Source organism: Streptomyces sp. NPDC052773 (assembly GCF_044547145.1).
Lineage (GTDB): Bacteria > Actinomycetota > Actinomycetes > Streptomycetales > Streptomycetaceae > Streptomyces.
The window spans coordinates 506526-621868 of the sequence record NZ_JBITZX010000001.1; the positions used below are offsets into that span (position 1 = coordinate 506526).

The following is a 115343-nucleotide window of genomic DNA, read 5'->3' on the forward strand; positions in this document are numbered from 1 at the left end:
TCCATCACGGTCATGGACGAGCACGCCGTCATCACCGCCCACGGCCCCTTCCAGGGCCTGGACCGCCTGGAGGCCCGCTCCGCCATCGTCGCCGCGCTGCGCGCCGACGGCCGGATCGTCGCCGAGAAGCGGCCGTACGTCCACTCCGTGGGCCACTGCTCGCGCTGCAAGACGACCATCGAGCCGCGCCTGTCCATGCAGTGGTGGGTCAAGGTCGGCCCGCTGGCCAAGGCCGCCGGCGACGCCGTCCGCGACGGCAAGGTCAAGATCCACCCGCAGGAGATGGAGAAGCGCTACTTCGACTGGGTGGACAACCTGCACGACTGGTGCATCTCGCGCCAGTTGTGGTGGGGTCACCGCATTCCGGTCTGGTACGGCCCGAACGGCGAGGTCGTCTGCGTCGGTCCCGACGACGAGCCGCCGTCCGGCGAGGGCTGGTACCAGGACTCCGACGTCCTCGACACCTGGTTCTCCTCCGGCCTGTGGCCGTTCTCCACGCTCGGCTGGCCGGAGCAGACGGAGTCGCTCGCGAAGTTCTATCCGAACTCCGTCCTGGTCACCGGCTACGACATCCTCTTCTTCTGGGTCGCCCGGATGATGATGTTCGGCCTCTACGCGATGGACGGCACCCCGCCGTTCCACACCATCGCCCTGCACGGCATGGTCCGTGACCAGAACGGCAAGAAGATGTCGAAGTCCTTCGGGAACGTCGTCAACCCGCTGGACTGGATGGACAAGTACGGCTCCGACGCGCTCCGCTTCACCCTGGCGCGCGGCGCCAACCCCGGCGTCGACGTGCCGATCGGCGAGGACTGGGTCCAGGGCTCCCGCAACTTCGCCAACAAGATCTGGAACGCCACCCGCTTCGCGCTGATGAACGGCGCGACGGTCGAGGGTCCGCTGCCGGACGCCTCGAAGATGTCCTCGACGGACCGGTGGATCCTCTCCCGCCTCAACTCGGTGGTCGCCGAGGTCGACGCGTACTACGAGGACTACCAGTTCGCGAAGCTCTCCGACGCGCTGTTCCACTTCGCGTGGGACGAGGTCTTCGACTGGTACGTCGAGCTGTCCAAGACCACCTTCCAGGCGGGCGGCGAGCCGGCCGAGGTCAGCAAGCGGGTCCTCGGCGAGGTGCTCGACGTCACCCTGCGGCTCCTCCACCCGGTCGTGCCGTTCGTGACGGAGACCCTGTGGACCACGCTGACCGGCGGTGAGTCCGTCGTCATCGCCGAGTGGCCGAAGGACAGTGGCTTCCGGGACGCGGACGCCGAGCGGGAGATCGAGACGCTCCAGTCCGTCATCACCGAGGTCCGCCGCTTCCGCGCCGACCAGGGCCTCCAGCCCGGCCAGCGGGTCCCCGCCCGCCTGTCCCTCGCCGGCACGGCTCTCGCGCCGCACGAGGCCGCCATCCGCCAGCTGCTGCGCCTCCAGCCGGAGGGCGAGGGCTTCTCGGCGACGGCGACCCTGCCGGTCGCGGGCGTCGAGGTGGCGCTGGACCTGTCCGGCGTGATCGACGTGGCGGCGGAGCGCAAGCGCCTCGCCAAGGACCTGGCCGCCGCGCAGAAGGAGCGCCAGCAGGCCGAGGCCAAGCTCGGCAACGAGGCGTTCCTGGCCAAGGCCCCGGACCACGTGGTGGAGAAGATCCGCACCCGCCTGGCCAAGGCGGAGGAGGACATCACCCGGATCGAGGCCCAGCTGGAGAAGCTGCCGCAGGCGTAAGGCCGCGTACGTGAGGGAAGGCCCCCGGTGCTGGGAAGCGCCGGGGGCCTTCGCCTACCCGAAAGGGGCGCGGGGCCGCATCGATATGCGGCTCCGCCGCGTGGGCGCGACCGGCCGCACGACCGGCACCGACGTGACCGCACAAGCCACCCCCCACCTCTGTCAGTCCCGCTCCGTAGACTGGCCCCGTGAGCGACATCCCCGGCACCAGCGACCAGAGCGACCAGCCCGACCCCCTCGACTCCTTCGACGAGATCATCGAGGCGGAGACGACCCGCGACCCCGACCTCGCGGTGATCGAGGCCGGCAGCCGCACCCTGCGCACCCAGGGCGGCCCGCCCCAGGCGGACGTGCCCGCGCGGCCGGAGGACCCGGAGGTCGACAAGGCGCTGCGCGAGGTCGAGGCCGAGCTGGCGACCCGCTGGGGCGAGACCAAGCTGGAGCCGTCGGTCACCCGGATCGCCGCGCTGATGGACGTGCTGGGCGAGCCGCAGCGGTCGTACCCCTCGATCCACATCACGGGGACGAACGGCAAGACGTCGACGGCCCGCATGATCGAGGCCCTGCTCGGCGCCTTCGAGCTGCGCACCGGCCGGTACACGAGCCCGCACGTGCAGTCGATCACCGAGCGCATCAGCCTGGACGGCGCGCCGATCTCGGCGGAGCGGTTCATCGAGACGTACCAGGACATCAAGCCGTACGTCGAGATGGTCGACGGCTCGCAGGAGTACCGGCTGTCCTTCTTCGAGGTGCTGACCGGCATGGCGTACGCGGCGTTCGCGGACGCGCCGGTGGACGTGGCCGTCGTCGAGGTCGGCATGGGCGGCTCCTGGGACGCCACGAACGTGATCGACGGCGATGTCGCCGTGATCACCCCGATCGACCTGGACCACACCGACCGGCTGGGCGAGACGCCCGGCGAGATCGCCGGTGAGAAGTCCGGGATCGTCAAGCAGGGCGCGACCGTGATCCTGGCGCAGCAGCCGGTGGACGCGGCGCAGGTGGTGCTGAAGAAGGCCGTCGAGGTGGACGCCACGGTGGCCCGGGAGGGCCTGGAGTTCGGTGTCGTGGCCCGGCAGGTGGCGGTCGGCGGGCAGCTGCTGACCCTGCGCGGCCTGGGCGGCGAGTACACCGAGGTGTACCTGCCGCTGCACGGTGCCCACCAGGCGCACAACGCGGCCGTCGCGCTGGCCGCGGTGGAGGCGTTCTTCGGGGTCGGCTCCCAGCGCCCGGATCCGCTGGACATCGACACGGTCCGCAAGGCGTTCGCGGCGGTGTCCTCGCCGGGCCGCCTGGAGGTCGTACGGCGCTCGCCGACCGTGGTGCTGGACGCCGCGCACAACCCGGCGGGGGCGCGGGTGACGGCCGAGGCGATCGGGGAGGCGTTCCAGTTCAGCCGGCTCATCGGGGTGGTCGGCGCGAGCGGCGACAAGAACGTGCGCGGGCTGCTGGAGGCGTTCGAGCCGGTGTTCGCCGAGGTCGTCGTCACACAGAACTCCAGCCATCGCGCGATGGACGCCGACGAGCTGGCCGCGATCGCCGTCGAGGTGTTCGGCGAGGAGCGGGTGCAGGTGGAGCCGCGGCTGCCGGACGCGCTGGAGGCGGCGATCACGCTGGCCGAGGAGGAGGGCGAGTTCGCCGGTGGCGGGGTGCTGGTCACCGGGTCCGTGATCACCGTCGGCGAGGCCCGGCTGCTGCTGGGGAAGGGCTGAGGTTTTCCGTGCGTACGCTGTGTTCTTCGACGCTGATTGGCGAGTTCTTCATCATCGGCTTCGCGGGGCTGGTCGCGATGAAGGAACCCGACCTGTCCATGTCGACGGTGTGGACGGTCAGCGGGATCGCGATGTTCCTGTGCCTGGTGCTGTGCGGGATGGTCACCCGGCCCGGCGGGGTCGCCCTGGGATGGGCGCTGCAGATCGCGCTGATCGCGTCCGGCTTCGTCGTGCCGATGATGTTCGTCCTGGGCGTGGTGTTCGCGGCGCTGTGGTGGGCGTCGGTGCATTTCGGGAGAAAGGTGGACGAGGCAAAGGCGCGATTTGCGGCCCAGGCGGAATCTTCCCAAGCTTCTCAAGCTGACGCTGTGTAACAGCGCCACGGGGTCGCCCTGTAGCCTCGACCCACCCCGCACAACTTGATTCAAAGGAGTCCGTCGTGACCCAGCGCACCCTCGTCCTCCTCAAGCCCGACGCCGTCCGTCGTGGCCTGACCGGCGAGATCATCAGCCGTATCGAGCGGAAGGCCGGCTGGCAGATCACCGCGCTGGAGCTGCGCACCCTGGACCAGGACACGCTGGAGCAGCACTACGGCGAGCACAAGGGCAAGCCGTTCTACGAGCCGCTGGTCGCGTTCATGTCCTCCGGTCCGGTCGTGGCGATGATCGTCGAGGGTGAGCGGGTCATCGAGGGTGTCCGGCAGCTGGCCGGCCCGACCGACCCGATCGCCGCCGCGCCGGGCTCCATCCGCGGTGACTACGGCGTCATCGTCCGCGAGAACCTGATCCACGCGTCCGACTCCGAGGAGTCCGCCGAGCGCGAGGTCAAGATCTTCTTCCCCGGCCGGGCCTGACCCCGCCCGGGCGCCCGGTTGCGAATTTTCCAGGGAGTTTCCTGAGAGGGCGTCAGCTCTTTCGCTCCGCCGACCAGCCACGGCCGTACGTTTTCGGCCGTGGCTTGGCATATGCCGTGGCGATCGGGGGAACGACTGCCCCCGATGGACCGTCTCCACAAGCGGGGCGGCGCGCCATCTGCTGACAATGGCGAAGACCCTCGCGCAGTTGACGTGAAGGCGCGTCTACGATGGAAGCACTTCACGTCACAGCACCCACCTCGCCGACCTGACAAGCTTTCAAAAGCCCCGTGCTTCCAAAGCTCCGTGGGAAGGCCAGACGAATCCTGATGGGGAACTCAATGTCGTTCATCGGCCGTGACATGGCTGTCGACCTCGGGACCGCCAACACGCTGGTGTACGTCAGGGGTCGCGGGATCGTACTCAACGAGCCGTCCGTCGTCGCGATCAACACCAACACCGGTGGCATCCTCGCGGTCGGTGCCGAAGCGAAGAAGATGATCGGGCGGACGCCGGGCAACATCGTCGCCGTGCGCCCCCTGAAGGACGGCGTCATCGCCGACTTCGAGATCACCGAGCGCATGCTCCGCTACTTCATTCTGAAGATCCACAAGCGGCGGTATCTGGCTCGGCCGCGGGTCGTCGTCTGTGTGCCCTCCGGTATCACCGGCGTCGAGCGCCGCGCCGTCATCGAGGCGTCGTCCCAGGCCGGCGCCCGCCAGGTGCACATCATCGAGGAGCCCATGGCCGCCGCCATCGGCTCCGGCCTGCCGGTCCACGAGGCCACGGGCAACATGGTGGTGGACATCGGCGGCGGCACGACGGAGGTCGCGGTCATCTCGCTCGGCGGCATCGTCACCGCCCAGTCCATCCGCGTCGCGGGCGACGAGCTGGACAACGCGATCATCCAGCACATCAAGAAGGAGTACTCGCTCCTGCTGGGTGAGCGCACGGCCGAACAGATCAAGATCACGATCGGTTCGGCGTACGACCTGGACACCGACGAGCACACCGAAATCCGGGGCCGGGATCTCGTCTCCGGGCTGCCCAAGACCGTCGTCATCTCCGCCGCGGAGGTGCGCAAGGCGATCGAGGAGCCCGTCAACGCGATCGTCGACGCCGTGAAGACCACCCTGGACAAGTGCCCGCCGGAACTGTCCGGCGACATCATGGACCGCGGAATCGTTCTGACCGGCGGCGGCGCGCTGCTGCGCGGTCTGGACGAGCGGCTGCGGCGCGAGACCGGGATGCCGATCCACATCGCCGAGGACCCGCTGGACAGCGTGGCGCTCGGCTCCGGCAAGTGCGTCGAGGAGTTCGAGGCGTTGCAGCAGGTGCTCGACGCGGCACCGCGCCGATGACCCGTGCTGACGATTCCGCCGTACGAGACGAACCCCTCTCGTGCGGCGGATCGTTGGCATAGGGCATAGGCTCACGCACCAGTTCCTGTTCACACACCAGTTCCTATGAGGAAGGGCACGGCCGCCGCACGTGAGGGACACACGAGAGAGCCGGCTGCTCCTGGTGCTGCTGATCGCCATCGCGTTCGCGCTGATCACGGTGGACATCCGCGGCGGGGAGGACTCACCGGTCGACGGTGCCCGGCGCGCCGCGGCCACGGTCTTCGGCCCGATCGAGAACGGGGTGGCGTCCGCGGTCGACCCGGTCGGCAACGCGATCGCCGCCGTCCGTGACTCCGGCGAGCGGCACGACCGGATGGCCGAACTGGAGCGGGAGAACGCCGCGCTGAAGGCCAAGCTCGGCAGCGACGACCGCACCCGCAGCAGACTCCAGCAGCTCGACAAGATGCTGAAGGTCGCGGGCCGCGGCCAGTACGGCATCAAGGGCGCCGAGGTCATCGCCATAGGAGCCGCGCAGGGCTTCTCCTGGACCATCACCATCGACGTCGGCGCCAACGACGGCATCAAGCGCGACATGACCGTCCTCAACGGCGACGGGCTCGTCGGCCGCGTCACCACGGTCGGCCCGAACACCGCCACCGTGCTGCTGGCCACCGACCCCGACTTCACCGTCGGCACCCGGATGGAGGACAGCGACGAGCTGGGCTTCGCCTCCGGCCAGGGCGACCGCCCGCTGCGCGTGGAGCTCCTCAACGGCAAGGCGGAGATCAAGAAGGGCGACCGCCTGGTCACCTTCGGCTCCCAGGCCGACAAGCCGTTCGTGCCCGGCGTCCCGGTCGGCGTGGTCTCCCGCGTCGACCCCTCCGGCGGCGACCTGACCCGCACCCTGTACGTCACGCCGTACGTCAGCTTCACCCAGCTCGACGTCGTCGGCGTCGTCGTGCAGACACCCGCGAAGGACCCGCGCGACACCGTCCTGCCGCCCAAGCCCAAGCCGACCCCGAAGCCGACCGTGACGGTGACGGTCACCCCGTCGGCCGAGGCGCCGGGCGACGGCGAGTTCCAGCCGCAAGACCAGTAGGGGGAGCTGACCTTCATGCGCTTCAACCGGATCCTGCTCTCCTCCGCCCTGGTCGTCGTCGCCCTGGTCGTCCAGGTCAGCGTCCTGGCCCGGCTCCACCTCCCGGGCGCCGTCCCCGACCTGCTGCTGCTCACCGTCCTCGGCCTCGCCCTGGTCTACGGCCATGTCGGCGGCGCCCTCGTCGGCTTCGGCGCGGGTCTGCTCGCCGACCTCTCCCCGCCCGCCGACCACGCCGCCGGCCGCTACGCGCTAGTGCTGTGCGTCGTCGGCTATCTGGCCGGACTGGTCAAGCCGGAGAACGGCCGGCTGAAGTCCGCCACCGGCACCATGGCCGTGGTGGCCGCCGCCGCGATCGGCACGACCCTGCTGTACGCCGGGGTGGGCGCCCTCGTCGGCGACACCGCCGCCCGCCATGTCGGCCTCGGCGGCCTGCTGTTCACCGCCGTCCTCTACGACCTGCTGCTCGCCCCCTTCGTCGTGCCCGGCCTGATGGCGCTCGCCCGCCGCGCCGACAACGACCCGCTCGCCGAGACCGGCCCCGCGGCCCAGGGCACCGACATCTCCGAGGGCTGGCTCGCCTCCGGCACCGGGCTGCGGATCGGCGGCCAGCGGAACGGCCTGAGAGTGAAGGTCGCCCGCGCCCGCACCGCCCGCGCCGGGCGCATCAAGGGGGTCAAGCGGCTGTGAATCCGGCTGAGTTCACCGGAACGGGTGAACCGGCGAGGAACCGCAGCTCACGGGCCCTTCGTTCCTCACTCGTACCCGCCTCACCCGTTTCCGCCCGCACCCACCCGTTCGCGCACCGAGAGGGGGAGCAGCCGCAGTGACCAACATCCCCGAGACCGGACGGACGCCACGCGTCCAGATCCGGCTCATCGTCATCCAGGTCCTCGTCCTCTCCCTCCTCGCCACCCTCGGCGGCCGGCTCTGGTATCTCCAGATCCGCGAGGGCGCTGAATACGCCAAGGAGGCCTCCGGCAACCACGTCCAGCAGGTCGTCCAGCCCGCCGTCCGCGGCTCCATCCTGGACGCCCGCGGCGTGCCCCTCGCGGACAACGAGACCCGGCTGGTGGTCTCCGCCTCCCGCACCGAGCTGATGAAGATGAAGGACGACGGCGAGGCCGTCCTCACCAAGCTCGCCGGCGTCCTCGGGATGACCCCCAAGGAGGTCAAGGAGAAGGTCCGGCTCTGCGACGCCAAGACCCCCCAGCCCTGCTGGAACGGCTCGCCGTACCAGCCGATCCCCATCACCGACGAGGCCACCCCCCGCCAGGCCCTCCAGATCCGCGAACGCGCCGAGGACTTCCCCGGCATCACCGCCGAACCCCAGGCCGTGCGCCGCTACCCGAGCCCCGGCAAGGCCAACACCGCCCAGGTCCTCGGCTATCTCTCCCCGGTCACCGACGAGGAGATCCAGCAGGCCCAGGACACCGACTCGCCCTATCTGCGCTCCGACCAGGTCGGCCGCTCCGGCCTGGAACGCCAGTACGACAAGGCGCTGCGCGGCAAGGCCGGCGTCACCCGGTACGAGGTGGACAACCTCGGCCGCGTCATCGGCCAGGCCGAGTCCGACGCCGCCCAGCCCGGCTCCAACCTCGTCACCAGCATCGACGCCCGAGTCCAGCGCGTCGCGGAGTACGAGCTGAACGAGGCGATGAAGGCCGCCCGCAAGGAGTGGGACCGCAACACCCAGGAGCGGTACAAGGCCGACGCGGGCGCGGTCGTCGTCATGGAGGCCCGGACTGGCCGGATCGTCGCCATGGCCTCCAACCCGACGTACGACCCCAACGCCTGGGTCGGCGGAATCTCCGCCAAGGACTACAGGAAGCTCACCGGCAAGTCCTCCAACTACCCCCTGCTCAACCGCGCCATACAGGGTCAGGCCGCCCCCGGCTCCATCTTCAAGGTGGTCTCCACGGCCGCCGCGGTGCAGGCGGGCTACGACTTCGACGGCCGCTACGAGTGCTCCAGCGCGTACTCGGTCGGCGGCCAGGTCTTCAAGAACTTCGAGTCGCAGAACCACGGCGCCATCGACCTCGGCCGCGCCCTGGAGGTCTCCTGCGACACCGTCTACTACCGCCTCGCGCACAGCGAGTGGAAGAAGGACGGCGGCATCAACCCCAAGGGCAAGCCCAAGGACTGGTTCTACAAGGCCGCCCACCAGTTCGGCCTCGGCAAGGAGACCGGCATCGACCTGCCCAACGAGGTGGCCGGCCGCGTCCCCGACCGCGAGTGGAAACAGCGGTACTGGGAGGCCAACAAGGACGCCTGGTGCAAGACGGGCAAGAAGGACGGCGACTACGTCGAGAAGATCGCCTACGAGAACTGCCTCGAAGGCAACAAGATGCGCGCCGGTGACGAGATCAACTACTCCATCGGCCAGGGCGACACCCTCGTGACCCCCATCCAGATGGCCACCATCTACGCGGCCATCTCCAACGGCGGCACCCTCTACACCCCGACCGTCGGCAAGGCCGTCATCAGCCCCGACGGCAAGAAGGTCGAGGAGATCGAGCCGAAGTCGCACGGCAGGCTCCCGGTCGGCAAGCAGACCCTCGCCCAGATGGACGAGGCCCTGGCCGGCGTCGCCACCCGCGGTACGGCCGCGTGGCGGTTCGGCGGCTGGCCGCAGGACGAGATCCCGATGCACGCCAAGACGGGGACCGCGGAGGTCTACGGCAAGCAGACCACCTCCTGGTTCGCCACCTACACCGACGACTACGCGATCGTGATGACCATCTCCCAGGGTGGTACGGGCTCCGGCGCCTCCGGCCCCGCCGTCCGCAACATCTACGACGCGCTCTACGGTGTGTCCGACGACGGCACCATCGACAAGAAGAACGCCCTGCTGCCCACCCCGCAGAAGGACCTGCCGAAGATCCGGCCCGACGGCTCCATCACCGCGCCCAAGCTCCCCAAGGACGTGGCGAAGGAGCAGCAGGCCAGCCAGAAGGCCCCGGAGAACGCGGCGGAGCAGGCGCAGGCCGCGGCGACCGTGCCCTCGCCGGAGTCGGGCAACCGTGAGACACGCCGGCGCGGGCGCCGCCGCGGCGGCCGAAGGAGCCCGCGATGACCGGCGTCAACAGCTTCCAGGTCTCCGGGTACGGCCCGGAGCGCGCCGGGTGGACGCGGCTGCTCGCCCGCGACTCGATGGCCCGCCGCCTCGACTGGCCGATACTGCTGGCGGCGCTCGCGCTGTCGCTGATCGGCTCGGTGCTGGTGTTCTCGGCGACCCGCAACCGCACCGACATCAACCAGGGCGACCCGTACTACTTCTTCCTCCGGCATCTGCTCAACACCGGCATCGGCTTCGCCCTGATGGCCGGCACCGTCTGGCTCGGCCACCGCACCCTGCGCACCGCCGTGCCGATCCTCTACGGCGCGTCCGTCTTCCTGATCCTGCTGGTGCTCACCCCGCTGGGCTCCACGGTCAACGGCGCCCACTCCTGGATCGTCATCGGCGGCGGCTTCTCGCTCCAGCCCTCGGAGTTCGTGAAGGTCACGATCATCCTCGGCATGGCGATGCTGCTGGCGGCGCGGGTGGACGCGGGCGACAAGCAGTACCCGGACCACCGCACGGTCCTCCAGGCGCTCGGCCTGGCCGCCGTGCCCGCGCTGATCGTGCTGCTCATGCCCGACCTCGGCTCGGTCATGGTGATGGTGGTGATCGTGCTGGGCGTGCTGCTCGCCTCCGGTGCCTCCAACCGCTGGATCTTCGGGCTCATCGGCGCTGGCACGGCCGGCGCGATCGCGGTCTGGCAGCTGGGCATCCTGGACGAGTACCAGATCAACCGCTTCGCCGCCTTCGCCAACCCCGAACTCGACCCGGCCGGCGTCGGCTACAACACCAACCAGGCCCGTATCGCCATCGGCTCCGGTGGCCTCACCGGCTCCGGCCTGTTCGAGGGCTCCCAGACGACGGGCCAGTTCGTCCCCGAGCAGCAGACCGACTTCGTCTTCACGGTCGCCGGCGAGGAGCTGGGGTTCGTCGGCGGCGGGCTCATCATCGTGCTGCTCGGCATCGTGCTCTGGCGCGCCTGCCGCATCGCCCGCGAGACCAGTGACCTGTACGGCACCGTCGTCGCCGCCGGCATCGTCGCCTGGTTCGCCTTCCAGTCCTTCGAGAACATCGGCATGACCCTCGGCATCATGCCGGTCACGGGCCTGCCGCTGCCGTTCGTGTCGTACGGCGGTTCGTCGATGTTCGCCGTGTGGGTGGCGGTCGGGCTGCTCCAGTCGATCCGGGTGCAGCGGCCGTTGTCCGCGTGAGCGCGACGGCCTCTGCCCCCGCCGGGCGACAGGCCCTAGATTCGGTGCATGGCGGACACCAAGCGGGAGATCGAGCGCAAGTACGCGTCCGGCGACAGCGGTCTGCCCGACCTGACCGGGGTCGCCGGAGTGGCGGCCGTTCTCGACAAGGGCGTCGCCGAACTCGACGCCGTCTACTACGACACCGCCGACCACCGCCTCGCCGCCGATTCGATCACCCTGCGCCGGCGCACCGGCGGCGCGGACGCGGGCTGGCATCTGAAGTTCCCCGTCGCCCCGGGCGTGCGGGACGAGATCCGGGCCCCGCTGTCCGACACGCTGCCGGACCGCCTCGCCGGGCTGGTCCGCTCCCGGGTGCGCGACGCCGAGCTGCTGCCCGTGGTGCGGCTGCGCTCCTCGCGGGACGTCCGCGACCTCGTCGACGCCGAGGGACGGCTGCTCGCCGAGGTCAGCGTGGACGCCGTACGCGCCGACCGGCTCACGAAGGACGGCCGCAGCGCCCAGTGGACCGAGATCGAGGTGGAGCTGGCCGACGGCCGGGACCCCGCCTTCCTCGACAAGGTGGAGAAACGGCTGCGCAGAGCGGGCGTACGGCCGTCGGACTCGCCGTCCAAACTGGCCAGGGCGCTCGCGGAGACGGCGCCGAAGAAGACACTCGGGCAGAGCGCGCCGAAGAGGAAGCTCACGGAGACGGCGCCGAAGCCGAAGCGTCGCACCGCGCCGAAGAAGAAGCGCCGCGCCGCGGCCGGGACCCCCGCGCCCGTGACGGCCGGCGACCACCTCCTCGTCTACCTGCGCCGCCAGCGGGACGCCATCGTCGCCCTCGACCCGGCCGTACGCCGGGACGTGCCCGACTCCGTGCACGCGCTGCGCGTCGCCACCCGGCGGCTGCGCAGCGCCTTCCGCTCCTACGACCGGCTCCTCGACCCCGCCGCCACCGCACCGATCGGCGCCGGGCTGCGCCGGCTCGCGGCCGAGCTGGGCGCAGACCGCGACCGGGAAGTGCTCGCCGAACGCCTCACCGCCGCCCTCGCCGACCTGCCCCGCACCCTTGTCATCGGCCCGGTGCGCAGCCGGGTGCGGACCTGGTCGCACGCCCGGCGCGGCGGTTCGCGGCGCCGCCTCATCGCCGTACTGGACAGCCGGCCGTATCTGGACCTGCTGGACGCGCTCGACGCCCTGCTCGCCGACCCGCCGCTGCGCAAGGCCGCCGCCGGGCGGCCGGAGAAGGAGCTGGCCAAGGCCGTACGCAAGGACTTCGACCGGCTGGCCGGCCGGATCGAGCAGGCTCTCGCCCTGCCGCCCGGCCACGACCGCGACCTCGCCCTGCACGAGGCCCGCAAGGCCGCCAAGCGCACCCGCTACGCGGCGGAGGCCGCCGGCCCCGCGCTCGGCGAGGCCGCCGTCGACCTGGTCCGCTCGATGAGCTCCCTCCAGGGCCTGCTCGGCGACCACCAGGACAGCGTGATGACCCGCGAGGCCCTGCTCCGGTTGGCCGCCGATGCGCAGGCCGCGGGGGAGAGCGCGTTCACCTACGGGCTGCTGTATGGCAGGGAGGAACGACGGGCCGAGTCGGCGGAGGCGGCGCTGGTGGAGGCGTGGGCGGTGATCCGGCGTGAGACGGCCCTCGAAACGGCGTCCCGGGCAGCTCCCGGGCCGCGTTACGCTTGATGGTCACCCCTGTCAGCTGACGAAGGTAATTCCCGCGATGTCTGTCGAGTCGGTCTTCCCGCAGCTCGAAGCTTTGCTCCCGCATGTGCAGAAGCCGATCCAGTACGTGGGCGGCGAGCTCAACTCCACCGTGAAGCCGTGGGACGAGTGCGACGTGCGCTGGGCGCTCATGTACCCGGACGCGTACGAGGTCGGTCTGCCCAACCAGGGCGTCATGATCCTCTACGAGGTCCTGAACGAGCAGGAGGGCGTCCTCGCCGAGCGCACCTACAGCGTGTGGCCCGACCTCGAGGCGCTGATGCGTGAGCACGGCGTCCCGCAGTTCACCGTGGACAGCCACCGGCCGGTGAAGGCCTTCGACGTGCTCGGCGTCAGCTTCTCCACCGAGCTGGGCTACACCAACCTGCTGACCGCGCTGGACCTGGCCGGCATCCCGCTGGAGGCCAAGGACCGGGGGCTCGACGACCCGATCGTGCTGGCGGGCGGGCACGCCGCGTTCAACCCGGAGCCGATCGCCGACTTCATCGACGCGGCCGTCATCGGCGACGGCGAGCAGGCCGTGCTCGACATGACGAAGATCATCCGCGAGTGGAAGGCCGAGGGCCGCCCCGGTGGCCGCGAGGAGGTGCTGCTGCGCCTGGCGAAGACCGGCGGGGTGTACATCCCGGGCTTCTACGACGTGGAGTACCTGCCGGACGGCCGCATCAGCCGCGTCGTACCGAACCGCTCCGGCGTGCCGTGGCGGGTGTCCAAGCACACCGTCATGGACCTCGACGAGTGGCCGTACCCGAAGCAGCCGCTGGTCCCGCTCGCGGAGACCGTCCACGAGCGCATGTCGGTGGAGATCTTCCGCGGCTGCACCCGCGGCTGCCGCTTCTGCCAGGCCGGCATGATCACCCGCCCGGTGCGCGAGCGGTCCATCACCGGCATCGGCGACATGGTCGAGAAGGGCCTGAAGGCGACCGGCTTCGAGGAGGTCGGCCTGCTGTCGCTGTCCTCCGCGGACCACAGCGAGATCGGCGACATCGCCAAGGGCCTCGCGGACCGCTACGAGGAGGACAAGATCGGACTGTCCCTCCCGTCGACCCGCGTGGACGCCTTCAACGTCGACCTCGCCAACGAGCTGACCCGCAACGGCCGCCGCTCGGGCCTCACCTTCGCCCCCGAGGGCGGCTCCGAGCGCATGCGCAAGGTCATCAACAAGATGGTCTCGGAAGAGGACCTGATCCGGACCGTCGCGACGGCCTACGGCAACGGCTGGCGCCAGGTGAAGCTGTACTTCATGTGCGGCCTGCCCACCGAGACCGACGAGGACGTCCTCCAGATCGCCGACATGGCGACGAAGGTGATCGCCAAGGGCCGCGAGGTGTCGAAGTCCAACGACATCCGCTGCACGGTGTCGATCGGCGGCTTCGTCCCCAAGCCCCACACCCCCTTCCAGTGGGCCCCGCAGCTCTCCGCCGAGGAGACCGACGCCCGCCTGGAGAAGCTGCGCGACAAGATCCGCGGCGACAAGAAGTACGGCCGCTCCATCGGCTTCCGCTACCACGACGGCAAGCCCGGCATCGTCGAGGGCCTCCTCTCCCGCGGCGACCGCCGCGTCGGCGCCGTCATCCGCGCCGTCTACGAGGACGGCGGCCGCTTCGACGGCTGGCGCGAGCACTTCTCCTACGACCGCTGGATGCAGTGCGCCGACAAGGCCCTCGCCCCCTACGGCGTGGACGTCGACTGGTACACCACCCGCGAGCGCACCTACGAGGAGGTCCTCCCCTGGGATCACCTCGACTCAGGCCTGGACAAGGACTGGCTCTGGGAGGACTGGCAGGACGCCCTCGACGAGACCGAGGTCGAGGACTGCCGCTGGACCCCGTGCTTCGACTGCGGCGTCTGCCCCGCCATGGACACCCACATCCAGATCGGCCCGACGGGCAAGAAGCTGCTGCCGCTGACGGTCGTGAAGTAGTCGCGCGAGCCGCGTAACACCTTGGTGACGCGAGGGCCCCCGTCGCAACGGCGGGGGCCCTCGTCGTGTCTTCACCGGCATGGATCTGGAAAAGCGGCAGGCAGACCGGCACGGTGCACCGCAGGGCCGGGAGCCCGAGGGATGTCTCGTCGTCGCGATCCGGCTGCCCGTGCGGATCGTCGCGCTGGTCGTCGTGCTGCCGGTGCGGATGGTGTGGGACGCGCTGGTCGTCGTCGGGCGGGTTCTGCGGGACACCGTGCTGCGGCCGCTCGGGCGGGCGCTGGCCTGGCTGGGGAAGGCGCTGTTCGTCTGGCCGTTCGTGGCGCTGTGGCGGTGGGCGCTGGTGCCGGCCGGGCGGGGGGTCGCGTGGCTGGTGAAGTGGCTGGTCGTGGTGCCGGCGGGGTGGCTGTACCGGTGGGTGCTGACACCGGTGGGGCACGGGATCGCCTGGGTCGCGCGGGGTGTGTGGGCCGGGCTGAACTGGGTCTACGCCCGGCTGCTGACGCCGGTCGGGCACGGGATCGTGTGGCTGGTGCGGTATCTGGTCGTCGTGCCCGCCGTATGGGTGTACCAGTGGGTGCTCGCGCCGGTCGGGCGGGCCGTCGCCTGGACCGTGTACTGGACCTGCCGGGTGCTGTTCGTGCTGCCCGTGCAGGCGGTGTGGCGGTGGGTGCTGGTGCCCGTGGGGCGGGTGCTCGCGGTGATCGGGCGGGAGGTCTGGACGGCTCTGGGGCACGCGTGGCGGGTCGCCGGGCATATCTCGGTCGCCGTCGGCCGGTTCCTCGGGACCCTCTTCCGGTGGATCTTCGTGGAGCCGGTGCGCTGGGTCTACCGCAGCGTGCTGACCCCGGTCGGACACGCGGTGCGCGACGCGGTGCTGCGGCCCGTCGCCGACGCCGTCCGCGCGGTGGGCCGCGTCACCCGGCAGGCGCTGACGTCCGTACGGGAGAGCGTACGGCAGGCGCGGTACGACGTCCGGCGGATGCTGTTCGGGGAGCCCCGGGAGCGGGTGGCGGTGGACCGGCGGGAACCTCGGCGCAGTGAGGCACGTACTCTTGGTAGGAGTACGACCGCTCTCACGAAGGACTGAACGACACTGGGGAAGCGACAGCCCGAAGGCCCGCCGCCCGCACCCGCGGTGCAGCGCATCCGACTGCGCTACACCAAGCGCGGCCGCCTGAGGTTCACCAGCCACCGCGACTTCCAGCGCGCCTTCGAGCGTGCGCTGCGCCGCGCCGAGGTACCCATGGCGTACTCGGCGGGGTTCACCCCGCACCCGAAGGTGTCGTACGCCAATGCCGCACCCACCGGCACGGGCAGTGAGGCGGAGTACCTGGAGATCGCGCTCACCGAACCCCGCGACCCCGAGCGGCTGCGGGAACTGCTCGACGAGTCGCTGCCCGCCGGGCTCGACATCGTCGACGCGGTCGAGGCCCGTACGTCCGGCCTCGCCGACCGGCTGACGGCTTCCGTCTGGGAGCTGCGGCTGGACGGCGTGGACCCGGCCGACGCGGCCCGCGCGGTGGCGGCCTTCAACGCGGCCGACGCGGTCGAGGTGCAGCGTCTCACCAAGAACGGGATGCGCACCTTCGACGCCCGGCCGGCCGTCGCGAGCCTCGAAGCCCTCGACGGAGCGGAAACGCACAGTTCGCAGGCTGATAGGCCGAGCGACCAGCCCTGTGCGATACTGCGGCTGGTTGTTCGGCACGTGACGCCTGCCGTACGACCCGACGACGTCCTGTCCGGTCTCCGCGCCGTGGCCGACCTGGCGCCGCCGGTCCCCGCTGCGGTGACCAGGCTGGCGCAGGGGCTGTTCGATGAAGAGACCGGCACGGTGACCGACCCGCTCGCGCCCGACCGCGAGGCAGCGGCGGCCCTCACAACGGCCGCTCCGGCTGCCGCCGCGACGGCGCCGACGCCGGAAGGTCCCGCGTAGGGACGGACGTCGAAGCGCCGCCCTGGTACTCGGGAGCCACCTGGGTCGGGCAGCGCACCGACCAGAAGACTTTCGCCAGGCCGTACGCATTCGGCGTACGGAACCGGCGAGACAGGACACAGAGAGCTCCCGAGCGGCGCCCGCGCCCCGGACGGCGGCAGTCGCGCAACGCGCGAGCCGCGGACGTCACCGGCATATCGCCGGACCAGGTGCGGCGCCCGGGAGCCTGACGGGAGAACCGCCCGCATGCTCGAGCCGATCGAACCCACCGAGGGTTCCGAACCGAACAACACTCCGAGCGACACCCTGCCGCCGCGTCGTCGGCGCCGTGCCGCTTCCCGCCCGGCGGGTCCGCCGGCCGTCTCCTCCGAGACCCCGGCGGAGACCGTCGCCCCGGCCATACCGGCCGCCGACGTCTCCGACCTCGCGTCGAGCGACGCCGAGGCCGATGAGAACGCCGAGGCCGTCGAGGACCTCGAGGCCACCGAGGCCGCCGAGAACGTCGAAGCCGGTGAGAGCGCCGGGGCCGTCGAGGACGCGGAGGGCGGCGAGACGCCTGCCGCCGAGGCCGCCCCCGCCGCTCCCGCCCGCCCGCGTCGGCGTGCCACCCGCCGGGCGTCCGCGCCCGCCGGGTCCCCGGCCGGTGCCGAGCCCGTCGAGACCGTGGTCCCGGCGACCCCTGCCCCGGCGGAGGCCGAGGCGCAGACCCAGGCCCCGGTCGCCGAGGAGCCGCAGGCCGCTCCCGCCGTCGAGGAGGAGGCCGCCCCGCGGCGTACCCGGCGCCGTGCCACGCGCCGCGTGTCGGCGCCCGCCGGGACGCCCGCGCCCGCCGAGGCCGCCGAGACCGTGGTGACCTCCGGTGCCGCCGGTGCGGACGAGAACGCGGAGGCCGTCGAGAGCCCCGCCGCTGCCGCCGAGGCGTCCGCCCCCGAGCCCGCCGCTCCCGCCGAGGAGGCCGCTCCGGCCCGTCCGCGTCGCCGGGTGGCCCGTCGCGCCGCCGCGCCCGCCGGGACGCCGGCGACCGCCGAGGTCGTCGAGGCCGCCGCGCCGCAGGCGAGCCCCGAGCCGGAGAACGCCGCAGCGCCCGCCGCCGAGGCCCCCGCCGAGGCAGCGCCCGCCGCCGAGGAGGCCGCCCCGCGGCGTACCCGCCGTAGGGCCACCCGCCGGGTGTCCGCGCCCGCCGCCGAGGCCCCCGCCGAGCCCGCCGCCGAGGAGAAGGCCCCCGAGGCCCAGGCCCAGCCCGGCCAGGTCCAGGCTCCCGCCCAGGCCGAGCCGGAGCCCGCCCCCGCCGCCGCGCCGCAGGCACCCGCCGCCCCCGCCGCCGAGCAGGCCGAGGAGCCCGCCGCCCCGCGCCGGCGCCGTCGCGTCGTGCGCAAGGCCGCCACCGGGTTCTCCGAGCCCGCGCCGCCCGCCGCCGAGCCGCCGCAGCGCCCGGCGCGGCCCGCCGTGGCCGTGTTCCAGCCGCCGGTGTTCACCGAGCCCAGGTTCCAGACGCCGGAGCGCGCCGCCGCCGAGGCCGCCGCCGAGGCGGTGGAGGAGGCCGAGGCCCCGGAGGCCGTCGAGAGCGTCGAGGCCGAGGAGTTCTCCGCCGAGCAGACCGGTACGCGCCGCCGTCGCCGGCGCCGGGGTGCCGCGGCCGGCGAGGAGACCGAGCCGCAGGCCGCCGAGGCGAAGGCCGTCGAGCCGCAGGCCGCCGAGGCGCCCGCCGAGGAGGAGGAGCCCGAGGAGGAGGGCGCCGAGGAGTCCCCCGAGGGCGAGGAGACCGGCTCGCGCCGCCGTCGCCGTCGCGGTGGCCGCCGTCGCCGCCGGGGCGAGTCCGCCGAGGGCGAGGGCGGTGAGTTCGGCGAGGGCGAGACCGAGGAGGTCGCCGCCGCGCAGGCCGCGCAGGACGCCGAGGACACCGCCGAGCAGGTCGAGGAGGACGCCGAGGACACCGAGGAGGACGCCGAGGCCGAGCGGGCCCGCGAGGAGGCCGGCGGTTCGACCGCGGGCACCCGCCGTCGCCGTCGTCGTCGCCGCCGTGCCGGGGACGCCGCCGTGGACACCGAGCCCGGCGAGGGCGACCCGGAGCGCACCGTCGTCAAGGTCCGCGAGCCGCGCAAGGCCGCCGAGCGCGAGCCGTCCGACGAGGTGCAGTCCATCAAGGGCTCGACCCGTCTGGAGGCCAAGAAGCAGCGCCGCCGCGAGGGCCGCGAGCAGGGCCGCCGCCGCGTCCCGATCATCACCGAGGCCGAGTTCCTGGCCCGCCGCGAGGCCGTCGAGCGCGTGATGGTCGTGCGCCAGCACGGCGACCGTACGCAGATCGGCGTCCTGGAGGACGGCGTGCTCGTCGAGCACTACGTCAACAAGGAGCAGGCGGTCTCGTACGTCGGGAACGTCTACCTCGGCAAGGTGCAGAACGTGCTGCCGTCGATGGAGGCCGCCTTCATCGACATCGGCAAGGGCCGCAACGCCGTGCTCTACGCCGGTGAGGTCAACTTCGAGGCGCTGGGCATGGCCAACGGCCCGCGCCGGATCGAGTCCGCCCTGAAGTCCGGCCAGTCGGTGCTCGTCCAGGTGACGAAGGACCCGATCGGCCACAAGGGCGCCCGTCTGACCAGCCAGGTCTCCCTCCCGGGCCGCTACCTCGTGTACGTGCCCGAGGGTTCGATGACCGGCATCAGCCGCAAGCTGCCCGACACCGAGCGGGCCCGGCTGAAGACGATCCTCAAGAAGATCGTCCCCGAGGACGCGGGCGTCATCGTGCGCACCGCCGCCGAGGGCGCGAGCGAGGACGAGCTGCGCCGGGACGTCGAGCGGCTGCAGCAGCAGTGGGAGGACATCCAGAAGAAGGCCAAGAACGGCAACGCGCCAACGCTGCTGTACGGCGAGCCGGACATGACCGTCCGGGTCGTGCGCGACATCTTCAACGAGGACTTCTCCAAGGTCATCGTCAGCGGCGACGAGGCGTGGTCCACCATCCACGGATACGTCTCGCACGTCGCGCCGGACCTCGCCGACCGGCTCCAGCGCTGGACCTCCGAGGTCGACGTCTTCGCGACGTACCGGATCGACGAGCAGCTCGCCAAGGCGCTGGACCGCAAGGTCTGGCTGCCCAGCGGCGGTTCCCTGGTGATCGACCGGACCGAGGCGATGGTCGTCATCGACGTCAACACCGGCAAGTTCACCGGCCAGGGCGGCAACCTCGAGGAGACGGTCACCAGGAACAACCTGGAGGCGGCCGAGGAGATCGTGCGCCAGCTCCGGCTGCGCGACCTCGGCGGCATCATCGTGATCGACTTCATCGACATGGTGCTGGAGTCCAACCGGGACCTGGTGCTGCGCCGTCTGCTGGAGTGCCTGGGCCGCGACCGTACGAAGCACCAGGTCGCCGAGGTGACCTCGCTGGGCCTCGTGCAGATGACCCGCAAGCGGGTCGGCCAGGGCCTGCTGGAGTCGTTCTCCGAGACCTGCGTCCACTGCAACGGCCGCGGTGTCATCGTCCACATGGAGCAGCCGTCGGCGAACGGTGGCGGCGGCAAGCGCAAGAAGCGCGCCCGCGCCGGCGCGGCCGAGCAGCCGCACGAGCACGAGGCCGCCGTGGCCGTCGCCGAGCCCGCCGTGACGGCGGAGCAGGAGGCGGAGACCGAGGCCGAGACGCCGGCCGAGGTCGCCGCGGAGGTCGCCGAGCCGATCGCGCTGCCCGCGCCCGACTTCGCCCCGGACGAGGAGCTGTACAGCAGCGTCGCCGAGGCCGAGGCCGCGGTGTCGCGCCGGGGCCGGCGCCGGGCGAGCCGCCGGGTGTCCGCTCCGGCGGGCGCGCCCCGGGCGGAGTCCGTCGCGCCCACCGCTCAGGACGTGACCGCCGCCGAGGAGGCCGCCCGCCCGACGCGGCGGGAGCCGGCCGAGGAGGCGCACGCCGAGCCGGTGGCCGTCGAGGACCCGGTCGTCGAGGCACCCGCCGAGGCGCCCGCCGCCGAGGCACCGGCTGCCGAGGCTCCCGCCGCCGTCGAGGAGGCCGCGCCGAAGGGCCGTGCGCGCCGTCGGGCCACCCGCCGGGTGTCCGCGCCGGCCGGCTCGCCCGCGGCGGCCGAGGCGGCCGTGGTGACCGTCCCGGACACCTCCGCGAAGGCCGCTGCCGAGGCTCCCGCCGAGGCGGCCGAGGCCCCGTCGGCGGCGCCGTCCGCCGAGGCTCCGGCCGAGCCCGCGGCCGAGGTGCCCGCCGAGCCGGCCCCGCCGGCCCGTCCGCGCCGCCGCGCGGTGCGCAAGGCCACCGCGCCGACCGCGCCGGCGGAGGCGGCCGTGGTGGTCGTCCCGTCCTCGACGGAGCCCGCCGGGGCGCCGGTCGCGGAGCAGGCCGCCGAGGAGGCCGAGCAGGCGCTGGCCGAGGCCAAGGAGGCCGCCGCGGAGGCGGCGGCGGGCCCGGAGGCCGCGGAGGGCGCCGAGCCCGCCGCGGAGGCCGAGGCCGCCCCGGCCAAGAAGGCGGCCCGCAAGACGGCCAAGAAGGCGACGGCGAAGAAGGCCGCCACCAAGACGGCCACGGCCAAGAAGACGGCCGCGGCGAAGAAGACGGCGGCCAAGAAGACCGCCGCCAAGAAGACGACGGCCAAGAAGGCGGCGACGAAGACCACCGCCAAGAAGGCCGCGTCGAAGAAGACGGCGGCGGCCGAGCAGCAGGCGGCCCCGTCCGTCTCGGCCTCCACCGACGAGGGCTGAGCCCGATCAGGGCCGATGCCCGTGGGTGTGCGGCCGGTCACGTGCGACGTACGTGACCGGCCGCACACCCCGGGGCCCGGTTTGACCCCTTCGGCCGAGGCCCCGTAACCTTGACCGTCGGCGTGTCCACTGCACACGCCACATCCCCGTAAACCTCTTCCTTCCGGGCACGGGCCGTGACCGGGAGAGGCCGTTCGCGCGCGGGTCGCGCCGGACGGCTGGCCTGCGGGGGTGCCGTTCTCCGAGCGAAAGTGAGATCCGCGTGTACGCCATCGTGCGCAGCGGTGGTCGCCAGCACAAGGTTGCTGTCGGCGACATCGTTGAGGTTGACAAGATTTCCACCGCCAAGGTTGGCGACACGGTCGAGCTCTCGACCCTGCTCGTTGTCGACGGCGACGCTGTGACCAGCGACCCGTGGGTGCTGGCCGGCATCAAGGTCCAGGCCGAGGTCGTGGACCACCACAAGGGGCAGAAGATCGACATTCTGCGCTACAAGAACAAGACCGGCTACCGCCGTCGTCAGGGCCACCGCCAGCAGTACACGGCGATCAAGGTCACTGAGATCCCCACGGCTGCGAAGTAAGGGACTGAGGAGAGATGGCACACAAGAAGGGCGCATCGTCCACTCGGAACGGTCGCGACTCGAATGCCCAGCGGCTCGGCGTGAAGCGCTTCGGCGGTCAGGTCGTCAACGCGGGTGAGATCCTGGTTCGCCAGCGCGGCACCCACTTCCACCCGGGCGCCGGTGTCGGCCGTGGCGGCGACGACACGCTGTTCGCGCTGCAGGCCGGTGCGGTGCAGTTCGGCACCCACCGTGGCCGCAAGGTCGTGAACATCGTTCCGGTCGCCTGATCGGACACTTTCGCGAGGCGGACCTCACTTCCCCGGGCGGGAAGCGGGTCCGCCTTTCGCGTGTTACGCAAGAGACGAAGTCGTACGAACCCCTCAGTGCTGGAGGCACCTCACCATGACCACCTTCGTGGACCGCGTCGAACTGCACGTCGCCGCGGGTAACGGAGGTCACGGCTGTGCCTCCGTCCACCGCGAGAAGTTCAAGCCGCTCGGCGGCCCGGACGGCGGCAACGGCGGACGCGGCGGCGATGTCATCCTGACCGTCGACCAGTCCGTGACCACGCTGCTCGACTACCACCACTCGCCGCACCGCAAGGCCACCAACGGCAAACCCGGCGAGGGCGGCAACCGCTCCGGCAAGGACGGCCAGGACCTGATCCTGCCCGTGCCGGACGGCACCGTCGTCCTCGACAAGGCGGGCAACGTCCTCGCCGACCTCGTCGGCCACGGCACCTCCTACGTCGCCGCCCAGGGCGGCCGGGGCGGCCTCGGCAACGCCGCCCTCGCCTCCGCCCGCCGCAAGGCGCCCGGGTTCGCGCTGCTGGGCGAGCCGGGGGACCTGCGCGACATCGTGCTGGAGCTGAAGACCGTCGCCGACGTGGCGCTGGTCGGTTACCCGAGTGCGGGCAAGTCCTCGCTGATCTCGGTGCTCTCCGCCGCCAAGCCGAAGATCGCCGACTACCCGTTCACCACGCTGGTGCCGAACCTGGGCGTGGTCACCGCGGGCTCCACCGTCTACACCATCGCCGACGTGCCCGGTCTCATCCCCGGCGCCAGCCAGGGCAAGGGCCTCGGCCTGGAGTTCCTGCGCCACGTCGAGCGGTGCAGTGTGCTGGTGCACGTGCTGGACACCGCGACCCTGGAGTCCGACCGCGACCCGGTCTCCGACCTCGACGTCATCGAGGAGGAGCTGCGGCAGTACGGCGGGCTCGACAACCGGCCGCGGATCGTCGTGCTCAACAAGATCGACGTACCGGACGGCAAGGACCTCGCCGAGATGGTGCGGCCGGACCTGGAGGCCCGCGGCTACCGCGTCTTCGAGGTGTCCGCGGTCGCGCACATCGGTCTGAAGGAGCTGTCGTACGCCCTCGCCGACCTGGTCGCGCAGGCGCGCGCGGCCAAGCCGAAGGAGGAGGCGACCCGGATCGTCATCCGGCCGAAGGCCGTGGACGACGCGGGCTTCACCGTCACGCGCGAGGAGGTCGGCGGCGAGCCGCTGTTCCGGGTGCGCGGCGAGAAGCCGGAGCGCTGGGTGCGCCAGACCGACTTCAACAACGACGAGGCCGTCGGCTACCTCGCCGACCGGCTCAACCGCCTCGGTGTCGAGGAGGAGCTGATGAAGGCGGGCGCCCGCGCGGGCGACGGCGTCGCCATCGGCCCCGAGGAGAACGCGGTCGTCTTCGACTGGGAGCCGTCCGTCATGGCGGGCGCCGAGATGCTCGGCCGGCGCGGTGAGGACCACCGCCTGGAGGAGCAGCGGCCCGCGGCCCAGCGGCGCCGTGACCGCCAGGCCGAACGCGACGATGCGCAGCGGGAGTTCGACGACTTCGAGCCGTTCTAGACGGCGTCGGCCCAAGCCGTTTCGGGCGGAGCCCTGCGAGCCGTTTCCGGCCGGGCTCCGCCTTCGGTGAACTCCGGGGAAAATCGCGGCGCATTCCAGGGCAACCAACCCGTCAGGCCGTGAGTCGAACAGGGCGTGCGAAGAGGATCTTGGTCCGCTCCGCCGTCAACTGCCCGTTCGATCCCCGGAGTCGACGTGTCCCAGCCCGCAGCGCGCCGTCCGAGGCGCACCGTCGTGGTCGCGCTCGCCCTGCTCACCGCCGGCACGGCGACCGGCCTGCCGTCGGCGCAGGCCGCGGACCGTCCGTCCGCCGTACGCCAGGACTTCAACGGCGACGGGTACGAGGACGTGGCCGTCGGCGCGCCGGGTGCCACCGTGGGCGGCAAGGCGAAGGCCGGGTACATCGCCGTGCTGTACGGGGCGCCGGAAGGTTTCGGCGCCGGCAAGAAGGTGTTCCACCAGGCCTCGCCGGGCGTGCCCGGCACCGTCGAGGCGGACGACCGCTTCGGCGAGACCCTGACCGGTGCCGACCTCGACGGGGACGGCTTCACCGACCTCGTCGTCGAGTCCCGTGGCGAGAAGTGGGAGTCTGGGGGCGCGCCCCGGACCGGCAACTGGACGGTGCTGTGGGGGGGCCCGAACGGGTTCGCCTCGGGCAAGGTGCTGCCCCCCGTGGGGAACTCCTCTCACCAGATGGGCAGCACCGTCGCCGGTGACTTCGACGGTGACGGGCACCAGGACCTCGTCCACGGCGGACACGTGTCGTACGGGCCGCTGGGCCGGGACGGCGTCGCGGCCCGTCCCCAGGACATCACGCTGGTCGAGGGCGACATGTCTCTCGCGGGGATGGCCGCCGGTGACACGGACGGCGACGGCTTCACCGACCTCGTCACCATCGCCCGCACCTACGACTGGGACGACGGGGGCGACTACAGCTTCCGCATCGACCGTCTGCGCGGCGGCCGGGACGGCCTGGGCGAGCCCCGCGGCGTGCCCGACGCCGCGGGCCGACCGGTCCACCCCGAGGGTCACGTCTCCGCCGTGGCCCTCGGCGACCTCGACGGCGACGGCCGGGACGACATCGTCACGGGCGGCGAGGCGCTGAACATCGTGCGCGGCACCGCTGACGGGGCGACGGGCGTCGACCCCCGTGTCATCACCCAGGACAGCCCGGGTGTGCCCGGTGTCCAGGAGGCCGGTGACGGCTTCGGCCGAGGCCTCGCGATCGGCGACGTCGACGGCGACGGGTACGACGACATCCTCGCCGGCATCCCGTTCGAGAACTTCTCCGGCCTGAACGGGGCGGGCACCTTCGCCGTCGTACCCGGCGCGGCCCAGGGGCCGACCGGCGCCGGGACGAAGGTCTTCAGCCAGAACACCGCCGGGGTGCCGGGCACCGCGGAGGCGTCCGACCGCTTCGGCGAGCGGGCCGCGCTGGTCGACAGCGACGCCGACGGGCGGGCCGAGCCGGTCGTGGCGGCGCCGGGCGAGGACCAGTTCGCCGGTGCCGTCTGGGTGCTGCGGTCCTCCTCCGCCGGTGTGCAGACCGCCGGTTCCTTCTCCTTCGGCGCGCGGACCCTCGGCACCGTCAAGGCCGGGGCGTGGCTGGGCAGTTCGCTGACGTCCTGAGCCCGGTCGCACACCGGTCCCGATTCATCGACGTATCGACAGGATCTTCCATGACTTCCCCTTCCCTCCGCCGTGGCCCGCGCCCGCGTCGCGGCAGGCTGGCCCTGGCCACCGGTGTCGCGCTCCTCGCGGGCGCCCTGACGATGCCCGCGGCCCACGCCGCGCCCGCCGAGGCCGCCACCGCTCCGAGCGGCAAGCGGCTGCACGACGACTTCAACGGCGACGGCTTCCCCGACCTGGCGATCGGCGCCCCCGACAGCACGGTCGGCACCCAGGCCAAGGCGGGCGCGATCAGCGTGCTCTACGGCGCGTCGAGCGGCCTGTCGACCTCCCGCAAGCAGGTGCTGACCTGGCCGGACCGGTCGGGCGCGGAGGCGAAGGCGCGGTACGGCAGCTCGCTCCAGAGCGCCGACCTCGACCGGGACGGCTACGCCGATCTGCTCTCGCACGTCGACCTGTCCGCGGTCAGCCCCCACGAGGGCCGGGTCCTGATGGTCAACTGGGGCGGCCCCAGCGGCCTGTCGGCCACGCCGACCCTGCTGAAGAACCTGCCGGCGGACTACGACGGCACGTTCGCGGCCGGCGACTTCGACGGGGACGGCAACCCTGACCTGGCGGTCTCCGGCGACGGAGACCGGGGGACCGTGGGCGGCGGCACGGTGCTGCACGGCCCGTTCACCCGCGACGGAGCCGGCGCCCGGGCGGCACGCTTCGACTTCGTCCCCGACGAGCCGTACTACTTCGGCTACGCGTTCGCCGCCGGCGACGTGACGGGCGACCGGATCGCCGACCTCGCCGTCCACATCCACTTCATGGACGGCGACAGCGGCACGGGCGCCATCGCCCTGCTGGTCGGCGGCCCCTCCGGGTTCACTTTCAAGGGCGTGCTCAAGGACGCCCAGAACCGGATCATCCAGGGCGACGACCTGGAGATCGGCGACCTGAACAAGGACGGCTACGGCGAGATCGTCGCCGGTCACTCCACCGACGGCACCGACTACGACCTCGACCTGCCGGTCAAGGGCGGGGCCGTCATCGTGACCTACGGCGGCCCGGACGGCGTGTCCACCACCCGCAAGCCGGTCTACATCAACCAGGACACGCCGGGCGTGCCCGGTGTGGGGGAGTGGCGCGACGGCATGGGCTCGGCCCTGTCCATCGCCGACACCGACGGCGACGGCTACCAGGACGTCGTCACCGGTCTGCCGGGCGAGGACTTCGACGGCCTGACCGACGCGGGCAGCGTGCTGGTCCTGCGCGGCAGCGCGAACGGCCTGACGGGCACCGGCGCCAAGTCGTTCAGCCAGAACACCGCCGGGGTGCCCGGCACGGCCGAGAAGGGCGACCGGTTCGGCGCGGAGACCGCGCTGCTCGACGCCGACCAGGACAAGCGGCACAGCCTCGTCGCCGCCGCCCCGGCGGAGAACGCGAACAACGGCTCCGTCTGGCACTTCTCGGCCACCTCCACGGGCATCACCGCGAGCGGTTCGACCACCTTCGGCGGGGCCACGCTGGGCGCGCCCTCGACCGGGGCCCGGTTCGGCGCCTGGCTCGCGGAGTGACGGCCGCGCGGCACGCGATTTTCCGTACGAGACCCAGGAGAGCGGAACAGATGACCCAACGCAGCACGATCCGGCGCGCCGGCCTCGCCGTCGTCCTCGCGGTGACCGGTGCGGTCGCCGTCCCGGCGGCCCAGGCCACGGCCGCCGAGCCGTCGGCCGCCGTCGAACTGAGGGACGACTTCAACGGCGACGGCTACGCGGACCTCGCGGTGGCGGCGCCGGAGGCGACCGTCGACGGCAAGACGAAGGCCGGGTTCGTCGCCGTGCTGTACGGCAGCGCGAGCGGGCTGAACACGGCGACCAGGCAGGTCTTCACCCAGAACACCGCGGGCATCCCGGACGCCGCCGAGGTGGACGACCGGTTCGGCGACGCCGTGACCACCGCGGACCTCGACGGGGACGGGTACACCGACCTGGTCGTCGGCGTGCCCGGCGAGGACACCGTCCCCGGCGTCGACTCCGGGATGGCGCAGGTCGTCTGGGGCGGCGCGCAGGGCCTGTCGGGCGGCGCCACGGTGGTGACCGGAGACTCGGCGTACGACGCCGTGGGCGACAAGGGCCGCCTGGCCGCCGGGGACTTCGACGGCGACGGCGCGACCGAGCTGGCGACCGTCGACGACTACTGGAAGCTGCGCCAGACAGAGGGCCCGTTCCGGCGGGACGGCTCGACGAGCGGCGGGGAGCGGTCCGTCACGGACGACTCCGACCCCCGCTACCTGGACATGGCGACGGGCGACGTCAACGGCGACGGCGTCCTCGACCTGGTGGCGACCGCCCACCACGGCGACGAGTACGACGCCCGGCACATCAAGGTCTGGAAGGGCACCCCGGAGGGGCTCGCCGCGCCCGAGGTCGTGGTGAACACCCGGGGCTACGCGTTGCAGGGCGGGGAGTCCCTCGACCTCGGCGACGTCAACGGCGACGGCATCGACGACGTGGTCGTCGGCCGCCCGGTCGACGGCTACGACAGCGACGTCGACCTGCCGCTCGCCAACGGTGGCATGGTCACCTTCGTGCCGGGCACCGCGAACGGGCCCGACGGCACCAAGGCGCAGATCCTCAACCAGGACAGCGCGGGAGTCCCCGGCGCCGCCGAGGCCGACGACGCCTTCGGCAGCGACGTCTCGGTCGCCGACGTCAACGGCGACGGCTACGCGGACGTCTCCGCGGGCGTCCTCGGCGAGGACTACGACGGTCTCACCAACCCCGGTTCCGTGGTCGTGCTGCGCGGCGGCGCGAGCGGTCTGACCGGCACCGGTGCCGTGTCGTACAGCCAGGACACCGAGGGTGTGCCGGGTGCCGCGGAGAGCGGTGACCTGTTCGGCTGGGCGACCCGGCTGCTCGACGCCAACGGGGACGGCCGCGCCGAACTGGCCGTGGGCGCGCCGGGGGAGAACGCCAACTCCGGTTCGGTGTGGGTGTTCAAGTCCACCTCCGCCGGAGTCACCCCGACCGGCTCGGTCACCTTCGGGCACGGCACCCTGGGCACGGTGGCGGCCAACGCCAAGCTGGGCTCCGAGTTCGGCCACTGACCTACCCTGCTTCACGAACCCGTCGCGGCGAGGGCGCATCTTCCTCCCCGCGGCGGGTTTTCTTCCCCGTACGCCCCTCCATTTGTCTCCCCATTTGTCATGCACGCGCATCCTCGCGTTCAGCGCGCGGACCGACCGGACAGAGAGCTTCCGGAGTGTCCAAGAGGCCGCTGTGGCAAGGGAGTTCCCGCGATGACCGGAGTGACCCGTCCAGGACCCGCACCCGCGTCCCCCGACCGACGCCGTTTCCTGACCGCGGGCGCCGCCGTGCTCGGCGCCGCCGCCTCCGCGCAGCTGTGGCTGCCCGCCGCCGCGCGGGCCGCCGAGTCCCCGCTGCCCGACGGTGTGTTCAGCCTCGGTGTCGCCTCCGGCGACCCGCTGCCCGACGGCGTGGTGCTGTGGACCCGGCTCGCCCCGGACCCGCTGAACGGCGGCGGCATGCCCGACCGGGTGGTGCCCGTGGAGTGGGAGATAGCCGAGGACGAGCGGTTCGCGAGAGGCCTGCGCCGGGGCGCCGCCCAGGCCCGGCCCGAGTACGGGCACAGCGTCCACGTGGACGTCCGCGGCCTGCGCCCGGGCCGGACGTACTGGTACCGCTTCCGGGCCGGCGGGCAGCTCTCGCCCACCGGCCGCACCCGCACCGCCCCGCCCCGGCACAGCTCCGGCGGCTCCGTGCGGATCGCCCTCGCCTCCTGCCAGAACTGGCAGCACGGCTGGTTCACGCCGTACGCCGACATGCTTGCCCAGGACCCCGACGTGGTCCTCTTCGTCGGCGACTACATCTACGAGTCGGTGCCGTCGGCGACGGCGCTGCGCCGCCACGAGGGGACCGGGGAGCCGTACACCCTCACCCAGTACCGCAACCGGTACGCCCAGTACCGCACCGATCCCGACCTCGCGGCGATGCACGCGAACGCGCCGTTCGTGGTCACCTTCGACGACCACGAGGTCGACAACGACTTCGCCGGCGAGATCCCGCAGGACCCCGCCAAGCAGCCGCACGACGCCTTCGTGGCCCGGCTGACCGCCGCCTACCAGGCGTACTACGAGCACATGCCGGTCCGCGCGACCGCGATCCCGAACGGCCCCCACATCCGGATGTACCGCCGCCTGGAGTTCGGCCGCCTCGCCCGGCTGAACGTGCTCGACACCCGGCAGTACCGCAGCGACCAGGCCACCAGCCAGGCCGGAGCGATGGACCCGTCGCTCACCATGCTCGGTGCCGAGCAGAAGCGCTGGCTGCTGGACTCCCTGCACCGCTCACCGGCGCGCTGGAACCTCATCGCCTCGCAGATCATGATGGCCGAGACCGATCTGCTGGTCGGCGAGGGCAAGCAGTGGTTCTACGACGCCTGGGACGGCTACCAGGCCGAACGCAACGAGTTCCTGAAGGAGTTCCGTCGCGTGCGCAACCCGGTGGTGCTCACCGGCGACCGCCATCTGACGATGGTCAGCGACCTCAAGGAGGACTTCGCCGACCCGGACTCCGCGGTCGTCGGCGCGGAGTTCGTCGGCACCTCCATCTCCAGCAACGGCGACCAGGACCAGGCCGCCTTCCACCGCGAGTGGGACCCGCGGCTGCCGGACAACCCGCACTGGAAGCTGCTCGACGCGCACCGCGGTTACCACCTCTTCGACGTGCGCCGCGACCGTATCGACGCCCAGGTGCGCGTCGTCGACACCGTGCGCCGGCCGCAGGCGACCCCGAGCACGCGGGCGCGGCTGCGGGTGGAGGCCGGACGACCCGGCGTCCACCTGGTCTGAGCCCGCCTCGCCCCTCTCCGGGAAACGCCCCGGGACCACCGGTCCCGGGGCGTTTCGCGTCGGCTCCGGAATCATCCCGACACCGAATTGCCGCGCAATCTTGATCTCGAATTCCGCGCCAAAGCGGCTGCCGGGGAGCAGTTGTGAAGATCCGTGGTGGCGGCTGTGTACTTACTCACAGCAAATTCGCGGACCGTGGACCCCTGCGCGGGAACCACTCGCCAATCACCATGCGTACAAGGTAAATGACAGGTTGCGCGCACATATGCGGCAGCGGTCGCTCACCTTGCATCGCGGTAACCACAAGTGGGAGCATTTCCAGGTTCCCAGTCGCCACAAGGTAGGTCACCTGTGTCCCAGCACATAGCCAAGCCCCGTACCACCGCAGTGATCCTGGCCGGTGGAACCGGTCAGCGTGTGGGTCTGTCGATCCCCAAGCAGCTGCTGAAGATCGCCGGCAAGGCAGTCATCGAGCACACCCTGACCACCTTCGAGAAGGCCGACTCCATCGACGACATCATCGTCCTGATGGCGCCGGGCTACGTGCCGGACATCGAGAAGATCGTCGCCAAGGCCGGGTTCACCAAGGTAACGAAGATCATCGAGGGCGGCTCGACGCGGAACGAGACCACCGAGCGCGCCATCGCCGCGCTCGGCGAGGGCCTGGCCGAGGGCGAGGACCTGAACGTCCTCTTCCACGACGCCGTCCGCCCGCTGCTCTCCCAGCGCGTCATCGACGACTGCGTCGCCGCCCTGGAGCGCTACCAGGCCGTCGACGTCGCCATCCCGTCCGCGGACACCATCATCGTGACCCGCACCCACGGTGAGGACGGCGAGTTCATCACCGAGATCCCGGACCGCTCCCGGCTGCGCCGCGGCCAGACGCCGCAGGCCTTCAAGCTGTCCACCATCAAGCGGGCCTACGAGGTCGCGGCCGGCGACCCCAACTTCCAGGCGACGGACGACTGCTCGGTCGTGCTCAAGTACCTGCCGGACGTGCCGATCCACGTCGTCGCGGGTGACGAGTACAACATGAAGGTCACCCAGCCCGTCGACGTCTTCATCGCCGACAAGCTCTTCCAGCTCGCCTCCACCGCCGCGCCCGAGCAGAACGGCGAGGAGGCCTACCGCGAGCTGCTGACCGGCAAGACCGTCGTGATCTTCGGCGGCTCCTACGGCATCGGCAAGGACATCGCCGAACTCGCCGAGTCCTACGGCGCGACGGTCTACGCCCTCGGCCGCTCCACCACCGGCACCCACGTGGAGAACCCGGAGGAGGTCGACGACGCGCTGTCCAAGGCGTACGCGGAGACCGGCCGGATCGACTACGTCGTCAACACCGCCGGCGTGCTGCGCATCGGCAAGCTGGCCGAGACCGACAACGCCACCATCGAGGAGGCGCTGAAGGTCAACTACCTGGCCCCGGTGCAGATCGCCCGCTCCTCGTACAAGTACCTGGCGGAGACCAAGGGCCAGCTGCTGCTGTACACCTCCAGCAGCTACACCCGCGGCCGCGCCGAGTACAGCCTCTACTCCTCCACCAAGGCCGCCATGGTGAACCTCACCCAGGCGCTCTCCGACGAGTGGGCCGCCGACGGCATCCGCGTCAACTGCATCAACCCCGAGCGCACCGCGACGCCGATGCGCACCAAGGCCTTCGGCCAGGAGCCCGCGGGCAGCCTGCTCTCCTCCGAGGCCGTGGCCCGTACCTCGCTCGACGTGCTGCTGTCCGAGCTGACCGGCCATGTCATCGACGTCCGCCAGCAGGACCCGACGGCCGCCGCCGGCAAGGCCTCCGGCTTCGAGCAGGCGCTGGCCTCGGTCCTCGACCGTCAGAGCGGCATGTAACATTCATCAGTAAATAGGTGCGGAATTCAGGCCTCTGTGCGCTTCCATTAGCGGAGCATTCACAGAGGCCTGAATCCGTAGTCGACAAAACCGGCATCCCCTCCCAGAGCAGGTTTTTCTCCGTGATTTCCACCGCTATACGCGTCGCCCGGGTGGGCAGCGCGGCCGAGCTGGCCGCGGCGGTCCTGGTGCTGCTGGGTTTCCCGGCGCTCATGCTGGCCGCGCTCGTCCCGAGCGTCCCCGCCTTCGCGGCCGCGGCAGCCGTGACGTACCTGGCGGACCACTATCTGCACCGCAAGGGCAGCTACCTGATCAACCGCCTCAGCAAGGTGCGCGCGGGCCTGTCGATCCGCTTCCTGATCCGGCAGCTGCTGCTGATCCTGCTGCTGGCCCGGCTGTCGCTCTCGGACGACCTGATCTTCTACGGCGCGGTCGCCTGCTTCATCGCCTTCTACGGCCTCCAGGCCCCGCACGGCGCCCTGGTCACCCTGATCCGCAGCCGCCGCCGGATGCCGGTCGCCACCCGCAACGTCGACCTGAAGTCCCGCATCCGCATCCCGGACGCCCCGCCGCGCAAGCTGCTGCACCGCTCCGCGGAGAAGATGCTCCACCTGGACCTCGCCGCGGTCGTCGGCGTGCTGGTCGCCGCCGCCTTCGACGTGCCCGCCGCCGGGTTCGCCGGCGTCGGCCTCACCCTGGTGCTGGGCGTCGGCTACGTCCTCGTGCTCGCGCCGTACGTCCGCGGCCGGAAGATCCCGCCGCGCGCCGAGACCGTGCTGGCCGCCGTCGACGACTGGCTGCGCGAGTACCGCCCGGAGACGGTGCTGTACTTCTCCGGCTCCAAGGACTCCGCGTACCAGGTCAACATGTGGCTGGAGACCATGGAGAACCTGGACTCCAAGCCGCTGATCATCCTGCGCGAGCGGACCATCCTCGACCGCATGGCGCCCACCACGGTCCCCGTCATCTGCGTGCCCGGAGGGGTGCACCTGATGAACATGGACCTGTCCACGGTGCGCGTCGCGCTCTACGCGGCGAACGTCGGCAAGAACATCCACATGCTGCGCGTGCCCACCATGAAGCACGTCTTCATCGGCCACGGTGACAGCGACAAGCTGGCAAGCGTCAACCCGTTCAGCAAGGTCTACGACGAGGTGTGGACCGCCGGCCGGGCCGGCCGCGACCGCTACGCCATCGCCGACGTCGGTGTCCGCGACGAGGACATCGTCGAGGTCGGCCGCCCGCAGCTGGCGCCGATCCAGCCCTGGCGGGGTGTCCCCGAGGGCCGTATCCCGACCGTGCTGTACGCGCCCACCTGGGAGGGCTGGGACGGCAACCCCGGCAACACCTCGATCGTGCTCGCCGGCGAGAACATCGTGAACCGGCTGATCACGGCCGACCCGCCGGTCCGTGTGCTGTACAAGCCGCACCCGTTCACCGGCACCGTCAGCAAGGACGCCAAGGCCGCCCACCAGCGCATCGCCGCCCTGGTCGAGAAGGCCGCCGCCGAGCGCGCCGCCGACCCCCGGTTCACCGTCGACAGCGCCGCCCAGGCCGCCGCGAAGGCCGAGCTGGCCCGGATCGAGGCCCGCCTCGCCGAGCTGACGGGCCGTGGCGGCGAGAAGCGCGACGAGGCCGAGGCGACCCGCGACGGCATCGTCGACGTCGCGAAGTTCCAGGAGATCGCCCGGCTGCGCGCCGAGTGGAACGACGCCTACTGGCGGGCGTTCCCGAGCTGGGAGCACCGGGTCATCACCGGCGCCGAGCCGCGGCTGTACGACTGCTTCAACGTCTCCGACGCGATGGTCTCCGACATCTCGTCGGTGGTCTCCGACTTCATCGCCAGCGGCAAGCCGTACGCCGTCACGGACAGCGCCGAGGTCGGCGTCGAGGAGTTCAAGCGGCAGAACACCGCGGTGCGCGCCGCGGTGATCCTCTCCAACAGCGCCGCCGAGCTGGGCGGGCTGCTGGACGCGGTGCGCGACCCGGCCGCCGACCCGCTGGCGGAGGACCGCAAGGAGCTGAAGCAGTACCTGCTGGGCCCGGACGAGCCGAAGTCCATCGTCCAGTTCAACACCGCGGTGGCGAACCTCGCGCTGAAGTCCGAGACACGCAACCTCGGCCAGCAGACGCGGCTGCTCAAGGAGGCGGTGCCCGGGCAGCGGGTGGCGACCAGTGGTGAGACGGACGGCGTGACGGCCGGCTGAGACCGCCGCTTTCACACTGATCGGCCCCCGGGGGAATGCCCTCGGGGGCCGAACCCGTTTCATGGCCCACGCACTGTGAGGTGGGTCACGAGAGGGTGGATGTGGGGCAACCGCTTGCCGACGCCATCCGTCTACCAGGTAGCTAATAAGGAGATACGGGAGGAATTTCCCGTTGACGAGGGGGAAATGTGCCCGTGACGCAGCCTGATGTCAGCTTGATCATCGGGGCGTACGAAGCCATGCCGTACCTGGTCGAATGCCTCGCGTCCGTCGAGGCACAGACCATCGACCCGGCACGCATGGAGGTCATCGCGGTGGACGACGGCTCCACCGACGGCACGGGGGAGTGTCTGGAGGAGTTCGCCGCCCGCGCGCCCATGCCGGTCACCGTGATCCACCAGGAGAACTCCGGCGGGCCCAGCGGCCCGCGCAACGTCGGTCTCGCCAAGGCGTCCGGGCGGTATGTGTTCTTCCTCGACGCCGACGACCGGCTCGGCCCCGAGGCGCTGGAGCGGATGGTCGCCATGGCCGACCGCAACGGCACGGACGTGGTCCTCGGTCGCGTCGAGGGCGTCAACCGCACGGCGCCGAAGTCGATGTGGGGCAAGACGCTGGAGCGCACCGACGTCTTCTCGTCCAACATCAAGTTCACGCTCAGCGCGCAGAAGCTGTTCCGGCGGGAGTTGCTGACCCGGCACGACATGCGGTTCGACGAGTCGCTGTGGACCGGTGAGGACGCCCTGTTCACCATGGAGGCGTATCTGCGGGCGAACGGCGTCTCCGTCATCGCCGACTACACCTGCTACTACCTGGTGGGCCGCGAGGACGGCAAGCACGTCACCAAGACCGGCAGCTACACCCTGCGCTTCGACTCCGCCCGCGCCCTGATGAAGCTGATCGCCGACATGGTGCCGGCGGGCGAGCGCCGCGACACGCTGATGGTGCGGCCGTTCCTCATCACGCTGCTGCCGCAGTTCGGGCAGAAGTTCCTCAAGGACGGCGAGGAGATACGGCGGCACAAGTTCGAGCTGGCCAAGCCGCTCATGGACGCCTACTGGACGGAGAGCGTCGCCCGCCGCCTCAAGGTCGAGGAGCGGCTGCGGCTGCACATGGTGGCCGAGCAGCGGCCCGACCTCCTGGTGGGCATGCTGGAGTTCCTCAAGTCCAAGAAGCAGGTCCCGGCCGTCCTGGAGAACAAGGGCCGCCGCGTCTACCTGGTCTACCCGTACTTCCGCGACCGCGACACCGGCCTCCCCGACTCCCTCTACCTGGCCGAGCCCCGCGAGGCCCGCGCCTACCAGGGCTACCGCGAACCCACCGCCACCGCCTCCCTCTTCCACCGCGCGCTCCGCAAGGCCCGCCGGATCGTCCGCGGTTCACGCCGCCCGGGCGGGAAGAAGACGGCGGCCGTCTAGCACCGCGACGGCGGCAGGGCCGGCCTCCCGCGTCGCGGGGCCGGCCCTGCCGCCGTTCACACCGCGGGGGGTCAGCCGCGCCCCGCCCCCAGCGCCCGCCGCAGCGGGCGGCCCACCACCCGGCGGGCCCGCCGGTAGACGGAGGTGGCGCCGGTCGCGGTCGCCTTGCCGCCGGCCTTGGCCAGGTCCTTCTTCAACCGGGCGTTCTCCGTGGCCAGTTCGGCCATACGGCTCTGCAGCCAGCCGAAGCGGGCGCCGAGCGCGGCCGGATCCGCGTCGTTCCACGGGCGGATGCCGGGCGGGAAGGAGAGCGCGCCCATCCGGGCGTCGAAGGCCGCGCCGCCGTCGCCGTGGGTGAAGGTGTTCTCCAGGCCGTTGCGGGTGAGGAACGCCGTGAACCGGTCGAACCGCTCCTGATGGCCGTTCAGCAGCGGCCCGAAGTTTGCCTCCTCGTACAGCGTCGCCGGGTCCAGGTCCGCCGGGAGCTTGTCGATCCGCCGGTGCGGGATCTCGAAGTACCGGCACAGCTCCAGCGTCCGGGAGTCCGCGCACAGCACGGTCGCCGGCGTCCCCGCGAGCAGCGCGGCGATGTTGCCGTGGATCCGGGAGCCGAAGGAGAAGTCGAACCCGCGCAGATCGTCGATCCAGGTGACCGGGTCGATGTAGACCCGCACCTTGTCCTCCCGGTACATCGGGTGGTCGGGATGCGTCGGCATCGCCGTCACCAGGGCGTTCGGGTCGGACAGGTCCCGCCAGTGCAGCTGCCGGGCGTCGCTGAGGTTCTGCCCGATGAACCGCAGGTGCGGATAGCGGGCGTGGGTGCGGGCGATGACCTTGTCCAGGCCCTGGGACTTCACCGCGCTGTGCGAGCCGTTGATCGCGACCCGGGACTCGGGCGTCAGCTCCGGCACCCGCTTGCGGACGTCGAGGTCCTTGCCGTACAGGAACAGCGACGGGCAGCCGATGACCTCGACGTCCCGGAAGCCCAGGTCCTTGAGGTACTGCTCGGTGAACTCGCCGCGCACCCCGATCGACGCGCTGCGGTCGAGCACCGCCGAGACGAACTCACGGACCACGGGCTCCAGGGGCTTGAGCCGCGCGGTGTTGTAGTTCAGCCCGGCCTGCGCGCCGACGCCCAGGACCACCACGGGGATCTTCAGCCTGCTGATCAGCCGGGTGAGCTGCTTCAGCCCGTTCTCCCAGGAGGGGCGGAACGCGTTGGCGAGCGGCACGACGAAGGCGTCGTACTCCTCGTTGATCCGCGCGGCCTCGGACGCCGCCATCCGCATGCCGTTGGAGACGACCTCGGTCCCGGGTGTCTCGAGGATCTTGTGGGAGGCGTCGCTGAAGATCAGGTTCCCGGAGTTCGTCGCGATGACGTTCCGGTCGATGGCCTCCTCGATGGAGAGGGCTTCGTACGGGCTCTTCCCCGATCGGAGGAGGATGCGCCGGGGGCGCTGCGGGCGGTCTTCTACTACTGGCACGGTATTCAACTTATGTTTGCGGAATCATCAATTTCTATAAGCAACCAGTACAACCTTTTTGTCGTACGCGGGACGTGAGCGCCGCCTCACGGACCGTCCCCGGCCGCACGTCCGTCTGCTGGACCGGTGCGCGGGGGCCGACCCGCTTCGCGTAGATTGCCGGGCGGGGCAGCCGAACCTACGCGAGGGGACAGACAGCAAGGTGGCAGGGGCAAGGCAGGCCGTGCGCGAGGCCCGCAGGATCGTCGTCAAGGTGGGTTCCTCGTCGCTGACCACCGCCTCGGGCGGACTGGACGCCGACCGGGTGGACGCGCTCGTCGACGTCCTGGCGAAGGTCCGCAGCGGAGGGGAGAAGGAGATCGTGCTGGTCTCCTCCGGTGCCATCGCCGCCGGGCTCGCCCCGCTGGGGCTGCGCCGCCGCCCCAAGGACCTGGCCCGCCAGCAGGCCGCCGCCAGCGTCGGCCAGGGCCTCCTGGTGGCCCGCTACACCGCCTCCTTCGCCCGCTACGGCGTCCGCGTCGGCCAGGTGCTGCTGACCAGCGACGACATGAGTCGCCGGGCCCACCACCGCAACGCCTCCCGCACCCTCGACAAACTGCTCGCGATGGGCGCCTTCCCGATCGTGAACGAGAACGACACGGTCGCCACCGACGAGATCCGCTTCGGCGACAACGACCGGCTCGCCGCCCTCGTCGCCCATCTCGTCCACGCCGACCTGCTCGTCCTGCTCTCCGACGTGGACGGCGTCTACGACGGCGACCCTGGCAAGCCCGGCACCTCGCGGATAGCGGAGGTGCGCGGGCCCGAGGACCTCGCGGACGTGGAGATCGGCAGCGCCGGAAAGGCCGGGGTCGGCACCGGCGGCATGGTGACCAAGGTCGAGGCCGCCCGGATCGCCGCCGCCGCGGGTATCCCGGTGGTGCTGACCAGCGCGATCCACGCGGCCGACGCGCTCACCGGCCAGGACACCGGCACGTACTTCCACCCCACCGGCAAGCGCTCCGCCGACCGGCTGCTGTGGCTCCAGCACGCCTCCACCCCGCAGGGCGCGCTGACCCTGGACGACGGGGCGGTGCGGGCCGTCGTGGAGCGCCGCAAGTCGCTGCTGCCCGCCGGGATCGCCGGCGTCGAGGGCGACTTCAGCGCCGGCGATCCGGTGGAGCTGCGCGACGGCGCCGGGCGCGCGGTGGCGCGCGGGCTCGTCAACTTCGACGCCAAGGAGATCCCCCGGCTGATCGGCCGCTCGACCCGGGAGCTGGCCCGCGAGCTGGGCCCGGGATACGAGCGCGAGGTCGTCCACCGGGACGACCTCGTCCTCCTGCATCCCTGACGGCACCTGACGGCACCTGACGACACCCCGGCGGTTCCGTGACCGCATCCGCACGAAGCGTAAAGACATCCGTACGGGCGGCCGGATTGCGGTGAATCGTCCGCCTCGGGCGGTGGACGTTCCGTAAAAGTGCCACACGATCACTCGCGGACTGCTCAACTTTGTGTCGAGGGGGCAGTTCCGTCACGTGTGAAGGAGGCCGTCGTGAGACGAGTACGCCCTGGGGCGACGGCGTCCCGCGGTGGTGCCGGCTCCCGCTCGGCCGGTGCGGACCGGGCTCCGCTGACCAGCGTGGCGGCCGGGGACCGCTTCGAGGGCGAGGAGCCCGCCGACCTGCCCCGGCTGTGGCACGTCACCCTCAGCGTCTCCGGCGCGGCCGCCCCGCTGACCGAGGTCCGGCGCGCCCTGGAACAGCTCGCCCACGACCACCCCTTCCTGCTGACCAGCCGGTACGCCGTGGACCACGCCGAGATCCGCTACTGGGAAGAGGCCCGCGACCTGCACGACGCGGCGGCCGTGGCGCTGCGCCTGTGGGGCGAGCACCGGCAGTCCGCCGGGCTGCCGCCCTGGGAGATCGTCGGCCTGGAAGTCATCGACCGGGCCACCTACCACCAGCGGATCGCCGAGGGCTACGGCCCGCCCCCGGCGAGCCCGGTCGGAGTCCACCCGTTCTGACCCCCTTTGCTCACGTCTCAGGGGCGCTCCGATCCCGTCTCGGGGTGTGGAACGGGCGAGGAACCGGCCGGTCCGGCGCACTACCCTTCCCTCATGACCACGCTCTCGCCGTACGACTCGATGTCCCCGGTCACCCAGGCCGCCTACCGCGCCAAGGCCGCCGCCGCCGACCTCGCGCCGCTGCCGCGGTCCGTGAAGGACGACGCGCTGCTCGCCATCGCGGACGCGCTGGAGGTCCGGACGAGCGAGATCGTCGAGGCCAACGCCCAGGACGTGGCCAAGGCCCGGGAGAACGGCACCAGCGAGGGCATGATCGACCGGCTCACGCTCACCCCGGAGCGGGTCCGCGCCATCGCCTCCGACGTGCGCGACGTGGCCGCGCTGCCCGACCCGGTCGGCGAGGTGGTGCGCGGCGGGACCCTGCCCAACGGCATCGACCTGCGCCAGATCCGGGTGCCGCTCGGCGTCGTCGGGATCATCTACGAGGGCCGCCCGAACGTGACGGTCGACGCCGCCGCCCTGTGCCTGAAGTCCGGCAACGCGGTGCTTCTGCGCGGCTCGTCCTCGGCGTACCGGTCGAACACCGCTCTGGTCCGCGTGCTGCGCGACGCCGTGGGCGGCGCCGGGCTGCCCGCCGACGCCATCCAGCTGGTCCCCGGCGAGAGCCGCGACAGCGTGCGCGAGCTGATGCGGGCCCGCGGCCTGGTCGACGTCCTCATCCCGCGCGGCGGCGCCTCCCTGATCAACACGGTCGTCCAGGAGTCCACCGTCCCGGTCATCGAGACCGGCACCGGCAACTGCCACGTCTACATCGACGCGCAGGCCGACCTCGACATGGCCGTCGAGATCCTGATCAACTCCAAGGCCCAGCGGGTCGGCGTCTGCAACGCCGCCGAGACCCTGCTGGTCCACCAGGACATCGCCGCCGAGTTCCTGCCGCGCGCCCTGGACGCCCTCGCGGACGCCGGGGTCACCGTGCACGCCGACGAGCGGGTGATGGCGTACGCCAAGGACTCCAAGGCGGCGGTGGTCGAGGCCACGCCGGAGGACTGGGAGACCGAGTACCTGTCGTACGACATCGCCGCGGCGGTCGTCGACTCCCTCGACAAGGCCGTGGAGCACATCCGGCTGTGGACCTCCGGGCACACCGAGGCCATCGTCACCACCTCGCAGCAGGCGGCCCGCCGGTTCACCCAGCTGGTCGACTCCACCACGGTCGCCGTGAACGCCTCCACCCGGTTCACCGACGGCGGCCAGTTCGGGTTCGGCGCCGAGATCGGCATCTCCACGCAGAAGCTGCACGCCCGCGGCCCCATGGGCCTGCCCGAGCTGACCAGCACGAAGTACATCGTCACCGGCGACGGGCACGTACGGCGCTGAGGCGCACGACCCCGGCGTGCGCCGCCCCGCACGCGATCCGGCAGGGGGATGAATTTCCATACCGTCTGCCCAAATTGACCCCCCAGGTCTACTCTGGTTCCGTGCCGGAGGACGTGGGGGGTTCGCCGTTCCGTGACGGCTGGGAGCCCGACGACGACCACGACCGCGGGGTGTCGGACGAAGAGTTCGCCTCCGTGGTCTTCGACGAGGCCTTCGTACGCGCGGCCGTGGTGCACGAGCCGACCGCCGTGGAGCGCCTCCTGGCCGCGGCCCAGGCCAGAGCGGAGGCCTCCGAGGCGGAGGCCCGCCGCACCCACGGCCGCGGCGAGCGCTACGACGACGGGTACGGCGGTGACGAGCCGGGCGCTTTCGGTCATGATCCGGACCTCGACGGCCTGGACGATACCGACCTCCTCGACGGCCCGCACGCCGGCACCTACGGCAGGCACGGCCGCTGGCACCGCCCCGTCGCCTGGCTGCTCGCCCTGGTGATGGGCGTCGGCATGGTCGCCCTGGCCTTCGCCGCCGTCTACCGCAGCGCCTCCTCGAGCCGCCAGGACCAGGTGCCGCCGCCCGCCTCGACCGGCCTGGAGCAGGGCGGCACGGCCGGCCCCTCGGCCTCCGCGGACTACTCCCGGCCGGCCGTCCCCGCCGTCCCGCGCAGCCCCTGACGAGGGCTCTTTCAGCGGGTGAGTGCCTGTCGGAAGTTGTCCGGTGACGGTGCGTTTACCGCGCTGCCGGGAGACCTACCCTGAAGATATGGGCGGGCCTGGTGACCCACCCGAGGGGACACCCGACGGAGCCCCCAACGGTGCGGACGACGAGTACCGATCCGTCGTGTTCGACGAGTCGTTCGTCCGTGCTGCCCGCCTCCAGGAGTCCTCGGCGCGGGAGCGGCTGGCCGCCCACGCGCCCGCCGTCCGCCGCCTCCCCCCGGCACGCCGCAGGCTGCCCCGGCAGGCCCTGATCCTGGTCCTGCTGATCGCCGTCGCCTTCGGCACCGCGATCTACATGGGCGTACGCCACCCCTACCCGGCCACGCGGACCGCCGGGACGCCCGCCGTGGAACCGCTGCGGATGTCCGTCGTCCCGCTCGCCCCGCGCGGCGCCGTCCCCGGCACCACCGACGTCGAACGGCTGTACGAGGCGAGTCCCGCCGCCGGGTTCCGCGTCGGCGCCGAGGGCATCCCGCTGCCCGCCGCCCGGCGCACCGAGCACTTCTCCGACGGCCAGGTGCTCACCGCCCTCAGCACCGCCAAGGACTACGTCGTCCGCTCCTCGCTCTACCCCGAGGTGATCACCGGCGGCCAGGTCCGGCCCGTGCGGGTGCTCCTCGACCCCGACCAGCTCCACCAGTTCGACCGCAGCTTCGACCAGCCGGCCGCCGACGGACGGCACGCCCCGACCGGCTGGCTGGTCCGCTTCGACCCGGCCGCCGCCGAACTGGCCGACCCGGGGATCCGCGTCCACGGCAGCCTGCGGGCCGAGGAGGCCGACGCGTCCACTCTGGAGGTCACCTCCGACCACACCTTCGTGTACGCGCTGCGACCACCCGGGGCCGGCGCCGCCGCCGAGGCGTCCCTGTTCATCGTCCGCCGCGAGCTGCACTTCCGCTTCGACCGCGACGACCTCCGGCTCCACCAGGCCCAGGTGATCGGGTCCCGGCTCCAGGCCGGACCGCTCTCCTGCTCCGAGGACGCCACCGTACGGCTGCGCCCGCTGCTCGCCGGCCAGACCGCCGAGGAGGGCGGCCCGGCCGGTACCGACCCGTACGCCCTCGACGGCGCCCCGGCCCTGTGCGGCACGCTGGCGGACAGTGCCCAGCCGAGGGTCTAGTCCTCCTTGCCGCTTTCTGGCGTGTCCCCGGACGGCGGGTCCGTGCGCGCCCCCGAGGGGCGGTCCGTGCGCGGCGGCGTGCCCGTGAAGCCGCCCCAGCCGCGCCGCATCCGGTCGCCCAGCTCCCCGGCGCCCCCGGCGATGTCCGTGACCAGCTTCATCAGCGGGTCCTTCGAGCCGCGCACCTCCGAGGCGTAGTGCGCCGCCGACTCGCGCAGCGACTCCGAGATCTTGGTCTCCTTGTCCTCGCCGCGCTTCGGGTAGTGGCCGTCCATGATCCGCTGGTAGTCCCGGGAGGCCGCCCACTTCTTCAGCTCGGCCGCGCGGACCGTGGCGAAGGGGTGGGAGCGCGGCAGCACGTTCAGGATCTTCAGCACCGAGTCGCGCAGGTCGCCGGCCGACTCGTACTCGTCGGCCTGCTCCAGGAACGCGTCCACGTTCATCTCGTGCAGATGGTTGCCGCCCGCCAGCTTCATCAGACCGCGCAGCGAGGCGTGCAGGTCCTGCCCCACCAGCAGGCCCGCGCGGTCCGCGGACAGCTCCGACTTGCGGAACCACTCGCGCAGCGCGGTCACGATCGCCATGACCGCCATGTTGCCGAGCGGGATCCACGCCACCCGCAGGGCCAGGTTCGTCAGGAACAGCAGGATCGTGCGGTAGACGGAGTGCCCGGACAGGGCGTGGCCGACCTCGTGGCCGATCACCGCCCGCATCTCCTCCTCGTCCAGCAGCTCGACCAGCCCGGTGGTGACCACGATGACCGGCTCGTCCATGCCGACGCACATCGCGTTCGGCTGCGGGTCCTGCTGGACGTACATCGGCGGGACCTTCTCCAGGTCCAGGATGTAGCAGGCGTCCCTCAGCATCGTGTGCAGATGCGGGAACTGCCGGTCGGAGACGCGCACCGAGTCGGACAGGAACAGCAGCCTCAGGCTCCGCTCCGGCAGCAGACCGCTGAGCGCCTTGAAGACGGTGTCGAAGCCGCTGAGCCGGCGCAGCGCCACCAGCGCCGAGCGGTCGGCCGGATGCTCGTAGGCCCGGGAGGAGATCTCCGGGAAACGCCGGCGCCGCCTGCCGGGCAGCTGCTCGGATCCGGTCTGCGGGTGGTCGTAGGACATCGGGTCCCCCAGGTGCGTCGGTGTGCCCGGGGCCGGGCGCGCGCCCGGACCGCCGGCCGGTCCGTGCCCCCGAGGCAAGCCCCAGCCTAGGCGGAGTTACCGTGGACGGGCAGCACAGCGAAGGAGCCCCACGTCATGGAGTACAACGCCGCGTCCGCCTGGCTCATGGCCGCCGAGCAGCAGGGGGCCGGGAATCTCCTCCGGGTCGTCCTGGTCGTGATGCTGGTGGGGTGCGTGCTGACCGCCTGGTTCCTGCTCCGGGGGTACAGGCGGAAGGACGACTGAGCGCGCCGGAAGGTTGCCCGACACCGGAGTCGGGGTGATCGCCGCGGAGTCGCCCGCATACGATGGGCCGACATCTTTATCCCGCCCACACGCGATAGGTCCTGACGAAGATGAGCCTCCACACCACCGCCGCCCAGCTGGTCACCCTCGCCTCCGAGGGCGGGGAGCACGGCGGCAACCACGAAAGCCTCAGCCCGCTGCTCACCGGGGGCGGCGCCTTCGTCATCCTGATGCTGCTGCTGTGGGTGACGACCCGCTTCAACCGCGACCGCTGACAGGCGTCGGCGGACAAGGGGCCGACTCCGCCCGCCGGGGCACTCAGGCCGGGCCGGTAGGGTCTGCACGCATGGGGAAGCAGGACATGCCTACCGGTCCGGTGAACGACACGCCGCAGGGCACGCGCGGCGGCGGCAAGCGCCGCCTCGGCGTCATGGGCGGAACGTTCGACCCGATCCACCACGGCCACCTGGTGGCCGCGAGCGAGGTCGCCGCGCAGTTCCACCTGGACGAGGTCGTCTTCGTGCCGACCGGTGAGCCGTGGCAGAAGAGCCACCGCACCGTCTCCCCGGCCGAGGACCGCTACCTCATGACGGTCATCGCGACCGCCGAGAACCCCCAGTTCTCGGTCAGCCGCATCGACATCGACCGCGGCGGCCCCACCTACACCGTGGACACCCTGCGCGATCTGCGCGCGCTCAACCCCGACACGGACCTGTTCTTCATCACCGGCGCCGACGCCCTCGCCCAGATCCTCACCTGGCGGGACACGGAGGAGCTGTTCTCCCTGGCACACTTCATCGGGGTCACCCGTCCGGGACACCACCTGAACGACCCCGGACTCCCCGAGGGCATCGTCTCGCTCGTCGAGGTCCCCGCCCTCGCCATCTCGTCCACGGACTGCCGTGCGCGAGTCGCCAAGGGGGACCCCATCTGGTATCTGGTGCCCGACGGAGTCGTGCGCTACATCGCCAAGCGCGAGCTTTACCGCGGCGAGTGAGCCGAGAGGGGCACCGGTGAACGACCGATACGACGCGGGCTACGGGGGCGAGGACCAGTACCAGCTGGTCGGCTACGACGAGTACGGCCGGCCCGTGTACCAGCAGGTGCAGCAGCAGCCGTACGACCCGTACGGGCAGCAGCAGGCCCCCCAGCAGGGCTACCCGCAGACCCCCCAGGGCTACGGCTACGACCCGTACACCACCGGCCAGCAGCCGCCGGCCCCGTCGTACGACACCTACGACACCTATGACACCTACGGGACCGGTCAGGAGGCCCCGTACGGCTCCTACGACGGCTACGACGCCTACGGCCGGCAGGCCGCCGCCCCCCAGTCACGGGTCGTCGAGCAGACGGCCCACATCCCGCAGCAGGCCGGACCGGCCGATGACGCCGGACCGGCCGATGACGCCGGGCCGGCCGGCGACGCCCCCGCGCGGGACGACGACCGTGACGACCGCGACTACCGCACCGAGCAGTTCGCGTTCGTCGAGGAGCCAGACGGCGACTCCGAGGACGTCATCGACTGGCTGAAGTTCACCGAGAACCGCACCGAGCGCCGCGAGGAGGCCCGCCGCCGCGCCCGCAGCCGGCTCATCGCCCTGGCCGTCGTCCTCGCCCTGTTCGCGGCCGGCGGCGTCGGCTGGCTCTGGTACGCCGGGAAGCTCCCCGGACTGTCCTCCTCCGACGGCACCACCGGCACCACGGCCGCCGCCGGCGCCCAGAAGCGCGACGTGATCGTCGTCCACCTGCACGACACCAAGAAGGGCGGCACCTCCACCGCCCTGCTCGTCGACAACACCACCACCAAGCAGGGCACCACCGTCCTGCTGCCCAACTCCCTCGCCCTGACCGGCGACGACGGCTCCACCACCACCCTCGCCAAGTCCGTCGAGGACGACGGCTCCACCGGCACCCGCGAGGCCCTGGACACCGTCCTCGGCACCTCCATCCAGGGCACCTGGCGCCTGGACACGCCCTACCTGCAGAACCTCGTCGACCTCGTCGGCAACATCGAGATCGACACGAACACCGACGTGCCCGACCCGGAGGCCGAGAAGAAGGGCCAGGCGCCCCTGGTCAACCAGGGCGAGAAGCAGACCCTCAGCGGCAAGATGGCCGTCGCCTACGCCACCTACCGCGCCCCCGGCGAGGCCCCCAACGCCCAGCTGGAGCGGTTCGGGCAGGTCATGCAGGGCGTGCTGCGCAAGATGTCCTCGGACCCCGACGCCGCGACGACCACCGTCCAGACGCTGGCGCAGATCCTCGACCCGTCGCTCACCGACAAGGACCTCGGCACCTTCCTCGCCGCCCTGTCCGACCTCGCCAAGAGCGGCGACTACAAGACCGCGATGCTGCCCGTCCAGACCGACGGCACGCTGACCGCGGAGGCCAGTGACAGCGTCGTCAAGGACGTCCTCGGCGGCACCGCCAAGAGCCCCGACCAGGACGCCGCCGTCCGCGTCTCCGTGCGCAACGCCAGCGGAGTGAAGGACAACACCGAGAAGGCCCGCGTGGTCCTCCTCAACGGCGGCTTCACCTTCCTGGGCGGCGGCACCGCGACCGCCCAGAGCACCTCCAAGGTGCTCTACGCCGAAGCCGCCGACAAGCAGAGCGCCACCGAGGTCGCCAAGACCCTCGGCCTGCCCGAGAGCGCCGTCACCCAGGGCGAGGTGACCTCCAATGCGAACGTGTCGGTCGTCCTCGGCCGGGACTACGCGCCGTAGCACCGCGCGGGCCGCGCGTAATGGCGTGGGGCCCCGTCGGCGGCCGTGAGACCCTGGAAGACAAACGACCGCCGACGGAAAGCCTTGTAGTGACCGCGACCGACCGCTCTCTCGAACTGATCACCACCGCCGCCCAGGCGGCGGCCGACAAGCTCGCCCACGACGTCATCGCCTACGACGTCAGCGATGTGCTGTCGATCACGGACGCCTTCCTGCTGGCGTCCGCCCCCAACGACCGCCAGGTCAAGTCGATCGTCGACGAGATCGAGGAACGGCTCCAGAAGGAGCTCGGCGCCAAGCCCGTGCGCCGCGAGGGCGACCGTGAGTCCCGCTGGATCCTGCTCGACTACGTCGACATCGTCGTCCACGTCCAGCACAGCGAGGAGCGCGTCTTCTACGCCCTGGAGCGGCTGTGGAAGGACTGCCCCGAGATCGAGCTGCCCGAGGACGCCAAGGCGACCCGCGGCAAGGCCGAGGAGCACGCCAAGCTCCAGGCCGCCCAGGAGGAGGCCGCCGAGGCGGCCGGTGAGTGGCGGTGAGCGCCACCGGTGAGGTGACCGCCGGGAATCAGGGCCGGGGCCGCCGCGTCATCCTGTGGCGGCACGGGCAGACCTCGTGGAACGTGGAGCGCCGCTTCCAGGGCACCACGGACGTCGAGCTGACCGAGACCGGCGTCGCCCAGGCGCGCCGTGCGGCCCGCCTGCTGGCCTCCCTGCGGCCCGACGCGATCGTCGCCTCGGACCTGTCGCGCGCCGCCGACACCGCGGCCGAGCTGGCCGCGCTCACCGGCCTCGACGTCACCCTCGAAGAGGGCCTGCGGGAGACCTACGCGGGCGTCTGGCAGGGCCTGACGCACGACGAGATCATCGCCCGGTACGGCGAGGAGTACGCCGCGTGGAAGCGCGGCGAGCCGGTCCGCCGCGGCGGCGGCGAGCTGGAGACCGAGGTCGCCGACCGCGCGGCGCCCGTGGTGCTCCGGCACGCCGAGAAGCTGCCCGAGGACGGCACCCTCGTGGTGGTCAGCCACGGCGGCACCATCCGCACCACCATCGGGCGGCTGCTCGGCCTGGAGGCCCGCCACTGGGAGAGCCTGGGCGGCCTGACCAACTGCTGCTGGTCCGTCCTCGGCCAGGGCGCCCGCGGCTGGCGGCTGCTGGAGCACAACGCCGGCACCCTGCCCGAGCCGGTCCTCGGCGACGACGACTGAGGGGCCGCGGGGCCGTCGTACGGCCGTCGGACGGCCCCTCGGACCCGGATTTCACTTTCCGGCAGGTCGCAGGCTAAAGTTCTTCTTGTTCGCCCGGCCGAGCGGGGAGAACGCAAGGGGCTATAGCTCAGTTGGTAGAGCGCCTGCATGGCATGCAGGAGGTCAGGAGTTCAATTCTCCTTAGCTCCACAGGACGAATCCCGTCCCCCTCAGGGGGGCGGGATTTTTCGTTTGTGATCTCCACGTCCCGAACGGTCTTGAACGGAAGTGACCCGAGAGGCGTATACCTCTGTGGTGGCGCGTGGCCGGGTGCCGTGTCCGGACTGGTACCCCGGCGTCGCTGACCGTGTCGCTCCGGTCGTGGCAGAATCAAACGGCCGGAAGGGGGCGCGGCCCGACGGGAGGGAGTAGCGATGCCTTCGAGCATCCTCGAGGAGGTCGGCCACCTCCTCGGCGAAGCAGCGTTGATACGGAACACGGCCACCCGGCTCAGCTGCCCTTCCTGCGGTTCCGCGCACGTCGCCCAAGTCCTCGGTGACAACGGCGGGATCTCCTACGTGTGCACGGCCTGCGGCCACAGCTGGAGCTGACGATGGGTGCACACAGGCGGAAGTGCGACTGGTGCGGCAGCGGTACGCCGATCGTCCGCGACATGGAACCGGTGAACCCCGACTACCAGTACTGGTGCGAGGAATGCGCGCGGGCGCTGATCATAAAAGGCGACCCCATCGAGACGTACCGCGAACTGGAGGGCGAGCCGATCTACGGCCGTCTGCTGGAGGAACACTGCACGCTCAAGCGGTTCTACTCGTTCGTGACGGCCTGAGCGCGGCGCACAGCAGGAACGCGCAGCCGGCCGCCGCGTAGAGGCCGGAGAGCAGCAACTCGCCGGGGCCCTGATGCAGTTCGGGCCGCTCCTCGCCGTGCGGCACCCACCACAGGGCGTAGGAGCAGAACACCGGCAGCGTGCAGACGGCGACCGCGCGCCGGCCCTCCACGGCGAGGAGCAGTACGACGGGCACGCACCACACCCAGTGGTGCGACCAGGACACCGGGCAGATCAGCAGCGCCGTGACCGCGCACGCCAGCACCGCCCACGCCCGCTGTCCGCGCAGCTCCGCCCGGACCGCCGCGGCCAGCCCGGCGGCGCCGACGAGGGCCGCCGCGACCACCCAGGCGGCGCCCGGCTCCGGGGTGTGCAGCGCGCGGGCCAGGACGCCGCGCAGCGCCTGGTTCGCGGTCTCCTCGGCGTGCCCGACCCGCCCCGCGCGGAACACCATGCAGGTCCAGAACCGCCAGGAGTCGTACGGCAGGACGGCCGCCGCGAGCAGGGTGGCGCCGGCGAACGCGGTCACCGCCCCGCGCGCGTGGCGCAGCCAGGGCGCGCCGGTGCCGTTCCGCCGGCGGGCGGCGACACCGGTGGCGAGCAGGAACACCGCGAACAGGGCGGGCGTCAGCTTCACCGCCGCCGCGAGGCCGATGCCGAGCCCGGCCAGGCGGTCGCCGGGGCGGCGGGTGAGGTCCCACAGGACCAGCACCGCCAGCAGCAGGTTGATCTGGCCGTAGCGCAGGGTCGTCCACACCGGTTCGCACCACACGGCCACCGCCGCGACCCACCAGACGGTGCCCCCGCGCGCGTGCCCGACGAGCCGCAGCGACAGCCGGACGAACGCGACCAGCAGGGCGAGGTTCCCGGCCGTCGCGAGGGTGCGCAGGCCCGAGACGTCCAGCAGGGTCAGGGGGGTGAACAGCAGGGCGGCGAAGGGCGGGTAGGTGGTGGGCAGTTGCGCCGCCGTCGTGCGCAGGGCGTACAGATCGCCGCCCGCGCGGACGGTCGAGCCCTCCGCGCGGTACACCAGCAGGTCGATCATCGACACCTGCGCGGCGCGCTGTGCGACCCAGAAGGCCGCGAACGAGAACAGGCAGGCGCCGAGGGCGGTCGGCACACGGCGGTGGATACCGGAGAACACGATCACGGTCACGAGGGCCGACCATAGCGCCCATATTCGGGCAGAACGGAAACGATTTGGTGTTCCGCCGGGGGAACCGTGTAATGTTCTCTGTGTCGCCGCGAGGGAAACCCGAAAGGGAGCCCGGGGCGGACGGCACACCGCAAGGGGCTATAGCTCAGTTGGTAGAGCGCTTGCATGGCATGCAAGAGGTCAGGAGTTCAATTCTCCTTAGCTCCACAGCAGATCCCGCCGGGTCAGGAATGACCCGGCGGGATTTTTCGTGCGGGCCCCGCTCAGCGGCCGAGCGCGCGGCGCCCGCGGCCCTGCGACAGCACCGGCAGGTTGCGGGACGCGGTCTTGTCCCGCGGCGTCTCCTCCTCGATCCGCAGGGCGAGCGCCGGGCAGCGGCGCACCGCGCGCAGCGCCTTCGCCTCGGCGTAGCGGGGCACGGCCGCCTGGGCGACGGTCGGGAAGCCGTCGGCGCCCAGCTCGAAGACCTCCGGGAGGATGTCGGCGCACAGTCCGTGCCCCCGGCACAGCGTCCAGTCGACGTAGATCTTCTGGCGGCTGGGGCCGTTCTCCTCGGCCGCGCCGCCGCCGGGGACGCCCGTGGGGGCCCTGCCCCCCTGGAAGAGCGGCAGCACGCCCTCCACGGGCCGTCCGCAGCCGTTGCCGAGGACATGGGCGGCGAGGTCGTCGGTGAACGCCTTGAGGGTCGACTCCAGGAACATCGCGGAGCCGTCCGGGTGCGAGCAGGCGCCGCGCCGCTTGACGTTCTTGGCGACCTGCTTCAGCGCCTCCAGGGCGGCCGGTCCGCCGCCGTTCAGGATGTCCTCCAGGCCGCGCGCGGCGGCCGGCAGCCCGAGGTAGCACGGGCCGCACTGGCCGGCGCTCTCCTCCGCCAGCCACTGCGCCACCCGCAGTGACTCGCCGAGCGGGCAGGTCTCCTGGGTGATGGGCAGGATCGCCCCGGCGCCCAGGGAACCGCCCACCGCGTCCAGCGAGTTGCGGGAGACGATCGCCTCGTTCACCGTCGCCGCGTCGATCCACTTGCCGTGGTAGCCGCCGGTCAGCACGCCCTGCGGGACCGGCGGGGCGCCGGCCAGCTGGAGCACGTAGCGCAGCGGCACCCCGGTGGGCACCTCGATCACCATGGGGCGGGCCACCGCACCGGAGACCGTGAGCAGCACGGTGCCGGGCTCGTCGTACAGGCCGGTGTTGCCGTACCGCTCCGGGCCGATCCGCGCGGCGATCGCCAGCTGGGCGAACGTCTCGGCGTTCGACAGCAGGGTGGGGGCGCCGCCGACGCCGCTGACCGAGGCGCTGATCTTGCGGCCGGGCGGGATCGCCGGGCCGCCGTCGATCGAGCGGATCAGGGAGGCGGCGGCGCCGGTGACCATGCGGACCGGATTGCGCTGCACACGCGCGCGGAGAACCGATCTTCGTCCGTTGCTCAGGCCGCGCTCGGCGAGCGCGGCCTCCATGGAGCGCTGGGTGGACTCCCGGGTGACGCCCACCACGAGCGTGCGGGCACCCAGCGCCTCGGCGCACAGCAGGGCGCCGTCCAGGATCAGATGGGGGGCACGGTTGATCAGCACCGTGTCCTTGCGGCAGGCGGGTTCGTCCTCGCTTCCGTTGATCACCACCACCGGCCGTACGCCGCGGCGGATCGCCGACTCGGCGACCGACCGCAGCTTCTTGTGGAAGGGGAAACCCGCGCCGCCGCGGCCCCTGAGGTTGATGCGTTCGGCGAGCTGCGCGAGCTGCTCGCCGCCCATGGGCTCGAGCGGCCCATGCACCTTCAGGTGCATGGGCAGATCGAGTCGTTCGACAAGGTCGAAGCCCGACGTGAGCTGGGGAAGTCCGACCACGCGGACTTCGGGTACGTCGGGCAGGGCCTCGTTCACTTAAAGCCTCCGGAAGGCGTGTTCCAAGCTTCGCCCGATCCCGGTGCGTCGAAGTCGTAGGACGCACCGGGCAGTGTTTCTGTTGCGGGACCGCTGTTGTCGTAGGTGTCGTCCGGGTTGTACGTGCCGTAGAGGGTGTTCGACTCAACCGTGTCGTACATCTCGGTGCCGCCGTACCCGCCGCCGCCCGTATTGCCATAGGCCGGGATGGTGTGTCCGGTGTCCTGGAGGGGGTCGTACGCCGACGGGGGCGCCTCGCCGACCGGCGGCGGGGACGGGATCGGCCAGGACGGGTCCACGCGGGGCAGCGACGACGAGGTGTCCACGCGGGGCAGCGATTCGGTGGGCTGGAGGTCAGGGGCGGGCCGCTGGGAGCGGCGGGGACGGGACACCGCGCGGTAGGCCGCCGCGAAGCCGCCGGCGGGTTCGGCGGGGCGCTCGCGACCGGCCCGCGCGGTGTCGTAGCCGGGCAGGGGGGAGGGCTCGCCGCCGGCCCGCGCGCGGGCGGCGTCCAGCTCCTCGCGGTCGGGCTGTGCCCCGCCGCCCAGCAGGGCGGCGATCCGGTCGGCGACCCGGCGCTTGACCGGGCGGGGCGCCGAGCGCAGCGCCAGCGCCGCGATGACGCCGACCAGGCACAGGCCGTAGAGGAACACGAAGACCGGCTTGGCCTGGCGGCCCGCGAACAGGCCGTGGACCAGGGCCGCGCACCAGGCGGGGTAGGCCAGCATGTGCATGGTCCGCCAGCGGGCGGCGATGGGGGCGGGGGAGGCGAAGGCGCTGCGCAGGGCGCCGGTGAGGCCCACGAAGATCATGAGCAGTCCGGCCAGCGAGCCCAGCCCGATCAGGCCGGCGCCCGCGGTGACGCCGAGCGAGAACGGGATCAGCGCGGCGGCGATTCCGACGTGGTCCAGCGCCACCTTGGTGACGACGTGCAGCAGGAGGAACGCGATCGAGGCGACCGCCGTCGCCCGGTGCACCGCCTGTCCGACGATCCGCTGACGCGCGTTGAGGAAGATCCGGTCCTGGGCCACCAGGCCCCAGATCACCGAGCAGGTCAGGGAGACCAGGCTGAGCACGCCCGCGCCGAAGTCCAGGAACTCGCGGAAGGTGTCACCTCCGGCCAGGACGAGCACGGGTATGAGGACCAGCACGGCAGCCGACGCCGCGCCGTAGGCCGACCGGCCCCGTGCGGCGAGCGAGCTGTTACTGCGACGAGAGTTCATGGGGGTGACTCCGAGCGGTTCGGGAAAGCGGTCCCGGGCCGCACTCTAAGTCGCGCCATACCCATGGGTACGAGGTTTGAGTTATTGCGCTGTTATCAAACGACAATGTGCTCGCTGTAATGCCCCTTAGGGGTTGTTACGCGAAGTAATCATGATCTTGGTTCAGCTTTTGAACCTTCGTCGCGGGCCGGTCGAGGGCTGCGGTACCCTGACGCCATGCGTGCCGTACGCCTTCTGCTTAGCGGGCCGCGCTGATCAGTCCCGGCCACCGGACGAGTCGAGTGGCCGGAATCGGCGCGGCGTCCCCTCCTGTGCGAGGGGATTTTTCGTTTCTCGACAAGCCGTAGGCAGAGACGATCGATGGAGCTTTGAGGATCATGAGCGAGACGAACCCCGCTGCCACTGCCGAGGTGGCCGCGCCGCACCGCTACACGGCCGCCCTGGCCGCGGAGATCGAGGCACGCTGGCAGGACTTCTGGGACGCCGAGGGCACCTACGCGGCGCCCAACCCGAAGGGCGACCTGGCGGGCGACCCCGAGCAGGTCGCCAAGCCCAAGAAGTTCTTCATGGACATGTTCCCGTACCCCTCCGGTGCGGGCCTGCACGTCGGCCACCCCCTGGGGTACATCGCCACCGACGTGTACGCGCGCTTCCACCGCATGACCGGCCACAACGTCCTGCACACCCTGGGCTTCGACGCCTTCGGCCTGCCCGCCGAGCAGTACGCCGTGCAGACCGGCACGCACCCGCGCGTGTCCACCGAGGCCAACATCGAGAACATGAAGGTCCAGCTGCGTCGGCTGGGCCTGGGCCACGACAAGCGCCGGACGTTCGCCACGATCGACCCGGACTACTACAAGTGGACCCAGTGGATCTTCCTGCAGATCTTCAACTCCTGGTACGACCACGACGCGAAGAAGGCCCGCCCGATCTCCGAGCTGGTCGCCCAGTTCGAGTCCGGTGAGCGCGAGGTGCCCGGCGGCCGCTCCTGGAACGAGCTGAACGCCGTCGAGAAGGCCGACGTCCTCAGCGAGTACCGGCTGGCCTACGCCTCCGACGCGCCGGTCAACTGGTGCCCCGGCCTGGGCACCGTGCTGGCCAACGAGGAGGTCACCGCCGAGGGCCGCTCCGAGCGCGGCAACTTCCCCGTCTTCAAGGCCAAGCTGCGCCAGTGGAACATGCGCATCACCGCCTACGCCGACCGGCTGCTGGAGGACCTGGACGCGCTGGACTGGCCCGAGGCCATCAAGCTGCAGCAGCGCAACTGGATCGGCCGCTCCGAGGGCGCCCGCGTCGACTTCCCCGTCGACGGCGACCACATCACCGTCTTCACCACCCGCCAGGACACCCTGTTCGGCGCCACCTACATGGTGCTGGCGCCCGAGCACCCGCTGATCGACAAGATCACCCCGGGTGCCTGGCCCGAGGGCACGCACGACGTGTGGACCGGCGGCCACCCCACCCCCGCCGACGCCGTCGCCGCCTACCGCGCGCAGGCAGCCTCCAAGTCCGACGTCGAACGGCAGGCCGACGCCAAGGAGAAGACCGGCGTCTTCACCGGCGCGTACGCCGTCAACCCGGTCAACGGCGAGCGGATCCCCGTCTTCATCGCCGACTACGTCCTGATGGGCTACGGCACCGGCGCGATCATGGCCGTCCCGGCGCACGACACCCGCGACTTCGCCTTCGCGCGCGCCTTCGAGCTGCCGATGCGGTGCGTGGTCGAGCCGTCGGACGACCGTGGCACGGACCCGTCGACGTGGGACGACGCCTTCGCCTCGTACGACGCGAAGATCGTGAACTCGTCCGGCGAGGACGTCTCCCTGGACGGCCTGGGCGTCGTCGAGGCCAAGGCCCGCATCACCGCGTGGCTGGAGAGCAAGGGCATCGGCGAGGGCACCGTCAACTTCCGCCTGCGCGACTGGCTGTTCAGCCGCCAGCGCTACTGGGGCGAGCCCTTCCCGATCGTCTACGACGAGGACGGCGTCGCCCACGCGCTGCCCGAGTCGATGCTGCCGCTGGAGCTGCCGGAGGTCGAGGACTACAGCCCGCGCACCTTCGACCCGGACGACGCGGACACCCAGCCCGAGACCCCGCTGTCGCGCAACGAGGACTGGGTCAACGTCACGCTGGACCTGGGCGACGGCCGCGGTCCGCGCAAGTTCCGGCGCGAGACCAACACCATGCCCAACTGGGCCGGTTCCTGCTGGTACGAGCTGCGCTACCTGGACCCGCACAACAGCGAGAAGCTGGTCGACCCCGAGATCGAGCAGTACTGGATGGGCCCGCGCGAGGGCCAGCCGCACGGCGGCGTCGACCTGTACGTCGGCGGCGCCGAGCACGCCGTGCTGCACCTGCTGTACGCCCGCTTCTGGTCCAAGGTGCTGCACGACCTGGGACACATCGCCTCGGCCGAGCCGTTCCACCGCCTGTTCAACCAGGGCATGATCCAGGCCTACGTCTACCGCGACAGCCGCGGCATCGCCGTGCCGGCCGCCGAGGTCGAGGAGCGCGACGGCGCCTACTGGTACCAGGGCGAGAAGGTCACCCGCCTGCTGGGCAAGATGGGCAAGTCCCTGAAGAACGCGGTGACCCCGGACGAGATCTGCGCCGAGTACGGCGCCGACACCCTGCGCCTGTACGAGATGGCCATGGGCCCGCTGGACGTCTCCCGGCCGTGGGACACCCGCGCGGTCGTCGGCCAGTTCCGGCTGCTGCAGCGGCTGTGGCGCAACATCGTCGACGAGACCACCGGCGAGACGACCGTCGTCGACACCGAGGCCGACGAGGAGACGCTGCGCGCCCTGCACAAGGCGATCGACGGCGTGCGCGGTGACCTGGAGGGCATGCGGTTCAACACCGCCATCGCCAAGATCACCGAGCTGAACAACCACCTGACCAAGGCCGGTGATCCGGTCCCGCGCTCCGTCGCCGAGGCGCTGGTCCTGCTGGTCGCGCCGCTGGCCCCGCACATCGCCGAGGAGCTGTGGCGCAAGCTGGGCCACACCGACTCCGTCGTCCACCAGGACTTCCCGGTGGCCGACCCGGCGTACGTCGTCGACGAGACCGTCACCTGCGTCGTCCAGATCAAGGGCAAGGTCAAGGCCCGCCTGGAGGTCTCCCCGGGCATCTCCGAGGAGGAGCTGGAGAAGGTCGCGCTGGCCGACGAGAAGGTCGTGGCGGCGCTGGACGGAGCCGGGATCCGGAAGGTGATCGTGCGGGCGCCGAAGCTGGTGAACATCGTTCCGGCGTAAGGGCGTCGTAAAGCGTCGTAAAGCGTCGTAAGGGCGCCGTAAGGGCGTCGTGCGGTGCGTGATCATGGCGTGATCGCGCACGTCCGTCGTCAGCGGGTCTTGAGCGGCCGTGGGCGCCGGGCCGTCCCCTAGGGGGTGTGCTCGGGGTTCGATGCGGGCAGGTTCGGGGTTGTCGTGGAACTCCGGGCCTGCCCGTTGCGTTTACCGTGGAAGAGCGGCGCGGTGGGTGCCGTGACGGGCACAGGGCCGAATCGGCCGGAGGAGGAGCGTCGTGGAAGCGGTGATCGCGGTGGTGGCCCTGCTTTTCGTGCTCTTCGTGGCGCTCGGCGTCTATGCCGCGGTGAAGGTCGTCGGCGCCGCCAAGCGGGGCGTGGACCGCACCATCACCCAGGCCCGGCGCACGGTCGAGGACCACACCCTGCGCGCCAAGTCCTTCGCCCAGCCCGGCCCGGTCGGCGAGATCGCCCAGCTGCGCCTGAAGCTGCGCACCTCCATGCGGGCCACCCAGGACGCCCTCCACGCGGGCGCGGCCGAGGACGAGTCGCTGAAGGAGTCCCTCGGCCTCTTCCAGCGGCTCAGCGCCCACGGCCACGAACTCGACGCGGAACTGCGGCGCCTGGAGTCCGAACCGGACCGGGCCGCGCTCACCGAGCGACTGCCCGGCCTGCGCGAGCGCACCGAGCGCATCACACGGTCGGCGGACTCCCTGCGCTGGGCCGCCCGCGACCGCGCCCGCCGCTTCGCCGACGACGACCTGGACACGCTCAGCGCCCAGATCGACGTCGAGGCCGGTGCCCTGCGGCACTGGACGACGGAGGAGCCCCCGGCGTCCTCCGCCTCCGCTCCGCCCCCGCCCTGGCCGGAGGCACCCGCCGCCGACGCCGCGGCGAGTCGGCAGACCTGGCAGGACACCCCGCGGGCGCACACCGCCGACGAGCCGGCCCGCCCCGCCATCACCCCGCCGGACCCGCGGCCGGCCTACCCGTGGCAGAAGAAGCCCCGCCCCGAGTCCACCACCTGAACCCGCCGGCCGGGTCCCCGTTCCGCTTCGGGTGACGGGCCGGGCTGCCGTCCGCGCGCTACGCCAGGTAACCTCCAGCTCATGTCCCGGCATGTCGCGATCGTCACCGATTCAACGGCCTACCTGCCGCCACGGACGATGGAGCGCCACGGCATCACGGCGGTTCCGCTGACCGTGGTCCTCGGCGACCGGGCACTCGAAGAGGGCACCGAGATCTCGACCCGCTCCCTCGCCCAGGCGCTCCAGAAGCGACGGCCCGTCACCACCTCGCGGCCCAGCCCCGCGGTGTTCGCGGAGACCTATCGCAAGGTCGCCGAGTCGGGCGCCACCGGGATCGTCTCCCTCCATCTCTCCGCCGAGCTGTCCGGCACCTACGACGCGGCGGTGCTCGCGGCGAAGGAGGCACCGGTGCCGGTGCGGGTGGTGGACACCGGCATGATCGCGATGGCGCTGGGCTTCTGCGCCGTGGCGGCGGCCGAGGCGGCGGAGGCGGGCGGTTCCGTGGACGAGGCCGTCACGGCGGCGGAGAAGCGGGCCGCCGGCACCTCCGCCTACTTCTACGTCGACACCCTGGAGTACCTGCGCCGCGGCGGCCGGATCGGCACCGCACAGGCCCTGTTCGGCTCCGCGCTCGCGGTGAAGCCGCTGCTCCAGCTGGACGGCGGCCGGATCGGACCGCTGGAGAAGGTGCGGACGGCGTCGCGGGCGATCGCCCGGCTGGAGGAGATCGCCGCCGAGCGGGCGGGGTCCGCGCCGGTCGACATCGCCGTCCACCACCTCGCGGCGGCGGACCGCGCCTCGGCGCTGGCGGAGCGGCTGCGGGTGCGGGTGCCCGGGCTGGCGGAGCTGCATGTGAGTGAGGTGGGGGCGGTGATCGGGGCGCATACGGGGCCCGGGTTGCTGGGGGTTGTGATCGCGTCGCGGTGAGGCGGCGGGGTGGGGCGACGGGGTGAGGTGACCGGGTTCACCAGTTCACACGTACGGGTGACGGGGTTTTCCACAACTGAGTAGTAATCCCCGGGATTTGACCAAGATCATCGTGAGTGCGGTGAGGTGTCCCATCCTCGTCGCATGGCACTTCGAGCACGCACACGCAGTACGTCCGCGACGAGCGGTCCGGGCCGGGGCGCGGCCTCGGACGGCCGTCTCCGCCATCGCCGTCCGCCCCTGCGCGCCAGGTCCGCCGCCCGGCAGCGGCACGCGTCCGCCGACGAACTCCGGCGACGCGCGCGGCTGTTGTTCGGCGAGCAGGCGGTGCAGCCTGTCGCGGAGCCCGTCGGCGAACCTGCTGGGGAACATGCCGAGGAGCGTCGGGAGTCGAGGGCGGGGCCGCCGGGGGCCGGGGAGCGGGAGTCCGTCGAGACCTGGCGCCACCGGGCTGGACTCGCCCTGCGGGAGCGGCTGCCGCTGTGGTTGCAGGCCAGGGCCGGACTGGAACGGCGCAACGTCCTGGCGCTGGCCGTGCTGCTCGTCGTGGCCGCGGGGTTCGCCGTGCAGCACTTCTGGAGCGGGCGGACGGAGACGGTCAGGGCCCCGGAGGTGGTCGAGGCGGCACCTCCGCACCCGGAGCCGGCGGCTGAGTCCGCCCCGCCCGCCGCCCCTACGGGCGTGCCGGGCGCCGGTACCGAGATCGTGGTGGACGTCAGCGGGAAGGTACGCGAGCCCGGCATCCACCGGCTGCCCGCCGGGTCGCGGGTGGTGGACGCCCTGGAGGCCGCGGGCGGGGTACGACCCGGCACGGACGTCGACGGGCTGAACCGGGCGCGGTTCCTCGTGGACGGTGAGCAGGTGGTCGTCGGCGGGCCCGCTCCCGTCGCTCCGGCTCCAGGGCCTGGGCCGGGGTCTGGCGGGGGCGCCCCTGCGGGTGGCGTGCCGGCCGGGCCCGTCTCACTCAACACGGCCACCGTGGAGCAGCTCGAAACCCTGCCGGGCGTCGGCCCCGTCCTCGCCCAGCACATCGTCGACTACCGCACCCGGCACGGCGGCTTCCGCTCGGTGGACGAGCTGCGGGAGGTCAAGGGGATCGGCGAGCGGCGGTTCGCGGATCTGCGGGATCTCGTGCGGCCATGAGGGGCGGGGAGGAGATCTCGGCAGTGGGCTCGGGCTCGGGCTCGGCAGTGGGCTCGGGCGCGGCTCCGGGGCCCACGTCGGCCGGTGCCCCGGCTCCGGTCGTCACCGCCGGGCGGCGGGACGTACACGCGGCGTCCGGGAACCGGCTCGGGGCGGCTCATCCGCGGCAGGGAGGGCCGGCGGACCTGAGGCTCGTCGGACCCGCGCTGGCCGCCTGGGCGACGGCGGCGGTGATGCTGGGCGCGCCGACGGGCTGGACCGTCGGGGTGGTGGCGGGGTGCTCGGGTGGCGCGGGGCTGCTGCTGTGGGTGACGCGTCGGCGAGGGCGCCCGGCGCGGACGGAGCGGGCTCGGACGGAGCGGGCTCGGACGGAGCCGCGGGATCTGCTGACGGCCCGGCCGGCCGCGTGGCCGCGGATGTCGGTCGCGGCCGTGCTGCTCTGTGTTGCCGCGGCGGCCGTCTCGGCGGGGCTGCACGGGGCGGATCTGCGCCGGGGACCGGTGCCGGGGCTGGCGCGGGAGTACGCCACCGTGACCGCGGAGGTCGAGGTCACCGCGGATCCTCGGCTGACCCGGCCGAGGGTGACCGGGAACCACCTGGCGCGGACGTCGGTGTTGGTGCGCGGTGAGGTGCGGGGCGTGCTGGTGCCGCCGGTCGGCGGGGTGGTGCGCGCCGGGCGGGCGTTGACGGCGACACGGGCACCGGTGCTGGTGATCGTCGACGCGGGGCGGGGCGGGGCCGCCCACGACGTGCGGTCCGGCACGGCTGCTCACGACGCTCGGTCCGGCACGGCTGCTCACGACGCTCGATCCGGCAGGGCTGCCCATGACGCTCGGTCCGGCACGGCTGCTCACAGCGGCGAGTCCGCATCGGCGTCGTGGCTCGGGCTGCTGCCCTCCACGCGGGTGCGGGTGACGGGACGGCTCGCGCCGGCCGTGTTCGGCGGGGACCGGATCGCGGCCGTGCTGCGGGTGCGGGGACGGGCGGCGCCCGTGGTCGTCGGGGAGCCGTCGGCGGCGCAGCGGTTGGCGGGGCGGTTGCGGGCCGGGCTGCGGGAGGCCACCGACGGGCTGCGCCCGGACGCGCGGGCGCTGCTGCCGGGACTGGTCGTAGGAGACACCTCGCGGATCGGCCCGGATTTGGACGAGGCCTTCAAGGAGACCGACCTCGCCCACACGCTCGCCGTGTCGGGCAGCAACCTGACCATCGTCCTCGCGCTCCTGCTGGGCCCGCCCGGGCTGGCCCAGCGAGCCGAGCGGCGCGGACTGGCGCCACGGCTCGGCATCTCGCTGCGGGGGACGGCGCTACTCGGCGGGGCACTCACCCTGGGGTTCGTCGTGGTGTGCCGCCCGGACCCGAGCGTGCTGCGGGCCGCCGCCTGCGGGGCGGTGACCCTGCTCGCCCTGGCGACCGGACGCCGCAGATCCCTGATCCCGGCGCTGGCGACGGCGGTGCTGCTGCTGGTGCTGTACGACCCGTGGCTGTCGCGGAGTTACGGCTTTCTGCTGTCGGTGCTGGCGACCGGGGCGCTGCTGACGCTCGCCCCCGGCTGGAGCGCGGCGCTGCGCCGGCGGGGGATGCCGCCGCGCCTCGCGGAGGCGCTGTCGGCCGCGGCGGCGGCGCAGGCGGTGTGCGCGCCGGTCGTGGCGGTGCTGTCGGCGCGGGTGAGCCTGGTGGCGGTGCCGTGCAATCTGCTCGCGGAGTGCGCGCTGGCCCCGGCGACCGTGCTGGGGTTCGCCGCGCTGGCGGCGGCACCGCTGGCGATGCCGGTGGCCGAGGCACTGGCGTGGTGCGCGGGCTGGCCCGCCGGGTGGATCGCGGGCATCGCCCGCACCGGGGCGGCACTGCCCGGCGCGGGGGTGGACTGGCCCGGGAGCTGGGCCGGGGCCGGACTCCTGCTGTGCGTGACGGCGGCCCTCGTGATGGCGGGACGGCGGCTGGTCCGGCACCCCTGGTTGTGCCTGGCCGGCGGACTGCTGCTGGTGGTGGCGGTGGTGCAGCCGCCCCCGCTGACCCGGGTGATCACCGGATGGCCGCCGCCGGGCTGGCGGCTGGCTCTGTGCGATGTGGGGCAGGGCGACGCGACCGTGCTCGCGGCGGGCGAGGGCACCGGAGTCGTCGTGGACGCCGGACCGGACCCGACGCTGGTCGACCGGTGTCTGCACGGGCTGGGCGTCACGAGGATCCCGCTCGTCGTGCTCACCCACTTCCACGCCGACCATGTGGCCGGACTGCCCGGGGTGCTGCGCGGGCGCGCGGTGGGGGCCATCCAGACGACGGGGTACGAAGAGCCCGCCGACCAGGCCGCGTTCGTCCGGCGAGTGGCCGCCGCGCGGGGGATCCCGGTGACCCGGGCGGTCGCCGGGGAGCGGCGGCGTGCCGGTGACCTCACCTGGCAGGTGCTGTGGCCGCCGCCCTCCGCACCGGCACCCGAGGGGCCGAACGACGCCAGCGTCGCCCTGCTCGTGCGGACGGCGGGGCTGCGGATGCTGCTGCTCGGCGACCTCGAACCCCCGGCCCAGCAGGCCCTGCTGCGGACCCCGGCGGCTGCGCTGATCGGCGGCGTCGACGTGCTCAAGGTCGCCCACCACGGATCCGCCTACCAGGACCCGGAGTTGCTGCGCCGGACAGCACCGCGCCTCGCACTGATCTCCGCGGGCGCGGACAACCCCTACGGGCACCCCGCGCCCGGCACCCTGGCAGCGCTGCGGGCCGCGGGCGCGGCGGTGCTGCGGACGGACCGGGACGGGTCGGTCGCGGTGGTGGGGGCGGGCGGGGAGATACGGGTGGCGCGAGACTGAGGGCATGGAATCGGCAGATGTTGACGCGTATCTCCGCCGACTGGGCGCCGCCCGCCCGGCCAGGCCCACCCTCGACGTCCTGCGGGAGCTGCATCTGCGCCATCTGCGGGCCGTGCCGTTCGAGAACCTGTCGATCCACCTCGGTGAGGAGATCGCGCTCGATGAGAGGCGTCTGCTGGACAAGGTGGTGGGCGCGCGGCGGGGCGGGTTCTGTTACGAACTCAACGGGCTGTTCGGCGCGTTGCTGGACGCGCTGGGCTTCGAGGTGACGCTGCTGGCGGGGCGGGTCTACGGGGAGGAGGGGCGGCTCGGGGTCCCGTACGACCATCTCGCGCTGCGGGTGCGGACGGCGGACGCGGGGGAGTGGCTGGCCGACGTGGGGTTCGGGGCGCACAGCCACTTCCCGTTGGCGTGGGAGGACCGGCGGGAACAGGCCGATCCCGGGGGCTCGTTCCGGATCGCCGAGGCCGGGCCGGACGCGGCGGGGGAGGTGGGCGACCTAAACGTGCTGAAGGACGGTGAGCGGGAGTACCGGCTGGAGACCCGGCCGCGGCTGCTCGCCGACTTCGTGACCGGCGCTTGGTGGCACAGCACCTCGCCGGAGTCCCCCTTCACGCGGAAGCTGGTGTGCTCGCGGGTCACGGAGGACGGCGGCCGGATCACGCTCGGCGGACGCAAGCTGAAGGTGACGGCGCCGGACGGGACCCAGGAGGAGCGCGAGTACGGAGAGGGGGAGGACGAGGCGGTGCTGGCCGTGTACCGGGAGCGGTTCGGGATCGAGCTGGAGAGGGTGCCGAGGGTGGCCGATGGCGCGTAAAGCAGACGGGAGGGACATCTGCGGGACATCCCGCTGATCTGCCCCTGTGTTGCCTCGAAAGCCACACAAGTGATCGAATGGATCTTCGATGGCGAGTGATGTCAAGGCGCGCAGAGGTGTGGTGGATGATCGGCCGCTGGCTGGGGAGCCGGAGGAACCGGGTGCGACGGAGGAGTCCCCTGGCTTCGGTGCGGACTCCGCCACGGGCGGGGGTGCTCACCTGCCGGGTCCTCGATCCGGTCCACGAGCCGGTGCCGCGGGCGGAATTCGTGGTCAGCGACCACATGGGGCGCCGGGTGGTCGGCGGGGGCACGGACCCGTTCGGGTCGTTCGTGACCGCGGTGCCGGCCGGTGAGTACCGGCTGGCGGTGACGGCCGACGGATACGCCCCCTTCCGCGCGGCCATGACCGTGGAGGAGGGCACGCTCGCCTCGCTGGGGGACGTGACGCTCCAGACCGCCGAGCCGCCGGAGCTGCCGGGCGCGGGGGACTGGGACATCGAGCCCATGCACTCCTCGATCGCGTTCACCGCGCGGCACATCGGACTGGCGCGGATCCACGGGCGGTTCAACCACTTCGCGGGCGTGGTGCGGATCGCCGACCCGATGGAGCGGTCCGCGATGCACGTGGTGATCGACGCGGCGTCGATCGACACGAACGTGCGGATGCGCGACGACCATCTGCGGTCGGCGGACTTCCTGGACGTGGAGCGGTTCCCGACGATCGAGTTCTACGGCGACCGGTTCACGCACAGGGGCGGCAGCCGGTGGGCGGTGACCGGGGCGCTCTCGCTGCACGGGGTGACGCGGACCGTGACGCTGGACACGGAGTACCTGGGGCTGGGCAACGGCATGGAGGGGGAGGTCCGGGCGGCCTGCCGGGCGACGACGGAGCTGCACCGGGACGACTTCACGGTGAGCTGGCAGACGATGCTGGCGAAGGGGATCGCGGTGGTCGGGCCGAGTATCCGGATCGAGCTGGACGTGCAGGTCGTGCCGAGGACGGCCGGTGCGGTGGCGGCGTGACCGTGGCGGAGAATGTTGCCGTGAGTGATGTGAGACATGTGCTGGTGCTGCCCGACCGCGACGCCGCGGAGGAGGTGGCCGAGGCGCTGGGGGAGCGGTTCGGGCTCGACGAGGAGCCGCAGCTGGTGCGGGACGCGCTCGCCGGGGAGGACGACGCCGAGGACGCGCAGTGGCTCGTCGTCGTGGCCGACGAGGCGGAGCGCCTGGACCCCCGGGAACTGGACGAGTTCGCCGGGGAGTGGGACGGCTGGCGCGAGGAGCCGTAGCCGCGGCGCCTCGGGGCTGCGCCGGCCGGTCGCTCCGCCGCGGGCCGGTGGGTGGCCGGTCGCGCGGTTCCCCGCGCCCCTGAGGGGCGCGCCCCGTTGTCAGTGCGGCGTGCCATGCTTGTCCCGATGGCCAGGAAAACCGCGAATGACGACCCTCTCGCCCCGGTGACGCTCGCCGTGGGCCAGGAGGACCTTCTGCTCGACCGTGCCGTGCAGGAGGTGGTGGCCGCCGCCAAGGCCGCCGACGCCGACACGGACGTACGTGACCTGACCCCGGATCAGCTCCAGCCCGGCACCCTCGCCGAGCTGACCAGCCCGTCGCTCTTCGCGGAGCGCAAGGTCGTGGTCGTACGCAACGCGCAGGACCTGTCCGCGGACACGGTCAAGGACGTGAAGGCCTACCTCGGCGCACCGGCCGAGGAGATCACGCTGGTGCTGCTGCACGCGGGCGGCGCCAAGGGCAAGGGGCTGCTGGACGCCGCGCGCAAGGCGGGCGCGCGGGAGGTGGCCTGCCCGAAGATGACGAAGCCGGCGGACCGGCTGGCGTTCGTCCGGCAGGAGTTCCGGGCCGCCGGGCGGTCCGCCACCCCCGAGGCCTGCCAGGCGCTCGTCGACGCCGTCGGCAGCGATCTGCGGGAACTGGCGTCCGCCGTTTCCCAGCTCGTCGCCGATGTCGAGGGCACCATCGACGAGGCCGTCGTCGGGCGGTACTACACCGGCCGCGCCGAGGCCTCCAGCTTCACCGTCGCCGACCGGGCCGTCGAGGGCCGTACGGCCGAGGCGCTGGAGGCGCTGCGCTGGTCGCTGGCCACCGGCGTCGCTCCCGTGCTGATCACCAGCGCGCTCGCCCAGGGCGTCCGCGCGATCGGCAAGCTGTCCTCCGCGCGCGGCGGCCGGCCCGCCGACCTCGCGCGCGAGCTGGGCATGCCGCCGTGGAAGATCGACCGGGTCCGGCAGCAGATGCGGGGCTGGACCCCGGACGGGGTGGCCGTCGCGCTGCGGGCGGTGGCGGAAGCCGACGCCGGGGTGAAGGGCGGCGGGGACGACCCCGAGTACGCGCTGGAGAAGGCGGTCGTGACGATCGCGCGGGCCGCCCGGTCCAGAGGGCGGGCGTAGCGGGGGAGGAGGACAATCGGGCGTATCAGCCGCCCATCGCCGGACGACGGAGAGGTGGCGATCGCCATGGCTGAACACCCGCACGCCCAACTCGTACGCAAGGGCTTCGAAGCATTCACGCGCGGGGACATGGACACCCTGCGCGGGCTGATGACCGCGGACTGTACCCAGCACGTGCCCGGCACCCACCCGCTGTCGGGTGACTTCAAGGGCCAGGACGCGATCATCGACATGTATCGCCGGATGAACGAGGAGACCGGCGGGAACATGCGGGTCGACCTGCGTGGCGTCGCCGTGGACGGCCGCGGGCACGCGGTCGGCATGATGCGCTTCACGGCGGACCGTGACGGCAAGCACATCGAGGACGACGGTGCCCTCGTCTTCCGTGTCGTCGGCGACAAGATCAGCGACATCGACGAGTGCGTGCAAGACATAGACGCGAACAACGACTTCTGGTCCTGACCGTCGCGAAACAGCCGAAGGCCCCGCCACCCGCCCTGGGGAAGGGCGAGGCGGCGGGGCCTTCGGTTCAAGCTGCTGAGCCCGTTCCCGCGTGGCGAACGCAGGCCGCGAACGGACTCGGGGTGCCGGTCGGGAGCGGATGAGAGAGGGCCCGCCCTGGGTCCGCCCGGCGATCAGACCAGATAAGGGGTTCAGCCCTTGAGGGTCGCGACCTTGGCAGCCAGGGCCGACTTCTTGTTGGCGGCCTGGTTCTTGTGGATGACGCCCTTCGAGACGGCCTTGTCGAGCTGACGCGCGGCGGCGCGCTGGTACTCGACGGCCTTCTCGACGTCACCCGCGGCAGCGGCCTCACGGGCCTTGCGGATCGCGGTCTTCAGGGAGGACTTGACGGCCTTGTTGCGCAGCCGAGCCTTCTCGTTGGTCTTGATCCGCTTGATCTGGGACTTGATGTTCGCCACGAATGAGCCTTTTCAGGTTCAGGCACGGGGCGAGAGGGATCCGAAGGGGATCCCGCGTCCCGTACCAGGTGATTTCTTGGGGTCGTGCCTCGCGCTGAGAGGGCATGAGACACAGCCCCCTACACTACCAGCGGCCCTTCCAGTGGCCCAAACCGGTCGCCGCACCGCACCCGTGGGACCATGGAAGCTACGTAACGATCCGACCCGAGGCATAAGGCGCCTCAAGAGACAGGACCCTGCGTGCCCGCGACCCCTAACAATGTGCCCGAGCCGAGCCGTACCGACCCGGCTCTGATCCGCAATTTCTGCATCATCGCGCACATCGACCACGGCAAGTCCACGCTCGCCGACCGGATGCTCCAGCTGACCGGTGTGGTCGAGCAGCGGCAGATGCGCGCCCAGTACCTCGACCGCATGGACATCGAGCGCGAGCGCGGCATCACGATCAAGTCCCAGGCGGTGCGTCTGCCGTGGGCCCCGACCCACGACAAGAGCAACACGCACATCCTCAACATGATCGACACCCCGGGGCACGTCGACTTCACCTACGAGGTCTCGCGGTCGCTCGCCGCCTGCGAGGGGACCATCCTCCTCGTCGACGCCGCCCAGGGCATCGAGGCCCAGACCCTCGCCAACCTGTACCTGGCGATGGAGAACGACCTCACGATCATCCCGGTGCTGAACAAGATCGACCTGCCGGCCGCGCAGCCCGAGAAGTTCGCCGAGGAGCTGGCCAACCTGGTCGGGTGCGAGCCGGGCGACGTGCTCAAGGTCTCCGCCAAGACCGGTCTGGGCGTCGAGGCGCTGCTCGACAAGGTCGTCGCCGAGATCCCGCCGCCGGTCGGCGTCAAGGACGCCCCCGCCCGCGCGATGATCTTCGACTCGGTCTACGACTCGTACCGCGGTGTCGTGACGTACGTCCGTGTCATCGACGGCCAGCTCAACAAGCGCGAGCGCATCCGGATGATGTCGACCGGCGCCACCCACGAGCTGCTGGAGATCGGCACCAACTCGCCCGAGATGCTCCCGGCCGACGGCCTGGGCGTCGGCGAGGTGGGCTATCTGATCACCGGTGTGAAGGACGTCCGCCAGTCGAAGGTCGGTGACACCGTCACCAGCCAGCACAAGGGCGCCACCGAGGCGCTCGGCGGTTACAAGGACCCGAAGCCGATGGTCTTCTCCGGTCTGTATCCGCTGGACGGCTCGGACTACCCGGAGCTGCGCGAGGCGCTGGACAAGCTCCAGCTCAACGACGCCGCGCTGGTCTACGAGCCGGAGACCTCCGCGGCCCTCGGGTTCGGCTTCCGCGTCGGCTTCCTCGGCCTGCTCCACCTGGACGTGATCCGCGAGCGCCTGGAGCGCGAGTTCGGCCTGGACCTGATCGCCACCGCGCCCAACGTGGTCTACCGCGTGATCATGGAGGACGGCACCGAGGTCGTCGTCACCAACCCGAGCGAGTTCCCCGAGGGGAAGATCGCCGAGGTGTACGAGCCGGTCGTGCGGGCGACGATCCTCGCCCCGACCGAGTTCATCGGCGCGATCATGGAGCTGTGCCAGACCCGCCGCGGCACCCTGCTCGGCATGGACTACCTCTCCGAGGACCGCGTCGAGATCCGCTACACGCTCCCCCTCGCGGAGATCGTCTTCGACTTCTTCGACCAGCTGAAGTCCAAGACCCGCGGCTACGCCTCCCTCGACTACGAGCCCACCGGCGAGCAGTCCAGCTCCCTGGTGAAGGTCGACATCCTGCTGCACGGCGACAAGGTGGACGCCTTCTCGGCGATCACGCACAAGGACCAGGCGTACGCGTACGGCGTGCGGCTCGTCGCCAAGCTCAAGGAGCTGATCCCGCGGCAGAACTTCGAGGTGCCGGTGCAGGCCGCCATCGGCTCCCGGGTGATCGCCCGCGAGACCATCCGCGCCATCCGCAAGGACGTCCTCGCCAAGTGCTACGGCGGTGACATCTCCCGTAAGCGGAAGCTGCTGGAGAAGCAGAAGGAGGGCAAGAAGCGGATGAAGATGGTGGGTTCCGTGGAGGTTCCGCAGGAGGCCTTCATCGCGGTGCTCTCCAGCGACGACGGCGCGGCATCGGCCAAGGGCAAGAAGTAACCGCGAGTAACGCCGCCGGTCACCGGCAAAACGGACGCTCAGGGGCCCGTCGTACGAAAGTACGGCGGGCCTCGCCGTGTGAGCGGGGTATCTCTCCGGTGAGAGCTCTGGTGAAAGTGGCAGGGCGCGGAGTCTTACGCAGCGGCCGGTCGGGCTCTACCCTGTCCCTGCTCGTGGTTACTCGCGAGTTAAACAACGCGCCGTGAGTGAAAAGCCCTACTGATTCAGCCGTACGGATACCCAGAACAGCCCCACTGAGCCAGCCGCGCCGTCGCGGGCCCCGGAGGATGTCGTGACCGACACACAGACCCTGATCGAGAACCGTCCGCCGTCCGTCGCGGGCCTCTTCCTGGAGCGCGTGGCCGCCACCCCGGACGCGGAGGCCTACCGCTACCCGGTGCCGCCGGCCTCCGGACAGGGCCCCGACGACTGGAAGTCGCTGAGCTGGGCGCAGGCCGCCGAGCGGGTGCACGCCATCGCGGCCGGACTGATCGAGCTGGGCGTCCAGCCGGAACAGCGCGTCGCGCTGGCCTCCGCGACCCGGATCGAGTGGATCCTTGCCGACCTCGGCATCATGTGCGCGGGCGCCGCCACCACCACGATCTATCCGCAGACCAATGCCGAGGAGTCGGCGTTCATCCTCGCCGACTCCGGCAGCCGGGTGCTGATCGCGGAGAACGCCGAGCAGCTCGCCAAGGCCCGCGAGAAGCGCGCCGAGCTGCCCGAGCTGACGCATGTCGTGGTCATCGACCCCGCCGGCGCCGAGACCGGCGACGACTGGGTGCTCACCCTCGACGAACTCCAGGCCCGCGGCACCGCCCGGCTGGAGAAGGACCCCGAGCTGATCAAGCAGCGGGTCGGCGCGATCACCAAGGACCAGCTGGCCACCCTCATCTACACCTCCGGCACCACCGGCCGCCCCAAGGGCGTGCGGCTGCCGCACGACAACTGGTCGTACATGGCGAAGGCGATCGCCGCGACCGGCCTGGTCGGCCCCGACGACGTGCAGTACCTGTGGCTGCCGCTCGCGCACGTCTTCGGCAAGGTGCTCACCTCCGGGCAGATCGAGGTCGGCCACGTCACCGCCGTCGACGGCCGCGTCGACAAGATCATCGAGAACCTGCCGGTCGTCCAGCCGACGTACATGGCGGCCGTCCCCCGCATCTTCGAGAAGGTCTACAACGGCGTCGCCGCCAAGGCGCGGGCCGGGGGCCCCGCCAAGTACAAGATCTTCAAGTGGGCCGCCGAGGTCGCCCGCGAGTACGCCAAGGTCACCCAGGACAACTTCCGCCGCACCGGCACCGCGAGCGCCCCCTTCGGACTGTCCGCCAAGCACAAGGTCGCCGACAAGCTCGTCTACTCCAAGCTGCGCGAGGCGTTCGGCGGCCGGCTGCGCGCCTGCGTCTCCGGCTCCGTCGCCCTCGCCCCTGAGATCGGCTACTTCTTCTCCGGCGCGGGCATCCACATCCTCGAGGGCTACGGCCTCACCGAGTCCTCCGCCGCGTCCTTCGTGAACCCCGGCGAGGCCTACCGCACCGGCACGGTCGGCAAGCCGCTGCCCGGCACCGAGGTCCGCATCGCCGAGGACGGCGAGATCCTGCTGCGCGGCCCCGGCATCATGGAGGGCTACCACGGGCTGCCCGAGAAGACCGCCGAGGTGCTGGAGCCGGACGGCTGGTTCCACACCGGCGACATCGGCGAGCTGTCCGCCGACGGCTACCTGCGGATCACCGACCGCAAGAAGGACCTGTTCAAGACCTCCGGCGGCAAGTACATCGCGCCGACCGAGATCGAGGGCTCCTTCAAGGCGATCTGCCCCTACGTCTCCAACATCCTCGTCCACGGCGCCGACCGGAACTTCTGCACCGCGCTGATCGCCCTCGACGAGGTGGCGATCCTCGGCTGGGCCAAGGACAACGGCCTGGAGGGCAAGTCGTACGCCGAGGTGGTCGCCGCCCCGCGGACGGTCGAGATGGTCGACGGCTACGTCAAGCAGCTCAACGCGGGCCTGCAGCGCTGGCAGACGATCAAGAAGTTCCGGCTGCTGCCGCGCGACCTCGACGTCGAGCACGGCGAGATCACCCCGAGCCTCAAGCTCAAGCGACCGGTCGTGGAGCGGGAGTACAAGCACCTCATCGAGGAGATGTACGAGGGCACCCGCGAGGCGTAGGAAGGCCGCGAAGCCCCGCCCCTCCGCGCGGAGGCCCCGCCCGCCCGCGCGGAGGCCCCACCCGCCCGCGTGACGGCCGCACCCGCCCGCGCGGCCGTCCCCTGGCCCGGTCCGGAAGAGACTGGGCCAGGGGCATAGTTCAGACGCTCGAATCCAGCCGTCATCGGTCCGGATTCGACCAGGTGCGGCGCACGGATCTCACTCATGGCGACCCACTTCGGTAACTCCGTGCGTCCGGGCGGGGTCGGTCTGTCACCCTGTCGGCAGCATCGACCGACTGCCCGGGGAGCTGGAGATGGGGGCCATACCGACACAGCGGGAGTCTCCGAGGCCGTCGGAGACCGACGCCGTCCTCACGCACCCGCCCGAGCCGTGGGAGGCGCGCGCGACCCTGGCGGGCGGCCCCCACGCGCCGGGCGCCGCCCGCCGGCTGCTGCGCACCGCGTTACGCGAGTGGGCCGACCTCGGGCTGCCCGGAGCGGACCGGGCCGGCGAGGACGCGGCCGTCGTCGTCAGCGAACTGGTCACCAACGCCGTCGTGCACGCCGGCACCGACGTGGAACTCGCCTGCCGGCTGGAGCCGGAGACCGGCGCGCTCGTCGTCGAGATCACCGACCGGCACCCCTCCCGCGCCCCCCGCGACGGCGCGGCCGAACCCGGCCACGGCACCCCCGAGTACGGCCGCGGACTACGGCTCGTCGCCGCCCTCTGCGAATCCTGGGGCGTGACCTACCGCCGGGGCGCCAAGACGGTGTGGGCGCGGATGACCGGCGAGGATCCCCCGGACCCGGAGGACTCCGGCTCCGGCGACTCCCTGACCGTCGCGGGACTCCTCGCCCCCGAGCCCCGCCGCGCCGAACGCGACCGCGAATGGCTCGGGCGGGGCGCCCTCTCCTTCCTCGCCGAGGCGTCCGACCTGCTCGCCGGGCAGCTCGACGAGGACCTGGTCGCCGCGCTCACCGGCCAGCTGCTCGTGCCCCGGCTCGCCGACTGGTGCGCGATCTGGCTGGAGGACGAGTCGATGGGCCGGGGCCGCCGCACCGACGGCGCCCCGGGCGCCCCCGGCCCCCGCCTCGCCCGCGTCTGGCACGCCAACGAGGACCACCTGGAGAACCTGCGCCTGGCCCTGGAGAAGGAACCGCCCCGGACCAACGACGAACCCGACGCCGGCGGGCCGACGCCCTACCCCTGGCCGGCCGAGGCACTGGGCGACGCACCGTGGCCCGACGCGCCGCCCCCGACCGCCGACGGCGGCACCGCCCCCGGCACCGCCCTCTCCTTCCGCCTGATCGCCGGAGGCCGGCCCCTCGGCTCGCTGGTCGTCGGACGGGCCGGAGCGGACGGGCTGCCCGACGAGGTCACCGGACTGGTGGAGGACCTCAGCCGCAGGGTCGCGCTGGCCATCGGCGCGGCACGGCAGTACGCCCGGCAGGCCACCATCAGCGCCGTACTGCAACGCGGGCTGCTGCCCGGAGCGGTCGCCGAGATCCCCGGGATGCGCAGCGCCCTCGTCCACGAACCCTGCGACAAGGGCGGACCGAGCGGCGACTTCTACGATCTCTTCCCCGCCGGCGCCGGGCGCTGGTGCTTCGCCGTGGGCGACGTCCAGGGCAAGGGCCCGGAGGCGGCCGTCGTCATCGGACTGGCCCGCCCCTGGCTCCGCCTGCTCGCCCGCGAGGGCTACCGCGTCGCCGACGTCCTCGACCGCCTCAACCAGCTCCTCCTCGACGACGCCACCGAGGCCGCCGACGCCGCCGCCCGCGCCCTCGCCGGCCCGGTGCCCCCCGGCGACGGCCCGCAGACCCGCTTCCTCTCCCTCCTCTACGGCGAGCTGGTCCCCTTCGACGGCGGCGTCCGCTGCACCCTCGCCTCCGCCGGACACCCCCTCCCCCTCCTCCTCGGCCCCGACGGCGGCGTCCGCACCGTCGCCCGCCCGCAGACCCTGCTCGGCGTCGTCGAGGACGAGACGTACACCAGCGAGACCTTCGAGCTGCACCCCGGCGACACCCTGCTGTGTGTCACCGACGGCGTCACCGAGCGCCGCTGCGGCAGCCGCCAGTTCGACGACGGCGACGGCCTGGCGGCGGCCCTGGCCGGGTGCGCGGGCCTGAGCGCAGAGCACATCGCCGAGCGGATCCGGCAGCAGGTGCACGACTTCGGCGGCACCCCGCCGGAGGACGATCTCGCGCTGCTCGTCCTCCAGGCCGAGCGGCCGTCGTAGGCCGGAACCGGACGGGTCGGGACGGGTCGGCGGTGCGGGACAATGGGGGACATGCCTTCCGCACTCCCCGACGGCGAGCCCGTCCCCGCCGACGGCGCGCTGCCCGCGTCCGCGCTCGCCGGGGCCGCCGGCCGCCCCCTCGGGTTCTATCTGCACGTCCCCTACTGCGCGACCCGCTGCGGCTACTGCGACTTCAACACCTACACCGCCACCGAGCTGCGCGGCAGCGGCGGCGTCCTCGCCTCCCGCGACAACTACGCGGACACGCTCGTCGACGAGATCCGGCTCGCCCGCAAGGTCCTCGGCGACGACCCGCGCGAGGTCCGCACGGTCTTCGTCGGCGGCGGTACGCCCACCCTGCTGGCCGCCGCCGATCTCGTACGGATGCTGGCGGCGATCCGCGACGAGTTCGGGCTGGCCGCGGACGCGGAGATCACGACGGAGGCGAACCCGGAGTCCGTGGACCCCGCCTACCTCGCCGAGCTGCGGGAAGGCGGCTTCAACCGGATCTCCTTCGGCATGCAGAGCGCCCGGCAGCACGTGCTGAAGGTCCTGGACCGCACGCACACCCCCGGGCGCCCCGAGGCATGCGTCGCCGAGGCCCGCGCGGCCGGGTTCGAGCACGTCAACCTCGACCTGATCTACGGCACCCCCGGCGAGTCCGACGACGACTGGCGGGCCTCCCTGGACGCCGCCCTCGGCGCCGGGCCCGACCACATCTCGGCCTACGCGCTGATCGTCGAGGAGGGCACCCAACTCGCCCGGCGGATCCGCCGCGGCGAGATCCCGATGACCGACGACGACGTCCACGCCGACCGCTACCTCATCGCCGAGGAGCGGCTCTCGGCGGCGGGCTTCGACTGGTACGAGGTCTCCAACTGGGCCACCTCCGAGGCCGGCCGCTGCCTGCACAACGAGCTGTACTGGCGCGGCGCGGACTGGTGGGGCGCGGGCCCCGGCGCCCACTCCCACGTCGGCGGCGTGCGGTGGTGGAACGTCAAGCACCCGGGCGCGTACGCGGCGGCGCTGGCGGAGGGCCGCTCCCCGGGCGCGGGCCGCGAGCTGCTGTCCGACGAGGACCGCCGGGTCGAGCGCATCCTGCTGGAACTGCGCCTGCGGGAGGGCGTGCCGCTGAGCCTCCTCCGCGAGGAGGGCCTGAAGGCATCCCGCCGAGCGCTGTCCGAGGGACTGCTCCACGAGGAGCCGTACGAGCGGGGGCACGCGGTGCTGACCCTGCGGGGGCGGTTGCTGGCGGACGCGGTGGTCAGGGATCTGGTGGACTGAGCCCCGGGCTTGGTCCAGGTCCTAGGCCGGCGGTGCCGTGACGAAGTCGATCAGTTCCTCGACCCGCCCCAGCAGCTCCGGCTCCAGATCCTTGTAAGACCCCACCCGCTTCAGGATCGCCTGCCACACCGCCCCGGTGTTGTCCGACGGCCAGCCCAGCGCCCGGCACACCCCGGTCTTCCAGTCCTGCCCCTTCGGGACCTCGGGCCAGCCCGGGATGCCCAGGGCCGACGGCTTCACCGCCTGCCAGATGTCGATGTACGGGTGGCCGACCACGAGGGCGTGCTCGCTCGTCACCGACTGGGCGATCCGCCACTCCTTCGAGCCCGGCACCAGGTGGTCCACCAGGACGCCCAGCCGCGCGTCCGGGCCGGGGGCGAAGGACTCGACGATCGACGGGAGGTCGTCCACGCCCTCCAGGTACTCCACGACCACGCCCTCGATGCGCAGGTCGTCGCCCCAGACCTTCTCCACCAGCTCGGCGTCGTGGCGGCCCTCGACGTAGATCCGGCCGGCGCGGGCCACGCGGGCGCGGGCGCCGGGGACGGCGACCGAGCCGGAGGCGGTGCGGGTGGGCCGTACGGGAGCCGAGGACGGCGGCCGGACGAGGGTGACCACCTTGCCCTCCAGCAGGAAGCCCCGTGGCTCCAGCGGGAACACCCGGTGCTTGCCGAAGCGGTCCTCCAGGGTGACCGTGCCCGCCTCGCAGCGGATGACCGCGCCGCAGAAGCCGGTCGCGGGCTCCTCGACCACCAGGCCGGGCTCGGCCGGGACCTCGGGGACCGGCTGGGGCTTCTTCCAGGGCGGTGTCAGGTCGGGGGAGTACTGGCGCATTCGAATGACGATATGGACAGCGCCGGGCGGGTTCAGCGCGACACGCCGAACCGGGCCGCGAGGGCGTCGCGCTGGCGGCGGACGTAGGCCGCGTCGACCACGGCCCCGTGCCCGGGGACGTACAGCGCGTCCTCGCCGCCGAGGGCCAGCAGCCGGTCCAGGGCGTCCGGCCAGCGGGACGGGACGGCGTCGGGGCCGGCCTGGGGTTCGCCGGACTCCTCGACCAGGTCGCCGCAGAAGACCACCTCTGTCTCGCCGGGGACTAGCACGGCCAGGTCGTGGGCGGTGTGGCCGGGGCCGACGTTGGCCAGCAGGACCTGGCGGCCGTCGCCCAGGTCGAGGGTCCACTCGCCGGAGACATGGTGGCGGGGGGCGACGAGCGTGTCAGCGGCCTCCGTGGCCGTCGCCTCGTCCAGGCCGTTGCGGACCGCGTCCGCCCGCAGCTCCGCCCGGGCCCGCCGGGAGGTGAGCGCCGCGTCCACGCCGACCGCGCCGTAGACCTCCGCGCCCGCCAGGGCGGCGGCGCCGAAGACATGGTCGAAGTGGGGATGGGTGAGGGCGAGATGGGTCACACGCCGGCCGGAGATCTCCTCCGCCTCGGCCCGCAGCCGGGCGCCCTCCGCGAGGCTCGACCCCGCGTCGATCAGCAGCGCCGCGCCCTCGCCGAGGACCAGGCCAGCCGTGCAGTCCCAGCCCGGCAGGCGGCACCGGCCGACCCCGGTCGCCAGCCGTTCCCACCCCAGCTCTTCCCAAGTCACCGTCATACCCGCGACGCTAACCGTGACGCCCCCGAGCGCACGACCTCGCAGGACCGGCCTTGCCCGGGCCGTACCCGACGGCCGTACACTGGCCCGGTAAGGCTGGCACTCACATGGGGCGAGTGCCAGGGGGAGCGTCAAGGGGACGGACGGACCGCTGGAGGTGTGCGCGGATGCTCAGTGAACGACGGCTTCAGGTATTGCGCGCCATCGTCCAGGACTACGTCGGAACCGAGGAGCCGGTCGGCTCCAAGGCGCTCACCGAGCGGCACAACCTCGGCGTCTCGCCGGCCACGGTCCGCAACGACATGGCCGCCCTGGAGGACGAGGGGTACATCGCCCAGCCGCACACCAGCGCCGGGCGCATCCCCACCGACAAGGGCTACCGGCTCTTCGTCGACAAGCTCGCCGAGGTCAAGCCGCTCACCGCGCCCGAGCGGCGCGCGATCCAGAACTTCCTCGACGGCGCCGTCGACCTCGACGACGTCGTGGCCCGCACGGTGCGGCTGCTCGCGCAGCTGACCCGGCAGGTCGCGGTCGTGCAGTATCCCTCGCTGACCCGGTCCACGGTGCGGCACGTGGAGCTGCTGTCGATGGCACCCGCGCGGGTGATGCTGGTCCTGATCACCGACACCGGACGGGTCGAGCAGCGGATGATCGACTGCCCGGCGCCGTTCGGCGAGACGTCCCTGGCGGATCTGCGGGCGCGGCTGAACAGCCGGGTCGCGGGCCGCCGTTTCACGGACGTGCCGCAACTGGTGCAGGATCTCCCCGAGGGCTTCGAACCGGAGGATCGCGGCACCGTCCAGACGGTGCTCTCCACCCTGCTGGAGACGCTGGTCGAGCGGACCGAGGAGCGGCTGATGATCGGCGGCACCGCCAATCTGACCCGCTTCGGACATGACTTCCCCCTCACCATCCGGCCCGTCCTGGAGGCGCTGGAGGAGCAGGTCGTGCTCCTCAAGCTGCTGGGCGAGGCGAAGGATTCGGGCGTGACCGTGCGCATCGGTCACGAGAACGCCCATGAGGGACTCAACTCCACGTCGGTGGTGTCGGTCGGCTACGGTTCGGGCGGCGAGGCAGTCGCCAAGCTCGGCGTGGTCGGACCGACCCGCATGGATTACCCGGGAACGATGGGAGCGGTACGAGCGGTGGCACGGTACGTCGGACAGATCCTGGCGGAGTCGTAGGTGGCCACGGACTATTACGCCGTTCTCGGCGTGCGCCGCGACGCGTCGCAGGAAGAGATCAAGAAGGCCTTCCGGCGGCTCGCTCGCGAGCTGCACCCGGACGTCAACCCCGATCCGAAGACCCAGGAGCGGTTCAAGGAGATCAACGCCGCTTACGAGGTGCTGTCGGACCCGCAGAAGAAGCAGGTCTACGACCTCGGCGGCGACCCGCTCTCGCAGAGCGGCGGCGCGGGCGCCGGCGGCTTCGGCGCGGGGGGCTTCGGGAACTTCTCCGACATCATGGACGCCTTCTTCGGCACGGCGTCGCAGCGCGGACCGCGCTCGCGCACCCGCCGCGGCCAGGACGCGATGATCCGGATCGAGGTCGAGCTCGACGAGGCGGCCTTCGGCACCACCAAGGACATCCAGGTCGACACCGCGATCGTCTGCGCCACGTGCAGCGGCGAGGGCGCGGCGCCGGGCACCTCGGCGCAGACGTGTGACATGTGCCGCGGCCGGGGTGAGGTCTCGCAGGTCACCCGGTCCTTCCTGGGCCAGGTCATGACCTCGCGGCCGTGCCCGCAGTGCCAGGGCTTCGGCACGGTCGTGCCGAACCCGTGCCCGGAGTGCGCCGGCGACGGCCGCGTCCGCTCCCGCCGCACGCTGACGGTGAAGATCCCGGCCGGTGTCGACAACGGCACCCGGATCCAGCTCGCGGGCGAGGGTGAGGTCGGCCCCGGCGGCGGCCCCGCCGGTGACCTGTACGTCGAGATCCACGAACTCCCGCACCCGACCTTCCAGCGGCGCGGCGACGACCTGCACTGCACGGTGACGATCCCCATGACGGCGGCGGCCCTCGGCACCAAGGTGCCGCTGGAGACGCTGGACGGCATGGAGGAGGTCGACATCCGCCCGGGCACCCAGTCCGGCCAGTCGATCCCGCTGCACGGCCGGGGCGTGACCCATCTGCGCGGCGGCGGCCGGGGCGACCTCGTCGTCCACGTTGAGGTGCAGACCCCGACCAAGCTCGACCCGGAGCAGGAGCGCCTGCTGCGCGAGCTGGCCAAGCTGCGCGGCGAGGAACGCCCGCAGGGCCAGTTCCAGCCGGGGCAGCAGGGGCTGTTCTCGCGGCTGAAGGACGCGTTCAACGGTCGCTGAGTGCGCGCGTGCGCGGCTGGGCCGGGATGCTGCGTCGCGGCGGCCGGGGGTCCGGGGGTGGCCCCCCGGGCAGGCGCAGTCAGCCGGGGCGGCAGGGGCTGTTCTCGCGGCTGAAGGACGCGTTCAACGGTCGCTGAGTGCGCGCGTGCGCGGCTGGGCCGGGATGCTGCGTCGCGGCGGCCGGGGGTCCGGGGGTGGCCCCCCGGGCAGGCGCAGTCAGCCGGGGCGGCAGGGGCTGTTCTCGCGGCTGAAGGACGCGTTCAACGGTCGCTGAGCCTCGGTTTCGCCGAGAGGATGCCGAGCGGGTGCCAGTGGTCTATGCCAGTTGGCCGCCCGGATTCGGACTTGTTCGGAGGACGTGACAACATGCCGTCATGTCCTCCGCACTGACCGATCTCTTTCCCCACCCGATCGTGCAGGCCCCCATGGCGGGCGGTGTCTCCGTGCCGCAGCTCGCCGCGGCCGTGTCCGAGGCAGGGGGGCTCGGCTTCCTGGCCGCCGGGTACAAGACGGCCGACGGCATGTACCAGGAGATCAAGCAACTGCGGGGGCTGACGAGCCGCCCCTTCGGCGTGAACCTGTTCATGCCGCAGCCCGAGTATGCCGAGCCCGCAGCCGTCGACGTCTACGCCCACCAGCTGGCCGGCGAGGCCGCCTGGTACGAGACCGAGCTGGGCGACCCGGACAGCGGCCGGGACGACGGCTACGACGCGAAGCTCGCCGTGCTGCTGGACAACCCGGTGCCGGTCGTCTCCTTCCACTTCGGCGTGCCCGGCCGGGACGTCCTGGACGCGCTGCGCCGGGCCGGAACGTTCACGCTCGTCACCGCCACCACCGCCGACGAGGCGCGCGCGGTGGAGCAGGCCGGGGCGGACGCGGTGATCGTGCAGGGCGTGGAGGCCGGCGGCCACCAGGGCACCCACCGGGACATCCCCGAGAACGACGGCTCCGGCATCGGACTGCTCTCCCTGATCGCCCAGGTCCGCGAGGCGGTACGGCTGCCCCTGGTCGCCGCGGGCGGCATCATGCGCGGCAGCCAGATCGCCGCCGTCCTCGCCGCCGGGGCGAGCGCCGCGCAGCTCGGCACCGCCTTCCTCGCCACCCCCGAGTCGGGCGCCCACGCCGTGCACAAGCAGGCGCTGACCAACCCGCTGTTCACCCGCACCGAACTCACCCGGGCCTTCTCCGGCCGCCCCGCGCGCGGCCTGGTCAACCGGTTCATGCGCGAGCACGGCCCGTACGCCCCCGCCGCCTACCCGGAGATCCACCACCTGACCTCCCCGCTGCGCAAGGCCGCCGCGAAGGCCGGTGACGCGCAGGGCATGGCGCTGTGGGCCGGGCAGGGCCACCGGATGGCCCGCGAACTGCCCGCCGGGCAGCTGGTGGAGGTGCTGGCGGCCGAGCTGGCGGCGGCCCGGACAGCGTTGTCGGAAGGCGGCCGGCGATGACGGCACCGGTGTTCGTGGTCGAGCACTTCAACGCGGGCGGCGGCGGCCGTTACGTCCTCGACGGCCCCGAGGGGCGGCACGCGGTCTCCGTGAAGCGGCTGCGGCCCGGCGAGGACGTCGTTCTCACCGACGGCGCCGGGCGCTGGGCGGACTGCGTGGTGCTCGGCACCGAGGGCAAGGACCGTCTCATCGTCCAGCTCGACTCCTACTCCGAGGAGCCGCCCGAGCAGCCCCGCATCACCGTCGTCCAGGCCCTCCCCAAGGGCGACCGCGGGGAACTCGCCGTCGAGACCATGACCGAGGTCGGCGTCGACGCGATCGTGCCGTGGCAGGCCGCCCGCTGCATCACCCAGTGGAAGGGCGACCGCGGGCAGAAGTCCCTCGCCAAGTGGCGGGCCACCGCCCGCGAGGCGGGCAAGCAGTCCCGCCGCGTCCGTTTCCCCGAGGTCGCGGACCTGGCGTCGACCAAGCAGGTCGCCGCGCTGCTCGCGAAGGCCGACTTCGCCGCCGTACTGCACTCCGACTTCGAGTACGGCAGCGAGCCGCTGGCCACCGCCGAACTGCCCACCGAGGGCGAGATCGTCCTGGTGGTCGGCCCCGAAGGCGGCGTGGCCGCAGACGAGTTGGCACTGTTCCGGGAGGCCGGTGCCAAGGCGTACGTCCTCGGCCGCAGCGTCCTGCGCACCTCCACCGCCGGCACGGCCGCCGCGGCCCTCCTCCTGGGCCGCACGGGCCGCTGGTCCTGAACCCGTCCGGACGCCCCCCCGTCCGCGTGGCCGGCCGGGACGCCCGTCTCAGGGGTGCGGCGGGGTGCCTGGCGGAGCGGTGGGAGCGGCCGCCGCCGCGCGGCTGACGGCGGCGGCCGGGAGCAACTCCCAGCCGTCCACTTCCTGTTCCCGCGCCCCGGGCAGCAGGCCGCGCCGCGTGGCCTCGTCGACGAGCGCGCGGATGCTGCCCGGCTCGTTCAGGTTGAGCCCGTTGCCGTGCTCGTCGCTCACATACCCGCCGGGCTGATAGCCGCCCTCGACGGCCCGCCCGGGCCCCTCCCGGAACACGATCCGCGTCCGCCGCCCGTCCCGCAGCAGCGCGACCACCTCCTCGCACGGCCGCCCGTCACCGTGCCGGTGCCGGACACTCCACAGATAGGTGGTCGTCTCGTCCACCACGAGCCTTCGCAGACTGCCCTTCTTGCGCATCCCGCCAGGCTAGGCGGTAACGGCCTTGCCGGGCACAGCGATTGGGCGTGACCGTATGCGCTCTTCCGTGCTCCGCGGGACAGTGGGAACATGCCCTCCATGGGGGTGTTGAGGCGGATTTGGGGACGGTCCGGCGGGCGCAGGACGGGTGCCGTGGTGGCGTTCGCGGTGGTGGCCGTCGGCGGGGTCGTGGCGTGTGAGCCGGGTGGGCTGAGTTCGGCGACCGTGGCGTACACGACGGACGAGACGGTGACCCGGGAGCTGGAGCGGCGGAAGGCGGACGTGCGGTGGCTCAGCTGCACGGCGGACTTCGGGGACGACGGCCGCTCGACGCCCACCGCGAGCGAGGACACCGTCGCCGACGTCCAGTGCGAGGGGGAGACCACCGACGGCAAGGAGATCACCGTCGACGGCAAGGTGACCCGCGCGGTCAACGGGCGCTGTGTGCGCGGGGACATCGTCGCGAAGGTGGACGGCAAGGAGTGGTTCCACGTCAAGGGCCTCGGCGACTGCGACGCCCCGAGCACCCCGCCGGTGAACCAGCCGCCCGGTGCCGGTCCCGACCCGGACGTCACCGTGACGGTCACCAAGACGATCTGGTGCCAGCGCGATCCGCAGTGCTGGCCGGAGGGCAAGTGATCCAAACCCCTGTCCCGGTCCGCCACCGCCTGCGTAGGGTGATCGAGTGACGCAGTCTTCCACGCCGGGGTATCTCCGATTTCCGCATCCGCATGGCGAGTTGGTGGCCTTCACCGCCGAGGACGACGTGTGGCTCGCTCCGCTCGACGGCGGGCGGGCCTGGCGGGTCAGCGCCGACAACGTGCCGGTGAACCACCCGCGCATCTCGCCCGACGGCACCACCGTCGCCTGGACCTCCACCCGCGACGGCGCCCCCGAGGTGCACATCGCACCCGTCGACGGCGGCCCGTCCAAGCGGCTGACCCACTGGGGCAGTTGGCGCACCCAGGTGCGCGGCTGGACCCCCGAGGGACAGGTCCTCGCCCTCACCGCGCACGGCCAGGCGAACCTGCGCCGGAGCTGGGCGCACGCCGTCCCGCTGGACGGCGGCCCCGCCACCCGGCTGCCGTACGGGCCCGTCGGCGAGGTCGCCCACGGCCCGCACACCGTGCTGCTGTCCGCGCCGATGGGCCGCGAGGCCGCCGCGTGGAAGCGGTACCGGGGCGGCACGGCCGGCAAGCTGTGGATCGACCGGGACGGCGACGGGGAGTTCGTACGGCTCCACGAGGAGCTGGACGGGAACATCGAATACCCCTTCTGGGTGGGGGAGCGGATCGCCTTCCTCTCCGACCACGAGGGCACGGGAGCCGTCTACTCCTCCCTCGCGGACGGGTCCGACCTGCGCCGGCACACCGCACTCGACGGTTTCTACGCCCGCCACGCGGCGACCGACGGCACCCGCGTCGTCTACTCCAGCGCCGGTGAACTGTGGCTGCTCGACGACCTCGACGGCGCCGAGCCGCGCCGCCTCGACATCCGGCTCGGCGGGCAGCGCACCGACCGGCAGCCGTACCAGGTGGACGCCGCCCGCTGGTTCGGCGCCGCGGCCCCCGACCACACCGCCCGCGGCAGCGCCGTCGCCGTGCGCGGCGCCGTGCACTGGGTCACCCACCGCTCCGGCCCCGCCCGCGCCCTCGCCGCCACGCCCGGCGTACGGGCCCGGCTGCCGCGCACCTTCCGGGTGGAGGGCGAGGAGTGGGTGGTGTGGGTGACGGACGCCGAGGGCGAGGACGCCCTGGAGTTCGCGCCCGCCACCGGACTCGCCCCCGGCGCCACCCCGCGCCGGCTGGCCGCCGGACGGCTCGGCCGGGTGCTGGGCCTGGCGATGGCTCCGGACGGCAGCCGGGCCGCGGTCGCCGCGCACGACGGGCGGGTCCTGCTCGTCGAACGGGAGACCGGCGAGGTCCGCGAGGTCGACCGCAGCGAGCACGGCGACGTCTCCGGGCTGACCTTCTCCCCGGACTCCTCCTGGCTCGCCTGGTCGCACCCCGGCCCCACCCCGCTCTGCCAGATCCGGCTCGCCCACACCACCGACCTGACCGTCACCGAGGCGACCCCGCTGCGCTTCCAGGACTACGCGCCCGCCTTCACCCTCGACGGCAAGCACCTCGCGTTCCTCTCCACCCGCTCCTTCGACCCCGTCTACGACGAGCACGTCTTCGACCTGGCGTTCGTCACCGGCGACCGCCCGTACCTGATCACCCTCGCCGCCACCACGCCCTCCCCGTTCGGCCCGCAGCGGCACGGCCGCGCCTTCGAGGCGCCGGACAAGGACGAGACCCCCGACAGCGAGGGCACCCCCGCCACCCGCGTCGACCTCGAAGGACTCGCCGACCGGATCATCCCGTTCCCCGTCGAGGCCGGCCGCTACTCCAACCTGCGCGCCGCCAAGGACGGCGTGCTGTGGCTGCGCCACCCCGTGCAGGGCGTCCTCGGTGTCTCCCGGGCCACCCCGGACGACCCCGACCCGCACACCGAGCTGGAGCGCTACGACCTCGCCCAGCAGCGCCTGGAACACCTCGCCGCCGACGCCGACCACTTCGAGGTCAGCGGCGACGGCAAGCGGGTGCTGCTGTGGACCGACGGACGGCTGAAGGTCGTCCCCAGCGACCGGCGCGCCTCCGGCGACGACGACAGCGACAGCAACATCACCGTCGACCTCTCCCGCGTCCGCCAGACCGTCGACCCGGCGGCCGAGTGGCGGCAGATGTACGACGAGACCGGCCGGGTCATGCGGGACCACTTCTGGCGGCCGGACATGAGCGGCGTCGACTGGGACGGCGTCCTCGACCGCTACCGGCCCGTCCTCGACCGCGTCGCCACCCACGACGACCTGGTCGACCTCCTCTGGGAGGTGCAGGGCGAACTCGGCACCTCGCACGCCTACGTCGTCCCGCGCGGCCGGCACGGTCACGGCGGCCGGCAGGGGCTGCTCGGCGCGGACCTGTCCCGGCACCCGGACGGCACCTGGCGCGTCGACCGTGTGCTGCCCTCCGAGACCTCCGACCCCGAGGCCCGCTCCCCGCTCGCCGCGCCCGGCGTCGCGGTGCGCGCCGGGGACGCGATCGTCGCCGTCGGCGGGCAGCCGGTGGACCCGGTCACCGGACCGGCGCCGCTGCTCGTCGGCACCGCGGGCAAGCCGGTCGAGCTGACCGTCCTCCCGGCCGGCGGCGGCGAGGTGCGCCACACCGTGGTCGTGCCCGTCGCCGACGAGGAGCCGCTGCGGTACCACGCGTGGGTCGCCGACCGGCGGGCGTATGTGCACGAGCGCTCCGGCGGGCGGCTGGGCTACCTCCACGTCCCGGACATGCAGGCGCCCGGCTGGGCGCAGATCCACCGCGACCTGCGCGTCGAGGTCGCCCGCGAGGGGCTGGTCGTCGACCTCCGCGAGAACGCGGGCGGGCACACCTCCCAGCTCGTCGTGGAGAAGCTGGCCCGGCGGATCGTCGGCTGGGGCGTGCCGCGCGGGATGCGGCCGTACAGCTATCCCGAGGACGCGCCCCGCGGGCCCGTCGTCGCCGTCGCCAACGAGTTCTCCGGCTCCGACGGCGACATCGTCAACGCGGCGATCAAGGCGCTGGGGCTGGGGCCCGTGGTCGGCACGCGCACCTGGGGCGGCGTCATCGGCATCGACAGCCGCTACCGCCTCGTCGACGGCACCCTCGTCACCCAGCCGAAGTACGCCTTCTGGCTGGAGGGTTACGGCTGGGGCGTCGAGAACCACGGCGTCGACCCCGACATCGAGGTCGTCCACCGCCCCCAGGACCACGCCGCCGACCGCGACCCCCAACTGGACGAGGCCATCCGCCTGGCCCTGGAATCCCTGGAATCCACCCCGGCAAAGGTGCCGCCTCCTCTGCCGTGACCGGCGCGGGGTCCGGGCGGGGGTGGGGACACCCGGTCAGGGGCGCGGGGAACTGCGCGCCCGGCCACGCACGGACCCGCACCCGACAACGGCGTCCCGCCACCCCCAGGGGCGCGGGGAACTACGCGCCCGGCCACGCACGGACCCGCACACGAGACCCGCAGCCACCACCCACGGCGCCCGCGCCCCAGCCACAAACCCCCCGCACCCGGCGACGATACGATGCCCCCACAGACGATCACCCGCTCAACCCCCGGAGGGACCATGGCAGGGGAGCCACAGGACGACTGCTTGTTCTGCAAGATCGTCGCGGGCCAGATCCCGGCGACGATCGTCCGCGAGACCGAAACCACCCTCGCCTTCCGGGACATCAACCCCCAGGCACCCACCCACATCCTGGTCATCCCCAAGGCCCACTACCCGAACGCCGCCGAACTCGCCGCCGCGCGCCCGGAACTCGCCGCCGACGTGCTGCACGAGACCCAGGCCGTCGCCGACGACGAGAACCTCGACAGCTACCGCACGGTCTTCAACACGGGCAGCGGCGCCGGCCAGACCGTCTGGCACGCCCACGCGCACGTCCTCGGCGGCCGTGGCCTGGAATGGCCCCCCGGGTAGTCGGTACGCATCGTGTCCGTCCGTGAATTGGTGGTCCTCGGCACCGCCAGCCAGGTCCCGACCCGGCACCGCAACCACAACGGCTACCTGCTGCGCTGGGACGGCGAGGGCATCCTCTTCGACCCCGGCGAGGGCACCCAGCGCCAGATGCTGCGCGCCGGCGTCGCCGCCCACGACCTGAACCGGATCTGCGTCACCCACTTCCACGGGGACCACTCGCTGGGCCTGCCGGGCGTGATCCAGCGGATCAACCTGGACCAGGTGCCGCACCCGGTCACGGCCCACTACCCGCGCTCCGGTCAGCGCTTCTTCGACCGGCTGCGCTACGCCACCGCCTACCGCGAGACGGTGGGGGTGACCGAGGCGCCGGTCGACGCCGACGGCACCCTCGCCCGCACCCCCTCCTACACGCTGGAGGCCCGCAAGCTCTCCCATCCGGTCGAGTCGTACGGCTACCGGATCGTCGAGCCCGACGGCCGGCGGATGCTGCCCGAGCGGCTGGCCGCGCACGGCATCACCGGCCCGGACGTGGGCCGCATCCAGCGGGAGGGCACGCTCGGCGGGGTGACCCTGGCGGACGTCAGCGTCGTACGCCGCGGGCAGCGGTTCGCGTTCGTCATGGACACGAGGCTGTGCGACGGGGTGTACGCGCTGGCGGACGGCTGCGACATGCTCGTCATCGAGTCGACCTTCCTCGACGAGGACGAGCACCTCGCCACCGAACACGGCCACCTGACGGCCGGTCAGGCGGCGCGTGTGGCCAAGGCGAGCGACGTACGCCATCTCGTCCTCACCCACTTCAGCCAGCGCTACACCGAGCCCGACGAGTTCGAGCGCCAGGCGCGCGCCGCCGGGTTCGAGGGCGAGCTGACGGTGGCGTACGACCTCCTGCGGGTACCGGTCCCGAAACGCAGGTAAACGGGGCGTACCATGCCCGAATGCCCCTCCCCAAAGCAGAACTGCACCTGCACATCGAAGGAACCCTGGAGCCGGAGCTGGCGTTCGAGCTGGCCGCCCGCAACGGGGTGACACTGCCGTACGCGACCACGGAGGAACTGCGCGAGGCGTACCGGTTCGAGAACCTCCAGTCCTTCCTGGACCTGTACTACGCGCTGATGGCCGTCCTGCGCACCGAGCGCGACTTCGAGGACCTGGCCGACGCCTATCTCGCCCGCGCCGCCGCGCAGGGCGTGCGGCACGCGGAGATCTTCTTCGACCCGCAGGCGCATCTCGCGCGCGGCGTGGCGATGGGCACCGTCGTGGAGGGCCTGTGGCGCGCGCTCGCCCGCAGCACGGCCGACCACGGCGTCTCCACCAAGCTCATCATGTGCTTCCTGCGCGACGAGTCCGCCGAGTCGGCCCTCGCCACGCTGGAGGCGGCCAGGCCGTACCTGGACCGGATCACCGGCATCGGCCTGGACTCCGCCGAGATCGGGCACCCGCCGGCGAAGTTCCGCGAGGTCTACGAGGCCGCCGCCGCGCTCGGGCTGCGCCGGGTCGCGCACGCGGGCGAGGAGGGGCCGGTGGAGTACATCACCGAGGCCCTCGACGTGCTCGGCATCGAGCGCGTCGACCACGGCCTGCGCGCCCTGGAGGACCCGGCGCTGGTCGAGCGGCTGGTGCGGGAGCGGATCCCGCTCACCCTGTGCCCGCTGTCGAACGTCCGGCTGCGCACCGTGGACACGCTGGCCGACCACCCGCTGCCCGCGATGCTCGACGCCGGGCTGCTGTGCACGGTCAACTCCGACGACCCGGCCTACTTCGGCGGCTACGCGGGCGACAACTTCGACGCCGTACGCCGTGAACTCGGCCTCACCGACGAGCGGCTGCGCGAGCTGGCCCGCAACTCCTTCCTCGCCTCCTTCCTGGAGGACGACGAGGAGCGGCGGGCGCGCTACCTCGCCGAGGTGGAGGCGTACGAGTTCCGGGAGGCGGGCCCCGCGGTGTCGTAGGCGCCCCGCTCGGCGGCGACGGCCGGGGCGTCCACCGGAATCTCGACGACCGGGATCTCGACGACCGGGATCTCGACGACCGGGATCTCCACGACCGTGAGGTCCCGTGCGGCCGTTTCCCGGCGGCCCGCCCGCAGTGCCACGGCCGTCATCGGCACCGCGACCACGAGCAGTCCGGCGGCGAGCACCAGCCCCATGCCGGTGAAGCCCGCCCGCTCGGACAGCAGGCTGCCGGTCAGCGGGCCGGCCGCGGTGCCCAGCGAGGACGCCGAGCCGACCAGTACCGCCCAGCGCCCGCGCGGGTCGAGGGAGGCGGCCAGGCCGATGACGTAGGACAGCACCACCGGGTAGAGGGCGTTCCAGGCGATCTCGCCCGCCGCGAAGGCGGGCAGGGTGGTCGCGGAGGCGCTGAGCGCGATGCACCCGGCGATGAGCGTGGTCCCGGCGCCGATCGGCACCGCCCGCCCGCACCGCACCCCGAGCGCGCCCGCGCCCAGCACGCCCAGCAGCCCGGCGCCGAGCGCCACGGCGAAGACGACCCCGACGGCGGCCTCGGTCAGATGCGCCTGCGTCACCCCGATCCGGCCGCTGACACCCCACAGGGCGTTCTGCGCGAGCGACCAGCACGGCATGACGGCGGCGAGGACGAGACCGGACCGCAGGTGGGGCAGGCGGGCCCGCTCCCGCGCCGGGACCCGGGGTGCGGGAGCGGAGACCGGCAGCCGGCCGGTCAGCGGCCATACGGCGAGCGCGGTCAGCGCGATCGCGGCGAGCGGCAGGCCGTGACCGGGGCCGAGGTGGGGGACCGTCAGATACAGGGCGCCCGCGAGCGCGGAGACGCCGAGCAGCCCGGCCGTGGAGGCGCGGTGCGGGTCCTTCTGCGCGGCGATGCCGGACGCGGCCACCGCGGTGATCGTGCCCGAGCCGAACCCGCCGAGCACCGCGCCCGCGACGACGGCCGGGACGGCGGTGGTGAGCGCGGCGCCGCCGTAACCGAGGGCGGCGACCGCGAGTCCGGCGCGGGCCAGCCGGCGGGCACCGATCCGTTCCACCCGCGCGGCCAGCGCGAACCCGGCCGACGCGGAGGCGAGCAGCAGCGCGCTGCCGACGGCGCCCGCCTGAGTGCCGGTCAGCGGCAGGCCTGCGTCCAGGCGGCCGACCGTGGTCGGCAGCAGATAGGGCGCGAGGTACCCGGCCGTGAACAGGGCGAGGAGCGGCCAGGGGAGGGTGGAGCGAGGGGCGGACACGGGCGTTCCCGGGGCATGCGAAAGGAGCGTGAGAAAGGGGGGAGGAGCGCAGGCCGTCGACGGACAGGAACGAGCGCGCGGGCAATTTGTATCAAGCACGCGGTTCGCGAAGAAGCTCGGGGGGCGTGATCCGGGTCACTCTCTGGTTTGGGGCGCCGGAGGCCGGGTAGGCGGGGGCGGTTTCGCGGCTGAACGGGCGTGGTTTCCTGGGTGAACGGGCGGCGCTAGCGCCAGTGCACGGCGCCCCCGGCCGCCGGTGCCGTCGCCTCGATCTTCGCCCGGACCTCGCGCATCACGGCGACGATCCGCTCCTCGTGCCCCGGCGTCAGCCGGACCACCGGCACCGAGCAGCTGATCGCGTCCTGGGCGGGGGAGTCGTAGCGCAGCGCGAAGCCGAAGCCGACGATCCCGGGGACGCCTTCCTCGCGGTCGATCGCGTAGCCGCGCTCGCGCACCTCGGCGAGGTCCGCGGCCAGGGAGGCGCGGGTGGTGTGGGTGTTGGGGGTGAGGGCCGCGTACGGCTCCGGCGGCAGCCGGTCGTCGGGGCGTTCGGCCAGCAGCGCCTTGCCCAGGGCCCCCGCGTGCGCGGGGAGCCGGCGCCCGACGCGGCTGATCGTGCGCAGGTACTCGTGCGACTCCCGGGTGGCCAGATACGCCACGTCGCGGCCGTCCAGCCGGCCCAGGTGGATCGTCTCGCCCAGCGCGTCCGACGCCTCGTCGAGATACGGCCGTACGAGCCGCACGCGCGGGTCGGAGTCGAGGTAGCCGGTGCCGGTCAGCAGCGCGCGGAGGCCGATGCCGTAGAGCGAGCCGGTGATGTCGGTGCGCACCCAGCCGCGCGAGATCAGCGTCTGGAGCAGGGCGTACATCGAGCTGCGCGGCACGCCGAGTTCGTCCGCCAGCTCCTGGAGGCGTGCCGGGCGGTCACCGCGCGCGGCGAGCAGTTCCAGCAACTCCACCGTGCGCGCGGCCGACTTCACCTCGCGGACGCCACCGCTGCCGCCTGACTCGGACATGGGGAGATGGTAGTGCGGCGGCGGGCCCGCCCCGCTATCTTCATACGGGAACGTCGTCTACGTAGGGAGATGACCGTGGCTCGTGACCGTGACCTCCGGATCGCCCGGGTCACGCTGACCCCCGTCCTGGTCGCCGACCCGCCCCTGCTCAACACCCAGGGCGTGCACCAGCCGTACACCCCCCGGCTGATCGTGGAGGTGACCACGGAGGACGGGGTCACCGGGCTCGGGGAGACGTACGGCGACACCAAGTACCTGGAGCTCGCCCGGCCCCTGGCCGAGCTGCTGCCCGGGCACCGGGTCGACGACCAGGGCGGCCTGTTCACCCTCGCCGACCGGCTCGCCGTGGACACCGCGCGGGTCGACGGCGCGCTCGACGTCGGCGGGCTGCGCGGCGTCCAGACCGCCGGCAAGCTGCGGCTGTCCGTCGTCTCCGCCTTCGAGGTCGCCTGCCTCGACGCGCTCGGCCGGACGCTCGGGCTGCCCGTGCACGCGCTGCTCGGCGGCAAGGTCCGCGACACGGTCGACTACAGCGCCTATCTCTTCTACCGGTGGGCCGCGCACCCCGAGGGCGTCACGGCCGAGCCGGACGACTGGGGCGCCGCCCTCGACCCGGCGGGGATCGTGGCGCAGGCCCGCCGGTTCACCGAGCGGTACGGGTTCCGCTCCTTCAAGCTCAAGGGCGGTGTCTTCCCGCCGGACGAGGAGATCACCGCCGTCCGGGCCCTCGCCGACGCCTTCCCCGGGCATCCGCTGCGGCTCGACCCCAACGGCGCCTGGTCCGTGCCGACCTCGCTGAAGGTGGCGCGGGAACTGGAGGACGTCCTCGAGTACCTGGAGGACCCCACCCTCGGGACGGCCGCCATGGCCGAGGTCGCCGCGGGCACGTCGGTGCCGCTCGCCACCAACATGTGCGTCACGACGTTCGCCGAGATCAAGGAGGCCTTCACACGGGACGCCGTCCAGGTGGTGCTCTCCGACCACCACTACTGGGGCGGGCTGCGCCACACCCAGCAGCTCGCGGCCGTCTGCCGCGCCTTCGGCGTCGGGGTCTCCATGCACTCCAACACCCACCTCGGCATCTCCCTCGCCGCGATGACCCACGTGGCGGCCACCGTGCCCGGCCCCCTCCACGCCTGCGACTCCCACTACCCCTGGCAGACCGAGGACGTCCTCACCGAACGCCTGACGTTCCACGACGGCGCCGTCCGCGTCTCCGACGCCCCCGGCCTGGGTGTGGACCTGGACCGCGACCGGCTGGCATTCCTCCACGAGCGGTGGGCACGGGACGACGGCACGCTGCGGGACCGGGACGACGCGGCGGCGATGCGGGTCGTGGAACCGGGATGGAGGGTGCCGACGATGCCTCGGTGGTAGGGGTTGGGGGCGCTCAGGCGACTGGTGGGGGGCGCTCAGGCGGCCGGCGGGGGGCGCTCCGGGTTGACGCCGGTACCGGGGTGCCGGGTGTGACGGAAGACGCGCTGTCAGTGGCGTGGTGCACACTGGCCTGACCCGCACCACGTTCAGGGAGTGCACCGTGAACGCGTCCGCCGGAGCCACCACCTCCACCGTGCCGGCCTCGCTCGCCGCGCCCGCCGCGCAGGGCTGCCCGCCGCAGGTCGACCCGCTCGCCGCCCTGCGCGCCCCCGGCGACCCGCCCTGGGACGTCTATCTCACCGGCACCGTCTTCCTCGACATCATCTTCACCGGCCTCGACTCCGCCCCGGTGCGCGGCACCGAGTCCTGGGCGCGCGGTATGGGCTCCAGCCCGGGCGGCGTGGCGAACATGGCGACAGCGCTGGCCAGGCTCGGCCTGAGGACGTCCCTCGCTGCGGCCTTCGGCGACGACCACTACGGCGACTACTGCTGGGACGCCCTGGAGAGCGGCGAGGGCATCGACCTCACCCCCTCCCGCACCGTCCCCGGCTGGCACTCCCCGGTCACGGTCTCCATGGCCTACGAGGGCGAGCGCACGATGGTGTCCCACGGCCACGAACCGCCCCCGGAGGAACCCGCCCCCGACTGCCCGCCGCGCGCCCGGGCCGCCGTGGCCTCCCTCGTGCCCGGCAGCTCCGTGCCGTGGATCGCCCAGGCCGCCGCGCGGGGCACCCGGATCTTCGCCGACGTCGGCTGGGACGACACCGGAGCCTGGGACCTGGCCGCGCTCCCCGACCTCGCCCACTGCGAGGCCTTCCTGCCCAACGCGGAGGAGGCGATGCGCTACACCGGCACGAGCTGCCCGCGCGCCGCCGCCCACGCGCTCACCGCGTTCGTGCCGCTGGCCGTCGTCACCCTCGGCGCCGACGGCGCGTACGCCGTGGACCGGCGCACCGGCGAGACCGCCGAGGTCCCGGCCATCGAGGTGGAGGCCCTGGACCCGACCGGCGCCGGGGACGTCTTCGTGGCCGGCTTCGTCACCGGCACCCTCGCCGGCTGGCGGCTCGCCGACCGCCTCGCCTTCGCCGGCCTCACCGCCGCCCTGTCCGTCCAGGAGTTCGGCGGCTCCCTCTCCGCCCCCGGCTGGTCCGAGATCGCCGCCTGGTGGCGCAAGGTCCGCTCCCTCGACGACCAGGACCCGGCCGCCCTGGAGCGGTACGCGTTCCTCGCCGACCTGGTCCCGGAGGAATGCGGGCGCCCCTGGCCCCTGCGCCGGGCGGTCCCGACGATCGGCTTCCGCCGCTCGGCATGACGGCGGGCCGTCGGGCGTTCGCTTTCCAGGGTCTGTTCGAAAAGCCCTACGGGCTTGTCGGTGCCCCGTCGTACCCTGGGAATCGCGAGGCCGCCCTCAGCTACGCGGCCGTGACGAGGAGGAACCGCAGGCCTTCAGCGCCGGCCCATGACTCAGACACCCACAGCTCACACCCCCGCGCAGGGGCAGGCGAGAGCACAGTTCACCGTCCCCGCCCAGCACCCCATGGTGACCGTGCTGGGTTCCGGCGACTCCCTCCTGCGCGTGATCGAGAAGGCCTTCCCGGCGGCCGACATCCACGTCCGGGGCAATGAGATCAGCGCGGTCGGCGACCCCGTGGACGTCGCCCTGATCGCGCGCGTGTTCGACGAGATGATGCTGGTGCTCCGCACCGGGCAGCCGATGACGGAGGACGCAGTGGAACGGTCGATCGCGATGCTCAGGGCGAGCGAGTCCGGAGGCGGTGACGGCTCGGAGACCCCGGCCCAGGTGCTGACGCAGAACATCCTGTCCTCGCGTGGCCGCACGATCCGCCCCAAGACCCTGAACCAGAAGCGGTACGTCGACGCGATCGACAAGCACACGATCGTCTTCGGCATCGGCCCGGCCGGTACCGGCAAGACGTATCTGGCGATGGCGAAGGCGGTCCAGGCCCTGCAGTCCAAGCAGGTCAACCGCATCATCCTGACCCGCCCCGCGGTCGAGGCCGGAGAGCGCCTGGGCTTCCTGCCCGGCACGCTCTACGAGAAGATCGACCCCTACCTGCGCCCGCTGTACGACGCGCTGCACGACATGCTCGACCCCGACTCCATCCCCCGCCTGATGGCGGCCGGGACGATCGAGGTCGCGCCACTGGCGTACATGCGCGGCCGTACCCTCAACGACGCCTTCATCATCCTGGACGAGGCCCAGAACACGAGCCCCGAACAGATGAAGATGTTCCTCACCCGCCTCGGCTTCGACTCGAAGATCGTGATCACGGGTGACGTGACCCAGGTCGACCTGCCCGACGGCACCAAGTCCGGTCTCCGTCAGGTCCAGGACATCCTGGAGGGCGTCGAGGACGTCCACTTCTCCCGGCTGTCCTCGCACGACGTCGTCCGGCACAAGCTGGTGGGCCGTATCGTCGACGCGTACGAGAAGTACGACAGCAAGCACGGCACGGAGAACGGCGCGCACAAGAGCCGCGCCAAGTCCTCCGGCGCCAAGGGCTCCAAGGGGAAGTAGACCAGCACGACCATGTCGATCGACGTCAACAACGAGTCCGGAACCGAGGTCGACGAGCAGGCGATCCTCGACATCGCCCGCTACGCGCTCGCACGGATGCGCATCCACCCGCTCTCCGAGCTCTCGGTGATCGTCGTGGACGCCGACGCCATGGAGCAGCTCCACATCCAGTGGATGGACCTGCCGGGGCCCACGGACGTCATGTCCTTCCCGATGGACGAACTGCGTCCGCCGTCGAAGGACGACGACGAGCCCCCGCAGGGCCTTCTCGGCGACATCGTGCTCTGCCCCGAGGTCGCCGCCAAGCAGGGCGCCGAGGCGCCCACGAAGCACTCCATGGACGAGGAGCTGCAACTGCTCACCGTCCACGGCGTGCTGCACCTGCTCGGCTACGACCACGAGGAACCCGACGAGAAGGCCGAGATGTTCGGCCTTCAGGCCGCCATCGTGGACGGCTGGCGCGCGGAGAAGGGCCTGACCGGCCCGTCCCCGGCCCCGACCGTCTCATGAGCCTCCCGCTCGTATCCGGCGCGATCGCCCTGGTGATCGTGGCCTGGCTCGCCGCCTGCGCGGAGGCGGGCCTGGCCCGGGTCTCCAGCTTCCGCGCCGAGGAAGCCGTACGGTCCGGGCGGCGCGGCGCCGACAAGCTCGCCCAGGTCGCCGCCGACCCCACCCGCTACCTCAACGTGGCGCTGCTGGTCCGCGTCGCCTGCGAGATGGCCGCCGCCGCACTGATCACCTACGGGTGCCTGCGCGAGTTCCGCAGCGTCACCCAGGCCCTGCTCATCGCCATCGCGGTGATGGTCCTGCTGTCGTACGTCGCCGTCGGGGTCTCCCCGCGCACCATCGGCCGCCAGCACCCCGTGCACACGGCGACCGCGGCGGCGTACGTCCTGCTGCCGCTCGCCCGGATCATGGGCCCCATCCCGTGGCTGCTGATCCTCATCGGCAACGCGCTCACCCCCGGCAAGGGCTTCCGGCACGGCCCGTTCGCCTCCGAGGCGGAGCTGCGGGCCCTGGTCGACTACGCCGAGCGGGAGTCGCTGATCGAGGACGAGGAGCGCCGCATGGTGCACTCCGTCTTCGAACTCGGCGACACCCTGGTGCGCGAGGTGATGGTGCCGCGCACCGACCTCGTCGTCATCGAGCGGTTCAAGACCATCCGCCAGGCCCTCACCCTCGCCCTGCGCTCCGGGTTCTCCCGGATCCCGGTCACCGGGGAGAGCGAGGACGACATCGTCGGGATCGTCTACCTCAAGGACCTGGCCCGCAAGACGCACATCAGCCGGGACGCGGAGAGCGAGCTGGTGTCCACGGCGATGCGGCCCGCGGTCTTCGTCCCCGACACCAAGAACGCGGGCGACCTCCTGAGGGAGATGCAGAAGGAACGCAACCACGTCGCCGTCGTCATCGACGAGTACGGCGGCACGGCCGGCATCGTCACCATCGAGGACATCCTCGAGGAGATCGTCGGCGAGATCACCGACGAGTACGACCGCGAGCTGCCCCCGGTGGAGGAGCTGGGCGAGGGCCGCTACCGGGTCACCGCCCGCCTCGACATCACCGACCTCGGCGAGCTGTACGGCCTCGACGAGTACGACGACGAGGACGTGGAGACCGTCGGCGGCCTGCTCGCCAAGGCCCTCGGCCGGGTCCCCATCGCCGGCGCGTCCGCCCTGGTCGCCCTCCCCGACGGCCGCGATCTGCGCCTGACCGCCGAAGCGGCCGCCGGCCGCCGCAACAAGATCGTCACGGTGCTGGTGGAGCCGGTGCCCCCGGGGGGCCCGGACGAGGAGGAGAAACCGGAGTGACCCCGCAGGAGCTGCGCGCCCTCTGCCTGTCCTTCAACGCGGCCGTGGAGGACTTCCCGTTCGGCCCGGAGATCTCGGTCTTCAGGGTCCACGGCAAGCTCTTCGCGCTGTCGTATCTGGACGCGCGGCCCCTGAAGGTCAACCTCAAGTGCGACCCGGAGGACACCCTGCGGCTGCGCACCGCGCACCCGGGCCTGATCGTCCCCGGCTGGCACATGAACAAACGCCACTGGAACACGGTCACCGTCGACGCGGGACTCCCGGACCGGCTGGTCCGGGAACTGGTCGAGGACTCCTACGACCTGGTCGTCGCCGGCCTGCCGCGCGCCGTCCGGCTCCGCCTCGACCGTCCGTGAGGCCCACGCGGGCCGACGGCCGTACGGCTACGTATCCTCGAGCCATGACCGACAGCAGCGCGCTCGATCCCGAGGACCGCAAGATCGTGACCCTGGCCCGTTCCGCGCGGGCCCGTAACGGGGTGCCCGAGGGGGCGGCCGTACGGGACGAGACGGGCCGGACCTACACCGCCGGGACGGTGGCCCTCGACTCGCTGAAGCTGAGCGCCCTCCAGACGGCGGTGGCGATGGCGGTGGCGTCCGGGGCGAAGTCGCTGGAGGCGGCGGCCGTGGTGACGGACGCGGAGTCGGCGGCCGAGGCGGACCTGGCCGCCGTACGGGACCTGGGCGGCCCCGGGACGCCGGTGCTGGTCGCCGGGCCGGACGGCACGGTCCGGGCTACGGTGACGGCGGGCTGACGCCCGGCGGGGCACTGGCGGCCGGGGCCCTCGCGGTCCACCGGGCGCCGTCACCTTCACCGGCACCCGGAACCCGGCCATGACCGCCGGCGACCCGGTCACCGTCGGCCCGCTCACCGGCACCGTCGCCTCCGGCGACCGCCTGGAGGGCTACGGCGGCCCCCTGCGGATGACCGCCTTCGGCATCACCGTCACCTGCACGGCCACCGGACCCCAGTCACCGGGGCCGTTCGTCTTCGACTGGCCTCACGAGACGCCCGAGGGCGTCACAGCGCGTCCGGCCCCCGCTCGCCCGTGCGCACCCGGACGACCGTGTCGACCGGCAGCGCCCAGACCTTGCCGTCGCCGATCTTCCCGGTCTGCGCGGCCTTCACGATCGCGTCGATCACGGCGTCGCAGTCCGCGTCCTCGACCACGACCTCGATACGGACCTTCGGCACCAGGTCGATCTGGTACTCGGCGCCCCGGTAGACCTCGGTGTGGCCGCGCTGGCGGCCGTAGCCGCTGGCCTCCGAGACGGTCAGCCCCTGGATGCCCAGCTCCTGGAGCGCGTTCTTGACCTCGTCGAGGCGGTACGGCTTGACGATCGCGGTGATGAGCTTCATGCCTGCGGCTCGACCTTCTGCGCAAGGGAGACGGGGGAGGAGACGACCGGGCCGCCGTGGCCGCCCGGGACCCCGTGATCGTAGGCGCTCCGGGCGTGCACCGTAAGGTCCACGGGGTTCCGGAGGCTCACGGTACGGCGGCGCTCCGGGGATCAGGGAGAATGGGCGGCATGAGCGTTCGCACCCAGTCATCCGAGCAGTCGGCCGAGGCAGTTCACCGGGCCGGTTTCGCCTGCTTCGTGGGCCGCCCCAACGCGGGCAAGTCCACCCTCACGAACGCTCTGGTCGGGCAGAAGGTGGCGATCACCTCCAACCGCCCCCAGACCACGCGGCACACCGTCCGGGGCATCGTCCACCGCCCCGACGCGCAGCTGATCCTGGTGGACACCCCGGGGCTGCACAAGCCGCGCACCCTGCTGGGCGAGCGGCTGAACGACGTCGTGCGCACGACGTGGGCCGAGGTCGACGTGATCGGCTTCTGCCTGCCCGCCGACCAGAAGATCGGCCCCGGCGACCGGTTCATCGCCAAGGAACTCGCCGCGATCAAGAAGACCCCGAAGGTCGCCATCGTCACCAAGACCGACCTGGTGGACTCCAAGGCCCTCGCCGAGCAGCTGATCGCAGTCGACCAGCTCGGCAAGGAGCTGGGCATCGAGTGGGCGGAGATCGTCCCCGTGTCGGCGGTCGGCAGCAAGCAGGTCGACCTGCTGGCGGACCTGCTGATCCCGCTGCTGCCCGAGGGCCCGGCGCTCTACCCCGAGGGCGACCTGACGGACGAGCCCGAGCAGGTCATGGTCGCGGAACTGATCCGCGAGGCGGCCCTGGAGGGCGTCCGCGACGAGCTGCCGCACTCCATCGCGGTGGTCGTCGAGGAGATGCTGCCCCGCGAGGACCGGCCCGCCGACAAGCCCCTCCTCGACATCCACGCCAACGTCTACATCGAGCGCCCCAGCCAGAAGGGCATCATCATCGGCCCCAAGGGCAAGCGCCTGAAGGAAGTCGGCATCAAGTCCCGCAAGCAGATCGAGGCCCTGCTGGGCACCCCGGTCTTCCTCGATCTCCACGTGAAGGTCGCCAAGGACTGGCAGCGCGACCCGAAGCAGCTGCGCAAGCTCGGCTTCTGAGCCACCGGCCCCGGCCCGTTCACCGCTGGTCCCGCAGCACCTCCCGGAACCAGCGGTACGACGCCTTCGGCGTGCGGGCCAGCGTGTCGTGGTCGACGTGGACCAGGCCGAAGCGGCGGGCGTAGCCCTCGGCCCACTCGAAGTTGTCCAGCAGGGACCACACGAAGTAGCCGCGCACGTCCACACCGGCCGTGAGCGCGTCGTGCAGGGCCCGGATGTGGCCGTCCAGGTAGGCGATGCGGTCCCGGTCGTCGAGCCCGTCGTACGAGCAGCCGTTCTCGGTGATGACCACCGGGGGGAGCCGGTCGCCGTAGCGGTCGCGGAAGGCGGTCAGCAGCTCGGTCAGGCCCTCGGGGACCACCGGCCAGCCGAAGTCGGTCACCGGGCGGCCCTCGATCTCACGGACCGAGAAGGGCAGCCCGGAGGGCATCCGGACGCCGCCGAAGTCCGTCTCCGTGTCCTGCGGGGCGCCCACCCTGGTCGGCGCGTAGTAGTTCACGCCGTACCAGTCCAGCGGTTCGGCGATCACCTTGAGGTCGGCCTCGACGTCCCCCGGCATCAGCTCGCCGAGTCCGTCCGGGTAGGTGCCGAGCAGCAGCGGGTCGGCGAAGAGACGGTTCAGCAGGACGTCGTAGAACTCGGCCGCCTCCACGTCCGCGCTCTCCTCGGACGCCGGCCAGGTCGGGCCGTGCGAGTTGGCGATCCCGATGTCCGTGGCGCCCGCCGCGCGCAGCGCGCGGACGGCCAGCCCGTGGGCCAGCAGCTGGTGGTGGGCCACCGGCAGTGCGTCGAACAGCAGCCGCCTGCCGGGCGCGTGGGTGCCGAGGGCGTGCCCCAGCAGGGTGTGTTCGGCGGGCTCGTTGAGCGTGATCCACTTCCGCACGCGGTCGCCGAGGCGGTCGGCGACGACCGAGACGTACTCGGCGAAGCGGGCCGCGGTGTCCCGCTCCAGCCAGTCCAGACCGAGCGGCAGGTCCCAGTGGAACAGGGTCGGTACCGGGCGGACGCCCGCCGCGCACAGGTCGTCCACGAGCCGGTCGTAGAAGTCGAGCCCGCGCGGGGACCGCACGCGCGGCCAGGACACCGAGAAGCGGTACGCGTCCACGCCCAGGCCGGCGAGGAGGGCGACGTCCTCGCGGTGGCGGTGGTAGTGGTCGCAGGCCACCGCCGCCGTCGAGCCGTCCCTCACCCGCCCCGGCTCCGCCGTGAACGCGTCCCACACGGACGGCTCGCGCTCGTCGGCCGCGCCCTCGATCTGGTGGGCGGAGGTCGACACGCCCCACAGGAAGCCGTCGGGGAAGCGGGGTATCGGGGCCGTCGTCACGCTCCCTCCTTCAGCACGCGCGTGACCAGCGCCCGCAGGTCGTCCGGCACCCCGGGGTCGCTCGCGTGGACGGTCCGGTCGTCCACCGTGACCTCGTAGTGGAAGCCGTCGGGCACTCCGGCCGGGCGGGTGCCCTGCCCGGTGGCCAGCGCCCGCTCGGCCAGGGCCTGCCACTCGGTGGCGTCGGGGCGGCCCGCGGTGTCGATCTCGGCGTACCGCTCGATGCCCGCGAAGCCGCCCGTGCGCCTCACCTGAATTCGCATGGGTCCCTGTCTAGTACGGATCTCCCGCGAACTACAGGGTGCGTACGCCGACCTGCTCCCACGCCTTGCGCACCGCCTCGTGCTCGTCGCCGCCGTCGCCGTAGCGCTCGCGGGCGGCCTTGACGGTGAGGGTGGCGAAGTCGGCGAAACGGGCCCGCTCGGTCAGCTCGCCGCCGGTCAGCACGTCGTACCAGATCTGCCCGGCCTTCTCCCAGGCGTAGCCGCCGATCGCGGTCGCGGCCAGGTAGAACGCGTGGTTGGGGATGCCGGAGTTGATGTGCACCCCGCCGTTGTCGCGGCCGGTGCGGACGTAGTCCTCCATCGTCGCGGGCTGCGGGTCCTTGCCGAGGACGTCGTCGTCGTACGCCGTCCCCGGGGCCTTCATCGAGCGCAGCGCCACACCCGTGACGCGGGGCGCGAGCAGGCCGGCGCCGATCAGCCAGTCGGCCTCGCCGGCGGTCTGGCCGAGCGTGTACTGCTTGATCAGCGAGCCGAAGACGTCGGACATCGACTCGTTGAGCGCGCCCGGCTGGCCGTAGTAGGTGAGGTTCGCCGTGTACTGGGTGACGCCGTGGGTCAGCTCGTGGCCGATGACGTCGATCGGGAGGGTGAAGTCGAGGAAGACCTCGCCGTCGCCGTCGCCGAACACCATCTGCTCGCCGTTCCAGAACGCGTTGCCGTAGTTCTCGTCGTAGTGGACGGTGGCGTCCAGGGGCAGGCCGTCGCCGTCGATCGAGTGGCGGCCGTAGGCCTTGAGGAACAGCTCGAAGGTGGCGCCGAGACCGGCGTAGGCGCGGTTGACCGTGGCGTCCTGTCCGGGCTCGTCGCCCTCGCCGCGGACCTTGGTGCCGGGCAGGTCGGTCTTGTGCCCGGCGTCGTAGACGGTGCGCAGCGGCTGGTCCGAGGGTGCTTTGGCCTGCGGCGCGGCGGCGAGGCGGAACTCGGTCGTGACGCGGCGGCGACCGCGGAGTTCGCTGTCGCGGACCAGGGTGCGGCGGGCGGGGCCGGCGAGGGCGGGGTCCTCGCTGCGGGCCAGCCTGTCGAGGATGTGGGGTGGGACGACGGTACAGAACACTGCGCTCATGCTCCGCACCATCGCACTGAGTGCGACCTCTGTCACCAAGGGCAATCATGATTGGTGAATTGATCGCGGGTGAGGGGTGCGGGGCGGTTTGTCTATGCTAGGCGGCTGTCCGTTTTGTGGGGTTTCTCGCGCAGTTCCCCCACGCCCCTGACGAGTCTCGGTCCCGCATACTGAAACACGACCCCGCATCCCGGAGCCGCTCGGCTAGCATGCTGCGCATCATGCGTTTCGGGCTGCTTCTCCTTAGCTGCCGCGGCGAGGGCCTGTAGTCCAGGTCGACTCCCTCCCCGCGGAGCTCGGTGTTGCCGTCGGCCGTCCTTTCCGGACACCTCTAGGAGCCCCCGCATCATGGCGAATCGCCAGCAGCCCAGTTCCATGCCGATCCACAAGTACGGCCGCTACGAGCAGGTCGACATCCCGGACCGCACCTGGCCGAACCAGCGGATCACCAAGGCCCCCCGATGGCTGTCGACCGACCTGCGTGACGGCAACCAGGCCCTGATCGACCCGATGTCGCCCGCGCGCAAGCGGGCGATGTTCGACCTGCTGGTCAAGATGGGCTACAAGGAGATCGAGGTCGGCTTCCCGGCCTCCGGCCAGACCGACTTCGACTTCGTACGGTCGATCATCGAGGAAGAGGGCGCGATCCCCGAGGACGTGACGATCTCCGTCCTCACCCAGGCCCGCGAGGACCTGATCGAGCGGACCGTGGAGTCCCTGAAGGGCGCCCACCGGGCCACCGTCCACCTGTACAACGCGACCGCCCCGGTCTTCCGCCGCGTGGTGTTCCGCGGCTCCAAGGACGACATCAAGCAGATCGCCGTCGACGGCACGCGGCTGGTCATGGAGTACGCCGAGAAGCTGCTGGGCCCGGAGACCGAGTTCGGCTTCCAGTACAGCCCGGAGATCTTCACCGACACCGAGCTGGACTTCGCGCTGGAGGTCTGCGAGGGCGTCATGGACGTCTGGCAGCCCGGCCCGGACCGCGAGATCATCCTGAACCTGCCGGCGACCGTGGAGCGCTCCACGCCGTCCACCCACGCGGACCGCTTCGAGTGGATGCACCGCAACCTGTCGCGCCGCGAGTACGTCTGCCTGTCCGTCCACCCGCACAACGACCGCGGTACGGCGGTGGCGGCGGCCGAGCTGGCGCTGATGGCCGGCGCCGACCGCGTCGAGGGCTGCCTGTTCGGGCAGGGCGAGCGCACCGGCAACGTCGACCTGGTCACCCTGGGCATGAACCTGTTCTCGCAGGGCGTCGACCCGCAGATCGACTTCTCCGACATCGACGAGATCCGTCGTACGTGGGAGTACTGCAACCAGATGGAGGTCCACCCGCGCCACGCGTACGTGGGCGACCTGGTCTACACGTCCTTCTCCGGCTCCCACCAGGACGCCATCAAGAAGGGCTTCGACGCCATGGAGGCCGAGGCGAAGGCCAAGGGCGTCACCGTCGACGACATCGAGTGGGCGGTGCCGTACCTGCCGATCGACCCCAAGGACGTCGGCCGCTCCTACGAGGCGGTCATCCGGGTCAACTCGCAGTCCGGCAAGGGCGGCGTGGCGTACGTGCTGAAGAACGAGCACAAGCTGGACCTGCCGCGCCGGATGCAGATCGAGTTCTCCAAGATCATTCAGGCGAAGACGGACGCCGAGGGCGGCGAGGTCACGCCGAAGGACATCTGGGCGATCTTCGAGGACGAGTACCTGCCGAACCCGGAGAACCCGTGGGGTCGGATTCAGGTCAAGAACGGCCAGTCCACCACCGACCGCGACGGCGTCGACACCCTCACCGTGGAGGCCACCGTCGACGGCACGGACACCGTGCTGACGGGTCAGGGCAACGGTCCGATCTCGGCCTTCTTCGACGCCCTGCAGTCCATCGGGATCGACGTACGCCTGCTGGACTACCAGGAGCACACGATGAGCGAGGGCGCGTCCGCGCAGGCCGCCTCCTACATCGAATGCGCGATCGACGGCAAGGTGCTGTGGGGCATCGGCATCGACGCCAACACCACCCGCGCCTCCCTGAAGGCGGTCGTCTCGGCCGTCAACCGGGCCGCGCGCTGACCGTCCGCACCGGGGGTTTCGCGGGCCCCGCCCGCCGGATCGCGGTGCGCTCCGGCGGGCGGGGCCCCGTCGTTTACCGGCCACTCACCCGATCAGGTCACGGAAAGGTCTCGTCCTGGGTGCTGACTAGCCCTCATGGATGTGGCTAACATCACGCCAGCGCGGCGATGTTGCCGCGGGGTTACGGAGGTGCTGCGACGTGCTGCCAGAACGGGGACGAGACGGCCGTGTCACCGGGCTTTCGCGCATTTTCGGTACCCGTACCGCGTGGACGGCCCTCGCCGACGGGGACTTCTTCTGCCCCGGCTGCGGCGGCGACCGCAATTACCAGCGGCTGACCGGGCGCCGCCGGTTCACCCTGCTGGGCCTGCCGGTGCTGCCGCGCGGCGCGTGCGGGCCGGTCGTGGAGTGCGCGGCCTGCCGCCGCCACTACGGCACCGAGGTGCTCGACCACCCCACCACCACCCGCTTCTCCGCGATGCTCCGCGACGCCGTCCACACCGTCGCCCTCGCGGTGCTCGCCGCGGGCGGCACGGGCTCCCGTACGGCCCTGGAGACCGCCGCGGCGGCGGTGCGCGCGGCCGGCTTCCCGGACTGCACCGAGGAGCAGCTGGCCGCCCTCGTCGAGGCGCTGGAGGCGGACACCGGCCGGATCACCGGCGCACCCTGCGGGCCGGGGCTGGCCATAGAGCTGCACGAGGCGCTGGACCCGCTGGCCCCGCACCTCGCCCCCGCAGGACGTGAATCGATCCTGCTCCAGGGCGCCCGGATCGCCCTGGCCGACGGTCCGTACACCACCGCCGAACGCGAGGCGCTGGCCACCGTGGGCGCCGCGCTCACCATCACCGGCGACGAGGTGAACCGGCTGCTCGCGGCGGCGCGTACGCCCTCGTGACGCTCGGCGTGATACTCCCAGGGGAGTAATGCGGCCCCGGGGACGCCCCTCGCGGTAGCCGCGAACTCGGCCTCGCGCGCGACGAAACGGCCCTCCCGCGCCGGAAGTCTGGAACCGCATCCAGACATCCGCTCCGGAGGGAGGGCCCGTTCATGGGGGCCGGAGGAAAGACAAGCAGGCGGCGGGCCGTGCCGTGGGTCGTGCTCGCGCTGTGGATCGGCGTGCTGGCGGTCGCCTCGCCGTTCGCCGCGAAACTCGCCGACGTACAGCGCGACCGGGTCACCGACTACCTGCCGGCGAACGCCGACTCCACCCGGGTCGCCGAGCTCCAGAGCCGGCTCCCCGGCGGCGAGAGCACGGAACTGGTCCTCGTCTACCACCGCGACGGCGGCCTCACCCGCGCCGACCGCGAGACCGCCGAACGGCAGGTCGGGCGGATCGCCGGCGAGCACGAGCTGACGGCCACCCCGCAGGGCGTGCCCTCCCGGGACGGCACGACGCTCATGTACCCGGTGATCAGCAACGAGCCCGGTGACGACGAGGACAAGCGCAGCGCCTTCGTCGACGACGTCCGCGAGACCGCCCGCTCCACCGACGGCCTCACCGTGGAGGTCGGCGGCCCGGGCGCGGTCACCCGCGACGCCAAGAAGGTCTACGACTCCCTCGACGGCCCCCTGCTCTACACCACCGTCGCCGTCGTCGCCGTCCTGCTGATCCTCATCTACCGCAGCCCCGTGCTGTGGCTGATCCCGCTGGTCGTCGCCGGCATCGCCGACTACCTGTCCATGGGCGTCGCCTACGGCCTCAACCAGGCCTTCGGCACCGCCATCTCGGGCGCGAGCACCGGCATCATGACGATCCTCGTCTTCGGCGCCGGCACCGACTACGCCCTGCTCCTCGTCTCCCGCTACCGCGAGGAACTACGGCGCATCGAACGCCCCTACGACGCCATGAAGGCCGCCCTGCGCGGCTGCGGGCCCGCCGTGATCGCCTCCTCGGGCACCGTCGCCGCCGGTCTGCTGTGCCTGCTCGCCGCCGACCTCAACTCCAACCGCGGCATGGGCCCCCTCGGCACCGTCGGCGTGCTGTGCGCGCTGATCGCCATGCTCACCCTGCTGCCCGCGATCCTCGTCCTGCTCGGCCGCCGGGTGTTCTGGCCGCTCGTCCCGGCCTTCGGCAGCACCCCCAAGGAGCGCCGCTCGCTGTTCGCCGCGATGGGCGGCTCCGCCGGACGCCGCCCGGTGACCGTGCTCGTCTCCGGCGCCGTCGCCCTCGGCGCGCTCGCCCTCGGCACGCTCAACCTGCCCGGCGACCTCAAGCAGGAGGACTCCTTCGTCGACCGTCCCGAGTCCGTCTCCGCCCTGCTGACCCTCGCCGACGCCTACCCCGAGCGCTCCAGCCAGCCCATCACCGTCATGACCCCCGCCGACCGCGCCGACGCCACCGTGCAGGCCGCCACCGCCACCGAGGGCGTCGAGTCCGCCCGGATCGGCCGGACCGCGGAAGGCTGGACCGAGGTGTCCGTGACCGCCTCCGCCCCGCCGCAGTCGGCCGCCGAGACCCGCACCATCGAGGCCCTGCGCGACACGCTGGACGGCTCCTACGTCGGCGGACCCAGCGCCCAGCAGATCGACCTGGAGAAGACCAACGCCCGCGACCAGAGGGTCGTCGTACCGCTCGTCCTGCTCTCCGTGCTGCTCATCCTGATCGCCCTGCTGCGGTCCTTGGTCGCCCCGCTGATGCTGGTGGCCGCCGTGGTCGCGGTGTGGGCCGCGTCCCTCGGCATCGGCGGGCTGGTGTTCGGGCCGCTGTTCGGCTTCGAGGGCACCGACCCCGGACTCGGCCTGCTGTCCTTCGTGTTCCTGGTCGCCCTCGGCGTCGACTACGGCATCTTCCTCATGCACCGCATGCGCGAGGAGTCCCTGGGCGGCGCCGAACCCGCCGCGGCGGCGCTCACCGCCCTGCGCACCACCGGCGGTGTCATCGCCTCCGCGGGCCTCGTCCTCGCCGCCACCTTCGCGGTGCTGATGAACATGGGCCTCGTCTCGCTCGTCCAGCTCGGCTTCGTCATCGCGGTCGGCGTGCTCCTCGACACCTTCCTCGTCCGCACCTACCTGGTCACCAGCGCCAGCGTCGCCCTCGGCCGCACGGTGTGGTGGCCCGGCCGGATGGCGAAGGCACCGCAGCCCGCACCCGTCGTCCGGGAGCCGGAACGCGTATGACGCGCTGACGTCGCATGACCCCGTGGGCGCCGCTCCCTCCCGGAGGGGCGCCCTCCTCACGGAGGATGAGCCCGTGCCCGAAGCAGCCCACCGACCCCGCCTCGGCGAGCGGATCATGGCGGCGATCAACCGCGACCCGCGCACCGCCCCGCACGCCACCCGCAACGACACCCTGCTCGCCCTCGGCAGCGCCGCCCACGCCGTCGTCGTCGCCCTCGTCACCGACCCGGCCCGGCGGCCCGACGCGCTGGGCTGGACCCTGCTGCTCGCCGCGCAGCTGCCGCTCGTGTGGCGGCGCCGCCGGCCGCTGCTCGCGCTGACCGCGGTGGTCGTGCTGCTGCTGCCCTACCACTCCCTCGACAACAACCACACCGCCCCCACCCCGGCCGCGTACATCGCCCTCTACACCGTCGCCGCCACCTGCCGGCCCCTGTACACCCTGCTCTCCAGCGGTACGGCCCTCGCCGTGGCGGTGAGCGTCATGCTGATCGTCAACCAGAAACAGGCCGTGGACCTGCTGCGGATCTCCGGGTGGGCGATCGCCGTGGTCTTCGTCGGCATCGACGTCCGCTACTACCGGCAGTACGTCGCCGCCATCGTCGAGCGCGCCGAACGCGCCGAACGCACCCGCGAGGAGGAGGCCCGCCGCCGGGTCGCCGAGGAGCGCCTGCGCATCGCCCGCGACCTGCACGACCTCCTCGCGCACAGCATCACCCTGATCGGTGTGCAGACCTCCGTCGCCGCGCATGTGCTGCACGCCGACCCCGACCGCCTCGACCGGGCCGCGGTCGCGGCGGCCCTCGACGACATCGCCGAGACCTGCCGCACCGCGCGCGGCGAACTGCGCACCACCCTGGAGGTGCTGCGCGACCACGGCACCCCCGACACCCGCGGCCCGCTGCCCGACCTGCACGGCCTGGACGGCCTCGCGGAGGCCGCGCGGACCGCCGGCGCCGAGGTCGAGCTGACCGTCACCGCCGCCGACGTGCCGCCCGCCGTCGGTGCCGCCGCCTACCGGATCGTTCAGGAGGCCCTCACCAACGCCGTACGGCACGGGGGCCGCGACGACCTCGGCATCCGGGTCGGGGTGCACGCGGGGGAGGGGGCGCTGCGGGTCACCGTCACCGACGACGGCACCGGAGGCGGTGGTGGGCACGAGGGCGGCTCCCGCACCGGCGGCGGGTCCGGCTTCGGGCTCGTCGGCATGCGGGAGCGGGCGCGCAGTGTCGGCGGAACCCTGGACGCGGGGCCGCTGCCCGGACAGGGTTTCGAGGTCAGCGCCGTACTGCCCCTGGGAGGGACCACGTGACCATCCGCGTACTGCTCGCCGACGACCAGACCCTGGTGCGGGCCGCGTTCGCCATGCTCGTCGAGTCGGCGCGGGACATGGCGGTGGTCGGGGAGGCGGGCACCGGCCGGGAGGCCGTCGAACTGGCCCGCAGCGCACGGGCGGACCTCGTGGTGATGGACATCCGCATGCCCGACCTCGACGGCATCGAGGCCACCCGGCTGATCGCCGCCGACGAGGACCTGGCCGGGGTGAAGGTGCTCGTGCTCACCACCTACGACACCGACGAGAACATCGTCGAGGCGCTGCGGGCCGGCGCGTCCGGGTTCCTCGTCAAGGACACCCGGCCGGCCGAACTCCTCGACGCCATCCGCACGGTGGCCGCGGGCGACGCCCTGCTGTCGCCGGGTCCGACCGCCCGGCTCATCGCCCGCTTCCTGCGCGGCCCCGCCCCGGCCCCGCCCGAGGGCGGCCCCGAGTGTCTGTCGGACCGTGAGCGCGAGGTGCTGACGCTGGTGGCGCGCGGACTGAACAACACGGAGATCGGCGAGGCGCTGGGGCTGAGCCCGCTGACCGCGAAGACCCACGTCAGCCGGATCATGGGCAAGCTGGGCGCCCGGGACCGGGCCCAACTGGTCATCATCGCCTACGAGTCCGGGCTGATCACGCCGGGTGCCATGGGGGCGGGGGAAGCCAGGTAGGCGAGGGGGACCTCCTAGAGGAGTCCGGCCGCCGCGAGGAACTTCCCCACCCGTTCCACCTCGTCCGCCGACAGCGGCACCTGGGGCTCCGCCGTCGCCGGGCAGGCGATCACGCCGCGCAGGTGGAGGGCCGCCTTGAACGCGCCGATCGCGGCGGAGCCGGGGCCCATGCGGGCGGGGTCGCCGGCGTGGACCATGTCGAACAGGGCACACAGGCGCTCCTGTTCGGTGCGGGCGCGCTCGGTGTCGCCGGTGCGGCCCAGGCGGTCGAGGCGGACGTAGCCGTGCGGGTCGACGTTGGCGAGACCGGGGACGGCGCCGTGCGCGCCGAGGGCGAGCGCGGCGTCGACGATCAGCTCCGAGCCGGTCAGGACGGTGAAGCCGGCCAGGTCCGGGCGGGTGCGGACGCCGGTGACGACCTCGCGGAAGGCGGCCAGGTCGCCGCTGGAGTCCTTCAGCCCGGCGAGGACTCCTTCGGCGGCCAGGTCCAGGACCAGGTCCGCGGCCAGCTTGGTGTGGACGGCGACCGGGATGTCGTAGGCGAGGACCGGGACGGGGGAGGCGGCGGCGACCAGGCGGTAGTGGCGGGCGATCTCCGCCGGGTGGGTGCGGGCGTAGAAGGGCGCGGTGACGACCACCGCGTCGGCGCCCGCCGCCGTCACCGCGGCCACGTGTTCCAGCACCCGGGGCGTCGTCATGTCGATCGCGCCCGCGAGCACCGGGAGCCGTCCGTCCACGTGCCGTACCGTCTCCGCCACCACCAGCCGCCGCTGACCGTCCGTCAGATACGCGGCCTCCGACGTGGAGCCCAGGACGAACAGGCCGTGCACCCCACCCGCCGTCAGATGGTCGAGCAGCCGGTGCAGGGACTCCACGTCCACCTCGCCCTCCGGTGTGAGCGGGGTGCAGACGGGCGGGACGACACCGGTGAGCGGGGCGGGCATGGTCATGGCGGCTCCCTCGGCTGACGGGACCGGCGGACGGGCGCGCCGCCGGTCGGCTCGTGCTCCTCCACCGGATGGTGACAGCGCGGGCCTGGCTAGGCCAGGACCTCCGACAGGACGGCCGCCGCCTCCGCGATCAGGGCGTTCTCGCGGACCGCCGCCGGGTCGGACTTGCGCGACAGGATGGCCAGGACGACCGGGGTGCCGTCCGGGGTCCAGGCGATGCCCACGTTGTTGTTGGTGCCGTAGGCGCCGCCGCCGGTCTTGTCGGCGACCCTCCAGGTGGGCGGGACTCCGGCGCGCAGCCGGTCGTCGCTGGTGGTGTTGTTCAGCAGCCAGTGGGTCAGCAGCTCACGGTCGGCGGCGGGGAGGGCGTCACCGAGGACGAGCCGGGCGTAGGTGCGGCCGATCGCGCGCGGGCTGGTGGTGTCGGTGACCCGCCAGGGCTCCGCCGAGTTCAGTTCCGTCTCCCAGCGGTCCAGGCGGGTCACCGGGTCGCCGAGGGAGCGGGCGAACCGGGTGATCGCCGTGGGTCCGCCCAGCTCCCGCAGCAGCAGGTTGCCCGCCGCGTTGTCGCTGAACCGGATGGTCACGTCGCACAGTTCGGCGACGGTCATGCCCTCGGCGAGGTGCTTGCGCGTCTCGTCGGAGCCGTCCACCAGGTCCGCTTCCGTGTAGTGGATGCGGCGGGCCAGGAACTCCCCGTCCCGGTCCAGGTCGCGCAGGACCGCCGCGGCGGCGAGGGTCTTGAAGACGGAGCAGATCGGGAACAGGTCGTCCGCGTGATGCCGGACGGTCCGTCCGGTGCGCAGGTTCCGGGCGTAGACGCCGAGCTTCGCGTCGTAGCGCCGCTCCAGGTCGCGCAGGCGCCCTGTCACACCGGCGGCTCCGCCGGTGGCGTGCGCGGCGGCGGTGACCCGCGCGGCGGCGGTGGCGTGCGCCGTGGCGGGGGTGATCAGGGCGGCGGCGCCGACGGCACCGGCGGCACCGGCGGTGAGGAGGGCGCGGCGGCTCAACGACATCTCGGTCTCCTTCGTGATCGCTTCTCCCCATGATCGACGCGCCCGCCGCACGCGCCGGTTGCCGGGAGGGCGCGCCGAACTCCGGCCGCGGGACGCTCCTCAGTCCTCCCCGCCCGGCGCCACGGCCCGCAGATACGCCCCCAGCCGCGCGACGGCCGACGGATTGCGGGGGCTTTCCACCAGGTCGGCGTAGTCGAGGACGAAGACGCGGCGGTGCTTGATCGCGGAGACGTCCCTCAGCGGGGCGTGGGAGAGCAGGAAGTCCTTCTTGCGTTCGGCGCTCACGTCCCCGTAGTCGCAGATCACGATGACCTCCGGGTTCCGCTCCACGACCGTCTCCCAGCCGACCGTCAGCCAGGAGTCGGCGGCGTCGTGCAGGACGTTCACCCCGCCCGCCGCGCTGATGATCTGGTCGGGCGCGGCATAGCGGCCGGAGGTGAAGGGCTGGTCCTCGCCGCTGTCGTAGAGGAACACCCTGGGCGCGCGCTCGGGCGCCCGGGCGCGGACCTCGGCGATCCGCCGCTTGAAGTCGGCGATCAGCTGCGCGGCCCGGTCCTCGACGCCGAACAGCTTTCCGAGGTTGGCGAGATCCGCGTAGAGGGCGTCCAGCGGCGGCATGATGCCGCGTGAGGTGTCGGTACGGCCGTTGCGGCAGGACTCGGTGAGGACGTACGACGCGACACCCAGCTTCTTCAGCGCCTGCGGGGTGAACCCGGCCTCCTCGCGGAAGCCGTAGTTCCATCCGGCGAAGACGAGATCCGCGCGGGCGTCGAGCACGTTCTCCTTGGTCAGCTGGTCCTTCGACAGCCACGGCACCTTGTCGTAGCCGTCCTTCCACGGCACCCGGCTCAGGTCGCCCTTCTCGTCGGGCATGGCGAACCCGGCCATGCGGTCCTCCAGACCGAGCGCGAACATCAGCTCGGTGATGCCGACGTCGTTGGTGACGACCCGCTCCGGGACCTTGTCGTACGTGACCTTCCGGCCGCAGTTGGTGAGCGTGACCGAGCTGCCGGCCCGCGCGGACGGCTCCTGGACCTTCGCCCCGCACCCGGTGGCGAGGACGGCGAGACAGACGGCGGCGGTGACGAACGGCGTGCGCATACGACGGTTTCCTCAGGGAGTGGGGGGCAGCGGATCGAACAGCAGGCGCACGGCGCCGGTCTCGGGATGCCGTACGGGATGAGCGCGGACGCCGAACACCTCGGCGAGCAGCTCGGGCCGCAGCACGTCGTGCGGCGGGCCGGACGCGACGACGCGTCCCGCGGCCACCACGTACAGCACATCGCAGTACGCGGCGGCCAGGTTGAGATCGTGCAGCGCGGCCAGCACCGTCAGCCCGCTGCCTCGGACCAGCGACAGCACCTGGAGCTGGTGCGCGATGTCCAGGTGGTTGGTGGGCTCGTCCAGCACCAGGACCTCGGGTTGCTGGGCGAGCGCCCGTGCGATCAGCACCCGCTGCTTCTCGCCTCCGGACAGGCCCAGGAACCCGCGGTGCGCGAGATGCGCGACACCCGTGCGCTCCATCGCCGCCGCGCACACCGCGCGGTCCGTCGCCGCGGTACGCCCGCGGTGCGGCATCCGGCCCATCGCGACCACCTCGGCCACCGTGAAGTCGAACTCGGCCGGCGACTCCTGCGGCAGCGCGGCCAGCCGCCGGGCGGCGGCGCGCGGCTCCAGCGCGTGCACGTCGTCCCCGCCGGCCCGCACCACCCCACAGGCCGGCCGCAGCGCCCGGTACACGCACCTCAGCAGCGTCGACTTCCCGCTCCCGTTGGGCCCGACGAGCCCCACGAACGCCCCGGAGCCCACCGCGAGCCGGATGTCCTCCACCAGCCGCACCCCGTCGGCCGTCTCGACGGACACGCCCTCGACGTCGAGCCTCATCAGCGCCCCCCGAACGCGTAGCCGCCGCGCCGCATCAGCAGCAGGAACGCCGGCACCCCGACCACCGCCGTGATCACCCCGACCGGCAGTTCGTCCGGCGCGAGCAGCAGCCGGGACAGCACGTCCGCCCACACCAGCAGCACGGCACCGGCGAGCGGGGCGACGGCCAGCACCCGCCGGTGGTCGGCGCCGACCAGCATCCGTACGACATGCGGCACCATCAGTCCGACGAATCCGATGGCCCCGCTCACGGCGACGACGGTCCCGGTGACGGCGGCGGTGACCACGAACAGCTCCCGGCGCAGCCGCTCCGGCCGCACCCCCAGCGCGGCCGACGTCTCGTCCCCCATGGCCAGCGCGTTCAGCGGCTCCGCCCGCGCCCGCAGCCACACCCACCCGGCGGCCACCGTCACCGCCGCGATCGGCACCCGCGCCCAGGTCGCCCCGCCCAGGCTGCCCAGCAGCCACATCATCGCCGACCGCGCCGCCTCGCCGCGGGCCGCGCCGAACACCATCACCGTGGTCACGGCCTGGAAGCCGTACGCCATCGCGGTACCGGTGAGGATCAGCCGCAGCGGGGTCAGCCCGTGCGCGGCCGAGCGGGCGACGGCGTACACGAGGGCCATCGCGGCGAGCGCGGACACGAACGCGGACACCGACAGCGCCCACACCCCGAGCCCGGCGAACGCCCCCAGCAGGATCACCGCGTTGGCGCCGACGGCCGCGCCGGAGGAGATGCCGAGGACGAACGGGTCGGCGAGCGCGTTGCGCACCATCGCCTGCACCGCGACCCCCACGGTCGCGAGCCCCGCCCCGACGACGGCGGCGAGGATCACGCGGGGCAGCCGTATCTCCCACACGATGGTGTACGCGCCGGCATCACCGGCGTGTACGGTCCCCCCGCTCACCCCGGCCCACACGAACCGAAGCGCCCGCCCCCACCCCACATCGGAGGCCCCGAGCCCCACCCCGCACACCACAGAGACGACCAGCAGCGCGGACAGCCCCAGCAGGAGCGGTGGGAGGGGTGTGCGGCGCACGGCGGCGGATACCTTCTCGCAGTCCACGGCGAGCGTTGAACGGGTGTCGTGCCACCGGTGGGCGATCGGGCTCGCGCACGGGCCGTACGGCCCACGCACACACCGTTGCGGGTCAGCGCCGGACTCTCACCGGACTTCCCCCGCCGGGGGCGCGTGGAGCGTAACACCGGCGCGGGGGGCGGCTGGTTGCAGGGTGCCGATCACGGGGTCGTACGGGGTGAGCCGCGCCAGGCGCTTGATCTTCTGGCGGACGATGTGGAGAGGGATGATCCCGAACACCCCGAAGGACATGTCGATCACCGTCCACCAGAACGGGATCCCTCGGATCGGTCCGCAGATCAGCGCGAGCGGGATGATGCCGACGCAGGCGATCATGCCGAACTCGACGACCCAGACGTTGCGGACCGGGTCGCGGTACGGCCCGTAGAAGGCGACCGCGATCACCAGGTGGGCGAAGGCCAGCCAGTCGGTGCCGTAGAGGACGAACGGGTAGCGCGCGTCGACGGTGTCCAGCCCGTCCCGCACCCGCTCGATCCAGTGCATCAGCCCGGGCAACTGCTCCGGCACGGCCATCGCCCGCAATCCGCTCTCCAGCCAGCGCAGTTCATGCACCAGCGGGAAGGCCGTGACGCCGCTCAGCACCAGACAGACGATGAAGAGGACCAACCAGGCACGGATGCCCTTGAGCAGGGCGGCTCTGCCGCTCGCATCGTTCATGAGGGCAGCGTACGCCTCAGTTGAACGTGTTCAAAAGCGGGCCAACGTGCGGATGAACTCCGTCCAGGCGGACGGTCCGACGATGATCACGGGTCCGTCCGGGACCTTGCTGTCCCGGACGGGGGTGACACCGGGGACTCCGTCGGCGACCTCGACGCAGTCGCCGCCCTCGCCGTTGCTGTAGCTGCTCTTGCGCCAGCAGGCGTTGCTCAGGTCGAACTCGTGCATCGTCTGTAGTCCTCAACCGCCGACTCGATCAGGGTGAGGGACGCCGACGGCGACAGTGCGGCGACCCTCAGCAGATCGTAGGCGCGCTGTGCTCGCTTCACCACAGCCGGATCGTCCACCAAAGTCCCCGAAAACGACGTCTCTGTATAGGCGACTGGTGGCGCGTCGTCGAAGTCCATGAGCTTCAGGGAGCCGGCCATCGACGCGTGCTCCCCGGCGGTGTACGGCAGCACCGTCGCCCACAACTTCCGCTCGCGCATCAGCACGGCGATGTGTTCCAGTTGCTCGGCCATTGCCTTCGGGCCGCCCACCGGCACGCGCAGCACGTTCTCGTGGAGGGTCACCCAGTACTCAGGCCGCGCGGCGTCCTTGAGGATGTCCGCCCGTTCCAGGCGGGCCGTGACCTTTTCCTCGACGTACTCGTCCGTCACGAACGGGTTGGCCGCGACGGTGACCGCCTGCGCGTAGGCCGCCGTCTGGAGCAGGCCTGGCACCACCGTGGCCGCGAACTCGCAGATCCGTGTCGCCTGCCGCTCCAGCTCCACGACCTCAGCGAAGTACTCCGCATACCTCCGGTCATTGATGAGCTTCCTGCACAACCGCTCGAAAATACCGTCGGTTTGCAGCACCTCGTCGATCCGCTGGGCGATATCCAGCTGAGGCTTTCGAATGGCCTGCTCGAACTGACCGATATAGGCGCCGGAGACGAATACCCGCGCCCCCAACTCCACTTGGGTCATGCCCGCTTCCTCGCGGCGTCGCTTCAGCTCCGCTCCGAAGAACTCCCAGGCAGCCTGCCGTGAACCATTGGCCATGGCCAACCCCTTTACCCTGCCCCGCACTTGTAGCGCACAAGCTCCTGCCGAGTGTAGGGCCGGCGGACCATGCTGGAGAGGGAAAGAGTGAAACCCGAATACGCAGGGGAGCCACGTGGAGGCACAGCGCCGATTGCAGGAAATGCGAACCGCAAGAAAAGGCCGGAAACCAATGACACCGACGAAGCCGCCGATCGGCTCGTACGTCGTCGACACCCGTACCGGGAAGGTGGGCATCGTGATGGGCCACGAGGGACCCTACGTACAGCTGAGACCGTACGGCGGCGGCAGGGAGTGGGACGCGGACCCACGGAACGTACGCAACGCCACCCCCGCGGAGCGCCTGCGCGCGGCCACCGCGTACGCCAACGCGCGCAGCCGGGGCGAGGTCCCTTGACGCAACGCTGGCGTACCCGGCCGGGGAGCCGCGCGCGTAGGCGAGAATGGGTCCATGAGTCTGTTCCGCGACGACGGCATCGTGCTGCGCACCCAGAAGCTGGGTGAGGCGGACCGGATCATCACGTTGCTCACACGCGGTCACGGACGGGTACGCGCCGTCGCGAGAGGCGTGCGCCGGACGAAGTCGAAGTTCGGGGCGCGCCTCGAACCGTTCTCCCACGTCGACGTGCAGTTCTTCGCGCGCGGCAGCGAGCTGGTGGGGCGCGGGCTGCCGCTGTGCACACAGAGCGAGACCATCGCGCCGTACGGTGGCGCCATCGTCAGCGACTACGCCCGGTACACCGCCGGGACGGCGATGCTGGAGACCGCCGAGCGGTTCACCGACCACGAGGGCGAGCCGGCCGTGCAGCAGTATCTGCTGCTGGTCGGCGCCCTGCGCACGCTCGCCCGCGGCGAGCACGCCCCGCACCTCGTGCTCGACGCGTTCCTGCTGCGCTCCCTCGCCGTCAACGGCTACGCCCCCAGCTTCAGCGACTGCGTGAAGTGCGGGATGCCCGGTCCGAACCGCTTCTTCTCGGTGGCCTCCGGAGGCTCGGTCTGCGTGGACTGCCGGGTGCCCGGCAGTGTCGTACCCTCGCCGCGGACCCTGGAGCTGCTGGCCGCGCTGCTTACGGGAGACTGGGAGACCGCGGACGCGTGCGAGCCGCGGTATGTGCGGGAGGGCAGCGGGCTGGTGTCCGCCTATCTGCACTGGCACCTGGAGCGCGGGCTGCGTTCCCTCAGGTACGTCGAGAAGTAAGAGAAGCAAGGGAGACGAGACGCTCATGGTCGTACGCGGGTTCCTGGGGCGCCAGCGCCGCGAGTACAGGACGCCGGAGCCGCACCCGTCCGGCGCGCGGCCGCCGAAGCTCCCCGGCGAGCTGGTGCCGAACCATGTGGCGATCGTCATGGACGGCAACGGCCGCTGGGCCAAGGAGCGCGGGCTGCCGCGCACCGAGGGCCACAAGGTCGGCGCCGAGCGCGTGCTGGACGTGCTCCAGGGCGCGATCGAGATGGGCGTCGGCGCGATCTCCCTGTACGCCTTCTCCACCGAGAACTGGAAGCGCTCGCCCGACGAGGTGCGCTTCCTGATGA

Annotated in this window: 99 protein-coding genes, 2 tRNA genes, 1 pseudogene and 1 riboswitch (2 of these 103 cut by a window edge); of the genes and pseudogenes, 79 read left to right on the forward strand and 23 right to left on the reverse strand. The window is 72.3% G+C overall.

Annotated elements, in window-relative coordinates; genetic code table 11:
- The 24 genes from ACIG0D_RS02410 to ACIG0D_RS02525 form a co-directional block, all read left to right on the forward strand.
- On the forward strand, positions 1 to 1719 hold the 3' portion of the coding sequence (locus tag ACIG0D_RS02410; protein ID WP_399795772.1) for a valine--tRNA ligase. 906 nt of this gene lie to the left of the window's left edge; only the last 1719 of its 2625 coding nucleotides appear in the window; the start codon falls outside the window, past its left edge; the stop codon is at positions 1717 to 1719.
- Between the two features lie 188 nt (positions 1720 to 1907).
- Positions 1908 to 3431, forward strand: coding sequence for a bifunctional folylpolyglutamate synthase/dihydrofolate synthase (locus ACIG0D_RS02415; RefSeq protein WP_399795773.1), 1524 nt, complete (start codon positions 1908 to 1910; stop codon positions 3429 to 3431).
- A gap of 8 nt (positions 3432 to 3439) precedes the next feature.
- Positions 3440 to 3805 (forward strand): DUF4233 domain-containing protein, encoded by a 366-nt coding sequence (locus tag ACIG0D_RS02420; RefSeq protein ID WP_399795774.1) that lies wholly within the window; start codon positions 3440 to 3442, stop codon positions 3803 to 3805.
- A 65-nt stretch (positions 3806 to 3870) separates the two neighbouring features.
- On the forward strand, positions 3871 to 4284 hold the full coding sequence (gene ndk / locus ACIG0D_RS02425) for a nucleoside-diphosphate kinase (protein ID WP_365757313.1): 414 nt from the start codon (positions 3871 to 3873) through the stop codon (positions 4282 to 4284).
- Positions 4285 to 4625: 341 nt separating this feature from the next.
- Entirely contained in the window at positions 4626 to 5645 is a 1020-nt protein-coding gene (locus tag ACIG0D_RS02430; protein WP_048457894.1) for a rod shape-determining protein, read from the forward strand.
- Positions 5646 to 5775: 130 nt separating this feature from the next.
- A complete protein-coding gene (gene mreC, locus ACIG0D_RS02435; RefSeq protein ID WP_399795777.1) occupies positions 5776 to 6726 on the forward strand; it encodes a rod shape-determining protein MreC in 951 nt (316 codons plus the stop codon).
- A 15-nt stretch (positions 6727 to 6741) separates the two neighbouring features.
- Positions 6742 to 7413, forward strand: coding sequence for a rod shape-determining protein MreD (gene mreD, locus ACIG0D_RS02440; RefSeq protein WP_399795778.1), 672 nt, complete (start codon positions 6742 to 6744; stop codon positions 7411 to 7413).
- 136 nt (positions 7414 to 7549) lie between these two features.
- Entirely contained in the window at positions 7550 to 9799 is a 2250-nt protein-coding gene (gene mrdA / locus ACIG0D_RS02445; RefSeq protein WP_399795780.1) for a penicillin-binding protein 2, read from the forward strand.
- Positions 9796 to 10995, forward strand: coding sequence for a rod shape-determining protein RodA (rodA, locus tag ACIG0D_RS02450; RefSeq protein WP_399795782.1), 1200 nt, complete (start codon positions 9796 to 9798; stop codon positions 10993 to 10995). Before mrdA ends, rodA begins: the two co-directional genes overlap by 4 nt.
- 48 nt (positions 10996 to 11043) lie before the next feature.
- Positions 11044 to 12666 carry a CHAD domain-containing protein gene (locus tag ACIG0D_RS02455; protein WP_399795784.1) on the forward strand — a complete coding sequence of 541 codons (1623 nt, stop codon included), beginning with the start codon at positions 11044 to 11046 and terminating at the stop codon, positions 12664 to 12666.
- Positions 12667 to 12703: 37 nt separating this feature from the next.
- Positions 12704 to 14629 (forward strand): TIGR03960 family B12-binding radical SAM protein, encoded by a 1926-nt coding sequence (locus ACIG0D_RS02460; RefSeq protein ID WP_399795786.1) that lies wholly within the window; start codon positions 12704 to 12706, stop codon positions 14627 to 14629.
- 79 nt (positions 14630 to 14708) lie between these two features.
- Positions 14709 to 15719 carry a hypothetical protein gene (locus ACIG0D_RS02465; protein ID WP_399795787.1) on the forward strand — a complete coding sequence of 337 codons (1011 nt, stop codon included), beginning with the start codon at positions 14709 to 14711 and terminating at the stop codon, positions 15717 to 15719.
- A 48-nt stretch (positions 15720 to 15767) separates the two neighbouring features.
- The gene (locus ACIG0D_RS02470) at positions 15768 to 16565 is read left to right on the forward strand and encodes a TIGR03936 family radical SAM-associated protein (protein ID WP_399795788.1); all 798 of its coding nucleotides are present in this window, start codon (positions 15768 to 15770) and stop codon (positions 16563 to 16565) included.
- 246 nt (positions 16566 to 16811) lie between these two features.
- The gene (locus tag ACIG0D_RS02475) at positions 16812 to 21260 is read left to right on the forward strand and encodes a ribonuclease E/G (RefSeq protein WP_399795790.1); all 4449 of its coding nucleotides are present in this window, start codon (positions 16812 to 16814) and stop codon (positions 21258 to 21260) included.
- A 262-nt stretch (positions 21261 to 21522) separates the two neighbouring features.
- A complete protein-coding gene (gene rplU, locus ACIG0D_RS02480; protein ID WP_003990208.1) occupies positions 21523 to 21843 on the forward strand; it encodes a 50S ribosomal protein L21 in 321 nt (106 codons plus the stop codon).
- 14 nt (positions 21844 to 21857) lie between these two features.
- Positions 21858 to 22112, forward strand: coding sequence for a 50S ribosomal protein L27 (gene rpmA / locus ACIG0D_RS02485; protein ID WP_110628143.1), 255 nt, complete (start codon positions 21858 to 21860; stop codon positions 22110 to 22112).
- 115 nt (positions 22113 to 22227) lie between these two features.
- Positions 22228 to 23673 (forward strand): GTPase ObgE, encoded by a 1446-nt coding sequence (gene obgE, locus ACIG0D_RS02490; RefSeq protein WP_365758811.1) that lies wholly within the window; start codon positions 22228 to 22230, stop codon positions 23671 to 23673.
- 195 nt (positions 23674 to 23868) lie between these two features.
- Positions 23869 to 25302 (forward strand): FG-GAP-like repeat-containing protein, encoded by a 1434-nt coding sequence (locus ACIG0D_RS02495; protein WP_399795793.1) that lies wholly within the window; start codon positions 23869 to 23871, stop codon positions 25300 to 25302.
- A 50-nt stretch (positions 25303 to 25352) separates the two neighbouring features.
- Complete coding sequence (locus ACIG0D_RS02500; RefSeq protein ID WP_399795795.1) at positions 25353 to 26864, forward strand: FG-GAP-like repeat-containing protein; 1512 nt, start codon at positions 25353 to 25355, stop codon at positions 26862 to 26864.
- Between the two features lie 50 nt (positions 26865 to 26914).
- Positions 26915 to 28396, forward strand: coding sequence for an FG-GAP-like repeat-containing protein (locus tag ACIG0D_RS02505; RefSeq protein WP_399795796.1), 1482 nt, complete (start codon positions 26915 to 26917; stop codon positions 28394 to 28396).
- Positions 28397 to 28588: 192 nt separating this feature from the next.
- The gene (locus ACIG0D_RS02510; RefSeq protein WP_399795797.1) at positions 28589 to 30160 is read left to right on the forward strand and encodes an alkaline phosphatase D family protein; all 1572 of its coding nucleotides are present in this window, start codon (positions 28589 to 28591) and stop codon (positions 30158 to 30160) included.
- Positions 30161 to 30511: 351 nt separating this feature from the next.
- Positions 30512 to 32008 carry a D-ribitol-5-phosphate cytidylyltransferase gene (locus ACIG0D_RS02515; RefSeq protein WP_399795799.1) on the forward strand — a complete coding sequence of 499 codons (1497 nt, stop codon included), beginning with the start codon at positions 30512 to 30514 and terminating at the stop codon, positions 32006 to 32008.
- Between the two features lie 152 nt (positions 32009 to 32160).
- Complete coding sequence (locus ACIG0D_RS02520) at positions 32161 to 34215, forward strand: hypothetical protein (RefSeq protein ID WP_399796341.1); 2055 nt, start codon at positions 32161 to 32163, stop codon at positions 34213 to 34215.
- Between the two features lie 188 nt (positions 34216 to 34403).
- On the forward strand, positions 34404 to 35630 hold the full coding sequence (locus tag ACIG0D_RS02525) for a glycosyltransferase family 2 protein (RefSeq protein ID WP_399795801.1): 1227 nt from the start codon (positions 34404 to 34406) through the stop codon (positions 35628 to 35630).
- A gap of 71 nt (positions 35631 to 35701) precedes the next feature.
- Here the strand turns inward: ACIG0D_RS02525 and ACIG0D_RS02530 are convergent, their stop codons facing one another.
- Positions 35702 to 37114 (reverse strand): polysaccharide pyruvyl transferase family protein, encoded by a 1413-nt coding sequence (locus ACIG0D_RS02530; RefSeq protein ID WP_399795803.1) that lies wholly within the window; start codon positions 37112 to 37114, stop codon positions 35702 to 35704.
- 223 nt (positions 37115 to 37337) lie between these two features.
- Here ACIG0D_RS02530 and proB point away from each other — a divergent pair, with 223 nt between their 5' ends.
- The 5 genes from proB (at position 37338) to ACIG0D_RS02555 (ending at position 42335) form a co-directional block, all read left to right on the forward strand.
- On the forward strand, positions 37338 to 38444 hold the full coding sequence (proB, locus tag ACIG0D_RS02535; RefSeq protein WP_399796342.1) for a glutamate 5-kinase: 1107 nt from the start codon (positions 37338 to 37340) through the stop codon (positions 38442 to 38444).
- A 204-nt stretch (positions 38445 to 38648) separates the two neighbouring features.
- Positions 38649 to 39119 carry a hypothetical protein gene (locus ACIG0D_RS02540; RefSeq protein ID WP_399795805.1) on the forward strand — a complete coding sequence of 157 codons (471 nt, stop codon included), beginning with the start codon at positions 38649 to 38651 and terminating at the stop codon, positions 39117 to 39119.
- 93 nt (positions 39120 to 39212) lie between these two features.
- Positions 39213 to 40499, forward strand: a complete 1287-nt coding sequence (locus tag ACIG0D_RS02545; protein WP_399795806.1) for a glutamate-5-semialdehyde dehydrogenase — start codon at positions 39213 to 39215, stop codon at positions 40497 to 40499.
- Between the two features lie 74 nt (positions 40500 to 40573).
- Positions 40574 to 41170, forward strand: a complete 597-nt coding sequence (locus ACIG0D_RS02550; RefSeq protein ID WP_399795808.1) for a hypothetical protein — start codon at positions 40574 to 40576, stop codon at positions 41168 to 41170.
- An 88-nt stretch (positions 41171 to 41258) separates the two neighbouring features.
- Positions 41259 to 42335 (forward strand): hypothetical protein, encoded by a 1077-nt coding sequence (locus ACIG0D_RS02555; protein ID WP_399795810.1) that lies wholly within the window; start codon positions 41259 to 41261, stop codon positions 42333 to 42335.
- Here ACIG0D_RS02555 and ACIG0D_RS02560 read toward each other — a convergent pair.
- On the reverse strand, positions 42332 to 43453 hold the full coding sequence (locus ACIG0D_RS02560; RefSeq protein ID WP_399795811.1) for a M48 family metallopeptidase: 1122 nt from the start codon (positions 43451 to 43453) through the stop codon (positions 42332 to 42334). The genes ACIG0D_RS02555 and ACIG0D_RS02560 overlap by 4 nt on opposite strands.
- 135 nt (positions 43454 to 43588) lie before the next feature.
- On the opposite strand from ACIG0D_RS02560, the gene ACIG0D_RS02565 reads away from it, so the two are divergent.
- The 9 genes from ACIG0D_RS02565 (at position 43589) to ACIG0D_RS02605 (ending at position 48494) form a co-directional block, all read left to right on the forward strand.
- Positions 43589 to 43738, forward strand: coding sequence for a hypothetical protein (locus ACIG0D_RS02565; RefSeq protein WP_365758837.1), 150 nt, complete (start codon positions 43589 to 43591; stop codon positions 43736 to 43738).
- 110 nt (positions 43739 to 43848) lie between these two features.
- On the forward strand, positions 43849 to 44013 hold the full coding sequence (locus tag ACIG0D_RS02570) for a hypothetical protein (protein ID WP_086168791.1): 165 nt from the start codon (positions 43849 to 43851) through the stop codon (positions 44011 to 44013).
- 71 nt (positions 44014 to 44084) lie between these two features.
- Complete coding sequence (nadD, locus tag ACIG0D_RS02575; protein WP_365758839.1) at positions 44085 to 44735, forward strand: nicotinate-nucleotide adenylyltransferase; 651 nt, start codon at positions 44085 to 44087, stop codon at positions 44733 to 44735.
- Between the two features lie 16 nt (positions 44736 to 44751).
- A complete protein-coding gene (locus tag ACIG0D_RS02580) occupies positions 44752 to 46461 on the forward strand; it encodes an LCP family protein (protein ID WP_399795813.1) in 1710 nt (569 codons plus the stop codon).
- Between the two features lie 89 nt (positions 46462 to 46550).
- On the forward strand, positions 46551 to 47000 hold the full coding sequence (gene rsfS, locus ACIG0D_RS02585; RefSeq protein ID WP_399795814.1) for a ribosome silencing factor: 450 nt from the start codon (positions 46551 to 46553) through the stop codon (positions 46998 to 47000).
- Complete coding sequence (locus ACIG0D_RS02590) at positions 46997 to 47668, forward strand: histidine phosphatase family protein (RefSeq protein ID WP_399795815.1); 672 nt, start codon at positions 46997 to 46999, stop codon at positions 47666 to 47668. The genes rsfS and ACIG0D_RS02590 overlap by 4 nt, the downstream gene beginning before the upstream one ends.
- Positions 47669 to 47784: 116 nt before the next feature.
- Positions 47785 to 47857 (forward strand) — tRNA-Ala (locus ACIG0D_RS02595).
- A gap of 224 nt (positions 47858 to 48081) precedes the next feature.
- Entirely contained in the window at positions 48082 to 48258 is a 177-nt protein-coding gene (locus ACIG0D_RS02600; RefSeq protein ID WP_365758847.1) for a hypothetical protein, read from the forward strand.
- 2 nt (positions 48259 to 48260) lie between these two features.
- On the forward strand, positions 48261 to 48494 hold the full coding sequence (locus tag ACIG0D_RS02605; RefSeq protein WP_003976229.1) for a hypothetical protein: 234 nt from the start codon (positions 48261 to 48263) through the stop codon (positions 48492 to 48494).
- On the opposite strand, the gene ACIG0D_RS02610 is transcribed toward ACIG0D_RS02605, so the two are convergent.
- Positions 48463 to 49650, reverse strand: a complete 1188-nt coding sequence (locus tag ACIG0D_RS02610; protein WP_399795817.1) for a glycosyltransferase 87 family protein — start codon at positions 49648 to 49650, stop codon at positions 48463 to 48465. The genes ACIG0D_RS02605 and ACIG0D_RS02610 overlap by 32 nt on opposite strands.
- Before the next feature lie 134 nt (positions 49651 to 49784).
- Here ACIG0D_RS02610 and ACIG0D_RS02615 point away from each other — a divergent pair.
- Positions 49785 to 49857 (forward strand) — tRNA-Ala (locus tag ACIG0D_RS02615).
- 56 nt (positions 49858 to 49913) lie between these two features.
- Here ACIG0D_RS02615 and ACIG0D_RS02620 read toward each other — a convergent pair.
- Together ACIG0D_RS02620 and ACIG0D_RS02625 are read right to left on the reverse strand one after the other, a co-directional pair.
- Positions 49914 to 51527, reverse strand: coding sequence for an NADH-ubiquinone oxidoreductase-F iron-sulfur binding region domain-containing protein (locus tag ACIG0D_RS02620; RefSeq protein ID WP_399795818.1), 1614 nt, complete (start codon positions 51525 to 51527; stop codon positions 49914 to 49916).
- Positions 51524 to 52750 carry a cytochrome b/b6 domain-containing protein gene (locus ACIG0D_RS02625; RefSeq protein ID WP_399795820.1) on the reverse strand — a complete coding sequence of 409 codons (1227 nt, stop codon included), beginning with the start codon at positions 52748 to 52750 and terminating at the stop codon, positions 51524 to 51526. Before ACIG0D_RS02625 ends, ACIG0D_RS02620 begins: the two co-directional genes overlap by 4 nt.
- Before the next feature lie 377 nt (positions 52751 to 53127).
- Between ACIG0D_RS02625 and leuS the strand changes: the two genes are divergently transcribed.
- The 10 genes from leuS to ACIG0D_RS02675 all read left to right on the forward strand — a co-directional run bounded on the left by leuS (position 53128) and on the right by ACIG0D_RS02675 (position 65582).
- A complete protein-coding gene (gene leuS, locus ACIG0D_RS02630; RefSeq protein WP_399795821.1) occupies positions 53128 to 56004 on the forward strand; it encodes a leucine--tRNA ligase in 2877 nt (958 codons plus the stop codon).
- A gap of 271 nt (positions 56005 to 56275) precedes the next feature.
- On the forward strand, positions 56276 to 57025 hold the full coding sequence (locus tag ACIG0D_RS02635) for a hypothetical protein (RefSeq protein ID WP_399795823.1): 750 nt from the start codon (positions 56276 to 56278) through the stop codon (positions 57023 to 57025).
- Positions 57026 to 57106: 81 nt separating this feature from the next.
- Positions 57107 to 57952 carry a DegV family protein gene (locus tag ACIG0D_RS02640; RefSeq protein WP_399795824.1) on the forward strand — a complete coding sequence of 282 codons (846 nt, stop codon included), beginning with the start codon at positions 57107 to 57109 and terminating at the stop codon, positions 57950 to 57952.
- A gap of 144 nt (positions 57953 to 58096) precedes the next feature.
- Positions 58097 to 59095, forward strand: a complete 999-nt coding sequence (locus ACIG0D_RS02645) for a helix-hairpin-helix domain-containing protein (RefSeq protein ID WP_399795825.1) — start codon at positions 58097 to 58099, stop codon at positions 59093 to 59095.
- Positions 59092 to 61896 (forward strand): ComEC/Rec2 family competence protein, encoded by a 2805-nt coding sequence (locus tag ACIG0D_RS02650; RefSeq protein WP_399795826.1) that lies wholly within the window; start codon positions 59092 to 59094, stop codon positions 61894 to 61896. The genes ACIG0D_RS02645 and ACIG0D_RS02650 overlap by 4 nt, the downstream gene beginning before the upstream one ends.
- A 4-nt stretch (positions 61897 to 61900) precedes the next feature.
- Entirely contained in the window at positions 61901 to 62713 is an 813-nt protein-coding gene (locus ACIG0D_RS02655) for an arylamine N-acetyltransferase (protein ID WP_399795827.1), read from the forward strand.
- Positions 62714 to 62838: 125 nt separating this feature from the next.
- Positions 62839 to 63738: a YceI family protein gene (locus tag ACIG0D_RS02660; protein WP_399796343.1), complete on the forward strand. Its 900-nt coding sequence runs from the start codon at positions 62839 to 62841 to the stop codon at positions 63736 to 63738.
- 20 nt (positions 63739 to 63758) lie between these two features.
- On the forward strand, positions 63759 to 64004 hold the full coding sequence (locus ACIG0D_RS02665; RefSeq protein ID WP_399795829.1) for a hypothetical protein: 246 nt from the start codon (positions 63759 to 63761) through the stop codon (positions 64002 to 64004).
- Between the two features lie 126 nt (positions 64005 to 64130).
- Complete coding sequence (gene holA, locus ACIG0D_RS02670) at positions 64131 to 65120, forward strand: DNA polymerase III subunit delta (RefSeq protein WP_365758869.1); 990 nt, start codon at positions 64131 to 64133, stop codon at positions 65118 to 65120.
- Positions 65121 to 65186: 66 nt separating this feature from the next.
- Positions 65187 to 65582 (forward strand): nuclear transport factor 2 family protein, encoded by a 396-nt coding sequence (locus tag ACIG0D_RS02675; protein WP_399795831.1) that lies wholly within the window; start codon positions 65187 to 65189, stop codon positions 65580 to 65582.
- A 191-nt stretch (positions 65583 to 65773) separates the two neighbouring features.
- On the opposite strand, the gene rpsT is transcribed toward ACIG0D_RS02675, so the two are convergent.
- Positions 65774 to 66040 (reverse strand): 30S ribosomal protein S20, encoded by a 267-nt coding sequence (rpsT, locus tag ACIG0D_RS02680; RefSeq protein WP_399795833.1) that lies wholly within the window; start codon positions 66038 to 66040, stop codon positions 65774 to 65776.
- Positions 66041 to 66280: 240 nt separating this feature from the next.
- Here rpsT and lepA point away from each other — a divergent pair, with 240 nt between their 5' ends.
- The 4 genes from lepA to hemW all read left to right on the forward strand — a co-directional run bounded on the left by lepA (position 66281) and on the right by hemW (position 73824).
- Positions 66281 to 68149, forward strand: coding sequence for a translation elongation factor 4 (gene lepA / locus ACIG0D_RS02685; RefSeq protein WP_365758874.1), 1869 nt, complete (start codon positions 66281 to 66283; stop codon positions 68147 to 68149).
- A gap of 292 nt (positions 68150 to 68441) precedes the next feature.
- Complete coding sequence (locus tag ACIG0D_RS02690) at positions 68442 to 70319, forward strand: AMP-dependent synthetase/ligase (RefSeq protein WP_399795835.1); 1878 nt, start codon at positions 68442 to 68444, stop codon at positions 70317 to 70319.
- A 295-nt stretch (positions 70320 to 70614) separates the two neighbouring features.
- Positions 70615 to 72540, forward strand: a complete 1926-nt coding sequence (locus tag ACIG0D_RS02695; protein WP_399795837.1) for a SpoIIE family protein phosphatase — start codon at positions 70615 to 70617, stop codon at positions 72538 to 72540.
- A 51-nt stretch (positions 72541 to 72591) separates the two neighbouring features.
- Positions 72592 to 73824: a radical SAM family heme chaperone HemW gene (gene hemW, locus ACIG0D_RS02700; RefSeq protein ID WP_399795838.1), complete on the forward strand. Its 1233-nt coding sequence runs from the start codon at positions 72592 to 72594 to the stop codon at positions 73822 to 73824.
- 21 nt (positions 73825 to 73845) lie between these two features.
- On the opposite strand, the gene ACIG0D_RS02705 is transcribed toward hemW, so the two are convergent.
- Both ACIG0D_RS02705 and ACIG0D_RS02710 read right to left on the reverse strand, forming a co-directional pair.
- Positions 73846 to 74658, reverse strand: a complete 813-nt coding sequence (locus tag ACIG0D_RS02705) for a DUF3097 domain-containing protein (protein ID WP_399795839.1) — start codon at positions 74656 to 74658, stop codon at positions 73846 to 73848.
- A 32-nt stretch (positions 74659 to 74690) separates the two neighbouring features.
- Entirely contained in the window at positions 74691 to 75422 is a 732-nt protein-coding gene (locus ACIG0D_RS02710) for an MBL fold metallo-hydrolase (protein WP_399795840.1), read from the reverse strand.
- A 167-nt stretch (positions 75423 to 75589) separates the two neighbouring features.
- Between ACIG0D_RS02710 and hrcA the strand changes: the two genes are divergently transcribed.
- The 4 genes from hrcA (at position 75590) to ACIG0D_RS02730 (ending at position 79937) form a co-directional block, all read left to right on the forward strand.
- Positions 75590 to 76606, forward strand: coding sequence for a heat-inducible transcriptional repressor HrcA (gene hrcA, locus ACIG0D_RS02715; RefSeq protein ID WP_399795841.1), 1017 nt, complete (start codon positions 75590 to 75592; stop codon positions 76604 to 76606).
- Positions 76607 to 77743 carry a molecular chaperone DnaJ gene (gene dnaJ, locus ACIG0D_RS02720; protein WP_365758892.1) on the forward strand — a complete coding sequence of 379 codons (1137 nt, stop codon included), beginning with the start codon at positions 76607 to 76609 and terminating at the stop codon, positions 77741 to 77743.
- Between the two features lie 374 nt (positions 77744 to 78117).
- A complete protein-coding gene (locus tag ACIG0D_RS02725; RefSeq protein WP_399795842.1) occupies positions 78118 to 79191 on the forward strand; it encodes a nitronate monooxygenase in 1074 nt (357 codons plus the stop codon).
- Positions 79188 to 79937, forward strand: a complete 750-nt coding sequence (locus ACIG0D_RS02730) for a 16S rRNA (uracil(1498)-N(3))-methyltransferase (protein ID WP_365758896.1) — start codon at positions 79188 to 79190, stop codon at positions 79935 to 79937. Before ACIG0D_RS02725 ends, ACIG0D_RS02730 begins: the two co-directional genes overlap by 4 nt.
- A 48-nt stretch (positions 79938 to 79985) precedes the next feature.
- Here ACIG0D_RS02730 and ACIG0D_RS02735 read toward each other — a convergent pair whose 3' ends face one another.
- Complete coding sequence (locus ACIG0D_RS02735; protein ID WP_399795844.1) at positions 79986 to 80387, reverse strand: hypothetical protein; 402 nt, start codon at positions 80385 to 80387, stop codon at positions 79986 to 79988.
- A 99-nt stretch (positions 80388 to 80486) separates the two neighbouring features.
- Between ACIG0D_RS02735 and ACIG0D_RS02740 the strand changes: the two genes are divergently transcribed.
- From ACIG0D_RS02740 to ACIG0D_RS02760, 5 genes are all read left to right on the forward strand, one after another.
- The gene (locus ACIG0D_RS02740; protein ID WP_399795845.1) at positions 80487 to 81026 is read left to right on the forward strand and encodes a hypothetical protein; all 540 of its coding nucleotides are present in this window, start codon (positions 80487 to 80489) and stop codon (positions 81024 to 81026) included.
- 46 nt (positions 81027 to 81072) lie between these two features.
- Positions 81073 to 84270 (forward strand): S41 family peptidase, encoded by a 3198-nt coding sequence (locus ACIG0D_RS02745; protein WP_399795846.1) that lies wholly within the window; start codon positions 81073 to 81075, stop codon positions 84268 to 84270.
- Between the two features lie 264 nt (positions 84271 to 84534).
- The gene (locus ACIG0D_RS02750) at positions 84535 to 84888 is read left to right on the forward strand and encodes a histidine triad nucleotide-binding protein (protein WP_399795847.1); all 354 of its coding nucleotides are present in this window, start codon (positions 84535 to 84537) and stop codon (positions 84886 to 84888) included.
- Between the two features lie 12 nt (positions 84889 to 84900).
- Entirely contained in the window at positions 84901 to 85806 is a 906-nt protein-coding gene (locus tag ACIG0D_RS02755; protein ID WP_399795848.1) for a ribonuclease Z, read from the forward strand.
- A gap of 20 nt (positions 85807 to 85826) precedes the next feature.
- On the forward strand, positions 85827 to 86840 hold the full coding sequence (locus ACIG0D_RS02760; RefSeq protein WP_399795850.1) for an adenosine deaminase: 1014 nt from the start codon (positions 85827 to 85829) through the stop codon (positions 86838 to 86840).
- On the opposite strand, the gene ACIG0D_RS02765 is transcribed toward ACIG0D_RS02760, so the two are convergent.
- Together ACIG0D_RS02765 and ACIG0D_RS02770 are read right to left on the reverse strand one after the other, a co-directional pair.
- A complete protein-coding gene (locus ACIG0D_RS02765) occupies positions 86783 to 88087 on the reverse strand; it encodes an MFS transporter (RefSeq protein ID WP_399795851.1) in 1305 nt (434 codons plus the stop codon). The two genes, ACIG0D_RS02760 and ACIG0D_RS02765, sit on opposite strands and share 58 nt — an antisense overlap.
- A 224-nt stretch (positions 88088 to 88311) precedes the next feature.
- The gene (locus ACIG0D_RS02770) at positions 88312 to 89103 is read right to left on the reverse strand and encodes an IclR family transcriptional regulator (protein WP_399795853.1); all 792 of its coding nucleotides are present in this window, start codon (positions 89101 to 89103) and stop codon (positions 88312 to 88314) included.
- 69 nt (positions 89104 to 89172) lie between these two features.
- Between ACIG0D_RS02770 and ACIG0D_RS02775 the strand changes: the two genes are divergently transcribed.
- From ACIG0D_RS02775 to ACIG0D_RS02810, 8 genes and pseudogenes are all read left to right on the forward strand, one after another.
- Entirely contained in the window at positions 89173 to 90480 is a 1308-nt protein-coding gene (locus tag ACIG0D_RS02775) for a glucarate dehydratase family protein (protein WP_399795854.1), read from the forward strand.
- A gap of 193 nt (positions 90481 to 90673) precedes the next feature.
- Positions 90674 to 91792, forward strand: coding sequence for a carbohydrate kinase family protein (locus ACIG0D_RS02780; protein WP_399796344.1), 1119 nt, complete (start codon positions 90674 to 90676; stop codon positions 91790 to 91792).
- 147 nt (positions 91793 to 91939) lie between these two features.
- On the forward strand, positions 91940 to 93019 hold the full coding sequence (locus ACIG0D_RS02785; protein WP_399795855.1) for a PhoH family protein: 1080 nt from the start codon (positions 91940 to 91942) through the stop codon (positions 93017 to 93019).
- A 12-nt stretch (positions 93020 to 93031) separates the two neighbouring features.
- Positions 93032 to 93529 carry an rRNA maturation RNase YbeY gene (gene ybeY, locus ACIG0D_RS02790; protein WP_365758915.1) on the forward strand — a complete coding sequence of 166 codons (498 nt, stop codon included), beginning with the start codon at positions 93032 to 93034 and terminating at the stop codon, positions 93527 to 93529.
- Entirely contained in the window at positions 93526 to 94830 is a 1305-nt protein-coding gene (locus tag ACIG0D_RS02795; RefSeq protein WP_399795857.1) for a hemolysin family protein, read from the forward strand. The genes ybeY and ACIG0D_RS02795 overlap by 4 nt, the downstream gene beginning before the upstream one ends.
- A complete protein-coding gene (locus ACIG0D_RS02800) occupies positions 94827 to 95186 on the forward strand; it encodes an MmcQ/YjbR family DNA-binding protein (RefSeq protein ID WP_399795858.1) in 360 nt (119 codons plus the stop codon). Before ACIG0D_RS02795 ends, ACIG0D_RS02800 begins: the two co-directional genes overlap by 4 nt.
- A 44-nt stretch (positions 95187 to 95230) precedes the next feature.
- Complete coding sequence (locus ACIG0D_RS02805) at positions 95231 to 95584, forward strand: cytidine deaminase (protein ID WP_399795859.1); 354 nt, start codon at positions 95231 to 95233, stop codon at positions 95582 to 95584.
- 43 nt (positions 95585 to 95627) lie between these two features.
- Positions 95628 to 95825 (forward strand): annotated as a pseudogene (locus ACIG0D_RS02810) (hypothetical protein); the annotation flags it as partial.
- Between the two features lie 25 nt (positions 95826 to 95850).
- Here ACIG0D_RS02810 and ACIG0D_RS02815 read toward each other — a convergent pair.
- Positions 95851 to 96189: a P-II family nitrogen regulator gene (locus ACIG0D_RS02815; protein ID WP_399795860.1), complete on the reverse strand. Its 339-nt coding sequence runs from the start codon at positions 96187 to 96189 to the stop codon at positions 95851 to 95853.
- Positions 96190 to 96359: 170 nt separating this feature from the next.
- Here ACIG0D_RS02815 and era point away from each other — a divergent pair, with 170 nt between their 5' ends.
- Complete coding sequence (era, locus tag ACIG0D_RS02820; RefSeq protein ID WP_399795861.1) at positions 96360 to 97313, forward strand: GTPase Era; 954 nt, start codon at positions 96360 to 96362, stop codon at positions 97311 to 97313.
- 19 nt (positions 97314 to 97332) lie between these two features.
- Here era and ACIG0D_RS02825 read toward each other — a convergent pair whose 3' ends face one another.
- Genes ACIG0D_RS02825 through ACIG0D_RS02835 form a run of 3 tightly spaced genes read right to left on the reverse strand, consistent with a single transcriptional unit; the run spans position 97333 to position 99984 of the window.
- A complete protein-coding gene (locus ACIG0D_RS02825) occupies positions 97333 to 98637 on the reverse strand; it encodes a GH1 family beta-glucosidase (RefSeq protein WP_399795862.1) in 1305 nt (434 codons plus the stop codon).
- A complete protein-coding gene (locus ACIG0D_RS02830; protein ID WP_399795863.1) occupies positions 98634 to 98900 on the reverse strand; it encodes a protealysin inhibitor emfourin in 267 nt (88 codons plus the stop codon). The genes ACIG0D_RS02825 and ACIG0D_RS02830 overlap by 4 nt, the downstream gene beginning before the upstream one ends.
- Positions 98901 to 98931: 31 nt before the next feature.
- A complete protein-coding gene (locus tag ACIG0D_RS02835) occupies positions 98932 to 99984 on the reverse strand; it encodes a M4 family metallopeptidase (protein WP_399795864.1) in 1053 nt (350 codons plus the stop codon).
- A 348-nt stretch (positions 99985 to 100332) separates the two neighbouring features.
- On the opposite strand from ACIG0D_RS02835, the gene leuA reads away from it, so the two are divergent.
- From leuA to ACIG0D_RS02860, 5 genes are all read left to right on the forward strand, one after another.
- On the forward strand, positions 100333 to 102054 hold the full coding sequence (gene leuA, locus ACIG0D_RS02840; protein WP_399795865.1) for a 2-isopropylmalate synthase: 1722 nt from the start codon (positions 100333 to 100335) through the stop codon (positions 102052 to 102054).
- 199 nt (positions 102055 to 102253) lie between these two features.
- Positions 102254 to 102949, forward strand: coding sequence for a TerB family tellurite resistance protein (locus ACIG0D_RS02845; RefSeq protein WP_399795866.1), 696 nt, complete (start codon positions 102254 to 102256; stop codon positions 102947 to 102949).
- A gap of 152 nt (positions 102950 to 103101) precedes the next feature.
- Complete coding sequence (locus ACIG0D_RS02850; RefSeq protein ID WP_399795867.1) at positions 103102 to 105171, forward strand: MMPL family transporter; 2070 nt, start codon at positions 103102 to 103104, stop codon at positions 105169 to 105171.
- A gap of 115 nt (positions 105172 to 105286) precedes the next feature.
- Positions 105287 to 106480, forward strand: coding sequence for a sensor histidine kinase (locus ACIG0D_RS02855; protein ID WP_399796345.1), 1194 nt, complete (start codon positions 105287 to 105289; stop codon positions 106478 to 106480).
- On the forward strand, positions 106477 to 107160 hold the full coding sequence (locus tag ACIG0D_RS02860) for a response regulator (RefSeq protein ID WP_399795868.1): 684 nt from the start codon (positions 106477 to 106479) through the stop codon (positions 107158 to 107160). Before ACIG0D_RS02855 ends, ACIG0D_RS02860 begins: the two co-directional genes overlap by 4 nt.
- 14 nt (positions 107161 to 107174) lie before the next feature.
- Here ACIG0D_RS02860 and ACIG0D_RS02865 read toward each other — a convergent pair whose 3' ends face one another.
- The 8 genes from ACIG0D_RS02865 to ACIG0D_RS02900 form a co-directional block, all read right to left on the reverse strand.
- Positions 107175 to 108110, reverse strand: a complete 936-nt coding sequence (locus ACIG0D_RS02865; protein WP_399795869.1) for a dihydrodipicolinate synthase family protein — start codon at positions 108108 to 108110, stop codon at positions 107175 to 107177.
- An 89-nt stretch (positions 108111 to 108199) separates the two neighbouring features.
- Entirely contained in the window at positions 108200 to 109126 is a 927-nt protein-coding gene (gene bla / locus ACIG0D_RS02870; protein ID WP_399795870.1) for a class A beta-lactamase, read from the reverse strand.
- 99 nt (positions 109127 to 109225) lie between these two features.
- Positions 109226 to 110227 carry an ABC transporter substrate-binding protein gene (locus ACIG0D_RS02875; RefSeq protein ID WP_399795871.1) on the reverse strand — a complete coding sequence of 334 codons (1002 nt, stop codon included), beginning with the start codon at positions 110225 to 110227 and terminating at the stop codon, positions 109226 to 109228.
- Between the two features lie 12 nt (positions 110228 to 110239).
- Positions 110240 to 111010, reverse strand: a complete 771-nt coding sequence (locus tag ACIG0D_RS02880) for an ABC transporter ATP-binding protein (RefSeq protein WP_399795872.1) — start codon at positions 111008 to 111010, stop codon at positions 110240 to 110242.
- Complete coding sequence (locus ACIG0D_RS02885; protein ID WP_399795874.1) at positions 111010 to 112050, reverse strand: FecCD family ABC transporter permease; 1041 nt, start codon at positions 112048 to 112050, stop codon at positions 111010 to 111012. Before ACIG0D_RS02885 ends, ACIG0D_RS02880 begins: the two co-directional genes overlap by 1 nt.
- 59 nt (positions 112051 to 112109) lie before the next feature.
- A riboswitch (cobalamin riboswitch) is annotated at positions 112110 to 112191 on the reverse strand.
- Entirely contained in the window at positions 112177 to 112767 is a 591-nt protein-coding gene (locus ACIG0D_RS02890) for a hypothetical protein (protein WP_399795875.1), read from the reverse strand. It overlaps the preceding riboswitch by 15 nt.
- A gap of 30 nt (positions 112768 to 112797) precedes the next feature.
- On the reverse strand, positions 112798 to 112995 hold the full coding sequence (locus ACIG0D_RS02895; RefSeq protein WP_399795876.1) for a DUF397 domain-containing protein: 198 nt from the start codon (positions 112993 to 112995) through the stop codon (positions 112798 to 112800).
- On the reverse strand, positions 112977 to 113810 hold the full coding sequence (locus tag ACIG0D_RS02900) for a helix-turn-helix transcriptional regulator (RefSeq protein WP_399795877.1): 834 nt from the start codon (positions 113808 to 113810) through the stop codon (positions 112977 to 112979). Before ACIG0D_RS02900 ends, ACIG0D_RS02895 begins: the two co-directional genes overlap by 19 nt.
- Before the next feature lie 172 nt (positions 113811 to 113982).
- On the opposite strand from ACIG0D_RS02900, the gene ACIG0D_RS02905 reads away from it, so the two are divergent.
- The 3 genes in view from ACIG0D_RS02905 to ACIG0D_RS02915 are tightly spaced (at most 54 nt apart) and all read left to right on the forward strand, a layout consistent with a single transcriptional unit that may run on beyond the window.
- Entirely contained in the window at positions 113983 to 114207 is a 225-nt protein-coding gene (locus tag ACIG0D_RS02905) for a hypothetical protein (protein ID WP_365758959.1), read from the forward strand.
- 54 nt (positions 114208 to 114261) lie between these two features.
- The gene (gene recO / locus ACIG0D_RS02910) at positions 114262 to 115008 is read left to right on the forward strand and encodes a DNA repair protein RecO (RefSeq protein WP_365758962.1); all 747 of its coding nucleotides are present in this window, start codon (positions 114262 to 114264) and stop codon (positions 115006 to 115008) included.
- 25 nt (positions 115009 to 115033) lie between these two features.
- Positions 115034 to 115343, forward strand: the start of a protein-coding gene (locus ACIG0D_RS02915) for an isoprenyl transferase (RefSeq protein WP_365758964.1). It continues 524 nt past the right edge of the window; the window shows 310 of its 834 coding nt (coding positions 1-310); its start codon is at positions 115034 to 115036; its stop codon lies off the right edge, out of view.

What these genes read in the sequence shown, in the direction of transcription:
- ACIG0D_RS02650 (WP_399795826.1), top strand. Translation starts at nt 59,092, where the DNA reads ATGAGGGGCGGGGAGGAGATCTCGGCAGTGGGCTCGGGCTCGGGCTCG.
- hemW (WP_399795838.1), top strand. Translation starts at nt 72,592, where the DNA reads ATGCCTTCCGCACTCCCCGACGGCGAGCCCGTCCCCGCCGACGGCGCG.
- ACIG0D_RS02725 (WP_399795842.1), top strand. Translation starts at nt 78,118, where the DNA reads ATGTCCTCCGCACTGACCGATCTCTTTCCCCACCCGATCGTGCAGGCC.
- ACIG0D_RS02565 (WP_365758837.1), top strand. Translation starts at nt 43,589, where the DNA reads ATGGAGTACAACGCCGCGTCCGCCTGGCTCATGGCCGCCGAGCAGCAG.
- ACIG0D_RS02710 (WP_399795840.1), bottom strand. Translation starts at nt 75,422, where the DNA reads ATGACGGTGACTTGGGAAGAGCTGGGGTGGGAACGGCTGGCGACCGGG.
- ACIG0D_RS02890 (WP_399795875.1), bottom strand. Translation starts at nt 112,767, where the DNA reads ATGAACGATGCGAGCGGCAGAGCCGCCCTGCTCAAGGGCATCCGTGCC.
- ACIG0D_RS02570 (WP_086168791.1), top strand. Translation starts at nt 43,849, where the DNA reads ATGAGCCTCCACACCACCGCCGCCCAGCTGGTCACCCTCGCCTCCGAG.
- ACIG0D_RS02895 (WP_399795876.1), bottom strand. Translation starts at nt 112,995, where the DNA reads ATGCACGAGTTCGACCTGAGCAACGCCTGCTGGCGCAAGAGCAGCTAC.
- ACIG0D_RS02475 (WP_399795790.1), top strand. Translation starts at nt 16,812, where the DNA reads ATGCTCGAGCCGATCGAACCCACCGAGGGTTCCGAACCGAACAACACT.
- ACIG0D_RS02560 (WP_399795811.1), bottom strand. Translation starts at nt 43,453, where the DNA reads ATGTCCTACGACCACCCGCAGACCGGATCCGAGCAGCTGCCCGGCAGG.
- ACIG0D_RS02660 (WP_399796343.1), top strand. Translation starts at nt 62,839, where the DNA reads ATGATCGGCCGCTGGCTGGGGAGCCGGAGGAACCGGGTGCGACGGAGG.
- ACIG0D_RS02760 (WP_399795850.1), top strand. Translation starts at nt 85,827, where the DNA reads ATGCCCCTCCCCAAAGCAGAACTGCACCTGCACATCGAAGGAACCCTG.
- ACIG0D_RS02695 (WP_399795837.1), top strand. Translation starts at nt 70,615, where the DNA reads ATGGGGGCCATACCGACACAGCGGGAGTCTCCGAGGCCGTCGGAGACC.
- ACIG0D_RS02850 (WP_399795867.1), top strand. Translation starts at nt 103,102, where the DNA reads ATGGGGGCCGGAGGAAAGACAAGCAGGCGGCGGGCCGTGCCGTGGGTC.
- ACIG0D_RS02675 (WP_399795831.1), top strand. Translation starts at nt 65,187, where the DNA reads ATGGCTGAACACCCGCACGCCCAACTCGTACGCAAGGGCTTCGAAGCA.
- ACIG0D_RS02500 (WP_399795795.1), top strand. Translation starts at nt 25,353, where the DNA reads ATGACTTCCCCTTCCCTCCGCCGTGGCCCGCGCCCGCGTCGCGGCAGG.
- ACIG0D_RS02625 (WP_399795820.1), bottom strand. Translation starts at nt 52,750, where the DNA reads ATGAACTCTCGTCGCAGTAACAGCTCGCTCGCCGCACGGGGCCGGTCG.
- ACIG0D_RS02880 (WP_399795872.1), bottom strand. Translation starts at nt 111,010, where the DNA reads ATGAGGCTCGACGTCGAGGGCGTGTCCGTCGAGACGGCCGACGGGGTG.
- era (WP_399795861.1), top strand. Translation starts at nt 96,360, where the DNA reads ATGAGCGTTCGCACCCAGTCATCCGAGCAGTCGGCCGAGGCAGTTCAC.
- ACIG0D_RS02905 (WP_365758959.1), top strand. Translation starts at nt 113,983, where the DNA reads ATGACACCGACGAAGCCGCCGATCGGCTCGTACGTCGTCGACACCCGT.
- ACIG0D_RS02640 (WP_399795824.1), top strand. Translation starts at nt 57,107, where the DNA reads ATGTCCCGGCATGTCGCGATCGTCACCGATTCAACGGCCTACCTGCCG.
- nadD (WP_365758839.1), top strand. Translation starts at nt 44,085, where the DNA reads ATGGGGAAGCAGGACATGCCTACCGGTCCGGTGAACGACACGCCGCAG.
- ACIG0D_RS02655 (WP_399795827.1), top strand. Translation starts at nt 61,901, where the DNA reads ATGGAATCGGCAGATGTTGACGCGTATCTCCGCCGACTGGGCGCCGCC.
- recO (WP_365758962.1), top strand. Translation starts at nt 114,262, where the DNA reads ATGAGTCTGTTCCGCGACGACGGCATCGTGCTGCGCACCCAGAAGCTG.
- ACIG0D_RS02555 (WP_399795810.1), top strand. Translation starts at nt 41,259, where the DNA reads ATGGGCGGGCCTGGTGACCCACCCGAGGGGACACCCGACGGAGCCCCC.
- mreD (WP_399795778.1), top strand. Translation starts at nt 6,742, where the DNA reads ATGCGCTTCAACCGGATCCTGCTCTCCTCCGCCCTGGTCGTCGTCGCC.
- ACIG0D_RS02460 (WP_399795786.1), top strand. Translation starts at nt 12,704, where the DNA reads ATGTCTGTCGAGTCGGTCTTCCCGCAGCTCGAAGCTTTGCTCCCGCAT.
- ACIG0D_RS02875 (WP_399795871.1), bottom strand. Translation starts at nt 110,227, where the DNA reads ATGCGCACGCCGTTCGTCACCGCCGCCGTCTGTCTCGCCGTCCTCGCC.
- ACIG0D_RS02900 (WP_399795877.1), bottom strand. Translation starts at nt 113,810, where the DNA reads ATGGCCAATGGTTCACGGCAGGCTGCCTGGGAGTTCTTCGGAGCGGAG.
- bla (WP_399795870.1), bottom strand. Translation starts at nt 109,126, where the DNA reads ATGTCGTTGAGCCGCCGCGCCCTCCTCACCGCCGGTGCCGCCGGTGCC.
- ACIG0D_RS02770 (WP_399795853.1), bottom strand. Translation starts at nt 89,103, where the DNA reads ATGTCCGAGTCAGGCGGCAGCGGTGGCGTCCGCGAGGTGAAGTCGGCC.
- hrcA (WP_399795841.1), top strand. Translation starts at nt 75,590, where the DNA reads ATGCTCAGTGAACGACGGCTTCAGGTATTGCGCGCCATCGTCCAGGAC.
- ACIG0D_RS02705 (WP_399795839.1), bottom strand. Translation starts at nt 74,658, where the DNA reads ATGCGCCAGTACTCCCCCGACCTGACACCGCCCTGGAAGAAGCCCCAG.
- ACIG0D_RS02865 (WP_399795869.1), bottom strand. Translation starts at nt 108,110, where the DNA reads ATGACCATGCCCGCCCCGCTCACCGGTGTCGTCCCGCCCGTCTGCACC.
- ACIG0D_RS02735 (WP_399795844.1), bottom strand. Translation starts at nt 80,387, where the DNA reads ATGCGCAAGAAGGGCAGTCTGCGAAGGCTCGTGGTGGACGAGACGACC.
- leuS (WP_399795821.1), top strand. Translation starts at nt 53,128, where the DNA reads ATGAGCGAGACGAACCCCGCTGCCACTGCCGAGGTGGCCGCGCCGCAC.
- ACIG0D_RS02805 (WP_399795859.1), top strand. Translation starts at nt 95,231, where the DNA reads ATGACCGACAGCAGCGCGCTCGATCCCGAGGACCGCAAGATCGTGACC.
- ACIG0D_RS02855 (WP_399796345.1), top strand. Translation starts at nt 105,287, where the DNA reads ATGGCGGCGATCAACCGCGACCCGCGCACCGCCCCGCACGCCACCCGC.
- obgE (WP_365758811.1), top strand. Translation starts at nt 22,228, where the DNA reads ATGACCACCTTCGTGGACCGCGTCGAACTGCACGTCGCCGCGGGTAAC.
- ACIG0D_RS02545 (WP_399795806.1), top strand. Translation starts at nt 39,213, where the DNA reads ATGACCACGCTCTCGCCGTACGACTCGATGTCCCCGGTCACCCAGGCC.
- leuA (WP_399795865.1), top strand. Translation starts at nt 100,333, where the DNA reads ATGGCGAATCGCCAGCAGCCCAGTTCCATGCCGATCCACAAGTACGGC.
- ACIG0D_RS02605 (WP_003976229.1), top strand. Translation starts at nt 48,261, where the DNA reads ATGGGTGCACACAGGCGGAAGTGCGACTGGTGCGGCAGCGGTACGCCG.
- rodA (WP_399795782.1), top strand. Translation starts at nt 9,796, where the DNA reads ATGACCGGCGTCAACAGCTTCCAGGTCTCCGGGTACGGCCCGGAGCGC.
- ACIG0D_RS02505 (WP_399795796.1), top strand. Translation starts at nt 26,915, where the DNA reads ATGACCCAACGCAGCACGATCCGGCGCGCCGGCCTCGCCGTCGTCCTC.
- ACIG0D_RS02465 (WP_399795787.1), top strand. Translation starts at nt 14,709, where the DNA reads ATGGATCTGGAAAAGCGGCAGGCAGACCGGCACGGTGCACCGCAGGGC.
- ACIG0D_RS02795 (WP_399795857.1), top strand. Translation starts at nt 93,526, where the DNA reads ATGAGCCTCCCGCTCGTATCCGGCGCGATCGCCCTGGTGATCGTGGCC.
- ACIG0D_RS02750 (WP_399795847.1), top strand. Translation starts at nt 84,535, where the DNA reads ATGGCAGGGGAGCCACAGGACGACTGCTTGTTCTGCAAGATCGTCGCG.
- ACIG0D_RS02830 (WP_399795863.1), bottom strand. Translation starts at nt 98,900, where the DNA reads ATGCGAATTCAGGTGAGGCGCACGGGCGGCTTCGCGGGCATCGAGCGG.
- ACIG0D_RS02600 (WP_365758847.1), top strand. Translation starts at nt 48,082, where the DNA reads ATGCCTTCGAGCATCCTCGAGGAGGTCGGCCACCTCCTCGGCGAAGCA.
- holA (WP_365758869.1), top strand. Translation starts at nt 64,131, where the DNA reads ATGGCCAGGAAAACCGCGAATGACGACCCTCTCGCCCCGGTGACGCTC.
- rpmA (WP_110628143.1), top strand. Translation starts at nt 21,858, where the DNA reads ATGGCACACAAGAAGGGCGCATCGTCCACTCGGAACGGTCGCGACTCG.
- ACIG0D_RS02835 (WP_399795864.1), bottom strand. Translation starts at nt 99,984, where the DNA reads ATGAGCGCAGTGTTCTGTACCGTCGTCCCACCCCACATCCTCGACAGG.
- ACIG0D_RS02775 (WP_399795854.1), top strand. Translation starts at nt 89,173, where the DNA reads ATGACCGTGGCTCGTGACCGTGACCTCCGGATCGCCCGGGTCACGCTG.
- ACIG0D_RS02645 (WP_399795825.1), top strand. Translation starts at nt 58,097, where the DNA reads ATGGCACTTCGAGCACGCACACGCAGTACGTCCGCGACGAGCGGTCCG.
- ACIG0D_RS02510 (WP_399795797.1), top strand. Translation starts at nt 28,589, where the DNA reads ATGACCGGAGTGACCCGTCCAGGACCCGCACCCGCGTCCCCCGACCGA.
- ACIG0D_RS02815 (WP_399795860.1), bottom strand. Translation starts at nt 96,189, where the DNA reads ATGAAGCTCATCACCGCGATCGTCAAGCCGTACCGCCTCGACGAGGTC.
- ACIG0D_RS02730 (WP_365758896.1), top strand. Translation starts at nt 79,188, where the DNA reads ATGACGGCACCGGTGTTCGTGGTCGAGCACTTCAACGCGGGCGGCGGC.
- ACIG0D_RS02740 (WP_399795845.1), top strand. Translation starts at nt 80,487, where the DNA reads ATGGGGGTGTTGAGGCGGATTTGGGGACGGTCCGGCGGGCGCAGGACG.
- ybeY (WP_365758915.1), top strand. Translation starts at nt 93,032, where the DNA reads ATGTCGATCGACGTCAACAACGAGTCCGGAACCGAGGTCGACGAGCAG.
- ACIG0D_RS02455 (WP_399795784.1), top strand. Translation starts at nt 11,044, where the DNA reads ATGGCGGACACCAAGCGGGAGATCGAGCGCAAGTACGCGTCCGGCGAC.
- ACIG0D_RS02785 (WP_399795855.1), top strand. Translation starts at nt 91,940, where the DNA reads ATGACTCAGACACCCACAGCTCACACCCCCGCGCAGGGGCAGGCGAGA.
- ACIG0D_RS02430 (WP_048457894.1), top strand. Translation starts at nt 4,626, where the DNA reads ATGTCGTTCATCGGCCGTGACATGGCTGTCGACCTCGGGACCGCCAAC.